Below are 115,343 nucleotides of genomic sequence, written 5' to 3' on the forward strand. Positions count from 1 at the left end.
TTCAGTAGATCCGCGCCTATGATTCCATCAACGGGCAGGGCATTGTGGGAAACTAAAGCTTGGTTAACATGGGTAAGATCAAAAAGAACGACCTTCTGTTTTTTCTTTTTCCAGTCCCCGATCTGGATCTTGTTTTTGTTGGAGATCAGAGTTTCCATTTCCGAAGCACCAGCTCCAGCAGCTTTAATGTCCGTGGCTTCCGAGGCCATTTCAAAAAACGCAATTTTGTCCATCCCCACGCAGGTATTGGATGCTCCGGTGTCCAAAATAAACTTGCCCGTAACACCATTGATACTGGCAACGAGTTCAAAATGGTTGGTCTCGGTCAATACCAAAGGTATTTTAATGTAGTCTTTGGATTTAAGGAATTTTTTGAGTGATGCCATAGGGAAATATACGCTTGAGGAATCTTTAATCCGAACAAAGTTTTGGGACGTCTAAGATAAGCCTATTTTTGTGTTATGATTGAATTCAGCTTTAAGAAGATTGCCGTCATCGCTGTGTGCGCGGTAATCACCATGTCCTGTAATCAGAAGGATAAGGAAATGGACACGGTGAAAATTGCCGAAAATTACGTCAGTGCCCTGAACACGTCCGATTATAAGGAACTGGTCGGGTTGTTTTTGGACAGCATACGGTTTAATGAAATGGACCATGTAAGGACTTTTGGTAAAGAGGACTATCGTTCTTTGTTTCAGTGGGATTCCGTGTTCCGTCCAAAGTATAAGATCTTGGATATTAACAAAAGCGGGGACAGCCTTGAATTAAAAGTCTCAAAGGCGTGTGATAGGATTCTTTTTCTGCAAGAAGAACCCTTCGTTAGCCGTGAAATCATGAAAATCAAGAATGGCAAAATTTATAGTATTGATATCGTCGAATATGTCGATTTCAAGGATTCTTTGTGGGCCGATAGGCGGGAAAATTTGGTTTCTTGGATAGCTGAGCATCATCCTGAATTGGATGGGTTTATTTATGACCAAACCAAGGAAGGTGCAGTAAAATTTCAAAAGGCCATAGCTTTTTACAGGACCAGAAAGGATTCAATACGTGTTCAAGAATAATAGAATGATCATAACCGATACCCACACCCATTTATATAGTGAAGCCTTTGACGAGGATAGAGATGAGATGATGCAGCGGGCCCTTGATGCCGGGGTGGAACGCTTTTTTATCCCTGCTATCGATTCAACCTATACCCAATCCATGTTGGATTTGGAATCCGATTATCCGGACAACGTGTTTTTGATGATGGGACTTCACCCTACTCATGTCAAGGAAAACTATAAAGACGAACTGGCCCACGTAGAAGAGTGGTTGGATAAGAAAAAGTTTTACGCCGTGGGCGAAATAGGGGTGGACCTGTATTGGGACAAGACCTTTTTAAAAGAGCAGCAGGAGGCCTTTGCCCATCAGATTCGGTTGGCGAGAAAGCATCAGTTGCCCATAGTGATTCATTGCCGTGATGCCTTTGATGAGGTGTTCGAGGTCTTGGAACAGGAAAAAGGAGAGGGTCTCTTTGGGATTTTTCACTGTTTTACGGGGAGCTTGGAACAGGCGCATCAGGCTATATCATACGACATGAAGCTGGGCATTGGAGGAGTGGCCACCTTTAAAAATGGTAAAATAGATCAGTTCTTGAACCAAATCGACCTGAAGCATATTGTTCTGGAAACCGATGCACCATATTTGGCACCGGCGCCTTATCGTGGAAAACGGAACGAAAGCTCGTACATCATCAAGGTATTGGAAAAACTATCATCGATATATAGTATACCGGAAGAAGAAATCGCTGCAATCACCACAGAAAATTCCAAGAAAATATTTGGAATCTGATTTATGAAAAAGAAGACCAACATATTACTGATCTATACGGGAGGAACCATTGGTATGGTGAAGGACTATAAAACCGGTGCGCTCAAGGCGTTCAATTTTGAGGAACTGGTGAAAAATATTCCCGAGCTGAAGCAATTGGATTGTAACCTAAGGGGTGTCTCTTTCAATGATCCCATCGATTCATCGAACATGAACCCCGGTTATTGGGCGCAGATTGCTTCCATAATTGAGGAGCATTATGAGGAGAATGATGGCTTTGTGGTGCTCCATGGTAGCGATACGATGAGTTACTCTGCGTCGGCACTTAGCTTTATGCTCGAGAATTTGGAGAAGCCGGTAATTTTTACGGGATCGCAATTGCCTATTGGGGATCTACGTACGGATGCCAAGGAGAACCTGATCACGTCCATCGAGATAGCCGCGCTTCAGAAAAAGGGGAAACCTGTAGTGCAGGAAGTAGGCCTGTATTTCGAGTACAAACTATATCGTGCCAACAGGACCACAAAGATTAATGCGGAACATTTTGAAGCTTTTGCTTCTTTAAATTATCCGCCTTTGGTCGAATCCGGGGTCCATTTGAACGTACATCAGAATTATTTGATCAAAAAAGTGACCAAGAACAAATCGCTCCAAGTACACAAAAAAATGGACAATAGGGTGGCTATACTTAAATTGTTTCCGGGAATAAATCAAAATGTACTGCAATCGGTGCTGAACATTCCCGATTTAAAGGCATTGATATTGGAAACTTATGGCGCTGGAAACGCTCCAATGGACGAATGGTTTTTGGGTGCGATAAAAAAAGCCGTCGAAAAAGGATTACATATAATTAACGTTACCCAATGCTCTGGGGGCAGTGTTTCCATGGGACATTACGAAACAAGCGAAAAACTGAAGGAGATGCAACTGGTTAACGGAAAGGATATTACAACGGAAGCAGCCATAACGAAAGCAATGTACCTTTTAGGGACAAGGGTTCCCGACAAATTGTTCAAGACGATTTTTGAGACACCGCTTCGCGGTGAAATGGTGTAAAATTAACGCCCCAAATTTCTATAACTAATAAATTTTTTGTTTATTGGTCGGCCTAAATAGAATAATAGAGAGGTGGCCGAGTGGTCGAAGGCGCACGCCTGGAAAGTGTGTATACACCAAAAGTGTATCGAGGGTTCGAATCCCTTCCTCTCTGCAAGGTATTTTAGTTTTTCTATTGTAAAATTTTTATATCTTTATATTATTAACTAACTAAATTTAAGTTTAAGTAAAATGAAAAAAATATCCTTTACTCTGGCTGCTGCCGGAATGTTTGTGATGGGAACTACAACTGCATCTGCAGCAATGTTGCAAGAAGAAGCTGAAGCCAGCAAAGGTTTCACCCAAGTATTGAAAGAACAATTTATCCAAGGGGGCCCTGCCTTTATGGGAATCGTACTTCTTTGTTTGATCTTGGGATTGGCAGTTGCAATTGAAAGAATTATTTATTTGAATTTGGCCACCACCAATTCAACCAAATTGAAGCAACAAGTTGAGGACGCATTGGCTTCTGGAGGTGTTGAAGCTGCAAAAGAAGTTTGCAGAAACACAAAGGGACCTGTTGCCTCTATCTATTACCAAGGTTTGGATAGAGCTGATGAAGGACTTGAGTCTGCTGAAAAAGCTGTTGTTGCCTATGGAGGTGTGCAAATGGGCCAGTTGGAGAAAAACGTTTCTTGGTTGTCCTTGTTTATCGCCATTGCTCCCATGCTTGGGTTCATGGGTACGGTAATCGGTATGATCGCGGCCTTCCAGAAAATTGCTGCAGTAGGTAACTTGAGCGCTTCCTTGATCGCTGGTGATATTCAGGTGGCGTTGTTGACAACCGTATTTGGTTTGATCACAGCGATTATCCTTCAGATTTTCTATAACTATATTATTGCTAAAATCGATAGTATCGTAAATGACATGGAAGACAGCTCAATTGCATTGATTGATATGTTGGCTGCCCATAAAAAATAATTACGAATTAAAAACTATCGAGAATCATGAATAAAATAGTAAAAATATTGCTCATCGTCATCGGATTGGTTGCAGCCGTTCTTTGGTTCTCCCTTCCGTCCGCCGATGATCCAAGTGCCATTAACAGTGGCGCAATGAACTTTATGTTCATCATTATGTATATCCTTTTGGCCATTGCAGTAATCACTACGGTAGTCTTTGGATTTGCAAAACTGTTTTCCACTAAGGGAAGCTTAAAGAAGGCCCTGTTCGCCATTGGCGGTCTAGCTATCGTAGTAGCTATTTCATACGGGATTTCTTCTGATAACATGGCTGTGGTTGAAACTATGTCCGAAAGAGGTATTGAGACTACAGAGGGAACTGTGAAAAACATTGGAATGGGATTGAATGTATTTTTTATCCTTACTGCAATTGCAGTAGTTCTTATGGTTTTCCCAGGCTTGAAAAAAATGTTTGTTAAGTAAAAAGTTGAATTATGCCTAGAAGAAAAGGAGCACCGGAAGTAAATGCCGGTTCCATGGCGGATATCGCTTTCCTCTTGCTTATCTTTTTCTTGGTGACCACCACCATTGAAACGGATGCAGGTCTGGATCGTATGTTACCGCCAATTGAGCCGCCAGAGCAGGATGTTGTTATTAAGCAGAAAAACATTTTTACTGTTAACATCAACAGGAATGGACAACTTTTGGTGGAGGATAATTTGATGGAAATTAAGGATCTTAGAAAAGCTGCCACTGCATTTTTGGAAAATGGTGCGGACGGTACTTGTTCCTACTGTAAAGGAAAGAAAGATCCAGGTTCATCGGATAACCCCACAAAAGCCATTATTTCATTAAAGAACGATAGGGAGACCAAGTACAGTACATACATTACAGTTCAAAACGAATTGGTAGGTGCTTACAATGACTTGCGTAACCGTGAAGCCCAACGTTTGTACGGTAGGGACTTTACCAAAATGGAGGCAGAATACCTGAATCCAGAAACCCCATCAAGCGTAAGAGATGAGTTGAAAGATAAAGTGAAGCGTATCCAGGATATGTTCCCACAAAAGCTTTCAGAAGCAGAAACAACAACCGATTAAACACTATTTAATATGGCTAAGTTTACCAAAAAGAAGGACGGAGATTTACCAGCGGTGTCAACAGCCTCGTTGCCGGATATCGTTTTTATGCTACTGTTTTTCTTTATGACCGTGACCACGATGAAAGATAGTTCTTTAATGGTTGCCAACACCCTTCCCAATGCTTCGGAAATCAAGAAGCTGGAAAAGAAGGATCGCGTTATTTATATTTATGTAGGAACACCTACTCAAGAATATCAAAAGGTTTTTGGTACTGAACCAAAGATTCAGTTGAACGATAAATTTGCCAATGTGGACGAAGTAGGTTCATTTATCTTGGCAGAACGTGCAAAAAAACCGCAAGAACTTCAAAATGTATTGACTACCGCTTTAAAGGTAGATAAGGATGCCAACATGGGACTTATTACCGATATTAAGCAACAATTGAGAGAAGTGAATGCCCTTAAAGTGAATTATACCACTTATGAGGGAGACGCTTTTAACAATCTACAGTAGCCAATAACTTAGATTTAGTGGGAAACGCTCCAAATTTTTAATTTGGGGCGTTTTTTGTTTTAAATTCACGTATGAATCGCTTCGTATACCCATCTGTTATTTTTTTTATCCATGTACTTTGCCTTCCAATGGCATTTGGTCAAACGGATTCCCTAAACCTCCAATCGACTGATTCACGTTATTTGGAAGATCAATTTTACGCCGGTGTCGGTTATAATGTATTGTTGCAAAAGCCGGAGGGTGTAGCACAACGAAATCTTTCCTATAACCTTCAATTGGGTTTTATTAAGGATATTCCCTTTAACGAACGAAGAAATTTTGGTGTCGGAATCGGTATGGGGTATGCGGTAAATTCATTTTATTCCAGTTTGGTTGCAAGCGAGAATGGAGATACACGGGTCTACGAGGTTTTGGACGGTGGCAATTATAACCGCAGCAAATTGGAGACCCATTCCATAGAGTTTCCTTTCGAGGTGCGTTGGCGAACATCTACCGCAGAGGAATATAAATTTTGGAGAATATATGCCGGAGCAAAATTGGGATATGTGTTTTCAGGGAGATCAAAGCTGGTGACCGATAACGGAAACAATTCATTTTCCAATGATGATATTGAAAGGTTTCAATACGGGCTTATGGTAAATTTTGGGTATAATACTTGGAACATTCATGCGTATTACGCACTGAATCCCTTGCTCAAAGAGCAAGCTTCGCTCAACGGTTCCCCCTCCCCCATAGACTTCCGGGTGCTCCGTATCGGTTTGATTTTTTACATTCTATAACCAGTATTTCAAAATAATAAGCTGGGAGCAGCATCCCATCATAAAACCGATCAGCAGTTCATTCTTATTATGGGCCTTTAGGTAAAGCCTTGAGGTTGCCACAATGCCTGTAAATAGAGTCAAGAGACTAATGGCTATGGTGATATTGGTTTCAAAATGAATGCTCAGGGCAACCATAAATGTAAGAAGGCTTCCCATACCCAATAGGTGCATGCTTGTCTTGAATTTGAAGAAAAGAAGAATCAATGTTGCACTTGTGGCTGTTAGTAGGCCTGTAAAATAGTAAAAGAGCTCGTTTACGTAGTTATTGGGTATTACCTTGTACAATATCATCAAAAGGATGATACAGCTTATGTACAACGGATATTTGCGTTCATGTATAGTGGGTAAAAATATGGAACTGATCACGCCAAGGTTTTTTAAGATCAAAAAGAAGATAATGGGGATGATCACCGTAAGGATAAAAATGGGAAGTATGTTCCCACTTTGTGTTTCCAGGGTGCTGTAAGGTGCCACCATAAAATAAATTACCGTGCCCCCAATAGGAACGAACAACGGATGGAAGATGTAAGAGACAATGTTGAATAGGTGGCGCATCAAATTTCTTTTCTTAGCCTTGCTACAGGTATGCCAAGCTGTTCCCTATATTTGGCGACCGTTCGCCGGGCAATGGGGTAGCCCCTATCTTTAAGGATTTTCGCCAATTTAGCATCCGTAAGGGGCTTTTTCTTTTCCTCATCACTGATCACTGTCTCCAATATCTTTTTGATTTCCCTGGTAGAAACATCCTCGCCCTGTTCATTTTTCATAGATTCGGAAAAGAAATCCTTGATGAGCTTGGTTCCATATGGAGTGTCGACATATTTGCTGTTGGCAACGCGGGAAACCGTAGAAACATCCATGTCTATCTTGTCCGCAATATCTTTTAGGATCATGGGGCGCAACTTTCTTTCGTCCCCGGTCATAAAATACTCTTTTTGATAGTCCATGATCGTGCTCATGGTGATATAGAGCGTTTGCTGGCGCTGTCTAATGGCATCTATGAACCATTTGGCGGCATCGAGCTTCTGCTTGATGAACATCACCGTGTCCTTTTGAGACTTCGACTTTTCCTTGGCATTTTTATATCCTTCCAGCATATTGCTGTAGTCTTTGGAAACGTGGAGCTCTGGAGCGTTCCTCCCATTTAAGGTAAGTTCCAGCTCGCCATCAACAATTTTTATGGAAAAATCGGGAATAATATGCTCGATCATTCGCGTGTTTCCGGAATAGGAGCCACCCGGTTTGGGATTCAATTTTTCTATCTCTGAAATGGCGTTCTTCAATTCATCTTCCGAAACATGGTGTTTTTGCAGGAGCTTGGAGTAATGCTTTTTGGTAAAATGGTCAAAAGACTTTTGCAAGATGTTTATGGCCAGTTCTACGGAAGGTTTTTGCTCTTTTCTTTTTAACTGAATGATCAAACATTCGTCCAGCGAGCGAGCGCCAACTCCGGGAGGATCCAAATCCTGGACTACCTTGAGCACTTCTTCAATCTTTTTTTGCTCTACATATATATTTTGAGTGAAGGCCAAATCGTCCATGATATCTGGAAGCGGTCTACGGATATACCCGCTTTCGTCCACACTGCCCACCAAAAATTCCGCTATGGCCCACTCTTCGTCGGTCAGATAGACCGTGTTCAGTTGATTGATCAAATATTGGTTAAAGGAAATTCCCGCAGCGTAGGGCACGCTTTTGTCATCGTCGTCCGCGCTGTAATTGTTGGTTTGGGTGCGATAATCGGGAATTTCATCATCGCTCAGATATTCGTCGATATTGATTTCATCGGTATCAATGCTTTCATTGTCCGCAGAATCATCATAGGTATCCTCATAAACATCATCCAGTACATCGGTCTCTTCCTTTCCACTTTCCAACGCAGGATTTTCTTCCAGCTCTTGTTTCAACCTTTGTTCAAACGCCAATGTGGGCAATTGAATAAGTTTCATGAGCTGGATCTGCTGCGGGGACAGTTTCTGGGAAAGCTTAAACTGTAGATGTTGTTTCAGCATATGGATCTATTTACAATCTAACCTTCTTTAAAATAACAAATTCAAATTAAAACTCGGCATTTTGAGGTGTACGGGGGTAGGGGATTACGTCTCGTATGTTGCCCATTCCCGTTGCGAATTGGACCATACGTTCAAAACCCAGCCCAAAACCACTGTGCACCGCGGTACCAAATTTTCGCAAGTCCAGATACCACCAAAGCTCTTTTTCGTCAATATCCAGTTCCTTGATCTTCTGTTGCAGTACATCCAAACGTTCTTCCCTTTGGGAGCCGCCAACGATTTCGCCGATACCGGGGAACAATACGTCCATGGCGCGGACTGTTTTCCCATCCTCGTTCAAACGCATGTAAAACGCCTTGATGTTTGCGGGATAATCAAAAAGGATTACCGGACATTTAAAGTGCTTTTCCACTAAAAAACGTTCGTGTTCACTTTGTAGATCGGCACCCCACTCATTGATGGGGAATTGGAATTTTTTCTTTTTGTTGGGCTTGCTGTTCCTTAAAATTTCAATGGCCTCGGTATAAGATACCCTTTTGAAATTGTTTTCGACCACAAATTTCAACTTTTCTATCAATGCCATTTCGGAACGCTCTGCCTGTGGTTTTCCCTTCTCTTCGTCCAAAAGGCGATCTTCCAAAAATTTCAGGTCGTCGGGACAATGCTCCAGAACATATTGGATGATGTATTTAATAAAGTCCTCGGCAAGGTCCATATTTGCATCCAGATCATAAAATGCCATTTCAGGTTCGATCATCCAGAACTCTGCCAAGTGACGGGACGTGTTGGAGTTTTCGGCCCTGAAGGTGGGACCAAAAGTATATACTTTACCAAGGCCCATGGCATAGGTCTCGGCTTCCAATTGACCGGATACGGTGAGGTTGGTCTCTTTTCCAAAAAAGTCCTTGGAATAATCCACCTCCCCCGATTCATCAAGGGGCGGATTTTTGGCACTTAAGGTGGAAACACGGAACATTTCTCCTGCACCTTCGGCATCGGAACCGGTGATGATGGGCGCATGCATATAATAGAACCCATTTTCCTGAAAGTACTTGTGCACGGCAAACGAAAGTACCGACCTAATTCGCATTACGGCCGAAAAGGTATTGGTCCTGACCCTCAAGTGGGCCTTTTCCCTTAAAAACTCCAAAGAGTGTTTTTTGGGCTGTATGGGATAGGTTTCCGGGTCGGCGGTACCATGGACGAAGATATCTGTGGCTTGGATTTCCACACTTTGACCACGGCCTTGGCTTTCTTCCAGGGTCCCTGTAATTTTTAACGCGGCGCCAGTGGATATTTTTTTGAGCAGTGCATCATCAAAGTTTTCGAAATCTACGACGCATTGGAGGTTATGTATGGTCGAACCATCGTTCAAGGCGATAAAACGGTTGCTTCTAAATGTTTTTACCCATCCATTTACTTCGACGGAATCTCCTACGGGTTGCTTTTCCAGCAATTCTTTTATGGAATAAGACATCATTGTTAGACTATCGTGATTTAGTCGGTAAAGATAGGTTTTTGATAAAAAACGATAGCAATGGATTGGCCTAATTTATGGTGTCCTCCGATACTATTTGTCTTTGTCGTTGTCCTCGTCCTTGGGAAGAATGTCTATCTGAGGTTTTTTGAGTACCTGTTTGTTGGCAATGCTTCTTTCCAAAGAGAGAAGAAGGGAAGGCAACAAGATCAAATTGGACAACATGGCGAACAATAGGGTGGCCGAAACCAACCCTCCCAATGCCTTGGTACCCCCAAAACTGGAGATGATGAAAACGGAAAACCCGAAAAATAGTACAATGGAGGTGTAGAACATACTGACTCCTGTTTCCCGCAAGGCACCATATACCGATTTTTTGATGTGCCAGCGGTTTGCGGTAAGTTCTTGACGATATTTGGCCAAAAAGTGAATGGTATCGTCCACCGATATCCCAAAGGCAATACTGAAAACGAGAATGGTGGATGGTTTTATGGGCACGCCCAAGTATCCCATGACCCCGGCAGTGATGACCAGCGGCAGTAAATTGGGGACCAGCGATATGATTACCATTCTAAATGACCGGAAGAGGTAGGCCATGAACAAAGAGATCAGACCAATGGCAAGCGCCAATGAAAGCAAGAGGTTTTTGACCAAATATTTGGTGCCTTTTAGAAAAAGCAAGGCTTTCCCTGTCATAAAAACGTTGTACCTGTCCGAAGGGAATTCTTTGGTAATGGCCTCTTGCACATCTTTTTCGATTTCCTCCATGCGATCGATCTTAACATCGCGCATATATGTCGTTAAACGTGCTGTCTGGCCCGTACTGTCCACAAAACTTTCCAGTATGCTCCCGTCCGCCGATGATTTTTGAACGGCATTCATGATAAAGGTGTTCTCTTGGCTGGTGGGTAGTTGGTAGTACTTTGGAATACCGTTATAGAAGGCTTGTTTCGAATATTTTACCAGATCTACTATGGAAATGGGCCTGGATAATTCCGGGATTTCGTCGATAACGGTGCCCAAGCGGTCCATTTTTTTTAAAGTAGCCGGCTTTACCACCCCATTTTTACGTTTGGTGTCCACTACGATTTCCATGGGCATGATTCCATCAAACTCTGCTTCAAAAAATTGAATATCCTTGTAAAAATGGCTGTTTTTTGGAAGGTCTTCGATACGGCTTCCGGTAATTCGCATTTGATAAATACCTATGATGCTCAATACCAAAATGGCCACTGTAGTGATGTACACGGCAATTCTGTGGTTTCTTACGATGTTCTCCATCCAGTTCACAAAAATGTCGATCCACTTCTTGTTAAGGTGTTTTAAATGCTTCGTTTTTGGAAGCGCCATAAAACTGTAGATGATGGGAATTATCAAAAGGGAAAGGATGAAAATACCAATGATATTGATAGATGCTACGATTCCAAATTCTTTGAGAAGGTCGCTGTCCAGAATGATAAAGGTTGCAAAGCCGGAAGCCGTGGTAATGTTGGTCATTAAAGTCGCATTCCCGATTTTGGAAATTACCCGTTGAAGGGACAGGGCCTGGTTTCCATGTTTTTTGACTTCTTGCTGGTATTTGTTGATCAAGAAAATACAGTTGGGGATACCGATAACAATGATCAATGGAGGTATAAGGGCCGTTAATATGGTAATTTCGTACTTGAGGAGCCCTAATATGCCAAACGCCCACATTACGCCAATAATTACGACGCACATGGATATAATGGTGGCCCTGAAGCTTCTAAAGAAAAAGAAAAATATGAGGGATGTTACCAAAAGGGCGCCCACAATGAAAATACCGATTTCGTCCACGATGGATTTTGTGTTCCAGGTACGGATATAGGGCATTCCTGAAACCCGGACGTCCATACCTGTTTCCTCTTCAAAATCGTCCACGAGCTCTCCAAGATCGTTCAAGATAAACTGGTTCCTTACCTCAGTGTTCATAATGTCCTTGTCCAGGTACACCACGGTTTGAATGGTTCCGCTATTGGGGTTGTAAACGAGGTTGTCATAGAAGGGCAGCTCCGTAAATAGGTGCTTGGTGAGCGAATCGATTTCCTGCTTCGTCTTTGGCGGTGCCGAAAACAGAGGTTCCATGCTAAAGGTCTGCGTTTCCTGATTTTTTATGAGCTCCTTTAGGTTTTCTAGGGAAACCACATAATCCACTTCTGGAAATGCCTCAAGTTGCCTGCTGAACTTGTTCCAGCGATTAAAGTTTTTTGGAGTAAAAAGGGTAGAATCTCTAATGGCCAATACTATGGCGTTACCTTCTTCGCCAAATATTTTGGTAAACGCCCTGTACTGTATGGTGGCGGGATGATCGTCAGGTAGAATATTGGCCTCCGTATTGGAAAACTGCATGTTTTTCCACTGTAGCCCCAAGAATACGGTAAATGCAGCGATTCCAATTAGAATCAGGATTCTATTGCGGAGAATAATGCTTGCGACCTTGGGCCAAAATCCTTTTGTGAGCTTTGCTACCATTTGGGTTTTGTTGGGCGCAAAGGTAGAAAATGATCTGCTGTGTTCCTAGGAAAGGATCTTGTCAAAATTGAAGAATTATACCTTCATTATTTCGGCCTCTTTGTTGGTCAAAATGGCATCGACTTTATTGCTGTAAGAGTTGGTAAGCTCTTGAACGTCCACCTCGGCATTCTTTAGCAGGTCCTCGGAAATGTCCAGGGCTTTAAGCTCCTTGTTCGCTTCTTGTCGTGCACTGCGAATACTTACTTTGGCATCTTCCGCCTCGCCTTTGGCCTGTTTTGCCAATTGTATCCTTCTTTCTTCGGTCAATGGTGGTACATTGATGATGACCATTTCTCCATTGTTCATAGGATTAAAGCCCAAATTTGCGTTCATGATAGCCGTTTCAATCTCGCCCAATAGGTTTTTTTCCCAAGGCTGAACGGAAAGGGTCCTTGCATCCGGTGTGTTGATATTGGAAACTTGGGAAAGCGGGGTCTGTGAACCATAATAATCCACCATAACTGTGGAAAGCATCATGGGACTGGCCTTTCCGGCTCTAATCTTTGTCAATGCTTTTTGCAGATGCGCAATACTGGCCTCCATGCTTTCCTTTGTGCTATCAAGAATAAATTTTACTTCGTCGTCCATAATTTTTAAATTTTTAAAACTGAAACCAAAGTGTATGCCAACTTAAACATTGACCACTGTTCCTATATTTTCTCCAGAAACTATTTTCATTAGGTTGCCTTTTGTGTTCATATCGAAGACCACAATGGGCAATTCGTTTTCCTGACTCAGGGTAAATGCCGTCGTATCCATGACCTTGAGTCCTTTTGAAAGTACTTCGTTAAAGGAAATGGAATCAAATTTAGTGGCGTTCTTGTCTTTTTCCGGGTCGGAAGTATAGATTCCATCCACACGGGTCCCTTTCAATATCACATCGGCCTTGATTTCGATGGCTCTTAAAACTGCCGCTGAATCCGTAGTGAAATATGGATTTCCGGTTCCACCACCAAAAATCACGACCCTGCCTTTTTCCAGATGGCGGATGGCCCTTCTTCTTATGAACGGCTCTGCCACTTCGTTGATTTTTATAGCGGACTGCAACCGTGTTTGTACCCCTTTAAGTTCAAGCGCGCTTTGCAGTGCCAGTCCGTTGATCACGGTGGCCAGCATGCCCATGTGGTCGCCTTGAACGCGGTCCATGCCCTGGCTGGCTCCCGCGAGGCCCCTAAAGATATTTCCCCCACCTATAACGATGGCAACTTCAACACCTTTGGCTATTACAGATTTTATCTCTTCGGCATATTCGTCCAATCGCTTGGCGTCAATACCGTATTGCTGTTCGCCCATTAGGGCTTCCCCACTTAATTTTAATAAAATTCTTTTGTAATGCATTGAGAGTTTCTTGAAGTCCGGACAAAAATAATCAAAAATATTTATGGGAAATGAAGATTTCCCGGTTAGATATGGACATAAAAAAACCGCTTCTTTTGGGAAGCGGTCTCTTTATTTGTTCTGGTGATATATTAACCTAGCGCAACTCTTGCAAAACCGGTTACTTCCAAGCTGGAATCAACAGATTTCACATATTGGGCCACACTTTGTTTGCTGTCCTTGATAAAATCTTGGTTCACCAAAGTGTTGTCCTTAAAGAAACGCTTCAATTTACCTTGGGCGATCTTGTCCAACATTTCTTCCGGTTTACCTTCTTCGCGCAACTGGTCTTTTGCAATTTCGATTTCCTTATCGATGATGGACTGATCTACGCCATCTTCGTTCAAGGCAACCGGGTTCATTGCAGCAGCTTGCATGGCAACATCTTTGGCAGCTTCTGCAGCTCCATCAACATTTGCGGACAATCCTACCAAAGTGGCAATTTTGTTTCCGGCATGGATGTAGGAACCAACGAACGGTGCGCTCAATTTTTCAAAACTTCCGATTTCGATTTTTTCACCGATCACACCGGTTTGCTCGGTCAATTTGTCTGCAACGATCATTCCATTGAAGGAAGCGGCCAAGAAATCATCTTTACTGTCAAAACCTAATGCCAAATCGGCCAAATCGGTCGCAAGTTGTACAAAGCTATCGTTTTTGGCAACGAAGTCTGTTTCACAGTTCAAAGAGATAACCACTCCTTGTGTGCTATCATCGTTTACTTTTGCGATGGCTGCACCTTCTGAAGATTCCCTGTCAGCTCTTTTTGCTGCAACTTTCTGTCCTTTTTTCCTTAGGATCTCAATCGCTTGGTCAAAATCACCATCTGCTTCGACCAAAGCTTTTTTACAATCCATCATTCCAGCTCCAGTAGCCTTTCTTAATTTATTTACCTCTGCGGCAGTAATCTTTGCCATTTTCTTTTCTTTTTAAATTTTATGTAAAGTAAAACACTACGAAAGTGTTTTTGTTTAGGACAATGTTAAATCAATGGAGTTTATTCAACGCCACCTTTTACACTGTCTTGCCATTCTTTTAGTTCGTCCCACTTGCCCTTGGCTGCCATTTTAGCTTGTTTTGGCCAAGATGTAGGGTCCAAATGAGCCAAGGTTGAACTTGCCTCTGTCAAGATATCCTTAATGTCCTCGGCATCGGTATCGGCAAGGGCGGCATAGGTATCAACACCACTGGCCACCAAAGCTTCTGCTGCTTTTGGACCAATACCTTCAATTTTGGTAAGGTCTTCTGGCTTGGAGGACTCTTTTTTGGATTCTTTTTTAGGAGCGGCCTCGGCTTTTTTTGCTGGCTTTTCTTCGGAATCTTTTTCCTCTTTCTTTGCAGCCTTCTCTTTTTTCTCGACTTTACCTTCTTCTTTATCTTTTCCGCTTCCTTTTTCGCTCTTACGCTCTTCCAAACCTTCAGCGACAGCGCTTGTAACCGATTCCAAGATAACCTCGATGGATTTACCGGCATCATCGTTGGATGGGATAGCGAAGTCTACATCGCGGGGATCGGAATTGGTATCCACCATAGCGAAAATTGGAATGTTCAATTTTTGGGCTTCTTTAACGGCGATGTGCTCACGCATGGTATCCACGATGAAAAGTGCACCTGGCAAACGGGTCATGTCAGCAATGGAGCCCAAGTTTTTTTCTAATTTGGCACGCAAACGGTCTACTTGCAATCTTTCTTTTTTGGAAAGGGTGTTGAAAGTTCCGTCTTTTTTCATGCGGTCGATGGAAGCCATTTTTTTAACGGCTTTACGAATGGTCACAAAGTTGGTCAACATACCACCTGGCCATCTTTCGGTGATGTAGGGCATGTTTACTTTGGATACTTTGTCCGCAACAATGTCCTTTGCTTGTTTTTTTGTGGCTACAAAAAGGATTTTTCTTCCTGATGATGCAATTTTTTTAAGGGCCTCGTTGGCTTCCTCAAGTTTTGCAACCGTTTTGTAGAGATTGATAACGTGGATTCCGTTACGCTCCATGTAGATGTAGGGAGCCATGTTCGGATTCCACTTTCGTGTTAGGTGTCCAAAATGCACACCTGCTTCCAGTAAGTCTTTTACTTCAATTTTACTTGCCATTTTTTGTACTTAGTTTACGTTCCGTTGTAAGTAGCAATGCGCAGGTGGTCACAAAATTTTGTTCGCCCTGCCCATTTAGATGCTAAACTAGTTTCCAAAAAGTCGGTTTTTATCCCTTTTGGAACAACGACAACTTTGGTTAAAAATTTAACCCTGAAATTTGGATATTTTCAGGGTTTTCAATGAACTTATCTATAATTGGGTATTGAAACACCCAAAGTATATTAACGTTTGGAGAATTGGAATTTCTTACGGGCTTTCTTCTGACCGAATTTCTTTCTTTCCACCATTCTTGGATCCCTTGTCAACAAACCTTCTGGTTTAAGGATTCCCCTGTTTTCGATATCAATTTCGCACATTGCTCTGGACAAGGCCAAACGAACAGCTTCGGCCTGACCTGTGATACCACCACCGTACACATTGACTTTTACGTCGTAGTTGCCTTCGGTTTCGGTCAAAGTAAAAGGTTGTTTTACTTTGTACTGTAATGTGCCTGTGGTAAAGTACTCGTTCAAGTCTCTTTTGTTGATTGTTATGTTTCCTGATCCTTCGGAAACATAAACTCTAGCCACAGCGGTTTTTCTTCTACCTATCTTATGAACCACTTCCATTATTTGTAGTCGTTTAAGTTTATAGCTTTTGGTTTTTGCGCTTCTTGTCCGTGCTCGGCACCTGCGTATACCTTAAGGTTTCTGAACAGTTCAGCACCTAGTTTATTTTTTGGAAGCATTCCTTTAACAGAGCTTTCAATGATTCGCTCTGGATGCTTTTCCAATACTTCTTTTGCGGAAGCGGTACGTTGTCCACCTGGGTAACCGGTATATCTTTGATATTCTTTCTCGTCCCACTTGTTTCCGGTCATGTCGATTTTCTCGGCATTGATGACAATTACATTGTCTCCACAATCAACATGGGGGGTAAAGTTGGTCTTATATTTCCCTCTAAGTATTTTGGCTACTTTAGACGCCAATCTTCCTAAGGTCTGTCCTTCAGCATCAACCAATAACCATTGCTTGTCAACAGTAGATTTATTGGCGGAAATAGTTTTATAACTTAATGTGTCCACTTCTCGAATATTATTGATTTAAATAACCTATCCCGAATAACGGGCTGCAAATGTACAATTATTAGATTGAATTACAAACGGTTGGTCGGGAATATTTTTTCACTTTTTTCAAAATCCATTATCCCATCTAAAAAAGGCTGCAAGGTAGTATAGTGAAGTGTTAAAAAAAGTTTAAAAAAATCAACAACTGTAACTGTTTCCATTTTCAGGGGTCTTTACCATATCAATCTAATCAAAAACGAACAAGTGAAAAACGCAGCACTGGCTTTCTTGGGCCTAATTTTTATTTATTCCGCACAGGCACAAGATTCTACCGAAGTCATCATCAAAAAGAAATATACAACAAAAGCCCTTGGTGATTATGCAGCTCCGACTATCAATGGCGTTTTGGAGGATGAGGCTTGGAACCTGGTGGAATGGGGCGGTGATTATATTGAGTCGCAGCCCGACGAGAACACCCCACCAACCCATCAAACCAAATTTAAAATACTGTATGACAGCAAAAACCTATACATCGGTGTGCGTTGTTACGATACCGAACCTGATAAAATTGTTAGGAGATTATCACGACGGGATGGGTTTGATGGCGACTGGGTAGAGTTCAACATTGACAGTTATTTTGATAAACGTACTGCCTTCTCTTTTACCATTACGGCTGCAGGTGTTAAGGGAGATGAGTTTATATCAAACAATGGAAATAATTGGGACGAAAGTTGGAACCCCATTTGGTACGCCAAAGTAAATATTGATGATGAAGGTTGGACGGCTGAACTGCGCATTCCCTTAAGTCAATTAAAATTTAGTAGTGCCGAAGAACAGGTTTGGGGCCTACAATCCACCAGACGTTTTTTTAGGAACGAGGAGCGTTCGCTTTGGCAACGAAAACCGGTGGACCAGCCCGGTTGGGTCAGTGAGTTTGGCGAACTGCACGGACTACAGAACATTCTGCCCCAAAAACAGTTGGAGATTCAACCCTACACCGTGGCAAAGACCGAAACCTACGAAGCGGAGGAAGGAAATCCCTTTAGGGACGGTAGCGAAAGCAATATCACAGCAGGGCTGGATGCCAAAATAGGAATTACCAACGACCTTACTTTGGATTTGACGGTCAATCCCGACTTTGGTCAGGTGGATGCCGACCCTTCGGCCATTGCTTTGGATGGATTTCAGATATTCTTTCAGGAGCGGCGACCGTTTTTTGTGGAGAACAAGAACATTTTTGATTTTAGGGTGTCCCAGTCCGAAGCAGGGAACACCTTTGGTTCGGACAACATATTTTATTCCCGTCGAATTGGAAGGAGCCCGCAAGGATATCCAAATACCTCGGATAGCGAGTTTGTGGACCAGCCCGACAATACCCCGATCATTGGTGCGGCCAAGTTCAGTGGCAAGACCAAAGATGGTTGGGCCATTGGTGTGCTAGAAAGTGTGACAGCCCAAAGAACCGCGACCATATTGAATGGCACCGGGAATACAAGAAAGGAAATGGTGGAACCTCTCACCAACTACTTTGTGGGGAGGTTGCAAAAGGACTTTAATGAAAGAAATTCCTATGTAGGGGGCATTTTTACGGCCACCAACCGTGAAGATTTACCGGAACAGCTCAATTTTATGCATGATGCCGCGTACACGGGCGGACTGGATTTTAAACATCAATGGGCCAATCGGGACTGGTATGTTGGTGGCAATATTACCATGAGCCATGTTCGAGGTAGTGAGGAAGCCATTACCAATACCCAGCAATCCATTACGCACTTGTTCAATAGGGTGGGCGCGGACCATGTTGCCGTGGATACCACAAGGACATCGCTTACGGGTACGGGAGGAAATGTGCAATTGGGCAAGGTGGGCAACGGCCACTGGAAATTTGAATCGGGCGCCACATGGCGTTCCCCTGAGCTAGAACTTAACGATATCGGGTTTCAACGTCAGGCCGACGATGTTCGACATTATACTTGGATAGGATACCAAACCTTAAAGCCCGACAGTACTTTTAGGCGTGTGGGCATCAACTATAACCATTGGACAGCATGGGATTTTCAGGGCAACCACAATTACCTGCAATTCAATACCAACAGTTGGCAAAACTGGAAAAACAACTACCAGACCAATATTGGGTTCAATTTTGCGCCGATTGAGTATTCCAACTTCGCATTACGGGGCGGTCCTAGATTGCGACAATCTCCATGGGTTAGTTTTTGGAACAACATTAGCACCGATTACAGGAAAAAATTACGTTTTTCCTTTTTCCATAATGGACGAAGAGCCTTGGACAATTCCATAAAGAACTATTATATGGAAGGAGGGTTTGCGTACCAGCCCATTAATGCATTGCGGATTTCCGTATTCCCTTCTTTGGATATCAATCACGATAAACTCCAGTTCATAGACAATTTTGATGATGTGAATGGTTCGCCAAGATATTTGAATGGAAAAATAGATCAACGAACGTTGAGTATGTCCGTTCGACTGAACTATACCATCAATCCCAACCTGACCATTCAATATTGGGGACAGCCTTTTATTTCGAGGGGGAGATATTCCAATTTTAAACACATCACCGATCCTGTGGCCAAGGTCTTTGAGGATAGATTTGTACAATATTCGGCAGAACAAACTACTTTATCGGATGGAACCTATGCCATTGATGAAGATTTGGACGGAGTTACCGATTTTAGTTTTGATAACCCCGATTTTTCCTTTGTGCAGTTTCGTTCCAATTTGGTGATACGATGGGAGTATATTCCAGGCTCGGAAATATTTTTGGTCTGGTCTCAGGATGTGTCAAGAAATGGTGACCCTACAAATGGACTGCTATCCAGCTTGGGAGATAACATTTTTGGTCAAAAACCACAGAATATCTTTTTGTTGAAAGCTACTTATAGGTTTGTATTGTAAATGTCACATCGAGCGCGGTCGAGATGTTTTTTGAAGGATTTATAAGCCATTCCACATGTATGCTGAGCGTAGTCGAAGTATGATGCGGAACCTATTTTGTTTTTGGTGTAATGGTTAGATGGGATGCTGAAATAAATTCAGCATGACGAACGGATTCGGAGCGTAGTCGAAGTATGATGTGGAATCCGTTAAATTGAATCATATGGATTCCTGTTCCGATGGCTATCGGAATCGCACGAAAGACCGTTAAGTTTCCATTATCTTGCTTAAAGCCTTCACCAAAGCAGCATTCGCCTCGGTATCACCAATAGTAATCCTCACTTTACCAGGAGCGCCGAATTGCGAAACAGGTCGCACCATGATACCCTGCTCCATCATCTTGTCCGTGAATTCCATTTCTGGCAGTGGTGGGTCAATGATAAAAAAATTGGCTTGACTTGGCCAATAGGTGATATCCAGTTCATCAAATGCCTTTGCAATGTATTTTCTGCCTTCCAAAACAGTTTGTACTGTTTCCTCAATGAATTCTGTATCGTTCAATGCGCCAATGGCCGCCTCAATGGAAGTCAATGGCAATAAAAAAGGTTTGTGTATCAAGCGTACGTAGTTGGCAATGGTTGCCGTCGTGTATCCGTATCCGATTCGTTGTCCTGCGAGACCATAGGTTTTGGAAAAACTGTTCAGCCCGATAACGTTGTGTCCTTCCAAGACATACGGCAATGCGGTCACATAATCTGGGGCATCCGCAAAATGGCGATACACCTCATCAAAAACTATTACAATATTCTTTGGGACACGGGCGATAAAATCGTCCATTACCGATTTTGGAATATAGGTTCCCGTAGGATTATTGGGGCTGGTCAGGAAAATGATCTTGGTCTTCTCGGTGATGGCGTCTAAAATACCTTCCACATTCAGTTCGTAGTTGGGAGCCAAAAGAGGAATGTCTACTTGCTTGGCACCATACCATCTGGAAAAAACAGCGTAGGGCAGGAAGCAGGGGTTGGAAAAAATCACTTCGTCCGCTTCGTTGATAAAAGCCCGAAGCAACATATCGATAACCTCTGACCCGCTATTGCCGCACAAAAACTGGTCGGCACTCAACTGACCATCAAAATCTTTGACCAAGGCTTCACGCAAACGAATATCGGTCTGGTCGGGGTAGATGTCAATCTTGTCCAAGGCAGCCTTCATCGCTGCAACGGCCTTGGGCGATGCACCCAAAGGATTCTCATTCGAGGATAGCTTGTATATTTTGGTATTCGTCGGTGGAATGTTTTTTCCGCCTTTATAGACCTCTTTCGGTACTAAATGGGGTTTGAAAATGGATGTTATGTCTTTTTTCATATTCTTCTATAAACTTTCCCCATAAAGCAAAATAGCCATCGCCTTTTCGGTATTCCCATCTTCCAATAGCTGTTTGGCCAAGGTGTGCAGTTCGGTTTTGGATTTATCTTGTATTCCCGCGACCTCAACAATGGTCTTAATGTCTTTTTGGGAAGGCAGTTGCTCCAAATTTCCCAATCGCCCTAAATTGTTTCCTGTGAGTATATCGCTTTCTCTAATGCCTTTTGGCAAAGCATCCACACCAATGCCGTGGGTGCGGATGGGTTTTGGAATCTCAAACAGGGATTCTTTAATCGCTCGAATGTACCAGTTGCCACCCATACGGCCCACCAAATCCAATTTTTCAGTGTCTAGGACATCATCCGTCAAGTAGTCGTCGTTGATGTGAATCATGTCCACCTGGGCAATGATCAAGTTTCCTGCTCCTGGGGTTTGGGCCAGTTCCACTACTTCCAAAACGGTACACTCGAAGGATACAGGAGCCTCGCCCACGCGGGGCGGTTTTACTTTGACGCTGGGTACTTCGGTAAAACCTGCTTTCACAAATTCGTTCACGCCTTTGTCGTAGGCCGTACTGGAAAGTGACATTTGTTCCGCCATTTTGTGGTTCACCACATTGATGACAACCTCGGGCACTTCCACCACATTTTGATGGGTATGTTTTAAAGAGTTGTCCCTGCCGCTTCGTGTTGGGGAAAATACCATCACGGGCGGATTGGAACTGAAGACATTGAAAAAACTGTACGGGCTTAAATTTACATTCCCTTCGGCATCTACCGTACTGGCAAAGCAAATCGGTCTTGGTGCCACAGCTGTGGAAAGGATAGTGTATAGTTCGGGTTGAGGTATGGTGGTTGGGTCTAAGGTTTTTATCATTTAGATTGATTTTGTGTTGTTGTTCCTGCGCTTCGGCAGGAATCGATATTGTTTTTAAAATGGGTGACCGAGCGAAGCCGAAGTCACATAATATCCAAAGCCAAGTAGCTTCGGTTTCGCTGAGCTACCAAAATTATGTTGCAGGCAACACTTTTGTGGTCACTTTGCCAAATCCGACTCTAATATCGCCATTTTGTGCGTAACCGCTCATCGTTACCGTATCGCCATCTTCTATGAATTTTCGTTCGGAGCCATCTTTCAATTGGATGGATTTAGTGCCTCCCCATGATAATTCGAGCATGGAGCCAAAACTGTTTTCTTCTTTGCCTGAAATGGTTCCAGAAGCCATCATATCCCCAATATTGATGTTGCAACCGTTTACCGTATGATGCGCCAATTGTTGGGCCATGTTCCAGTACATATGTTTAAAATTGCTAAAGCAAACTGTGGTTTCTTCACCTTTTTCTGGTTGGATACCGACTTCTAGGTTGATGTCATAGTTCCTTTTGCCTTCATATTTTAGATAGGGGAGGACTTCAGGATCTTGTTTGGGGCCATTTGTTCTGAATGGTTCCAAAGCTTCCAACGTAACCACCCACGGTGAAATGGAAGATGCAAAATTCTTGGCCAAAAATGGCCCGAGTGGAACATATTCCCATTTCTGAATATCTCTGGCGGACCAATCGTTGAACAATACCAGCCCGAAGATATAATCCTCGGCATTCTTGGTGGAAATGGATTCGCCCAATTGAGTTTCTCTTCCACAGATAAAACCCATCTCAAGTTCAAAATCCAAACGTTTGGTGGGCCCAAAAACTGGGGAGTCCGCACCCTTGGGCATCGTTTGTCCTTTGGGCCGATGGATGGGCTGTCCGCTCACAACAATGGAACTTGCCCTACCGTGATACGCCACGGGAATATGTTTCCAATTGGGCAATAGGGCATTTTCGGGGTCGCGGAACATTTTGCCCACATTGGTGGCGTGCTCCAAACTGGAATAAAAATCAGTGTAGTCTCCCACTGTGACGGGCATGTGCATTTGTGCCTCCGACTGTTTTACGAAAAGTTCGGACTTGCCCGCCAAAACGGACTCGTCATCCTTTAACCAATACTGAATCTTTTTGCGGACCCGCGTTGTGATTTCCTTCCCGAGGGAAATAAAATCATTCAAGGTATCCTTTTCCAGTAGTGCCGTGTTAAAATCGAACACATCCAACTCGGCCACAGCGGCCAAATCCAAAATATGTTCACCTATGGCAACACCCACTCGCGGGCTTCTGTCTTTAGTGGAAAAAATCCCAAAGGGAATATTGTGAATCGAAAAATCTGAGTTTTCAGGTATTTCTATGATCATTGCATGTTGTTTGTGTCATTCCCGCCTCCGCAGGAACCTATTTTTTGTCATTTCGAACGAATGTGAGAAATCTGAACTTTAGATTTCTCAATCGCTTCGCTCATTTCGAAATGACTTGTAAAACAATCAATTTTACTCCAACCACGATTTATAATACTTGCCATCATCAATTTTGAGTGCGTTCTCCGTAACCTGCAATGGTTTAAAGGTATCGATCATCACGGCCAATTCTTCCGTACCTTTTTTGCCAATACTTGCTTCATAGGTGCCAGGATGTGGTCCGTGTGGAATACCCGCAGGGTGCAATGAAATATACCCTGGTCCAATGCCTGTGCGGCTCATAAAATCACCATCCACGTAGTACAATACCTCATCCGAATCTATATTGGAGTGATTGTAGGGTGCTGGAATGGATTTTGGGTGATAATCATAAAGTCTTGGGCAGAAGGAACACACCACAAAAGCACCTGTCTCAAATGTTTGGTGCACTGGTGGCGGTTGATGTATGCGTCCCGTTATGGGCTCAAAATTATGAATGGAAAATCCGTAAGGATAATTGTAACCGTCCCAACCGACTACATCAAAAGGATGTGAGGCATAGACCAATTGGTGCAACATGCCCTGCTTTTTGATTTTCATCAAAAACTCTCCTTTTTCATCAAAAGTTTGAAGGTCTTGTGGCAATTTATAATCCCGCTCGCAGAAAGGTGAGTGTTCCAACAATTGTCCGAACCAGTTTCGATAGCGCTTTGGGGTATAGATGGGGTGGAAGGACTCGGCATACAAAATGCGGTTGTCCTCCGTATCAAATTCGATTTGATAGATCATCCCTCGTGGAATGATGAGGTAATCCCCATATTCAAACGGAATATTCCCTAAAAAGGTTTTTAAAGTTCCCGAACCTTTGTGAATAAAGAGCATTTCGTCGGCATCGGCATTTTTGTAGAAATAGTCCGTAACGGATTTTCTGGGTGCCGCCAAGCCTACATGAACATCGTTGTTCACCAAAAGAGGTTCGCGCGATTCCAAAAAATCATCCTTTGGAGCCACATCAAAACCGATGAACTTACGACTGGTAATGTTCTTTTCCACGGCAATTTTCGGACTCACGTCCAAGGCCTTCCCAATTTCCTTGACCTGCGTAGGTCGGTGAACATGATAGGAAAGCGAAGACATTCCATTGAACCCGATAGTCCCAAAAAGCTGCTCGTAATAGAGTCCGCCGTTCGGTTTTTCGAATTGGGTATGCCTTTTTTGCGGAATTTTCCCAAGTTTATGATAGATAGGCATTTTTTATCAGTTTTGAGTTTAAAGTTATGAGTTATGAGTCTGAAATTCAATAACCCATAACTCATCACTCTTAACTATGATTAATGCAATGTGCCACGAAGCTCTTGCTCACGCTCTATGGCTTCGAACAGTGCTTTAAAGTTACCTTTTCCAAACGACTGTGCACCTTTTCTTTGGATAATTTCGAAGAACATCGTTGGTCTCGGTTCTACGGGTTTGGTAAAAATTTGCAATAAATACCCTTCGTCATCGCGGTCCACCAAAATGCCCAATTCTTTCAATGGGGCAATATCCTCGTCAATTTCACCAACACGGTCGGTAACGGCATCGTAGTAAGTAGCTGGAACCCGTAGGAATTCCACACCACGACTTCTAAGGTCACGAACGGTCTGGATAATGTCGTCCGTGGCAACGGCAATGTGCTGAACGCCTTCGTCTTCATAAAAATCCAAATATTCCTCTACTTGTGATTTTTTCTGTCCTTCGGCTGGCTCATTGATCGGAAACTTGATGCGTCCGTTTCCGTTGCTCATCACTTTGCTCATCAAAGCGGTGTATTCGGTAGAAATATCCTTGTCATCAAACGAAAGAATATTTTTGAATCCCAACACGTCTTCATAAAACTTTACCCAATGGTTCATTTTGTTCCACCCCACGTTGCCGACCATGTGGTCAACAAATTTTAAGCCAGTAGGCTCTGGGTTATAGTCAGGAGTTTCCCATTTTTTATAGCCAGGAAGGAATGTTCCGTTGTAATCCTTGCGTTCCACAAAAATATGGACGGTCTCCCCGTAGGTATGGATTCCTGCGCGTACCACTTTTCCATTCTTGTCCTCTTCAACTTTTGGCTCCATGTATGATTTGGCACCTCGTTCCATGGCATTGTTATAGGCTATGGTAGCATCATCTACCCAAAGGGCCACGACTTTTACGCCATCCCCGTGCTTATCGATGTGCTTGCCGATTTCGGTTCCACTTTTAAGGGGAGAGGTCAACACCAATCGGATTTTGTCCTGTACCACGACATAACTTTCTCGGTCGCGCAGGCCAGTTTCCAAACCTGCTTGCGCATAGGATTGGAATCCGAAAGCGGTCTTGTAAAAGTGGGCGGCCTGTTTGGAGTTGCCAACGTACAGTTCAATATAGTCGGTACCATTAATGGGCATAAAATCTTCGGATGTGTTTGCTTTTTTTGGGATTGTAGATGTTTCCATGGGCTCTATTTTTTTATTGTTCAGTTCTATTTTGTTGCATCAACAACAAAAATAATAATTTTGCGACACGAAAACGATTTTACCTACTCAATTTTGAGTTAAAATTTTTGATGCTCTTTGTCAATGGCACTTGTGAAAATTGGAATTCCTATTTTTGTGGCTATTCTTTAATGCATGCTCAGTCGTATAGATGAAATACAGGGGATGGGGTTCCATTTGGATTTGGTGCTCCGAAAGATTCAAAAGGCGTATTTGCGCACTTTTGATGAACTCGGGGTGGACACGACCATAGAGCAATGGGTGATTCTTTATCAAATTCATCAATTGGGCGAAGATGCCAGTCAACGGGACATCGTAAACGAAAACTTTCGGAACAGGGCCACGACCTCACGTGTTATTGCAGGTCTGGAGCGTAAAGGCTGGATTTCCAAGACTCGTTTTGATGGCGATCAAAAACGGTTTAAGTTGGAGCTTACTCCAAAAGGACAAGAAATCCTCGACATTACCTTGCCCAGTGCCTTAGCTTTACGAAAGCTTGCCGTGAAAGATGTGGATGCATCGGAATTTGAAATCTTTTTAAAGGTTTTGGACAGAATCGGGGAGAACTACGGCGAAGATCAGCCCCAATAATCGAACATCAATTTGGTGATGGTCGCCAAGCCTATCAACAAAATAAAGATCAAACTGAGCCTACGAAATTTTTCTTGAGGGATATACTTTAAAATTCTTTTTCCCAAGTAGGTGCCGACCAAGCCAATGGCGAATAAAAAGGGAAGGTACATCAACTCTTGTTTGCCAATATACCCATTGCCATAGTAAACAAAGGTCCGTGAGAAATCGATCATAAAATCGATGAAGGCCGAAGTAGCGATAAAAGCGCTTTTTTCCAAATTAAAGGCGGCCATGGTAAGTCCGCGAATGGCCCCGCCCGTTCCCAGAAGTCCTGCCGAAAAACCCGATAGTGACCCTCCAATAATGGAATTCTTTTTGTTGGGAAGGACGACAATCTCACTTTTGATAAGGAACAGCAGACTGAAAACGACAAGAAAAACACCCAATACGATTTCAAGGACTGCACTATTGGCTATTTTGGATAGAAATCCACCGATAATGACAAAGAGCACGGACGGAACCCCGATGTAAAGCAATAATTTTTTGTCCAATCCTTTTTTGAACAGGAAAATCTTGCTGATGTTGCTGAACAAATGAAAAATGGCCGTCATTCCCAGTACGGAGTAGAAATCAAAATAAAAATTGCCGATCGGTACAAAGAATACCGAAGAGCCAAAGCCCCCGATGGTCCCGATAATTTCCGCGACCAACGCCAACAGTAAAAAAATGTAGTTTATTTTCACGATTCTGTCCTAAGCAAAAGGAAAGATAATTCTTTCGGGCCATTTAAAACCTGATCTATTCCCAATCCTCGTAGAATTTCTGGAGTACCCAAAATGCCTTTTTCTTTTTGCTATCTTCAGAGATCAATCCTTTTCGGTTATAATCGTCCTGAATATTGGGCAAGGGTCTTCTTGGTGACCTGAAATCTACCAAAATCCACGGCGATATGCCGCTCAGTTGTTTTATTTTTTGCAACATGGCCAAGGTTTCCACATACAGATATTCTTGGTACTCCTCCGTCCAACGGGCATTTTTATCCCCATGAAGCCCTTGCTTGGCACCCGCCCCGAACTCCGAAATGATCACAGGTTTGTTCTGTGTAATCTCCCATTGTATTTTTCGGGCAAGATCGGGTGTGCCGCCATACCAGCCAATATATTGGTTAAAACTGAGCACATCCACCAACTCGGCCATAGGATCATCAATATGTTTGATGTTGGAATTATCGGGGTCGCTGCTTTGCTCCAATGCGGCGCTGATCAATCGGGTAGGGTCCATTTTCCTTGCTGTTTGGATGAGGTTGGATAGAAATTTGGTCCGTGCTGCGCTTACGGGAGTTTCATTTGCCATGGACCAAATAATTACTGAGGCACGGTTTTTATCCCGTTGGATCATTTCCCGAAGTTGGTTCTCGGCATTGGCATAGGTGTCTGGATTGTTCCACTGAATGGTCCAATATACGGGATTTTCCTCCCAGACCAATATGCCCATTTCGTCCGCCAGCCTAACAATATGCTCATTATGGGGATAGTGAGATAAACGGACGTAGTTCCCGCCCAGTTCCTTGATCCAGCCCAAAACTTTCTCGGCATCCGCTCTGGAATTAGCCCTTCCTTTGGTTATGGGGCTTTCTTCGTGCAAACTAATGCCTTTCAGCAATAGGCGCTGGCCGTTCAATAGAATGTCATCATTTTGTGTGGAGATGGTTCGGAATCCGATATGATCCGTGAGTCGTTCTTCATCCGTAGAAAAGGAAACCTCGTATAGCTTGGGATTTTGGGTAGACCAGTATTCAATTTTCCTCGACTTGATTTCAAAACTACCTTTGCCCGAAGCATCGGTTTTGAATTTCTTTTGGATGCCCAATTCAGCTATGTCCACGGTCACTTCTTGAGAAAGGTCGTTTTCGCCTTTTAAATTGATTTCCCCTTTAATGGTTTTGTTGTCCGAGGGATCCAAATGCACAAAATAATCAAGAATATAGGTGGATGGTGTTTCGACCAGTTTTACGTCCCTTGTGATGCCTCCGTAGTTCCACCAATCGGTGTTCAATGTAGGTACGCCCTCTTTAGACCTTTTATTATCCACTTTAAAAATCACGAAGTTGTCCTTTTCTTTCAACAGATTTGTCACCTCAAAATTAAATGGAGTGAATCCACCGATGTGCGTGCCCAACTTTTTACCGTTCAAATAGGCTTCGGTCTTATAATTTGCCGCTCCCACATATAGGAAAACCCTATTGTTTTCATCTGATTTAGTGTAATCAAAGGATTTCTTGTACCAAAGAGTGCCCTCGTAATAGTAGAGTTTCTCTTTTTGCGTATTCCAATCACCTGGAACTTGCAGCGTGTCGGATTCATCAAAATTATATTCGATCAAGTCGGATGGACTTTGCGGCTTGGTGTTGGTAAAATAGGCATTGGCCGAAGGGCGTTCCTGTTGGTCAAACGGCTCATATCGGTAGTTGTAATAGCCGTTTTCGTAGGGATCCACAATGTAATGCCAAGAGCCGTTGAGGAGGGTGGTTTTACGGTTTGTTGTGTTGATCAATAGATCATCGGTACTCTGGGACCGTAGTTGGGTTTGGATGGCCAGTAGGGTCAAAAGGCCCAAAAGGAGTTTTTTCATGTGCATAGGTTCAAGTTCTAAAGATATAAAACTTACCGTTTGTGTCATTTTAACCTAAAAAAATCTTAAAAAGACAATTTTGGGTTAATCAAGCATATAAACTGGACAATCTATTGGACGTCTGGGTAGGAAAACTACCCCAACTTTGTACCTGTATAACTTTAGATATACTATTGCTATGAAGAAGACAAATTTTTATCCAATGATATGGTCAACAACATCTTACGCTCCAGTTACTATGGCCAATTGGTACAGTAGAGCGGAAAAAGGTGAGGAGTTGATCCTGTCCAACGAGGCGGCTACGGCCTACAATGTCTCAGAAATGAACTTGAACATTACCAAATTTTCTGCCATCGATGAGCAGGGTAATGAGCACTTTATTATAGATTTTCCTGGTCAGAACCCAGTAACTTTAAAAGGGATTGCATCTGGCAACTTTATACGCTCCAAGAGCGTACTTTCCCTGCCCGAAGGTAAATACACTGCATTTCGCTTTTACATGGCGGGATGGGGCAACCAGTTTATTTACCACGATGGGGTAGAGGAAACCGCCAATTCGTTCGAGCGTCTGGATTTTCGGATCGAGAACGGATTTAGGGTGGAAAAGGGCAATGCTCCCGAAGTTAAATTGTGGTTTGACTTTGCTCCTTATCAGTGGAAGCGACACTTTAAACCGCTTACGGATTTGTTTATTGGGAGTAAAAGTCAAAAACCAAGATTGGCCAATAGTTTTGGCAATTGATTGATTAAGCTATGAAAAGGAATGAAAAAGGCACCGTTCGGGTGCCTTTTTTATTTTTAAACGGTCCGTTCCGAAATTTCTATCGGCACACCGTAGTAAAAGTTATTGAGTATCGAGTCCATTTCTTCCCGACCCGCAACAATATTTTCGATTTTGTCCCAAAGTTCCTCTGGAAGCAGTCCGCGTAAAGGCTGTTGCTGTTTGGTAATGTTCCCAAAGACCTTTTTGATCTTGTTGTCCCAGACCTTGTAGTATTTCAATAGGTCGTCGGGGTACACAATCTTTCGGCGGGTTCCTTCGTCGGCCGCCCGAAATGGCAAAGGAATGTTCAGGTAACCATAATCATCGGTCAATTGTTCCCCTGGTTGAATGTCCCTGATGGCAATTTCAAAATCGTAGGCCGTGGTAAGGCAGTTGGAATTGAAACTATGGTTTACGTACCTTCCGTTGTCCCAACATAAAATGTAGTTGCCCTTGTTGTTTCGAAAAGTATAGGTGTCCAATATATTTTGATAGATCGGTGCCATCTGTTGCAATTCCAAGGGAGTGAATTCTCGGTCCAATTGGTCCAATACCCATGTAACGGTTCCCGCGGGAATAAACTTTGTAGCGACCACGCCGTACCCAATTTCGTTGCTGATAAAGCGTAGTTCTGTATCTGGATGAATCATTTTATATATAATGAATTTTTGAATGAAGGTATAAAATTGTTCGATCCGTTGATTGAAAATTTACAAGGGTGCGCTATGTTTCAAATTAAATGCTAACTATATTGATTTTTAGTGAGTTGATTCAGCTTATTCAGTACTTCGTATACTGAAAAACTACGGGCAAACCGATGCATTTCCTTGCTGCCCGCCTTGATGATGACCACAGGCAGCGTAAATACCATGGACTGTCCAGTAAATTCCGTTTCTTCTTCCACATCCACCAAGCGAATGTTGACCTCGGGAAAATTTTCCTGAACGGCTTTCAATAGTTTTGGTTTCAGCACCTTGCAGACACCACAGGTTTTACTCGTAAAATAGATAAGTTCCATCATCTAGGTTGCAATGGAGTCTTATTCCTAATAATCCGAATATTCGGTGGGGTACAACAACCAGATATCCGCATGGGACACATTGTTTTCATATTTGGACATGGCAATGAGTTCTTTCCACTCAGGAGAGTCGACAAAAGCCTCCCAATTTTTATCTCTGGTGACCATATCGGGATGGGTGGTCATATACATTAAATTGGGCATTTTGGGTCCTGAAAGTACTTCCCCATAGAACACAGCGTTGAAACCCAATCGGTCAAAAAGTTTGACTTCCCCACCAGCGTTGAACATATCCACTTTGTTGCGATAGTATTGTTCCGTGGGCGACTCGTAGCTTCGCAGTTCGTAAATCCGTTCGGCGCGTGGACCGTCCAGATCGGGAGTTTCCATCTGCGGCATGTCCGTGAAGGCCTGCATTAGGATGGATTCTATGTGAGTATAGGGCGGATTATCGTAATTCGCATCGATGTAGGCACTGCCAGCAGCTAGGTAGGTGCTGTCCTCAAGAATTTTATTTTCCAACGCCTCAAAGTCATCCAAACTTTCAAAGGGCAATAAAACATAGGTTTTTTGCACCGTATCGGTTTCCGTGACTCTTGATTTGAACACCCCGACCTTGTCGATGCCCTGTTTTTTTACCGCAGGTATGAACGCATTTTTGAGATAGGCATCGGTAGCGTTGACCTGCTCTTCGGAACTGAAGGAGTAGATTTTAAGTTGATAAAACTCCCGTTGCTCCTCTGTTGATTCGGGGGTTTCTGCATTGGCAGTGGTTTCGGGATTTGGATTGCCGCAGCTTGCTATGGCCAATGCGACCAAAAGCGTGGTTAGTTTGATAATTTTCATCTTAGTCCAGTTTAGTTTGATATGATATGGTCTTTTGTTTCAAAAATGACATTTCAAGATAGGGATTTATTTGATCACAGCGGGATTGATCATCTGCTGATAGATGGTTTGCCTTTAAAGGCCAGCGCCATCAGACCAAGAAGCGGTCCCAACGCCAAAATCATGTACACCGAATTGGAACTTGTCCATGTTCGCATTTCATTTAGCAATTGAATACTGAAAATGGTAATGGCAAAACCTACGCAGTTTACAATGGTGAGCGCCGTTCCTTTTATTTCCGTGGATGCATTTTGTGCCACAAGGGTGGAAAACAACGGTGAATCTGCAATGACCACCATCCCCCAAAAAATGAGAAAAGCCACAAAAAGGACGTCGGATTCTTGACCAAACAGCAAAGGAGAAACCAAACAACAGATACACGAAAGTAGGAGTGCCATAAATGCCACTTTTTTGGCCCCGATTGATTGGGCGAGATACCCGCCTAAAACACAGGCCAGTCCTCCAATTCCTATAATCAGAAAGGACAGCAGTGGAATGTAGAACGTCGTTTGTGGGTGCAACAGGGCGTAGGTCTGCAACATGATGGGAACGAAGGCCCAGAACGCGTAGAGTTCCCACATATGCCCAAAATACCCGAAAGCTGCCGAGCGGAAGCTTTTGTTCTGAAATACGTTTAAAAAAGCGGACAATTGTAATTGTTGACTTTGTTTACGGTATGGCCCGTTGGGAACAAGCGTGACCATTAAAGTTCCGCCCAATAGGGATAGGAACGAGGTTGAAACTATAACGGCTTTCCAAGAAAAAGTGTCGGTCATTTCTTTTAACAAATGTGGAAATGCAGTGCCTACCACGAGCGCACCAACCAAATATCCCAGTGATTTTCCGAGACCTTTTTCAAAATAGTCTGCCGCTATTTTCATACCTACGGGATAAATGCCCGCGAGGAAAAAGCCCGTAAAAAACCGAAAGGAGAGGAGACTCCCTAAGCTGTTACCTTCCCAAACCACCCCCAAATTGAAAAGTGCTCCCAAAACAGCACAGGAAAAAAATACCTTGGATGGGGAAAACCTATCGGCAATGGATAAAATGGTAAAAACCAAGGTGCCGACGATAAAACCAAACTGGACCGCAGAAGTCAGGTGGCCTATCGCACTTTCGTTCAATCCGAAGGTGGCCACCAAATCGCGCATAACCCCATTGCCCGCAAACCAAAGCGAAGTACAGCAAAACTGCGACAACACGATGATGGGGAGGATGTGTTTGGAGGGTTGCATTAATACTTTTAATCGTTTGATTGAATTACGATAAAATTATGTTTAGTCTCGGCTAAGTTTATTCACCTTTGGTTGAATAATCCAGATACCAAAAATGTAAAACCATATTAGAAAAAACTCACCTGCAAAATCACCAAAACCAACCTTTCTTTTTAAATCCACAGTTTTAATGGTTTTTGCAGCAAAATAGATACTATGGAAAATACCAAACATTGAAATCAAGTGCAGAGGTATTATAATTGAAATCATACCGCCAAAATTCAACTTGAAGATGCTTCCATTACCTGAAATAATCCCAGTCCAAGAGGTGAAGATTAACAAAATATAGATTAATGGGATAAAGAAAAATATTTTGAATCTATTGGTTTTCATAGATATACCTGTTGGGGCCCATTTTTGTAAACCAATGGCTAATGACCATAGCCAACCAAAAAACAGTAATGAAAATGACAACAAAAAAATGGGGTACCAGTCAAATTGAATAAATTTTTCATCCAAAACTTGTGTAAAACCCCTTTCGTCTGTTACAATTTCTGAAGTTGAGGATGAATTGATCGGCCAGATTTTCAAGTACATATGGACCTGAGAAAGTAAAGGAACGCCAATCATAAGCAAGAATAACTGCCAATGCTTAGCTTTTAGAAAAATGTTTGTCATCTAACTGATTAAGTTTAGATAGTTACTTTGAAAAAATGTTAATGCGCCTCCAACCAATTCTCACCAATACCCACTTCCACATCCAAAGGAACGGATAGCTTGTAGGCATTTTCCATTTCGGACTTGATGAGCTTTTTCATTTCCTCGAGTTCGGGTTTGTAGCAATCGAACACCAATTCATCATGCACTTGCAACAACATTTTGGTCTTGTATTTACCTTCGGAAAGCTTTTTATGGATGTTGATCATCGCAATTTTAATGATGTCCGCAGCACTCCCCTGAATGGGAGCATTCACCGCGTTTCGTTCCGCAGCCCCGCGAACCACTTGGTTCCCCGCATTAATGTCCTTTAAATACCTGCGACGGCCCAACACTGTTTGCACGTAGCCATTATCACGGGCAAAATCCACAAGTTCGCTCATGTAATTGCGCAACTTAGGGTAGGTCTTGTAATAGGTGTCAATAAGTTCCTTCGCCTCCGAACGGCTCAAATCCGTTTGGTTGCTCAATCCAAAAGCAGACACCCCATAAATGATCCCGAAGTTTACCGTTTTGGCATTGCTACGCTGTTCGCGGGTCACTTCGTCAATCGGTACGTTAAAAACCCTGGATGCAGTGGAAGCGTGAATATCCTCTCCATTTTTAAAAGCGGAGATCATGGTGTCCTCTTCGCTCAAGGCGGCAATAATACGTAACTCTATCTGCGAGTAATCCGCAGCCAGGAGAACATAGTTTTCATCCCGTGGGATAAAGGCCTTCCGCACCTGTCTGCCACGTTCGGTTCGGATGGGTATGTTCTGAAGGTTCGGGTTGTTGCTGCTCAAACGGCCCGTAGCGGCAACGGTTTGCATATAATCGGTATGTACGCGGCCTGTTTTTTCCTGAACCTCGTTCGGCAGGGCATCCACGTAGGTACTTTTTAGCTTGGCCAATCCACGGTAGTCCAACACGTTTTGGATGATCTTGTGGTCCTTGGCCAAATAGGAGAGCACATCTTCCGAAGTGGAAAACTGGCCCGTTTTGGTCTTTTTGGGTTTGTCCACCAACTTGAGCTTATCAAATAGAATGTCCCCCAATTGTTTGGGAGAGGCAATGTTGAATTCCTCGCCCGCTTCCTTATAAATACTTTGCTCCAGTTCCTTGATGTCCTTGTCCAACTGTTCCGAAAGTCCGCCCAGATAATCCTTGTCCAGATTGATGCCTTCCAATTCCATATCCGCCAACACGCGAAGCAACGGGATTTCAATTTCAGAGAACAGCTTATCCGTGTGTGCATCTTTGAGCTCTGGCGTAAATTTTAGCCCCAATTGAAAGGTGACATCGGCATCTTCCACCGCATATTCCGTTTGCTTTTCCAAAGGAACGTCCCGCATATTAAGCTGATTTTTGCCTTTTTTGCCAATGAGCTCTGTTATGGAAATTGGGGTATAGTTGAGGTACGTTTCAGCCAATACATCCATGTTATGGCGCATATCGGGGTTGATGAGGTAGTGGGCCAGCATGGTATCGAACAGTTTGCCCTTGACCTCTACGCCGTAGTTTTTCATCACTTTGATATCGTACTTGAGGTTTTGTCCTACTTTTTCAATGGCTTCGGATTCAAAAAATGGCCGCAGTTTTTCAATCAAAGGTCTTGCATCTTTCTCATTGTCTGGGAAGGGCACATAAAACCCTTTGCCTGGCGACCAACTAAAGGCAATCCCGACCAATTCGGCTTCCAACGGATTGAGGGACGTGGTCTCCGTATCAAAACATACCGAAGGTTGTTTCATCAGCATGTCCATAAAGAGTTCCATGCCCAGACCATCTTGCACATTCTGATAAAAATGGGGCACATCGCCGATCGTCATTCGGCTGTTCACATCTTTGATGGTGGCCGCCGCTTCGGAAGGGTCACTGCCAAATAGGGTAAACTGACCGCTTCCCGCCACTTTGGCTTCTTCTTTGGCCGTTTTGGTATTGGTCACTTGGGTGCTGGCTTCCGCCTCGCCCGTAAATATTTTGATGAATTGGTCTTTCAGTCTACGGAATTCAAGCTCTTCAAAAATCTCTTGGACTTTTTCGGCATCGGGCGGACACATTTCGTAATCCTCCGCATGGAATTGTACATCACAATCCGTTTTGATCTCTGCCAATTTTCTGGACAATCGTCCCAACTCGGCATTCTCTTCCACCTTCTCCTTCATCTTGCCCTTGAGCTTGTCGGTATTGGCCAACAAACCTTCCATAGAATCGAACTGTTCAATAAATTTTTTGGCCGTCTTGTCGCCTACACCTGGGAGTCCTGGAATATTGTCACTGGCATCTCCCATCATTCCCAAATAATCGATTACCTGTTCGGGACGCTTAACACCGAAACGTTTCTGCACTTCAGGGATGCCCCAAATTTCGATACCGTTGCCCATTCGGGCGGGGCGGTACATAAAAATGTTTTCACTCACCAACTGACCAAAATCCTTGTCGGGCGTGACCATAAACACCTTGTAATTTTCCTTTTCGGCCTGTTTGGCCAAGGTACCGATAAGGTCATCCGCTTCGTAACCCTCCAATTCCACCACGGGAATTTTCATGGCCTCCAAAATTTGTTGGATGTAGGGCACGGCGATACGAATGGCATCGGGCGTTTCATCACGGTTTGCTTTATAATCCTCGAACATTTCCACACGTTCCACGCTGCCTCCTTTATCAAAAGCAACCGCTAAATGGTCGGGCTGTTCGCGTTTGATCACATCAAAAAGGGAATTCATAAATCCCATAATGGCAGAGGTGTCCATTCCCTTGGAATTGATTCTTGGGTTTTTGATGAGGGCGTAGTAGCCGCGAAAAATAAGCGCGTAGGCGTCTAGTAGGAAAAGTCTTTTTTGGTCGGACATTTTATTCGGTTAATAATGTTCAATAAACAATTAGCAGTGCCCAAAATAAAGTGGGGGATTAAAAGTACGAATTGCGATTAAAAGATGTGAGAATTGAGATATTAGATTTGAGAATGCAGTTTTAAAAGATACAAGATACTGGAGTCAAGATTCAAGACATCTTGATTCCAGAAGCAAAGCGGTCTTGATTCTTTCATCTAACATCGCAGCGGTCTTATGCCTATTCATAAAAACTGGTCACTTCTCTGTTTTCGTGCCCGTTCTCGGAATACTCCCGATACGTAAACCCAGGGTGCACACAGTAACCGCCAGTTTCCCCATTTTTGTTGATGGCCAAGAACCCGATTTGGAAATCTTTTCGGCCCTCGTTTTTCTTCATGATGCGTTTTACACCTTCCTCACAGGCTTCTTGCGGACTTTTTCCTTGACGCATGAGTTCCACGATCAAAAAACTGCCCACGGTACGTATCACTTCCTCACCAACTCCTGTGGCCGTGGCACCGCCCACTTCGTTATCAATGAAAAGTCCCGCGCCAATAATGGGGGAGTCCCCAACACGCCCAGCCACTTTGTAGGCCATGCCGCTAGTGGTGCATGCTCCAGCAATGTCCCCGTTGTCGTCAATGGCGAGCATACCAATGGTATCGTGGTTTTCTATGTTGATGGTGGTCTCGTATTTGGAGGTTTTCAGCCACTCTTCGTATTGTTTTCGTGTACTTTCGGTAAACAGGTCTTCTTTTTTAAAACCTTGTTCGTAGGCAAATTTTTCGGCACCCTTACCTGCTAAAATGATGTGTGGTGTTTCTTCCATTACCTTTCGGGCCACGGAAACGGGATGCACAATGTTCTGCATGCAGACCACGGAACCGCAATTGCCATCTTTGTCCATTATGCAGGCATCCAAAGTCACGTTGCCATCACGATCGGGACGGCCGCCTTTGCCAACGGTCTCATTGGTTTCGTCAGCTTCTTCTACCCTAACGCCCTGTTCCACGGCATCAAGGGCGTTGCCACCCGATTTTAAGACTTCCCAGGCCTTTTCTGTGGCGTTAAAAAAGTTCCAGGTGCAGACCACAATCGGTTTTACGGCGGTTTGTGCAGGAATGGTGGAAGCTGGGGCGACTTCGGGCTTTGTGTCCGTTTTACAGGCGACCAATGTGGAGGCGGAAACCAGTCCAGCAGCGGACAGACTGGAATTTTTGATGAATTTGCGTCGTTCCATGGGTTGGTATGTTTAATTTTAAGGGTTATAAAGATACAATATGATCGTAGAAGTGTGTGCCAATTCCTTGGAATCGGCAAGGAATGCCGAAAGGGCAGGAGCGAATCGAATTGAACTTTGTTCGGAGCTTGGTGTTGGCGGTATTGCCCCATCCGCAGGATTGATTCAATTGGTGAAAAGGGAGTTGTCCATTCCCGTTCATGTTCTAATTCGTCCGAGGGGCGGACATTTTACGTATTCCGATGCTGAATTTGAAGTGATGAAGGCCGATATCTTGGCATGTAAGGCCCTAGGAGTGCATGGTATTGTTTCGGGGATTTTGATGGATGATTTTTCGTTGGATGTTGAACGAACAAAAACTTTGGTGGAATTGGCCAAGCCGATGCATTTTACCTTTCATCGTGCGTTTGATTGGGTGGCCGAACCTTTGGAAGCCATCCAACAGCTTGAAGTGATAGGGATTCAGACCATTTTAACTTCTGGCGGCGAACCATCCGCAGAAAAAGGAATCAAAAATTTGGAGTTTTGGCAACAAAAAACACCCATGACCATCATGGCAGGAGGGGGAGTATCACCAGGGAACGCATCAAAATTTAAAGACATTGGCCTCCGTGCCATACATTGTTCGGGTACGTCCTTCGGAAATCCGATTGCGCTGGATGGGAAAATCAGTATGAACTCCGCCAAACATTTAGTGGAAGATGAGGTGGCCGTTTCGAATTTGGAAACACTGACCTCGATTGTTCGAGCCGTTAAATAATAGTAAAAAGCACTGCTAAAAAGCAGATTAGCTCTAATTTTGTAAAAAAATTGTATGTCCCGATTTATCATTTTGGCAATTCTTTACTTGGTGTTGGCCGTCTACGGTTTTCAAGCATTCCGTACGCTTTTCAAGAGTCCGTTGATGCATTGGGCCTACATTGTACTGTTTTTGGGTGCCTTGATTTTTTTGACCATCAAGGTTATGACCTATGACGAGGGGGATGGATTTAAAGGAACTGCTGCCATTGCAGGCACCATTTTCGCTGCATTCTTTTTATTGGCCCTGGTGTTGGGGTTCTTCCTGTTGTTGGAGGATATTGTAAGGCTGTTGGGCTTCGGTTACAATAAAATTGTAGGTGTTTCCAATCCTGATGCAGGGTATTTTCCATCACGCAGAAAATTTATAAGTGGCATTGCGCTCGGTTTGGCGGCCTTGCCTTTTGGAGCGTTGTTGTATGGAATGTACCGTGGAAAATACAACTATCAGGTGTTGAAGTATGAGCTGGAATTTGATGACTTGCCCGATGCTTTCCACAATTATCAGATTACCCAGATTTCTGATGTGCACAGCGGTAGTTTTGACGATTACCAGAAAGTTGAATATGGGGTAAATCTTGTAAATGAACAGAAGAGCGACGTCATTTTTTTTACAGGTGATATCGTGAACCTAAAGTCCGATGAGCTGGAACCATGGAAAGAGGTTTTCTCCCGTCTGGATGCCAAGGACGGCGTATACTCCATTTTGGGCAACCATGATTATGGGGATTACGCCGTTTGGGATACGGAGGAAGACAAGGAAGAGAATTTGGAATATCTCAAGACTATGCAAAAGGACATGGGTTTTGATCTGCTCTTGAACTCCAATCGGTTTTTGGAAAAGAATGGGGATAAGATTGCACTGGTAGGAGTGGAGAACTGGGGTCGCGGTGGATTTAAGAAGGCGGGTGACCTCCAAAAGGCCAAGGAAGGTGTTTCTCCCGAAGATTTTAAAATATTATTGAGCCATGATCCTTCACATTGGGAAGATGTGGTGATCCACGACGACTACCATTTCCATTTGACCTTGAGCGGACACACCCACGGCATGCAGTTCGGGGTAGAAATTCCTGGTTGGGTAAAGTGGAGCCCCGTTAAATGGCGTTACAAATATTGGGCGGGCATTTATAAAGAATTGGGACAGTTCATCAACGTGAACCGAGGTTTCGGATTTATTGGATACCCGGGCCGTTTTGGAATTTGGCCCGAGATTTCGGTGATTACCTTGAAGAAAAAGGGGATGGCGGCGTAAACCTGATTTTCAAGTTTACAGGATGTCTTTGACGGTTTACAATCATTTCCAGTTTTGGCCCTTTATTCCCATCGTAGCTTTTAGAATGTCTTTTTGGGATATTTGACCAACAAGTTTTCCGTCTTCCAAAATAGGGAAACGGCGTCTTCTGACTTCGAGGAACATTTTTGCCGCATCAAAGATGTTCATATTGCCATCAATGGTCTCTACATTTTTAATCATTCGAAGTTCTACTTTGCTGTGTTCCATGGGCAAATTGTAATACCTACTGTCACTGATGTGCTTTATACAATCCCCTTCTGAAATGATGCCTATCAGCTCGTTGTTTTCGTTAACGATCGGGCCTCCAGAAATTTTATGCCGTATCAAAGCTTCGATGACCTCCTCTATAGATTGGTCTGGCCTGAAGGTGATTAAGTCCCGAGTCATATAATCACTCACTTTTAGCGGTATTTCTTTTGGTATTTCCTTTACTTTTGGTTCTATATAATTTTTGATTCCCATATCCAATTTTTAAGTCTTTTATTAAATATACTGAATTTCAGCGACTTAAAATCATAAAAATTGTAAATTAACTGCTTTTGGAATAAAGGTGTATGATGATCAAAAAGGTATTATTGGGCACTATTTAAGCCAGTTGAACACATCTTGCATAAATTCTTGGCATTGATAATCGTCCACGCCTTCCCAACTGGTCATATAAAGTGAAACCATGGCTTCGCCCATGACCACTAGTTTCCCTCCTTTTTTGGTCTTTACGTAGGCAGCAGCAGGATATGCCTTACCCAACTCATCTCCATAAACAAAAGGAGTTCCACCGATTACTTTTCTGGCTTCATGATAGGATATTTTTAATGGCTCATCGTGTATTTCCCCTTTTATGGTATGGCCGCCCGGTAGTTTATCGGGTATGGCATCTCCATATTGGATTCCGTAGGGCGCGATGAGGTCGTTAACATTTGTGTCGCTCAACGATGACCAATACTCACTGTCCATAATGATAAATAAGCTTCCGCCCGCATCAATAAACTTGTGGATGGCCTTGACCTCTTTTTCGGTGTACTGTTTTTTGGGAATGTGGATGTACAGGATGTCGGTATCCGACAACATTTTTGAATCTATTTCGGTTTTCGCATAATCCACGGTGGCGTTGATGGCTCTTGCTGTTTTGTAGAGTTCCTCTGTCATCATATAGACCCGACCGATTTTTTCATTCTCCAATTCCATGGATTTGGGGTCGTTCCAAAATACCTGATCATGCGCAACATCCATCAAAATATGGGTGTAGTCAACCATTGTGTCCTCCTTTATGGAAATGTTTTTGAACCAGCCTTCGCTGCCTTCGCCTACCCAAAGACCAATTTTTCCGTGGCCACTGACATTGATTTGTTCTTCCACCGTAAAAGTGGGAGTGGTTGAACCATTGACATAAACCTCCACCTTGGGATAATGGATTTCCAGTTTTACATGGAACCAGTCATCTGGGGCAGGAGCGGGGTCGATATGGGTCTCATATTTTCCTGGGTGGTTTTCTCGCAAGGTTTTCCACTCCAGATGCGGCATGGCGATATACTGTACCATGTGCTCTCGTCTATTTTGATTCTGAAAGTTGAAGGGCCTGAAGTAAACGGCATCAAAAATGGAATTGTCCTTCCCGTTAAAGGCCACTCCAACGAAACTTGCTCCGGGCTTGTTCTTTCCTTTAATGTCGAGTTCAATGGTCCCGTTCTGAAAATCGGAACCTTTCAGCCATAAAACGCCGTCCCCGGGTTTACCGTTCAAATGAATGACGCCATTGTCAAAATCGACCTCCCTATTGTGGACCTCCCAATTTTTAGGATCATCAAGATTTTTGGTGGTTTGCCCTAGAACGGAAAAAGAAATGGTCAATAAGAAAATGGATAATAAACATGTTTTTAAGGATTTCATTGTGTTTGTTTTTTGATTGAAACCCAAAACTACCGCAGAACAAGGCTTGATGAGCAAGCAAAAGCCGACCAAATCGAGTTCAAAATTCGGTCATTTACCGAAAACCGAACAATTTTGGGCGAATATTAATATCTTCGAGTATGCTATGAAAAGCCCTGATAATTACCATATCGAATTGTGCATAAAATTGCTCGAAGAGAAATTTTCCTTCGGCAATGGACGTGGATATACCCAGAAGGATTTGGAACAGCTTTCCTCCTATATTGAGGAGCATACCGGGTACTATATCAGTTTGTCAACTTTAAAACGGGTGTGGAAGGGCACTTATAAAACACAGCCCCAAATTGCCACCTTGAACGCCCTAGTGGAAGTGATCGGTTATAAAAACTGGCAGGATTTTAAGATTCAGCATCAAAAAGCCAAGGTTGAAGAAGAGGAAGGAGCAAAGAGAAGCAGATGGCCCTTTTATTTGGGAGCATCGGTAGTGGCGATTATTTTGACGGTGATTGTGTTTTCTTTTGGAGAAAGTGGGGCATCAAACGTAAAAATTGAGGGCCCCGTGAGCTTTAGTGCGGACAAAACGGTTGCCAAAGGCGTTCCGAATACGTTTATTTTCGAGTATGACCTGAGCCATGTGGAAGCCGACAGCTTTTTTATCCAACAATCTTGGAATGCCTGGCGCAAGGAAAAAATCGATCCTAAAAAGGACGTGTATGCTTCAACCTATTATGAAAGTGGTTTCCACCGAGCCAAATTGATTGCCAATGATGAGGTGGTCGCCACCCAAGCGGTCCATATTTTAAGCGATGGCTGGGAGCCCCATGTTTATTACTCTGAAGCCGACGACAGATTCATCGATTTTAAGGGCGAGACATTTGTTGCGGATGGTAGATTGCATCTGCCTATTGAACTGCTGAAAAAACGAGGTTTGGATACTTCCCGCTACTTTATGTCCCGCATTTCGCATAGCGATGACTATGGGGTCTCTTCCAATAACTTTGGATTCAAAACAAAAATCAAAGTGGACAAGGCGTTGGAATCCAACTGTCCGTGGGTAAATGTTTTATTGATTACCACCGAGCATGTATTTTCGGCTAAGCTTGTCCGCAACGGCTGTGAAACGGGTGCCAGCTATAAATTGGGTGAAATCTACAAGTCAGGGAAGGACAACAACTTGTCCAAATTGGGAACCGACCTTTATGAATGGAATGATTTGGAGATAAAGGTCGAGGGAAAGAAGGCCACCCTTTTGTTGAATGGGGAGGAAGCCTATTCTGAAAATTACCAGGAAGACCTAGGCAATATTGTAGGTCTTTCCTATGTATTTGAGGGAACGGGGTCCATTGATTTTGTTGAACTTAACGATGAGAAGGGAAAAGTAGTTTTCCAAGACGATTTTGAACTTAATGAGTAATGGAATTATGATGGCGCCATCACAATTTGGTGTGCGACAATGTCCAAAGCGTTGAAAGGCTGTAAAACATTCAACTTTTTTCTTATTTTTGACTGTAAACCTTAGAATACATGTCCAAATTCGGAGAACTTATAGATTTACAGGTCCCTGTTTTATTAGACTTTTATGCGGAATGGAACGAACAGTCCACCAGCATGCACCCTGTTTTGAGCGATGTTGCAGCTGCTCTTGGAGATAAGGGGAAGGTGATAAAAATCGATGTGGACAAAAACAAGGAACTTTCCCAGGCCCTCCGTATCAAAGGGCTGCCCACTTTAATGATCTATAAAAAAGGTGAAATGGTCTGGCGCCAAAGCGGAGAGCAAGATGCCAATACCTTGATCGGTATCCTAAACGAATACATCCAATAAAAAAAAGCGAGGTTTTTCCCCGCTTTTTCACTTATTCTTGTTCTGGAACTATGGATTCCGGAATGCTGTCCGGGGCATCCAGTTCAATGGAATCTTCCATATCCGGATCTAGCGGTATGGTTTCTTCCAATACATCTTCCTCATCATCCACAAACTGCGAGAACTTATCAATATACTCATTGAAGATGATTGTTTCTGATTCGGCCAGTTCCTTGTCACCATTTTCTATTAGGATATCAATGTTTCTCCTGTAAGCCTGCATATCGGATAGGATATCGTCAATTTTATCGTACTGCTCGTCCAAAGGTATATTGGCATAGTACTCCAAATGCTCTTGATACACTTTCTTCAATTTGCCAAACAGTTCGCGTGCCTTTTCAGTTTCACCTACCTTGTAATAACCGTCTACGAAAGGTTCTACGAAAGCATAGAAGTAGTAGTGGTCCACAGGCATATTTTCCATGGCGATGTTGATGACGTCCTTGGCCTTATCAATTTTATTTTCCTCGATCAAAGTTTCCATTAGACGTGCCAGATTGCTCCTAAAGGATAGTCCTTGGGAACGTGTCTGGGGATCGTGGTAGATCTCATCACTGCCAGAGTTGCCCCAATCCCAATCCTTCACGATGTCATACATCAGTTCGGAATCGATGCGGCCCATTTCAAAGGAATTTCGGTTGGGCGTTTTAATGGGCACCAGTTTGTACACTAGGCCATCCAGTTGCAGATAATCTTTCATCCAGATGTATTCTGCACTGTCAAAACTACCTCCGGAGAAGTAGATGGGTCGTTTCCAATCGTTGTTGGCGATAAGGTCCAACATCAGTATCCTGTTTTTTGGCAGCGCACTTTGTGGTAGGTCAATATCAATATAATCCACTATAAGGGCAGAGTCCTTTTCTTTGACCAATCCGCTTTCCAAAACATTTTGTTTGTTGACAGGAATCCTAATTTTATTGGTAGGATAGTACACAATATCCAAGGTGCTTTCTGAGTAGTTGCTCAAATCGGCACCGCCTCTTTCCAAAATAAATTTAAACTTGGTCTCAGGTTTGTCGCTACCCACCCAATTCATAAAATCCTTTATTGACCAACGCCTCTCGGAAACAGGGCTTCCTAGAACTTGGTCTGCGTTGTTGTAGTAAATGGCATCCCTTGTTCCGTAGCTGTATTTGTCATGCGTTAATTGCGATGGTATAGGGTCACTTTCGTATGCTTTGCGCTTCATCTGGTCTATGTACCAATCGGTGGCAAAAAGGCTGGTATTGACCACGCGGACGTCTGTTCTATAATTCTCGATTTCTTGTGCGTACCATATTGGGAAGGTGTCATTGTCCCCGATTGTGAACAATATGGCTCCCGCATCTTCTTTGGTGGAATCCAGATAAGCTTTTGCCGTAGCTGGGGCCGTATATCGGTCAGATCTATCGTGATCGTCCCAGTTTTGATAGCCCATCAGCAATGGAACCGCCAAAAGGCAGAGTGTGGCAATGGCCGGTGCAGCGATTTTGGCCGACACCAGTTTTTTGAATTCCTCAAATAGCCCATAGACTCCTATCCCGATCCAAATGCAGAACACGTAGAACGATCCTACCAGGGAATAGTCACGCTCCCTAGGCTGAAAGATATAGGGGTTGGTGTAAAACTGTATCGCAAGTCCCGTGAACATAAAAAACACGAAGAGCACCCAAAATTGTTTTGGGTTTCTTGAGATTTGAAATACGATGCCAAGGATGCCGAGCAACAGGGGAAGGAAGAAATATGTATTTCGACCTTTGTTGTTTTTCCAGTCACTGGGGAGGTTTTCTTGGCTTCCCAATCGTATGCTATCAATAAAATTGATACCACTGAGCCAGTTTCCGTTTTCATCGTACCTGCCCTGCATATCATTTTGTTTTCCAACGAAATTCCACATAAAGTAGCGCATGAACATGTAGCCGAACTGAAAATCAAAAAGGTATTCTAAATTTTGGCCCAGTGTTGGGGGCTCCACTTCTATATATTGCCCAAATTCCCTTAAAAATCGGATGTACTGTTCCGTATCCAGCTCGCCCTGCGAATAGGCCGTTTTAAACTGGTTTACAGCTTCACGAAGGTCGTTGTTGGAAATGTATTCCGATTTGATCTTGAAATCCAATGCCCCGAAATAGCGCATATAGTTTTCGGCATGTTGGTCGCTCCACATCCTGGGCAAAATTCCCACATGTTTTTCGTTGGGGCCGGGCAGTGCACCTTTGTAATGGTTTACAATGACGTATTTGCCGAGTTCAAGGTCTTTTTCGTATTTGGGGCTGTCGTCCCTGTCCTCACCTGATGGGGCAAAAGTATCGGAGTAATAGGCACCGTACACCGGACTATCCACACCGGGATATTGCTCCCTGTTATAATAGGCCAACAAGGCTCTTGCATCCGCCGGGTTGTTTTCGTTGACCACGGTTTTGGCATTGGCCCTGATGGGAAGCATCAACCATGACGAGAATCCTAAAATAAGGAACATCAAACAGAGCACCACAATGTTGGCGTTATAGTAATTGTGCTTTCGCGTATAACTTAGTCCAAAGTAAAAAGCAGCAACAAAAAGGAGTCCCATGATTATGGATCCTGAGTTGAACGGAAGCCCTATTTCATTTATAAAGAATACCTCGCTCCAACCGAACAGTTCCAATACATAGGTCAACGAAAATTTATAGACCAGAATCAGGACGGCCACAACTGCAATATTGGCCAATAGAAAATTCTTTACCGTAGTGGTCTTATATTTTTTGAAATAATAAAGCAATCCGATGGAAGGAATGGCCAAAAAGCCCATAAACTGTATCCCGAAGGTAAGCCCAATCACAAAACAGATGAGCATGAGCCATCGGTGTCCGCGCGGATCTCCCAGATTGTCCGTCCATTTTAAGCCCAACCATAGCAGTAATGCCATAATCAAACTGGCCATGGCATAAACCTCGGTCTCCACGGCGTTGAACCAAAAACTGTCGGAAAAGGTAAAGGCCAAAGCACCAACCAGTCCACTGCCCAAAATGGCGATGGCCTTGCTGTTAGTCATCTCACTTTTTTTGGAAACCATCTTTCCAACTAAGTTGGTAATGGTCCAAAAGGTAAACAACACTGCAAAAGCGCTGGAAACTATGGACACGGCATTGACCATGAGCGCTATCTTGGTCTCGTCGCCAAAGGCGAACATGGCGAAGAAGGCACCTATCATTTGCAACAAGGGAGCCCCCGGAGGGTGCCCTACCTGTAACTTTGCCGAGGTGGAAATATACTCCCCTGCATCCCAAAAACTTCCTGTGGGTTCAACGGTCAGGGCATAAACTATAAACGCAATCGCAAAGGAAACCCACCCTAGGATGGTGTCCCATTTTTTGAAGTCTTTTGCAAACATAAGAGTTGGTTGTTAACCGAATTGTGGCGAATTTAGTAAATATAGAACAGAAGGTTGTCGATTTTTGGAAAACCTTTAACACCATTGTCCAATAAAATACAGTGCATTCTTATCAAAAATATTTGTTGATACCAAAGTTTGTTTTAAATTTGCACGCTCAAAAGCTGAATCAAATTTAGCTTTTATATGGTACTGGCCTATGGTGTAATTGGTAACACAGCTGATTTTGGTTCAGTCGTTCAAGGTTCGAGTCCTTGTAGGCCAACAAAAAGCCCCTTAAATCCGATGATTTAAGGGGCTTTTTTTATTGTTATATGTTTGTTTAAACGATTTGCTTGTCCGTGCTTGGCATTGGCCTGTAGGTGTAGTATTGCAGTACCTCCTCCAATGCCATTTTCAATGCTTTGTTGATGGGCATGATTTTGGAACCCATTTGATAATCGATTTGGTTCAGCTGCATGTAGTAATCCGTAAATACGGGAACATACAATCCCTTGGAAATTGCTTCGGAGGTGGCCTGATAATTTTCAGCCTGTTCCTCTTTAATTATTTTACAAGTGGCCAAGCGCAGATTCCCATACTTATCCTTGCTCGCGGCATAGCCAAAAAGCCTGCATATCAAACCTCTCTGACTATAACTGCCACAGTGGCCCTTGCTTACTATGGAGACTGGTGTCAACAAAAAACAAGTTCGATCTAGGGGTGTGTTCAAAGACTCAAGGGCTTCTTCGGCCTTACCTGATAAAAATAACTGGAATGCCCATGGTAAAAATTCCAAGGGTGATGCATCAATGTTGGGATAGGTGCAACATTTTCCACAACCGGAAACACAACCAAGCTTCGATTTTTCCTGAAACTGTTGGGTTTCTTGCTCCAATTGACTGAATAACGCTTCAACCGATCGGACTTTCTGTTCTAGTGTCATTTATTGGACGGCGAAGGTATATCTTATTTTGATCCGTGGTGCAAATATTTTTTCAGAAAAAAAGAGTGGTGCCTTCAAGAGTTGTGTCAATCAAAAAATAGTATCATATTTGAAACATCTACGCAGCATTTACCCCAAATCTTTTATTAACCTATTTAAATGCGAAAGCGTATGAATGTATTGGAAAAAGCAAAAGCTGCGATAGATGGCTTTGACTTTAACGAAGAACACATTGCCAAGTTCAATGAAAGTGCAGGAACTGAATTGAGTTCCGAAAGTCTCAAAGACCACCTTAAAAATTGGTTGCTGTACTATTTGGTTCCAGAATTTAAAATGAGTGATTCAGAAGAAAAAGTCCCAATGGGAATTACAAAACTGTATGGGCTTCCCCACCTGCCGGATTCCATAGAATTTCCTGAGGATATGATTTTTGTTGGTCAGTTCAATCTTGCCGAAATTAAGTCTCATGATATTTTTAATAAGTTGCCTAAAGGCTCTGGGATTTTCTATTTTTTTATGGACATGAATGGTATTGACTCTAGAGTTTTCTTTTATGACGGCCCAGTTGATAATCTAGAGATACGGGAATACCCTAATGGAGATGAATACGAATCTTCCAAAGTACTCGACCTAACGGGCAAAAGGGAAGAACTTTATTTATCATCGAATATTATTGGATGGTGGATTGAAACTGAAGAGGAGGACGATGAATTTGATTTAGGAGCTATTATGGGAGCGGATGTGCTGGAAAGATTGGAGGAGCTTTTAAAGAAAACAGTAGGTAATTTCACTCTATATGATAGTCTTGGAGCCCTTCCCGATGCTTATTTTTTCGGAAAGCCAAGGTATTATCAAGGAGAGGATGGGGACGAACCTGATTTTTATCCTACCTTTTTTGGTTTTGAACCACCATGGCAGGAGGATTGTTTTCTAAATCTTAGTGTTTGGCAGGACAAGGGGTCAAAAGAATATTATGGCGATATTGAAATAACCTGTTAGCATGGTGAAACAATAGCGTAGCAACAAAAAGCCCCGCAAATTTGACTTTGCGGGGTTTGTTTTTTTAAATGTTTTCTGATCAGTTTTTGTTCACCCGGTAAGTAATTCCCCTGTTGGTGATCACTCTTCCGTTCTTCACGGTCAATGTCGCTTGGTCGGAGGCTAGGGGAGGGCAGCTTCCGGACGAATTGGAAACAAGCACACGATATAGGTAACCGTCTTTTGCGGAATCCGGAGTTGTAATGGTCAGATTTGCGCTAGATGTTCCCGTGTATTCACTTCCGTCGGCAATAGGCACAAAATTACTTCCACCATCGGTACTTACCTGCCATTGATAGGTATCCGCATTGCTGGCCACAACGGAAAGGTTGCCATTGTTCCCAACAACCACGGTTTGGTCGGTTGGTTGTGTGGATATGCTAAATGGTGTTACGGTAATGGTTTGCTCCACGTCCAGGGCGTTTCCTGCCGTATCGGTAACCCTATAGGTTCGGGTAATAATTTCAGGATTGCTCCCGCCATCACTTACATCGCTCACAAAGGTCACCGTTGGATTTGGATCACAATTGTCAGCTTCATCAGTTATAATGTTTACATCCGGTGAAGGAATATCCGAAGCACAATTTACCGCTATTGGCGAAGGTACGCTAGCTGTAGGTGCTGTTGTTTCTACTGTGATCGTGGTCGTGGCCGCTAGATTTGGATAGGGCGGGTCTCCGGGCATGCCGCCATACTCCACCAAATATCCTTTGGGTTGATAGTCCCCACTGGCAGCACCGGTATTTGAAAGGTCGTTCCAGGATCCGGGCAAACCGACCCCTGGTGCCGTAATATGAGCGTAATCCTCATCACCGGATTGGTTTGGCTCACCATTGTTCCAGTATGTATATGCAAATGCTGTTCCGGCTGCGTTGCCCCTCCAAAATAAGGTGCCTGCTTCTGGACCTGTTACCCAATACCAATCTCCTTCGGTGGCAGCATCACTACCCCCTATCCAACCTGCTCCAGGTGCCTGTGCTCCCAAAAGATTGGATTCGTCTTGGATGGAAATAGTGGCCAAATAGCCTTGTAGACCGTAAAATGTGCGTAGGGCCGCGGCATCCCGGGCAGAAGTCCAAGTAATTCCCAACGAGGGAACGTACTCGTAATAGTGCCCGGTTGATTCCAGATAATTGGCTTCGTTCATTACTATGGAAAAGGTCCGGGTGTCCCCGGCACTGACAGTGGCCGTAGTTTGGAAAACCACATCGCTGATGGCAGCTTCAAACTCTGCCAACGTTGCCGGTCCTTCCAGAAATAGTCTTCCTTCGGAAGTATCCCAACTGGCCGTAATATTGGCATGTGTTCCGGTCAAGCTCAAAACATCGCCCGAAACATTATAATTTGAGGTAACCTGAACATAAACGGCGTCCAAAGTGGTGCTGTCCGGATCAGTGATTTCTACGCTTTCCACAACGGAAACGGTATCGCCGGGGCAAAAGAACTGGTTGCCTGTTGCGATAATAGATGGAGGTTCGTTATCATCCAGTGTATCATCCCTAAAATCCAAATCTCCTCCGGAGGCCACATCACCATCTGAATCGGGCAGCATTAGAGAGCCGCCATTGGTGTTCAATGGGTTGTCTATATCTCCTCCGGGATCGGCATAGCCCGAAGAGGAATCCAGATTATTGTCCAAACCGTCGCCATCACTATCCGACCCGGAAAGGGTAAGTGTTGCTTCTACGGTATCCGAGGTGCCATCGTTGTCACTATCGGTGTCCATAAAATCGGCTGTACCGTCACCGTCTGTATCCACTGCGGATAGACCACTTCCTTCGTAGGCATCGTCAAGTCCGTTGTTGTTGGAGTCGGTGCCCGAAGGCGCTGTATAGGCCAAGGATGTTTGGGCTTCAACATTATCAGGAATGCCGTCCCCATCACTGTCCAAATCTTGGTAATTGGGTATGCCGTCGCCATCGGTGTCCACGGTTGTGCAATCAACGGAACCCCCATAGCTGGCCCCATGAACCCTGGCGCCGATTTGGTATGCCATGACCCGAAACGATTGAAAGTTACTTTGGGAAACGGTAAATGTTATTTCTGTAATAGACCCAGGAGGAATATCATTTGCATTGGCTAAATAATTGCCGTTTAGATATTGGATTTGCATGTCTGAATTGCCATCAGAAGTAGATAGGCCAGGTGCGGCAGACAGGAAAACGCTTACAGTTGTATTGATTGGTATTACCTGAGCAAATTGAAAAGATATTATGGATTGGCCCGGATAAGTTGTCGTTGAGTTGGAAGCATAAGTTGTTCCTGGGTTCCCCTCTGCATTGGATGCATTGCTGAAATTTTGAACATTGGATGCAGTTTGCACAAAATTTCCAGAAGCGCCCCCGCATTCGTCAACATCCAAGATACCATCATTGTCATCGTCAATATCGGTGACATCGTCTATACCGTCTCCATCCAAATCCGGAGCTCCAACACTACATGTGGAATATAATTTGGAAAAGGGTATGTTCCTTTTGGAAAGTGATGGTCCTTGGTATTGAACTGTAAGGGATTCGCCCCCGCCATTTTCAAAATATAGGACCCTGATATCATGTAATCCGGTGGTTAGGACAATGCTGCCCGATCTTTCCTGGGTACCATGCCCGCCATCGTTATTGACCACCTCTGTACCATCAATATATAGTTTTGATCCATCATCGGAATTGGTGAAAAAGGTATAGGAGCCCTGGGTGTCTATCTGTATAAAACCCGTGTAACGAATACTAAAGTTGTCCGCATCACCAGGGTCTTCTTGATTTTGAAGGGCGTCCACGTCAAAACTGGTAAAAGTGCCCGAACCGAGATAACCTGTAGTGGGAATATTGTCTACCGTACTGCCGGAGGGAGAGCTGTCATAAAACTCAAAGTCCACCTCCCCGTTACAAAAGCCTAATGAACCTTGTACGGAAACGTTATCAATATAATAATGTTCGTTGTTTGCGGTATTGTAAAAGCGAATTCTTATCTCTAGAGTAGAACCTGTTGAGGCAAGATTTACGGTGTACGAAGGATTCAATGGATCGGATGGGTTGGAATCTCCCGATGCATTTTCAAACTCTATCCATCCGCCGCCATCAACACGATATTCGCCAATAAAATAATCTTGACCTGCTTCGAACTGTTGTGTTTGCGATTGTGTGGCCACATCTAAACTGAAGTTGACACTATCATACCCATAAATATTGATTGGGTTCGTTTGCCAGATTCCTTCAGTTCCCAAATTGGTGGCTTCAATTCGATTTCCTTGTACCCAAACCGCACCGTTCAAAGTCGTTGTCCACGTCGTGGCAGATGGTCCGGTAGCGGTTCCGTTTTCGGTTCCGTTGCCGTAACTGTTAAAATTTTCACTCCAAATGGTGGTTTGGGAGAACGAAAGAAAAGTTCCCAACAGGAAAAGTGCCAAAAATAGCATCCATCCTTTTGGAAAATGGTTCATCTTCTTGTTGAAGAACGAGGTTGTGCCCATTTCTACTTGTTGATTTAAAGCAAAATTAAGTGGGATGCGCGGGCTTCAAAATATTTGTTGTGAAAAGGGGCAAAACTAAGGTTAACCCCCTTAAACATGTAAGGTTGCGCCTTTAGCGACCTTATTTTTCATGGTTCAGGTCTACAATAATAAAAGTACGTTTCAAGAAAAAGGCAAAGAATAATGGTAAGGTGCTGAAAAATAGATAAGGTCCGCGTTTTTTGTGCTGGAAAGGGTTGCACATGCCATAATATTTGTTGTATATTTGCAAAACTGAACGGATATAGAAGTATTCATGAGGGGACCTTGAGTCCCCTCTTTTATTACTTATTTGTTATTTATGTTTAAGGAGAAAGTGGAGATGTTGCTGAACAAGGCGTTGGAGGAAAACCCTTCTTTGTTCTTGGTCGATCTAAAGGTCGGAGGGGACAATGGCATCAAAGTGGTTTTGGATGGGGACGAAGGAGTGAGTCTTCAGGACTGTATGAACATCAGCAGGGCGATAGAACACAATCTGGACCGGGAGGAAGAGGATTTTTCTTTGGAAGTCACTTCGGCAGGGGCTACGTCGCCACTGCGCTTGCCGCGTCAGTACAATAAAAATATTGGAAGAAAATTACAGGTAAAGACCAGCTCCGACGAATTGGAGGGTACGCTGGTGGGAACCTCGACAAATGGCATTACCCTGGAATGGAAGGCAAGAGAGCCGAAACCAGTAGGTAAAGGAAAAGTTACAGTACAGAAAAAGCAGGAAATCGCATTTTCTGATATTAAAGAGGCAAAAGTTAAATTAAAATTTTAATTGTAGTAGAAAATGGAAAACCTAGCGCTCATCGAATCCTTTTCGGAGTTTAAGGACGATAAGTTTATTGACAGGGTGACCCTTATGGCGATTTTGGAAGAAGTATTCCGAAGTGCGCTAAAGAAAAAATTTGGTTCTGACGACAATTTTGATATTATTATCAACCCCGACAAAGGGGATTTGGAAATATGGAGAAACCGCGTGGTTGTTGAAGATGGTGAGGTAGAAGAGCCAAATGAAGAGATTTCTTTGTCCGAAGCTAGAAAAATCGAGCCCGATTTTGAAGTTGGGGAAGACGTTTCGGAGGAGGTTAAACTGATCGATCTTGGAAGAAGGGCGATTTTGGCATTGCGCCAAAACCTGATCTCTAAAATCCATGAGCACGACAATACGACCATCTACAAGCAATTTAAAGACTTGGAAGGTGAAATTTATACGGCCGAGGTGCATCACATTAGACACCGTGCCGTAATTTTATTGGATGATGAAGGAAACGAGATCATTCTTCCAAAGGAAAAGCAGATACCTTCCGACTTTTTCCGAAAGGGAGACAACGTTCGTGGAATTATCGAAAGTGTTGAACTTAAAGGAAACAAGCCTGCGATCATTATGTCCAGAACATCGCCAAAATTCTTGGAGCAATTGTTCTTCCAGGAAATCCCGGAAGTGTTCGATGGATTGATCACCATTAAAAAAGCAGTGCGCATCCCAGGCGAAAAAGCCAAGGTCGCGGTGGATTCCTACGATGATAGAATTGATCCCGTAGGAGCTTGTGTGGGGATGAAAGGATCTCGTATCCATGGAATTGTGCGTGAATTGGGCAATGAGAACATCGATGTGATCAACTGGACCAATAACCCGCAATTGATGGTGACACGTGCACTGAGTCCTGCAAGGGTATCTTCCGTTAAATTGAACGATGAGAAAAAAACAGCACAAGTCTACCTGAAGCCTGAGGAGGTTTCCAAAGCTATTGGTAGAGGCGGGCACAACATACGATTGGCCGGCCAGTTGACTGGTTATGAAATAGATGTGTTCCGTGAAGGTGTGGAGGAAGATGTGGAATTGACAGAGTTTTCCGATGAGATCGAAAGCTGGGTCATCGAGGAATTTAAGAAAATCGGATTGGATACCGCACGTAGCGTTTTGGAACAAGATGTTAAAGATTTGGCGAAGCGAACCGATCTAGAAGAAGAAACAATCCAAGAGGTCGTTCGCATCCTCAAGGAAGAATTTGAAGATTAGGCTTATATTAGCAGCGAAAATTTAGGGCAAGTAAAATTATTTATGGCAGAAAATCCAACAATACGACTTAATAAAGTTCTTAGAGAATTGAACATTTCACTGGATAGGGCAGTAGACTACCTGGCCTCCGAGGGGCATGATGTGGAGGCTCGTCCTACCACTAAAATATCCAATGAGGTGTATCAAGTTCTGTTGGATGAATTCCAAACGGATAAGAGCAAAAAGGTTGCTTCCAAGGAAGTTGGTGAGGAAAAGCGAAAGGAAAAGGAAGCCATCCGAATCCGAATGGAGAAGGAGCAGGAAGAACGAAGGTTGGCCAAGGAGAAGAAAGAAGCGGAGCAACAAGTTGTCAAAGCTAAAGCAGAACTTGCCGGACCCAAGACCGTAGGTAAGATCGATTTGGACAAGAAGCCTGAAAAGCCCAAGGAAGAAACGCCAAAAAAAGAAGAGGCCCCTGCGCCCAAGGTTGAACAGGAAAAACCTAAAGAAGAAGAAAAGCCCAAAGCTCCCGAGGTTGAAAAAACTGAGGCCAAAGAAAAAGAGCCAGAGCCCAAGGTAGAAGAAACCAAAAGCACGGAAGAAGCTGAGACCGGTACTTTAAAGACCAACTATCAGAAACTTTCCGGACCCAAGATTACAGGGGATAAAATTGATCTTTCGCAGTTCAATAAGCCCAAAAAGAAAAAAGAGGATACTCAAAAATCCAATAAAGGAGGTTCCTCCGATAACGCAGACCGTAAGAAACGACGAAAAAGAATCGTTAAGAACGGTCCGCAATCCGGTGGAGGCCGTCCAGCCAGAGGTGGGGCCCCTGCTAGAAAGGGACAGCGTATATCCGCTCCCAAAGTAGAGCCTACCGAAGAAGAAGTACAAAAACAAGTACGGGAGACCCTTGAAAAGCTTCAGGGTAAATCCAGCAAAGGCCGAGGAGCCAAATATCGTAGGGAGAAAAGAGATCAGCACCGTCAGCAAACGGAGAAAGATCTTGAACAACAAGAATTGGAAAGCAAAATTCTTAAGGTGACCGAGTTCGTTACGGTTAACGAACTTGCAACCATGATGAATGTTTCCACCACGCAGATCATTTCTGCATGTATGTCCCTAGGTATTATGGTGACCCTTAACCAACGATTGGATGCAGAAACACTTTCCATCGTTGCCGATGAATTTGGTTACGAAGTGGAGTTCGTTACTGCGGAGATCGAGGAAACCATTGAGGAGGTAGAGGACAGTCCCGAAGATTTAAAGCCAAGAGCGCCGATTGTAACCGTAATGGGCCACGTAGACCACGGTAAAACATCCTTGCTGGATTATGTCCGTCAAGAGAACGTGATTGCAGGTGAAAGTGGAGGGATTACCCAGCACATTGGAGCCTATGGTGTTGCCTTGGAAGATGGACAAAAAATCACATTCTTGGATACACCTGGCCACGAAGCGTTTACCGCGATGAGAGCCCGTGGTGCCCAAGTTACCGATATTGCGATTATTGTAATCGCTGCCGACGATGATATCATGCCCCAGACAAAGGAGGCGATAAGCCATGCTCAAGCTGCGGGCGTACCTATAGTATTTGCCATCAACAAGGTGGATAAGCCAACTGCGAATCCTGACAAGATCAAGGAAGGTTTGGCCCAGATGAATTTATTGGTGGAAGATTGGGGAGGAAAAGTCCAGTCCCACGATATTTCCGCAAAAACCGGCCAAGGGGTCAAGGAATTGTTGGAAAAAGTATTGTTGGAGGCCGAGTTGTTAGAGCTTAAAGCAAACCCAAAAAGACTTGCTACTGGAACTGTGGTAGAAGCTTTCTTGGACAAAGGTCGCGGTTATGTGGCCACAATTTTGGTGCAAGCCGGTACGTTGAACATTGGAGACTATGTTTTGGCGGGAACCTGTAGCGGAAAAGTTAAGGCCATGCACGATGAGCGCGGTAAAAATATTTCAAGTGCTGGACCTTCCACGCCAATTTCAATTTTGGGATTGGATGGAGCGCCCCAAGCAGGTGATAGGTTCCATGTGCTCGAAGACGAGCGCGAGGCCAAACAAATTGCGGCCAAGCGTTCCCAATTGCAAAGAGAACAATCAGTAAGGACACAACGTCACATTACGTTGGATGAAATTGGACGACGAATCGCATTGGGCGATTTCCAAGAGCTCAACATTATCCTTAAAGGCGATGTGGATGGTTCTGTGGAAGCTTTGACGGATTCGTTCCAAAAACTGTCCACCGATGAGATTCAGGTGAACATCATCCATAAAGGTGTGGGTGCGATTACGGAATCCGATGTGTTGTTGGCAAGTGCCTCCGATGCTATCATCATAGGATTTAATGTGAGGCCTATGGGCAATGCCCGATCAATCGCTGATAAGGAAGAAATCGATATTAGGACATACTCCATTATCTACGATGCCATCAATGATCTTAAGGATGCCATGGAAGGAATGTTGTCGCCAGAGATGAAGGAAGAGATTACCGGTAACGCGGAAATTAGGGAGACCTTTAAGATTTCCAAAATTGGAACCATCGCAGGATGTATGGTGACCAGTGGTAAGATCTTCAGAAATTCCCGAATCAGGCTTATCAGGGACGGTGTTGTAATCTATACCGGCGAACTGGCCTCATTGAAAAGGTTTAAGGACGATGTCAAGGAAGTTTCCAAAGGATATGATTGTGGATTGCAGATCAAAAACTACAATGATATCAGGGAGGGAGATATTGTCGAAGCCTTCCAAGAGGTAGCAGTGAAGAAAAAATTATAGTGAGATAAATAGAAGCAAAAAAAAATCCCGCTGTGAAGCGGGATTTTTTTGTTTAGGATTCTCTTCGTTCCGGCTTAAGCAGCATCGCATCCGGATATTTTTTGCGTACTTCCAAATACTTTCGCTCCGCTTCCAATTTAGTCTTGAACCTGCCCAATCGAACACGATAAGTGGGAGATTCAAACTCAATTTTTGAATACCAACCGGGAAAGTCCACTTCCACCTGGTTCAATAGATCTTGTGCTTTTTGATAATTGCCGAAACCTACCTGAATTTGGTAAAAGCCAGTATTGGAATTTACCTTGGTATAGAGCGCCACCAATTCGTCGATTTTTGGGTCTTGTTGAATGGTTACACGTCCTTCTTGGGCCGAAACATGAACGGCCGCACAAATTAAAATTGCTGTAAATACAGTGGTTTTCATATTATTCCGGTGTTGTATTTTTTTCGCTTTATGCAAATGTAGATTATTATAGATTAATCGGGTTTGGACAAAGTTATTTAGAATCTTTATAAATTATAAGTTATGAATACCTTAAGATTTCAAAAAATGACTGTATGTCTTACTTTTGTAGCCATTCTTGGTAGGGTAAAATGCTATTGCTCTCAAACTCAATAGAAAGAATCGTACCAAAGATTTCGATAGAAATTTCACGAATATGAAAAAGGTTTTATACCGCCATCTATTTTCTAAAGTTTTAGGTTTAACTCTCCTATTATTCTCCACATCTTTTTATGCACAGGAAGAAGCCGAAGCCGCAACTGAAGCTGCTACGGAACAAACAGCCGATGCCTCTGGAGGTGATCCGGTAAAGGGGAAACAACTGTTCAATCAAAACTGTGCCGCATGTCATGCCTTGGACCGTAAAATGACCGGACCTGCGTTGGCAAATGTGGAGACCAGATTGGCCGAGGATGAAGGATTGGACAAGGAGTGGATTTACGCATGGATCAAAAATAGTCCAGCTGTCATCGCTTCGGGAGATGCCTATGCGAACAAAATTTACGCAGAATACAATCAGGCGGCCATGACCCCTTTCCCAACATTGTCAAACGAGGATATCGACAATATCTTGGCCTATACCGCAGCGCCACCAAAAGCGCCTGCACAAACTGCTACGGCAACACCTGCTGGCGGAGAAGGTTCGGGAGGCTCAAGTTCTGGGATTTCCAATGAGATTATTCTTGGTGCCCTGGCTTTGGTATTCGGTCTATTGGTAATCATGCTGATCTTGGTCAACAAGACCTTGCGCAGGATCGCCGAGGCCAATGGAATCGTTCTTGAGAAGGAAAAAGAAAAGCGTTTGCCCATCTGGAAAGCATTCGTGCAAAACCAGTTCTTGGTTTTGGTTAGCGTAGTATTCTTGCTTTTGGCCAGTGCCTATTTCGCCTATGGGTGGATGATGCAGATTGGTGTAGATCAAGGATATGCTCCGGTTCAGCCCATTCACTATTCACATAAAATTCACGCTGGGGACAACGGTATCGAATGTAAGTACTGTCACTCCTCTGCAAGGGTTTCCAAACATTCGGGGATACCTTCGCTAAATGTATGTATGAACTGTCATAAATCCATTTACGAGTATACGGGCAACCCGGAAGGTCCTTCTGCCGATGATTTGGCCGCAGGATATACCAATGAGTTCTATACCGGCGAAATCAAGAAATTGTACAAGGCTGTTGGATGGGACGAGGAAAACCAAAGTTATACAGGTGAGACACAACCAGTGGAATGGGTGAGGATCCATAACCTTCCTGATTTTGCTTACTTCAATCACTCCCAGCACGTTTCCGTAGCTGGTGTTGAGTGCCAAACTTGCCACGGTCCGGTGGAAGAAATGGAGGTAATGTACCAATACGCTCCGTTGACCATGGGATGGTGTATCAATTGTCACCGCGAAACCAATGTTAAAATGGAAGGCAATGCTTATTATGAAGCAATCCACGAGGAGCTTTCCAAAAAGTATGGTGTTGACAAATTGACTGCTGCCATGATGGGCGGTTTGGAATGCGGAAAGTGTCACTATTAAGAATTAAAAGAAGATAATCTCAGATATATCGTATGGCATCAAACAAAAAATATTGGAAAAGTGAAGCGGAGTTGAATCCGAACGATTCCATTGTTGAGGCGCTAAGAAACAACGAGTTTACCGAAGAGATTCCCGTTGATGAATTTTTGGGCGACAAAGAAAAACTGTCCGCCTCCAATACATCCCGAAGGGATTTCCTTAAATATGTGGGCTTCAGTACTGCTGCAGCTACTGTTGCAGCCTGTGAAGGACCTGTGCACAAATCTATTCCCTACGTGGTTCAGCCGGACAATATTGTTCCAGGTGTGGCAAATTATTACGCCACTACCATTGCGGACGGTTTTGATTTTGCCAGCATCTTGGTGAAGACCCGTGAAGGAAGACCTATCAAAATTGAAAACAATACAGATGCCAAGGTGAACGGTGGTGCCAATGCCAGAGTGCAGGCCTCTGTCCTTACATTGTACGATAGTAAGAGGGTTCAGGGTCCTATGGCCAACGGGGAGCCCGTGGAGTGGAAAGTTTTGGATGCTACCGTAAAAGCTAAATTGAACGCTCTAAAAGGTTCAAGCAAGCAGGTGGTGTTGTTGACGCAGACTTATGCTAGTCCATCAACCAATAAATTAATTTCAGAATTTAAGGCAGCATACGGCGAGAATGTGAACCATGTGGTTTACGATGCCATTTCAGAAGATGCCGCTTTGAATGCATACCAAAAAGCTTATGGCGAACGCGCCTTGGCCGATTACGATTTTGAAAAAGCCGACTTGATTGTTTCTTTCGGTGCGGATTTTCTTGGAGATTGGCAAGGTGGCGGATACGATTCCGGTTATGCCAAGGGTCGTGTTCCCAAAAATGGAAAAATGTCCAGGCACGTACAGTTGGAGGCCAATATGTCCTTAACCGGTGCCAATGCGGACAAAAGATACCCGATGACCCCGACCCAACAAAAGGTAGCCCTTGCCAAATTGTACGGCAAGTTGAACGGCAGCAGTGTTGGTGGAGGTACATCCGATGTTGATGAAGCGGTGGACAAAGTTGCTGCAGAAATCAAAAAAGCGGGTCGCAAAGCAGTTGTGGTGAGCGGTCTGAATGACGAAAACGCTCAAACTGTTGTTTTGGCCATCAATAAATTGTTGGCCAGTGAAGCATTTGATCCAGAAAAGCCAAAATATGTCCGTCAAGGTGATACTGCAAAAGTGAGCAAACTTATTGCTGATATGAACGCAGGTCGCGTAGGGGCATTGATCATGGACGGTGTCAATCCGGCCTATACATTGCCAAATGCAGAAGAGTTTGTTTCTGGACTTGGCCAGGTCGACGTTTCCGTTGACTTTGCTTACACCAATGATGAAACTGCACAGGCTTCCACATATGTGGCTGCAGCTTCTCATTATTTGGAGTCGTGGGGTGATGCAGAGTTCAAAAAAGGACAATACAGCTTAATGCAACCAGCCATTCGTGAGTTGTTTGATACAAAACAGTTTCAGACCTCACTTTTGACATGGATGGGCATTGAGAAAACATATTATGAATACATAAAGGACACTTGGACTACGAATGTGCTTCAAGGTGGCTCTTGGAACAAAGCGTTGCAAGACGGTGTTTATATGGCTCCTGTGGTGAATGTGGAGGCTGGTGAAGAAACCGTTGCTTCCGCAGAAACTGAGGAAGAGCAGCCGGAGATTGTTCCGATTGCCTCCGCAATCCGTTCCTTGGTGAATGCAACAAGTGCCGGAACAGAATTGGTACTGTATTCCAAAGTGGGAATGGGTGATGGTCGCCAGGCCAACAACCCATGGCTACAAGAATTTCCAGACCCAATTTCAAGGGTTTCTTGGGACAACTACGTTACCGTTTCCAAAGCGGACGCCGAAAAGTGGGGTCTTGAAAATAGCATTGAGGCCGATGGTGGTGTCAATGGTAGCTATGTAAAATTGACCGTTGGTGAGAAGGTGTTGGAGAATGTTCCTGTGATCATTCAGCCAGGTCAGGCCGTGGGTACGGTAGGGCTTTCCTTTGGTTATGGGAAAAAGGCCGGAATTCAAGAAGAAATGGCTACGGGCGTCAATGCCTACCTTTTGTACAGCAATTTCTCCGATGTACAGTCCGTTTCCGTTGAAAAAACTGCTGGTGAGCACGAGTTTGCTTGTATTCAATCTCATAAAACATTAATGGGTAGGGGCGATATCATCAAAGAAACTACTTTGGAGATATTCAATACCAAGGACCATGCTGAGTGGAACCCAATGCCCCATGTAACCTTGAACCATCAAGAAATACCTGTTACTTCTCCCGATGCTGACCTTTGGGAAGGATTTGATAGAAGTATCGGGCATCATTTTAATCTATCCATCGACCTTAATGCATGTACCGGATGTGGTGCCTGTGTGATAGCGTGCCACGCTGAGAACAACGTTCCTGTGGTAGGAAAAGTTGAAATGCGTCGTTCCAGGGATATGCACTGGTTACGAATCGATAGATACTATTCTTCCGAAGAAACCTTCGAAGAGGATAACGAGAAGAAGGAAAACATGGATGGCCTTTGGGGCAATCAAGGGTCTCTTGGAGGATTTAGGGAGATGGAGGATCCATCCGCGAATCCACAAGTGGCGTTCCAGCCCGTAATGTGTCAGCATTGTAACCATGCACCTTGCGAGACTGTTTGTCCGGTAGCGGCCACATCACACAGTAGACAAGGTCAAAACCACATGGCTTACAACCGTTGTGTAGGTACAAGATACTGTGCCAACAACTGTCCATATAAAGTTCGTAGGTTCAACTGGTTCTTGTACAACAACAACGACGAGTTTGACTTTAACATGAACAACGATTTGGGTAAAATGGTACTCAACCCAGATGTTAACGTACGTTCAAGAGGAGTTATGGAAAAATGCTCCATGTGTATCCAAATGACCCAAAAAACGATTTTGGATGCCAAGAGGGACGGCAGGGTCATCAAAGATGGAGAGTTCCAGACCGCTTGTTCCGCAGCTTGTAGCAGTGGAGCAATGGTTTTCGGGGATATCAATGACCATGACAGTAAGATAGCAGAGTTGAAGGAAGATGACAGAATGTACCATTTGTTGGAGCATGTGGGCACAAAACCCAATGTATTCTATCATGTAAAAGTGAGAAATACCAACGAGGCTTAATCAATAAAAAAAGAAGTAACTAGAAGATAAATTATGGCGTCGCATTACGAAGCACCTATTCGAAAGCCCTTAGTGGTCGGAGACAAAGGATACCACGATGTAACAGTGGACATTGCCCGTCCGGTTGAGGGAAAGGCCAATAAACAATGGTGGATTGTATTTTCCATTGCTTTGGTGGCATTCCTCTGGGGTCTAGGATGTATCATTTATACCGTTTCCACGGGTATTGGGGTTTGGGGTCTAAACCGAACCGTAAACTGGGCCTGGGATATTACCAACTTCGTTTGGTGGGTAGGTATTGGTCACGCAGGTACACTGATTTCAGCGGTACTCTTGCTTTTCCGTCAAAAATGGAGAATGGCCATCAACCGTTCTGCAGAAGCGATGACCATTTTCTCGGTTATACAGGCGGGATTGTTCCCGATCATACACATGGGTCGCCCATGGTTGGCATACTGGGTACTCCCGGTACCTAACCAATTCGGTTCGTTGTGGGTGAACTTTAACTCCCCTTTGCTTTGGGACGTGTTCGCAATCTCGACCTATCTTTCCGTATCACTGGTGTTCTGGTGGACAGGGCTTTTGCCTGATTTCGCCATGATCCGTGACAGGGCGGTAAAACCGTTCCAAAAGAAAATATACAGTCTGTTGAGCTTCGGTTGGACAGGACGTGCCAAGGATTGGCAGCGTTTTGAGGAAGTTTCCTTGGTATTGGCCGGTTTGGCAACACCTTTGGTACTTTCCGTACACACAATCGTATCGTTTGACTTTGCTACTTCGGTAATTCCAGGATGGCACACCACCATTTTTCCACCGTACTTCGTTGCCGGTGCGATTTTCTCTGGATTTGCCATGGTGAACACACTTTTGATCATTATGCGTAAAGTGTGCAACCTTGAAGCGTATATTACGGTTCAGCATATTGAGTTGATGAACATCGTGATCATGATTACAGGTTCTATCGTTGGATGTGCCTATATCACGGAGTTGTTCATAGCTTGGTACTCCGGTGTTGAATACGAGCAATATGCCTTTTTGAACAGGGCTACGGGACCTTACTGGTGGGCTTACTGGTCCATGATGACCTGTAATGTGTTCTCGCCACAGTTTATGTGGTTCAAAAAATTGCGTACCAGTATCATGTTCTCCTTCTTTATCTCGATTGTGGTGAATATAGGAATGTGGTTTGAGCGTTTTGTGATTATCGTTACCTCATTGCACAGGGATTACCTGCCATCTTCTTGGACCATGTTCTCCCCGACTTTTGTGGATATCGGAATCTTTATAGGAACCATTGGATTCTTCTTTGTGCTGTTCCTATTGTATTCAAGAACATTCCCTGTAATCGCGCAAGCGGAGGTGAAATCCATCTTGAAGGCTTCTGGTGAAAAATACAAGAAACTTAGGGAGGCCGGAAAGCCTTTGTACGAAATGCCACAAGGTGTAAATAGAGTGGTAGGTAGGCAAGAACCCATCACGGACGATGTTTTGATGGGAGAAGTGAAACCTACAATTGGTGATAAAGTCGGTGTCGACGAATTGCTTAGTGCGGTAGGAACGTTTGATTCCGCCACCGAAACGCCGGACGACCTTAAGAAAATTAAAGGTGTGGGCCCTGAAATGGAGCGCACATTGAACGAAATAGGCATATTTACCTATGCCCAGGTCGCCAGAATGACCGAAAGAGAGTATGATTTGTTGGACTCCATAACCGGAAGGTTCCCAGGAAGGGCACAACGTGACGATTGGGCAGGTCAAGCAAAGTTGTTAAACAATAAAAAATAATTATGGCATCAAAAGTTATACAAGCACTATACAACGATGACGATGTGTTGATGCATGCTGTAAAAAAGGTTAGGGCGGAACACCACCATATCGAAGAGGTGTACACTCCGTTTCCAGTTCACGGTCTTGACAAGGCAATGGGCTTGGCGGATACCAGAATTGCGATTACCTCTTTCCTATATGGATGTTTGGGGCTTACCGTGGCCATAGTTATGATGAACTTCATTATGATCGAGGATTGGCCTCAGGATATTGGAGGTAAGCCTAGTTTCACATACTTGGAGAATATGCCGGCATTTGTTCCGATCATGTTCGAGCTTACAGTGTTCTTTGCGGCACACTTAATGGTCATCACTTTTTATCTAAGAAGTAAAATGTGGCCCTTCAAAAAAGCGGAAAACCCTGACAAACGTACTACCGATGACCATTTTTTAATGGAAATAGGTTTGCACGACAATGAAAATGAACTTGCCGAACTACTGTGGGAAACAGGAGCGGTAGAAGTAAAAGTTACAGAAAAGGAGTCTTAATAATATGAAACAATTAGGTAAAATAAGTGTTGTTTTGGTCATGGTGCTGTTCGCATGCTCTTGTGCGGACAAGAACAGTCCAAACTACCAATACATGCCAAACATGTACGAACCTGTAGGATATGAGACCTATCAAGCTGTGGATAACGGGCTTTTCCCCGATGGGACCGAAGCACTTGTGCCACCTGCTGGAACCATTTCCAGGGGATACATGCCCTATGAGTTCGAAAACACTCCGGAAGGTAAAGAATTGGCAAGATTGAACACCAGTCCATTGGACTCCTTGAACCAAGAAGAAAACTTGGCAAAAGGAGCGGAACTTTATGCGATTTACTGCGCTATCTGCCATGGGCCAAGAGGAGACGGACAGGGTAATCTGGTAAAAAGAGAAAAAATATTGGGTGTTCCCAGCTACGATGACGCAGCAAGAAACATTACGGTAGGAACAACATACCACACCATCTACTACGGATTGAACTCCATGGGCTCCTACGCCTCGCAGTTTGCCAATGAAGAAGAAATGTGGCAAGTGTCCGAATACGTGATGAAGTTAAAGGAAGACCTAACAAAATAATAGGATAAGAAAAAACTATGTATACCTTTTCAAACAAACTTAGACTAGGATCTTTCATTGCCATGGGGCTTGGATTTATTTTCCTTGTAATTGGTTTTATGTCCGCCCCATCAACCGTGGAAGAAGCCAAGGCCATGGTAGCAGTACATGAAGATGGTCATGGAGGAGGACATGCAGAAGCAGCCGAAAGCCATGGAGCAGAACAAGGTCACGGTGCAGAAGCCGCTCATGGTGAGGAGCACGACGCTTCGCACGACGAGCATTTGTTGAGCCAGTTGCAGAACAGGCCATGGTCCGCACTTTACGTAGCCGCTTTCTTTTTCTTTATGATATCGTTGGGCGTGTTGGCTTTTTATGCGATTCAACGTGCGGCACAGGCAGGTTGGTCCCCATTGCTCTTCAGGGTTATGGAAGGTATTACCGCATACCTGGTTCCCGGTGGAATCATCGTGTTTGTAATTTTGTTGCTTTCCGTGCTTCACATGAACCACATGTTCGTATGGATGGATCCCGAAGTAGTCGCACATGACGAATTGCTTCAAGGAAAAGCCGGTTATTTGAACCCAACTTTCTTTTTGGTAAGAGCGGCCATTTTCTTGGGCGGTTGGATTTTTTATCGTCAATATTCCAGAAAACTTTCGTTGGCTCAGGATGAGTCCGATGACAATAGCAACTTTGTAAAGAATTTCAGGTGGTCTGCAGGCTTTTTGGTATTCTACCTCGTTACCGAATCCATGATGTCTTGGGACTGGATCATGAGTGTTGACCCACACTGGTTCAGTACCTTGTTTGGATGGTATGTGTTTGCCAGTATGTTCGTATCGGGCATTACCGTTATCGCCATGGTGACCGTTTACCTAAAATCAAAAGGATATTTGGAACAAGTGAACGACAGCCATGTGCACGATTTGGCCAAGTTTATGTTCGGTATCAGTATTTTTTGGACCTACCTTTGGTTTGCACAGTTTATGCTGATATGGTATGCCGATATCCCAGAAGAGGTTACCTATTATGTGGCTAGGTTCCAAGACTACAAACTGCCTTTCTTCGGTATGCTGGTCATGAACTTCGTATTCCCATTATTGGTGCTCATGAACAGCGATTACAAAAGGGTAAATTGGTTTGTTATTATGACCGGTGTAGTAGTCCTTTTTGGCCACTACCTGGATATTTTTAATATGATAATGCCTGCAACGGTCGGTGACCAATGGTTTATAGGATTACCGGAAATAGGGGGTATTTTGTTTTTTGGAGGTTTGTTTGTGTACTGGGTGTTCACGGCTTTGACCAAGGCACCATTGCAGCCCAAACGAAACCCTTTCATTGAGGAGAGTAGACATTTTCATTATTAATAGAACACGAATTAAGTCTTAGATAGATATACGATGACTGCATTATTAACATTTACTGTTTTAGTATTAGTTGCGATCGCTATTTGGCAGATGACCAAGATTTTTGAACTATCGCAAACTAAAACAGAGCACGCTGAGATTGCGAACGATTCCGATAACAAAAACAACGGATACCTGTTGTTCGCGTTCCTAATTTTCATATATGGGATAACCATCTTTAGCTTCGCTAAGTATTCAAAAGTATTGTTGCCCGAAGCGGCATCCGAACACGGGGGTGACTATGACCAATTGATGTGGGTGTCCTTTGCCATCATATTTTTTGTACAGACCATTACCCAGGCCCTGCTTCACTATTTTGGTTATAAGTACAGGGGTCAAAAAGGAAGAAAAGCTCTCTTTTTTGCGGACAACGACCGATTGGAATTTATCTGGACGATTATCCCAGTGATTGTTTTGGCTGGTTTGATTCTATGGGGACTGTACACCTGGACAAACATCATGGACATTAATGACGAAGATGACCCATTGGTTGTGGAGCTTTATGCGCAACAGTTCAACTGGACCGCCAGATATGCTGGGGATGATAATGTTTTGGGTCAGGCCAATGTAAGGTTGATCGATATAGGAAACGCCAATGTACTAGGTTTGGATGAATCCGACCCCAATGCAGAGGACGATATCATTGTCAAAGAATTGCACTTGCCCGTTGGAAGAAAAATCAATTTTAAAATGAGGTCTCAAGACGTTTTGCACTCAGCTTACATGCCCCACTTTAGGGCTCAGATGAACTGTGTGCCTGGAATGGTGACCCAATTTTCCTTTACACCAACGATCACTACGGAAGAAATGCGATTGAATCCCGATGTTGTTGACAAGGTTAAAAGAACCAATGCCATACGCGCACAAAATGCTGCTGATCCTTGGGAGTTTGATTACATATTGCTATGCAATAAAATATGTGGAAAATCACACTATAATATGCAGATGAAGATTATAGTGGAGACCGAAGAAGAATTCAATGCATGGCTTGCCGAACAAAAGTCGTTTAAAGAGACTGTAATGGTGGACGATTCGGCGGAGGAAGAGCAAGCGTTCAACACCGAGGATGGTTCGGAAACGGTATTGGAAGATAACGGTTCGGAAGAATAACAAACAAAAAAAATAACGAAAAAATTAATTGGAATATGTCTGAAGTAGCCCACGTAACTCACGATGATCACCACGATGATCATGGACATCACCATAAGGAAACCTTCATTACAAAATATATTTTCAGTCAGGACCACAAGATGATTTCCAAGCAGTACCTGATTACAGGTCTGATTATGGGATTCATCGGTATAGCCATGTCATTGTTATTTAGAATGCAATTGGCCTGGCCTGGCGAATCTTTCGCAATTTTTGAGACCTTATTGGGCAAATGGGCTCCTGACGGGGTTATGGATGCCGATATTTACTTGGCATTGGTCACCATTCACGGAACCATTATGGTGTTCTTTGTGTTGACTGCTGGACTGAGTGGTACATTCAGTAACCTATTGATTCCGTTGCAAATCGGCGCCAGGGATATGGCTTCCGGTTTCTTGAACATGGTGTCTTACTGGTTGTTTTTCATATCATCCGTTATCATGGTCATTAGCCTGTTCGTAGAAGCAGGTCCAGCTGCAGCAGGATGGACCATTTATCCACCTTTGAGCGCATTGCCAATGGCACAACCAGGTTCCGGTATGGGTATGACACTTTGGTTGGTTTCCATGGCAATCTTCATTGCATCTTCATTGTTGGGGTCGTTGAACTATATCGTCACCGTTATCAACCTAAGGACCAAAGGAATGTCCATGACACGTTTGCCTTTGACCATCTGGGCGTTTTTTGTAACAGCGATTATCGGTGTCGTTTCTTTCCCTGTGTTGTTGTCAGCAGCATTATTGTTGATCATGGATAGGAGTTTTGGAACTTCGTTCTTCTTATCGGATATATTTATTCAAGGAGAAGTGTTGCACTATCAGGGAGGTTCTCCGGTATTGTACGAGCACTTGTTCTGGTTCTTGGGCCACCCTGAGGTATACATTGTATTGTTGCCTGCATTGGGTATTACATCCGAAGTAATGTCAACAAACGCAAGAAAACCCATTTTTGGATATAGGGCGATGGTGGCATCCATCTTGGCAATTGCCTTCCTTTCTACCATCGTTTGGGGTCACCATATGTTTATTTCCGGAATGAACCCATTCTTGGGCTCCGTATTTACGTTTACCACACTTTTGATCGCGATACCATCTGCCGTAAAAGCATTTAACTATATCACCACACTTTGGAAGGGTAACCTGCAGCTCAACCCTGCCATGTTGTTCTCCATTGGTCTGGTGTCCACCTTTATCACAGGAGGTCTTACAGGAATCATTTTGGGTGATAGTACTTTGGATATCAACGTTCACGATACCTACTTTGTAGTAGCCCACTTTCACTTGGTAATGGGTATTTCTGCTCTTTACGGACTTTTCGCCGGTGTGTACCACTGGTTCCCAAAAATGTTCCAAGGACGTATGATGAACAAGAACTTGGGTTATGTCCACTTCTGGATTACCGCAGTTTGTGCGTATGGGGTATTCTTCCCGATGCACTTTGTAGGAATGGCCGGGGTACCGCGTCGTTACTACCAGAACACAGCTTTCCCAATGTTTGATGAATTGACGAACGTGCAAGTGCTGATGACCGTATTTGCAATTATTGCCGGTTTGGCACAGTTGGTTTTCATCTACAACTTTATCTCTAGTATTTTCTACGGAAAACGTGGACCCGTTAACCCATGGAGCTCTAATACTCTGGAGTGGACAACTCCACAAGAGCATATCCACGGAAACTGGCCTGGTGAAATACCACATGTTTACCGATGGGCATACGATTACAGCAAAACCTATGAAAATGGTGAGTACATCATTGCAGGACAGGATTTTGTCCCGCAGAACGTTCCGCTACAAGAGAACGAGGAAGAACTCAACCATTAAAAATATAGTTATATTAGTGAAAGAGCCTGTCCTTATGGATGGGCTTTTTTTGTTGGAACAGATTTTGAACTGAATTGTATATCTTTAATTGAAGTTTCCCCTATCAAAAAGAGAACTATCATGAAAAAGCTATTTATCCTATTATTGGCGCTATCCCCTATGTTGTCCATTGCCCAGCGAAAACCTAGAATAAAGGGCAGCCGAATCGTAACGGAGGTGTCTGAGGAACTACCTCCCTTCAATGCCATTGTTCTGAATGATGATCTTGAAATCACCTTGAATAGATCGTTCGGTCCGGGATACCATATTATTGCGGATGATAATTTGATAGATGTCCTCAAATTTGAAGTGGAGGATGGTACCCTGGTCATTAGTTCGTATTATACCATTACGGCCAAAAAGCAACTGGAGATTACCGTCAATTATACCGAACTCCGCGCAATCACATTGAAACAGGGAACTATGGTCTCGAAGGATGTCATTGAATCCAACGAACTGTTTGTGGATGGTTTCAACAATACCAAGCTTGACCTAAAGGCCAATGCAGCCGTTATGGATATCAATTTGGAGGACAACAGTAGTGCAAATTTCAATGTACAGGTAGATTCTTTAAGTGTTAACCTAAACAGCCGTGCGGAAGCATATGTTTATGCACAGATAGATACTGCTGTATTGGATTTGGAAGCAAACTCCTCATTGACCATGGAGGGAACATCGGATAGGTTACAGGCCAATATGCTCGGGTATACGAAATATAGGGCCGAAGCCATGGAGGTAGGGTCGTATCAACTTACAATTACCGATAAAGCGAACGCATGGGTGAATGCTTTTAGGGACATTCAGATCAATGCAACCGGAGATGCGAGCATCTACCTTTACGGAACGCCAAAAATTAATATAGAAGCATTTTTGGGCACCTCTCAGCTCATCAAAAAACCGGAGTGATTCTTTATTTACTTCGTAATTGGTGCGGTAAGGCAATGTTCTGGAATACCAAAACCATCCACCAAAACTTCAATATGCGGTCTCAGCTCTGTGGATAGACGTTCCACACGTTGACGTATCGCCTTGGATTTTGTACTTCCAATGTATCCTTGCTCCAAATACCATCTCGCATCCGAATTGATTTGGTCAAGGGCATAGAGGCAACCCACTTTTTCCAACAATGCCCGATATTTCAGGTCCGTTACAGTCTCATAATGACTGCAGAAGATATTGTAGGCCAACTCTACGCTGTACGCTTTTCCCAAGGCCAACAGGTGGGTCTGTACCTTTAGAAAAGCCTGATACGATGGAATTCCTTTTTTGATGTAGTCCCGAATACGCATGGCCAAGGTATAGGTCAGCCTCCGGGTACGATAATCAAAAGCGTGTTTGTGGAACTTTGGGTTGTACAGGTGTTCCGCATCAACTTTGTTGGAATACAAGGGATTGATTGCCGTGAGCTTATCCGCAATCTGACTTTGGATAAGCTTCAGTACAGATGCAAAACCGGCGCTATTGAATTCCGCTCTAAAATCTGAAAGAACACCCTTGGCGGCAAGTTGCAACAAAACGGTATTGTCTCCTTCAAAAGTGGTAAATATGTCCACATCTCCCTTGAGGTCTGCGATTCTGTTCTCCAATAAATACCCTTTGCCGCCACATGCTTCTCGGCATTCCTGAATGGTTTCATTCGCAAACCAAGTGATGATGGATTTGAGGCCCGCTACTTGTGTTTCTATCTTTCTTTTGTCAGGTTGGGAATCGTCGCTATAGCGTTTCATCATCTCTTCCAACGTAAAATGGTACACATAAGCTCCCGCAATGGCTGGCGTAAGCCTTAATTGATGGGTAGGATAATCCATGATAAGGTCCTCCTGTATTTTCACGTTATCATTGAACTGCCTTCGGTTAAGGGCATATTTCACCGCAATGGACAGGGCCATTTTAGAACCTCCCAATGCCCCTTTGGCTACACAGATACGCCCACCGACCAGAGTGCCCAACATGGTAAAAAACCGTTTATTGGGATTTTTTATGGATGAAGTATAATTTCCTTCCTCCGTAATATCACCATACTTGTTCAAGAGATTTTCTCGGGGAACCTGCACATTATTGAACCATATTTTTCCATTGTCGACTCCGTTCAGTCCCAACTTGTATCCATTGTCCTCAACGGTAATGCCTTCCAAGACCTCATGCTTTTCATTTCTGAGGGGAACCAAAATGGCATGTACGCCCTCATTTTTACCGTTCACGATTAATTGTGCGAAAACGGTCGCGATCTTGGAATGCAGGGCGTTCCCTATGTATTCTTTATTGTCGTTTTTTCCAGGGGTGTGAATGAAAATGGAATCCGAAGCTTTTTCATAGGTGGCGGTGGTCTTGATGCCCCTTACGTTGGAACCGTGACCCGTTTCCGTCATGGCAAAGCAACCGAGTAATTTGGTTTGCCCTGCTTCGGTCAAATAATGGTCATGGTGCCTTTTTGTGCCCAACTTTTGGATGCTTCCACCAAAAAGGCCAAACTGGACCCCAAATTTTACGGCCAAACTCCCGTCCACGAACATCAGATGTTCAAAAATAGCGGCATAAGCGGGCATATTCCCTGTTCCTCCATATGCACTGGGATAGGCCATGGCACCGTACCCTGCCTCCCCTAAAAGCTGAACTTGTTTTAATATTCTATTTCGAAATTCGTCCTTGTCCCTTAATATTTCCCAAGCAAAGTCGGGTTGGTCAATAAACTTTCGGAATTCATCAACCACGGAGGAATGCTCTCCCTTCAAGATTTCATCCAAGATTTTGGCATCGTATTCATCCGAAGTTTTTTCGTGCACCACCTCTACATCGAACAAATGGTTGTAATGATTGGGCTGTATGCCTAAATGTACCTCGATATGCTTTAATTGCTCGTTCAGGTCATCACTTTTAATCAACCTTTGACTGAGAGATGTAAGCGGATATGTGTCGCTTTCGATTAATTTTATTTCTGAATTGGCAATGGTCTGTTTCCAGTTTTTGATTTCATCATCGTTCGGTGGGTTGTCCTTGTCCAACCACCTCTGCAATTGTGTTTTGTCCTTTTTGTCGAGTGATGCATCGAGCTCGATTACTTTTTGAACCACCGAAACTTCGGATGCAGAAAGCAGGTCGTCCGACCAAATCACATAAAAAAAGGGAATGTATTGTAGAATTCCTACGGAATAAGCTGTAGTAACCATATGGATGAATTAATAACTTTTCTAAGTTAAGATTTAGATTTTTAAGAAAGGAACCTAAGTGCATTTTTATGGATATGGCTTCAGGTCGATGGGGTTTTCAGTTATATTTGTTGAACCATGAACGAAAACTTAGATCCATCAGCCGATAATTTTTCCCCGGAGGAACTCGATATCGAAAGAGCCTTGCGCCCCATCACTTTTGATGATTTTACAGGGCAGGCCCAAGTACTGGAAAATCTAAAGGTTTTTGTGCAGGCCGCCAATTTGAGGGGAGAAGCGCTGGATCACACCCTTTTCCATGGTCCTCCAGGACTTGGCAAGACGACCTTGGCCCATATTTTGGCCAATGAGCTTGGTGTGGGCATAAAAGTAACATCTGGACCAGTTTTGGACAAACCTGGTGATTTGGCGGGACTATTGACCAATCTGGAGGAACGTGATGTGCTTTTTATTGATGAAATTCATAGGTTGAGCCCTATTGTGGAGGAATATCTCTATTCCGCCATGGAGGATTATAAAATTGATATTATGATAGAGACGGGACCCAATGCGCGTACCGTTCAAATCAATCTGAGTCCCTTTACCTTGATCGGGGCCACTACCCGATCGGGATTGCTTACCGCTCCCATGAGGGCCCGTTTTGGTATCCAGAGCCGTTTGGAATATTACAATACCGAATTGTTGTCCACCATTGTTGAACGTAGTGCCGAAATTTTGAACGTCCCAATTACAAATGACGCTGCTATCGAGATTGCAGGTAGAAGCAGGGGAACCCCACGAATCTGCAACGCACTGTTGCGCAGGGTGCGCGATTTTGCCCAGATCAAAGGGAATGGAAGTATTGACCTTGATATTTCACAGTTTGGGCTAAAGGCCCTGAACGTGGATGCCCATGGTTTGGATGAAATGGACAACAAGATTCTGAGCACCATCATAGATAAATTTAAGGGAGGTCCCGTAGGTATTACCACATTGGCCACAGCTGTTTCGGAAAGTGCCGAAACCCTTGAAGAGGTTTATGAGCCATTTTTGATTCAGCAAGGGTTTATTATGCGCACCCCGCGAGGGCGCGAGGTCACCGAATTGGCCTATAAACATTTGGGGAAGGTCAAGGGTGGTACCCAAGGCGGATTGTTTTAATCACATTGCTGTTTCCAATTTTAAATCTTTTTGTAATTTCCTTGCTTGTTTGATTGCATGGAATGATCTGTAAAATCATTTAATGAAAATCAAGGAAAGTCCCCATCTTGCCATTTTGTAATCGCTTTGCCTGATCTAATATGAATTACGGGGGACCGAAGAACATAAAAAGTGCAGAAAACTGATACATATAGTGTACTTGCCAAGCAGATAAAAAAACTGTGCCTGAAATTGGGTGTTTGCATTGTTTTGATGCTTGGGTTGGCTTTCGTTGTGGTGTTGGTGGGATTCGGCGGATATGGTACTGCCGAACATGTAAAACTCCCTGACGACGTCTATTATTTGGATTATAATGTGTACAATCTGTCCTTTTCAAAGAAAAATGAACAAATAAAAGAAGGCTTCGAGATTTTTAGGAATACTTCACAGCATATGGGGCCAAAGCAGTCGGATTCCACACAAAGATTTGCGGGCAATAATCTGGCCTGTGCCAGTTGTCATTTGAATGGGGGCACAAAGCCTTACGCGGCTCCATTGATCGGAGTGGTCAAGCGATTTCCACAATATCGCGGTCGGGAGGATAAAATGGGAACCATAGAGGAACGCATCAATGGTTGCATGGAACGTAGTATGAATGGTAGGGTAATGCCCGAAGACAGTGATAAAATGGAATCGTTGATGGCTTACTTGGAATGGTTGGGAAGAGGTACGCCATCAGATGGAAAAATAGAGGGACAAGGATTTTTGACCGTTGAAATTCCTGATAGAGCCGTGGATTTAGATCATGGCGAGCTTGTTTTTCAAAGAAGCTGCGTGGAGTGCCACGGGGTGGATGGACAAGGAGAGACGCAAGAAGACGGCACTTATCTGTACCCACCGCTATGGGGAAAGGATTCTTATAACAATGGCGCAGGTATGACCAGGGTAATCACCGCTGCCCAATTCATCAAGGGCAATATGCCTTATGGTACCACTTTCGACAGGCCCATGCTTACCGATGAAGAAGCCTACGATGTGGCAGGATACATCAATCAAAAGCTTAGGCCTACAAAACCCAATAGAGAAATAGATTTCCCCGATCTGGTCAAAAAACCAGTTTCTACACCCTATGGTCCTTATATGGATCCATTTACCACCGAGCAGCACCAATTGGGCCCATTTCAACCAATTATTAAATACTATGAAGACGAATACGATGTGGTCAAGAGCAAGTAAGTGTCCGTGACCTATTATTCGAACTTAAATAATTCAAAAAACAATCACTTGTCCATTCGGCAACCTTTTAAAATCATTTCCAATCCCCATGTTATTGAGTTGGCAGCTGTTTCGTCGTCCAGTCCACAAACATCTTTAGCCGTTATTACGGATTCTATACCCATTAACAGTACCGAGACATGGATTAATTTTTCTTTTTCTTCTTCACTGAGAGAAGTCTTGTGCGAGGCGAAATAATTCCGCAATGTTGTAATTCGATTCTGCCCTCTCTTCATTTTTGAATTGGGAGAGGAAAGCACGGCGGCCAAGAATTTTCGTGAGGTTTGTTCATTTCTGAAGCTGAAATCCAAATAAGCTTTTTGAATGCTCAAAATAGCATCTCTGGGAGAAGCCTCTTTATTTTTTTCAAAAACGGTATCCGTGTTGGGGACATCAAGTTGAAGCAAAAGGTCCATGGATATGGCATCGGTGTTCGTGTAATACCTGTAAATGGTGGCCCTTGAAATTCCTGCATTTTCAGCAATGCCCTCCATGGTCAGCGGCACTTTCTTCTCAAGTTGTTTTCGAGTGGCCTCTAGAATTTTATCACGTGTATTTAGCTTCTGGTTTTTGCGCCCAGATTCGATATGTTCATTTTTCATGAGACAAATATCTCATAAAATTTTGACACTAAGAAATTAATCAATATGTTTGTGAGACAAAAATCTCACGAAATGAAAACCAATACTTCAAAATGGGTCATGGGGCATAAGATAACCTCTCATCCTACAACAGGTGATTATGATTTGGCTCTTGGCGAGACCCCAGCAGGCGTTCAAGGACCACCGCCACATTCACACAGCGAATACAAAGAAGCCTTTATGGTAATCCAAGGTGAACTGGAATTCTTTGTCAATGGCAAAACCTTTACCTGTAAGCAAGGTGAATCCGTGGATATACCACCAGGAACCTTGCATACGTTCAGCAACAGGGCGGATGCCCCCTGTACTTGGGTCAATATTCACAGCCCTAAAGGATTCAACGATTTTTTTGAAACTTTTGGCGTTCCTGAGACAGAAACTGATGCCATTATGAAATCCGTAGATGCCGAAATCATTCAAAAAGTATTGGCTACCGCATCTGATTATGATATGATGATTCCTCCCCCTCCACAATAAAAATCTGCATGTCTTTTGTATCTTGGTGTTTCAAAACCATAGTAGACACCGAAATTGGGTTCAACCGCAAAATATACTTCAATGATAAAAACCGAGGCAAAACGCCTCGGCTTTTTGTCTTGTGGGATATCCAAGGCCGAATTTTTGGAGGAAGAGGCACCCCGTCTGGAGAAATGGCTTAAACAGAACATGCATGGGGAGATGCAGTACATGGAAAATCATTTTGATAAACGCTTGGACCCCACAAAATTGGTCGAGGATTCCAAGTCTGTAATATCACTCTTATTAAATTACTACCCTTCCGAGGAGCAGAATCAAGACTCCTATAAGATTTCCAAATATGCTTACGGGATGGATTATCACTTTGTGATAAAGGACAAGCTAAAAAACTTGCTCCATTTCATCGAGGAAGAAATAGGCGAGGTGAATGGTAGGGCCTTTGTGGATTCAGCGCCTGTGTTGGACAAGGCCTGGGCTGCCAAAAGCGGTCTCGGCTGGATAGGTAAAAACAGCAATTTGCTTACTCAGCAAGTGGGCTCCTTTTTTTTTATTGCCGAACTTATCGTGGATTTGCAACTGGACTACGACACACCTGTGACCGACCATTGTGGCACTTGCACTGCGTGTATCGATGCCTGTCCTACGGAAGCCATTGTGCAGCCCTACGTGGTGGATGGCAGCAAATGCATATCGTACCTGACCATTGAGCTAAAAAATGAAATCCCTTCCGAATTCGATGGTAAATTGGATGATTGGATGTTCGGTTGTGATGTGTGTCAGGATGTCTGCCCATGGAACCGTTTTTCAAAACCGCATAGCGAGCCGTTATTTAATCCAAATCCTGAATTGTTGTCCTTTACCAAAAAAGATTGGGAGGAAATCACGGAAGATGTCTTCAAAAAAATATTTAAAAAGTCGGCGGTAAAACGTACGAAACTCTCAGGTTTGAAGAGAAATATCAATTTTTTGAAGGAATGATTAATAATCCTTGGGTTCGATTACAATGTTTGTTTTGCTCATGAGGAAAAAGCATTATATTGAGCTATTTATTTGAAAGATTCGTATTTTTTCCATGTCAATATTGATGACCAGCTAAACTAACAGCATGATTAAGATCAAAAAACCCAAATTAAGCTTTTGGCAAATCTTTAATATGAACGTTGGGTTTCTAGGAATCCAATATAGTTTTGGCTTGCAGCAGAGCGCCATCAACCCAATTTTTCTTTTTTTAGGTGCAGAGGAAGAACTCCTCCCTATTTTGAACATTGCTGGTCCTATCACCGGATTGATAGTACAACCCATCATCGGAGCCGTATCGGATAAAACATGGTCCCCGCGTTGGGGAAGGCGAAAACCCTTCTTTTTGATAGGTGCCATAATGGGCAGTTTATGTTTGTTTTTCTTTCCATTGAGTCCAGCACTTTGGTTCGCCGTTGGTTTATTGTGGATTTTGGACGTTGGGAACAATATGGCCATGGAGCCGTATCGTGCCTTCGTTGGGGATAAGTTGCCCGAGTCTCAGTTTAGCATGGGATATCAAATGCAGAGTCTCTTTGTGGGAGCGGGTATACTTTTGGCAAACGCATCCATTTTTCTGTTTCAAGATTGGTTTGGTGGCGGGCAAGAGCTTGAAGGTACCGTGCCCAAATGGTTGTACTATTCCTTTTTTATTGGTTCGTTTCTTTCCATTGCCACCATCTTGTGGTCAGTTTTAAAAACACCCGAAATACCCCCGACGGATGAAGAGTTGGCGGAAATCAATAAGCACAAAGCGCTTCCATTTGCTGAACGTGTCAAGGTTCCATTTGTGGAGATAGCTCATGCCGTAAAGGAAATGCCCAAATTTATGTGGAAGCTGTCCGCGGTATACTTGTTTCAGTGGTATGCCCTTTTTGTGTATTGGCAGTTCATTACCCCATTGTTCAGGATTTCCTTGGGCTACGATACCTCCGAGGCCGCCGCACAGGCCGCCAAAATGAGCACCACCTATAATATTGTAACGGCCGTGGTAGCATTGATATTGGTACCGTTGACGATGAGGTTTGGAGGTAAAAAGGTATATGCTCTGAGTTTATTGGGCACAGCAGCAGCGCTATTTACGATTCCCTATATTCAAGACCCTGTTTATGTTCTGTTCCCCATGGTACTTTTCGGAATCGGATGGGCCGCCATGATGGGAATACCCTATAGCATGGTCTCCAAAGTGGTCCCACAAGAACGAAGAGGCGTGTACATGGGGATATTGAATATGATGATCGTGATTCCGATGGGAATCGAAACGCTTTCTTTTGGTCCGATATTTAAAAATCTATTGGGCGGTAATTCCGTAAATGCGATGTTGTTTGCCGCTGTGTTTTTTGCCATCGCGGCAATACTGGCCATGCGCCTCAATGTTTCAAAAGCGAAAGAGGAATATCCGTTGGACGCATAACGAATGCTTTTACAATGGATTAGCCGAATTGTTTTGGATTTTTCAACTTGTTGAAATTGATTCTTTGGATTTTCCTTTAAAAGCGATGAATATCCTAACTTTACCAATTCATTTTCGAGAATATGAGCAAGGAAAAACAAAGACGCGAAGCGCTACTGTACCACGCAAAGCCACAACCGGGAAAAATCAAGATAGTACCTACCAAACCGTATGCTACCCAACGAGATTTGGCATTGGCATATTCCCCAGGAGTGGCAGAACCCTGTCTGGAAATTGAAAAGAACAAGGACGATGTATACAAATACACCGCAAAAGGTAATCTTGTCGCTGTAATTTCCAACGGAACCGCAGTTTTGGGCTTGGGGAATATTGGCCCGGAGGCTTCGAAACCCGTTATGGAAGGAAAAAGTCTTCTGTTCAAAATATTCGCAGATATCGATGGAATAGATATCGAGCTCGATACTACAGATGTGGAAAGGTTCATTGAAACCGTTAAGACCATTGCACCCACATTTGGCGGAATCAACCTTGAGGACATCAAGGCTCCCGAAGCATTCGAGATAGAACGCAGATTGAAGGAAGAACTGGATATTCCGGTAATGCACGATGACCAGCACGGAACGGCGATTATTTCCGCTGCCGCATTATTGAACGCCTTGGAGATTGCCGACAAAAAAATAGAGGAAGTCAAAATCGTGGTCAGTGGTGCCGGTGCCGCTGCCGTTTCCTGTACCCGGCTCTACAAATCGTTTGGGGCAAAAGCGGAAAATATTGTCATGTTGGATAGTAAAGGTGTTATCCGAAGCGACAGGGAAAGTCTTAGTGAAGAGAAAATGGAATTCGCAACGGACCGAAAGATAGATACCCTTGAAGAGGCCATGCAGGATTGTGACGTCTTTATCGGGCTGTCCATTGCCGATATCGTAACCCCGGAAATGCTCAATTCCATGGCCAACGACCCCATTGTTTTTGCGATGGCAAACCCAGACCCTGAAATCGAGTACAACCTTGCATGCAGTACACGCAAGGATATCATTATGGCCACGGGCCGGTCGGACCACCCCAATCAGGTAAACAATGTTTTGGGTTTCCCATTTATTTTTAGGGGGGCTTTGGATGTCCGTGCGACCAAGATCAACGAGGAAATGAAAAAGGCTGCGGTAAGGGCGCTGGCCGATTTGACCCGCGAACCAGTTCCCGAGCAGGTGAACATAGCATACGATGCCACCAGATTGGCGTTTGGCAGGGATTACATCATTCCAAAACCTTTCGACCCTAGACTGATTACCAAAATCCCGCCTGCAGTAGCAAAAGCTGCGGTGGAAAGTGGCGTTGCCAAAATGCCGATACAAGATTGGGCCAAGTATGAGGAGGAACTTTATCAACGGTCGGGCAACGACAACAAAGTTGTCCGTTTGATGCACAATAGGGCCAAGCTCAATCCAAAACGAATTGTTTTTGCCGAGGCTGAATTATTGGATGTTTTGAAAGCGGCCCAAATTGTACATGATGAAGGCATTGCCCAACCCATACTACTGGGGCATAAGGCGACCATTGAAAAATTGAAAGAAGAACTTGAGTTCGATGCAGAAGTACCCATCATAGACCCACGTTCCGATGAGTTCAGTGAAATGAGGACCCGGTACGCACTTAAGCTATGGGAATCAAGACAACGTAAAGGGGAGACCAAGTACAGTGCCAGGGTAAACATGGGCAAGCGCAACTACTTTGGTGCAATGATGCTCAAAGAAGGGGATGCCGATGGAATGATTTCTGGATACTCAAGGGCATACCCAAAAGTACTGCGCCCTGTTTTCGAAGTTTTGGGCAGGGCCAAAAATGTACAAAATGCCAGCACGGTAAACATTATGATTACCGATAGGGGACCTTTGTTTTTGGCGGATACCTCAATAAACATTGATCCCAATGCCGAGGAATTGGCGGAGATAGCACAAATGACGGCCAATGTGGCCGAAACCTTTGGTTTTAATCCCGTAATGGCACTGTTGTCCTACGCAAACTTTGGTTCTTCCAGCCATCCAAATGCTCAAAAAGTGAGGGAGGCGGTGAGGATTTTGCACGAGAGAAACCCGGAGTTGGTGGTTGATGGGGAAATCCAGACGGACTTTGCGCTGGATCCTGAGATGAGCAACAAGAACTTCCCGTTCTCGAAAATATCGGGTAAAAAGGTAAACACCTTGATTTTTCCCAATTTGGAGTCGGCCAACATCACCTATAAATTATTAAAAGGGCTAAACAATGCGGATTCCATTGGCCCGATCATGGTGGGGCTTACAAAGGCGGCCCATATTCTACAGTTGGGCGCCAGCGTTGACGAGATGGTTAACATGGCCGCAGTAGCGGTAATAGATGCCCAAGAGCGGGAAAAAAGAAGAAAAGCAAAAATGCAAGGCTAGTAACCAAAATCTGGACAGTATCATGATTACGCATTTAAGAGGAAAATTGATTGAGAAAAATCCAACGTATGCCATTGTGGAATGCAATGGGGTAGGGTACTTTTTAAACATTTCCCTGCATACTTTTTCCCTGCTTCCAGACGAGGAAAATATTTTTATTTATACCGAATTATTGGTCAAGGAAGATTCCCATACGCTTTTTGGTTTTGCTGAAAGGTCGGAACGGGAAATATTCAGGTTGTTGATCTCTGTTTCGGGAGTCGGTTCCAGTACTGCGAGGACCATGCTGTCCTCCTTGTCGCCGACCGATGTAAGGGACGCCATAGCCAATGGTGACGTGCCTACAATTCAGTCCATAAAAGGTATCGGTGCAAAGACTGCCCAGCGGGTAATCTTGGACTTGAAGGACAAGATTTTGAAAGTCTACGACATTGGTGAAGTTTCACAACGATCAAACAATACAAATAAAGAAGAAGCGTTATCTGCATTAGAAGTTCTTGGGTTTACCAGAAAACAGTCCGAAAAGGTAGTTGAAAAGGTGGTTTCCCAAGATGCATCACTAAGCGTAGAGAACATTATAAAACTGGCGCTGAAAAATTTGTAACTAGTTTGAAAAAAGGGGCAAAACCAATACTTAAACCAACACGTTTTAAGTACATTTTCTTTGTTGTTTGTTTGCTGTCCACGTCCACTATATTTGGACAGGAAACGAACGAACAGGCTCAGGATTCCGTTAAAACAGGAGTTGAGCTTGGTCGCCTCATCATGGAGAACCCCGATAGTATTGTTGCAAAATATACCTACGACCCCAAAACCAACACTTATGTGTACACCGAAAGTATCGGGGACTACAATGTAAACTATCCACTGATCCTAACCCCGGAACAATACTACGATCTGGTCGAAAAGGAACAGATGAAATCCTATTTTAAGCAAAAAGCGGATGCTTATGCCGGAAAGAAGGAAGGAAGTGAAGAGGCCAGAAAAAATCTATTGCCCAACTTTTATGTGAACAGCAACTTTTTTGAGACCATTTTTGGGGGCAACACCATTGAGGTGATTCCGCAAGGTTCCGTAGCCATGGATTTGGGGGTTTTGTGGCAGAAAAATGACAACCCTGCCCTGTCACCAAGAAACAGAACTAATTTATCCTTTGATTTTGATCAGCGCATCAGTTTGAGTTTATTGGGAAAAGTGGGCGAGCGGCTTCAGGTAACCGCGAATTATGATACCGAGGCGACTTTTGATTTCCAGAACCTGGTAAAATTGGATTATACCCCCACCGAGGATGATATTCTTCAAAAAATAGAGATAGGTAACGTAAGTATGCCGCTCAATAGTTCATTGATAACGGGGGCACAGAGTCTGTTCGGGGTAAAAACCCAACTACAGTTCGGTAAAACCACCGTAACAGCGGTCTTTTCCGAGCAACGCTCCCAGAACAATACCGTGGTGGCACAAGGTGGCGGAACGGTGAACGAATTCGCTTTGACCGCATTGGACTATGACGAGGACCGACATTTTTTCCTCGCTCATTACTTTAGGGACAATTATGACCGTGCGTTGGAATTTTATCCCTTTATCCAAACTCAAGTACAGATTACAAGGCTGGAGGTATGGGTGACCAACCGGAACCAACAAACACAAAATGTTAGGAACGTGGTGGCCATCCAGGATTTGGGAGAGGCCATTTCAGATAACACCCGTATCGCGGTGAACAATGGTGATCCCGCAGGATTTTTCAATGCATCTGCTGTGGCGACCGGACTCCCCCAAAACCAAGCGAACGATTACGACCCCAATCAAATTGGTAGTGGGGCGCTTACCCCTGCCATTAGGGACATTGCCACCGTGGAATCTGGCTTCAACATTCCAGGATATACCGTAAACCAGGGATTTGATTATGCCATTTTGGAAAACGCCAGAAAATTGGAACCCGGTAGGGATTATGATTTTGATTCCCAGTTGGGGTATATTTCGCTGAGCCAGAGTTTGAGCAATGATGAGGTTTTGGGTGTGGCTTTTCAATATACCTATAACGGACAAGTGTATCAGGTTGGGGAATTTGCCAATGGAAGTGTGGATGCCACTACGGTTTCTGCGAACAACAATTTTGTTGAAAACAATGCGTTGGTCTTAAAACTGCTCAAAAGCAACATCACCAATGTTCAAGATCCTATCTGGGATTTGATGATGAAAAACATCTATTCCACCGGAGCCTATCAATTGAACCAAGAGGATTTTAAGCTCAATATCCTGTATTCCGACCCAACCCCGCGAAACTATATTACCCCGGTTGACCCGAATGCTGGTTGGCCGAATGGATTGGAGGATCAAATATTACTGAATGTGTTCAATTTGGATAGATTGAACGCTTACAACGATGTACAGCCAGGAGGGGATGGTTTTTTTGATTACGTGGAAGGCATCACGGTCGATTCGCAGACCGGTCGTATCATCTTTACAAAGGTAGAGCCCTTTGGGGAGTATCTTTTTGAAAAGCTTGGGGGAGGGGTATACGATGTGGACAATAACCAGGGCTATAATCCAAACCAGCAAAAGTATGTGTTCCGGAATATGTATGCCAAGACCAAGGCAGCATCGCTCCAGGATGCGGAAAAGAACCGGTTCCAGATCAAAGGACGGTACACCTCACAATCAGGAAACGGCATTCCAATTGGGGCGTTCAATGTGCCGCAGGGCTCCGTGACCGTAACTGCCGGTGGTCGTCAGTTGCAAGAGGGCATCGATTATACGGTGAATTATCAAGCGGGGACCGTTCAGCTTTTAGATCCAAGTTTGGAAGCTTCCAATACCCCCATCAATATTTCCGTAGAGAACAATGCTGTATTTGGTCAGCAAACAAGGCGTTTTTCAGGGGTCAACGTGGAGCATAAATTCAACGATAAATTTGTGCTGGGAGGTACATTGCTCAACTTGAACGAGCGTCCCCTTACCCAAAAATCCAACTATGGGATAGAGCCTGTCAACAATACTATTTTTGGACTCAATGGAAACTTTAGCACCGAAGTGCCATTTTTGACTCGATTGGCCAATAAGTTGCCAAATATAGATACTGATGTTCCCTCTAACCTTTCCGTAAGGGGGGAAGTTGCTTTTTTGCGTCCCAATTCACCCAAGAATGCCGATTTTAGGGGAGAAACCACCACATATCTGGATGATTTCGAAGGAGCCCAGGCCCTTATAGACATTCGTTCCTCGTTGGGCTGGACCTTGGCGAGCCCTCCTGTTGAATTTTTGGAGGATAGGACAGGTATCGATGTAGGGTTTGAACGGGCAAAAATGGCTTGGTACACCATCGACCCTATTTTTTATACCAACCAGAGGCCCGCAGGAATGTCCGATAACGATATTTCCCTGAACTCTACCCGTAGGGTATTTATTGATGAAGTATTCACCGAAACGGATATTGCACAGGGGCAAACACAGGTGCAAAGTACCTTGGACATCGTTTACTATCCCAACCAAAAAGGGCCCTATAATGCCAATCCAAGCTTTGAATCCGAGACTGCGGACGCCAAATGGGGAGGGATTATGCGCCCATTGAGCAGCACCAACTTTGAGCAATCCAATGTGGAATTTGTACAATTTTGGGTGTTGGACCCTTACATAGATGGAGAAACCACCGATGCCAATGCCGGGGAGCTTGTGCTGAACCTTGGAAATATTTCGGAGGATATTTTAAGGGATGGTCGAAAACAATATGAAAATGGCCTCCCGGCCAGTACAAACAACGAAATACCGAGGGAAACACCTTGGGGCCAAGTACCCTCCACACAATCCTTGGTGTATGCCTTTGATGCCGATGAAACCAACAGGGCGGCACAGGACCTTGGATTGGACGGATATGGTGATGGCCTGGAAGCGACCATTTATAATGGTCCTGCGGAAGACCCCGCTTTGGATAACTATCAATATTATCTGAACAGGGATGGCGGAATCCTAGAGCGCTATTCGGATTTTAACAATACACAGGGAAATTCACCAGTAGCCGTAACGGATACCAACAGGGGTTCCACCACCTTGCCCGATGTGGAGGATATTGATAGGGACCTGACCATGAATACGGTAAACAGCTATTACGAATACCGCATTCAGATAAAACCGAATACCACTATTGATGACCAATACGTAACCGATATTCGCGAGGGACTCACACCCACATTGCCAAACGGCACCCAGTTGAACAGAAGATGGATTCAGTATAAAATTCCATTGAGCGATTTTACCGATGCGGTGGGCGGCATTTCCGATTTTAGGTCCATTAGTTTTATGAGGATGTACCTGACTGGATTTTCGGATGATGTTGTACTGCGTTTTGCGACCTTGGATTTAGTTCGTGGAGATTGGAGAACCTATACCAACTCCTTACAGCCCAATGTGGACAATGATCCATCGGACGATGGAACGGTGACCGATGTGAATACAGTAAATATTGAGGAGAACTACGGAAGACAGCCCATACCTTATGTGTTGCCCCCCGGCGTGATCAGGGAGCAATTGAACAACAACAATACCATCATCCGTCAAAATGAGCAATCGTTGTCCTTTGTGGTGGAAAATTTGGAATCTCAGGATTCACGGGGAGTCTTCAAAAATGTGAACATCGATGTGCGCCAGTATCAGCGCATCAAAATGTTTATGCATGCCGAAAAAATATTCAATACCGACTATTCCGATAATGATACACCGCTGGTAGGTTTCTTGAGGGTGGGTACCGACTTTTCAGAAAACTTCTACCAGATAGAACTGCCACTTCAATTTACTTCGTTCGGAGCTACCTCACCAGAAGAAATTTGGCCCGATGTCAACGAAATAGATATTGCCTTGAGCGATTTGGCCAAGGTCAAGTCAAAAGGGATATCCGACCAGACCTTGGACGAGATCAACTATTATGAAATTGTGGATGGTGAGGCAGTACTTGTAGATGAATTTGCACCGCGTACGTTGGGTACCGTTCGTATAGGTATCAGGGGTAACCCTTCGTTGGGAAGTATTCGCGGAATGATGGTGGGTGTCAAAAACACAGATGATATTCCGGCCCGTGGAGAAGTGTGGTTCAATGAACTGCGATTGGCCGGTCTGGACAATAACGGAGGTTGGGCGGCAACCGCTGCCCTGGATGCGAACATGGCCGATTTTGCCAATGTAACGGCTACAGGTAATAGGAGCACATCCGGTTTTGGTTCCATCGATCAGGCTCCTACGGAACGTTCCTTGGAAGATGCCATTTCATATGATGTGGTGACCAATGTAAATGTAGGACAGCTTTTTCCAAAGAAATGGAATTTGCAACTGCCTTTTAATTATGGGATTTCCGAAACCTTGATCACCCCGGAATTTGACCCTGTTTATGATGATTTAAGACTGGATGATAGGATTGCTGCTGCATCAACACCAGAAGAAGCGGAAACCATAAAAGAGCAGGCCGAGGATTATACCAAGAGAACAAGCATCAATTTGATCGGAGTACGCAAAAACCGTGGTGAAGAAGCTGAGGAAAACTTCTTCGATGTGGAGAACTTTACCTTTAATTACTCCTACAATGAAACCGATCATAGGGATTTTGAAGTGGCCGAACTTCGAGATCAGAATGTTTCCACGGGATTCGTTTACAACCATAATTTTAAACCTGCACCTGTGGCACCTTTTGCAAAAAAGGATTCCATGCTTACGGGAAAATATTGGCAATGGCTCAAAGATTTGAACTTTAATGTATTGCCCACAAGTCTTTCCGTGAATGCCAACTATAACCGTTCCTTTAACCAGCAGCGGTACCGCGATGTTCTGGAACCCGGAGTGGATGCATTGCAGTTGCCATTGCTCCAACAACGAAATTATCTGTTCAATTGGCAATATGCGCTCAATTACAGCCTTACAAAATCACTACGGTTGAATTTGACGGCTTCCAATAACAATATTGTCCGTAATTATTTTAATGTGGACGACGATTCAGATTCCGGAATCAACGAAGCGTTGGATCTATGGGATGGATTTTTTGATATTGGCGAGCCCAATCGGCATGCCCAGCAGATGCAGCTGAACTACGAATTGCCCTTGAGCAAGATACCCTTCCTTAACTTTATCAATGCCCAGTACACCTACACCAGTAACTTTGACTGGCAACGTGGGGGAGATGCGCTCCGGGAGGTGGCAAACGAGGACATCAACGTGGTCCAGAACGCCAGTACACATAACCTTACCGCCAACATGAGCATGCAGCGTTTGTACGACTTTTTGGGGCTGAAGAAAAAGGATGGAAAGGTAACCGCCAATCAAGCCGCGGTGCGCAGGGACAAGGCAGGCAACCCTGCCAACGGCGAAGAAACCGATGGTCCGCGAAAAACGAGCAAAGGTTTCAATACTTTGGTGGACATTGTTACCATGGTGAAACGGTTAAATGTGAACTATAGCGAAAACAGGGGAACAGTTTTGCCGGGATATACCCAATCCATTGGATTTATTGGGACCACTCGTCCTACCCTGGGCTTTGTTTTTGGAAGTCAGGCAGATGTGCGGTTCGAAGCTGCCCGTAATGGTTGGTTGACCGATTATCCGGAATACAGTCGTCAATACATGAGCAACATCAACAAGCAGTTGAACATTACGGCTACGGCCCAACCTACACAGGATTTGACGATTGATTTGACCGCCGACAGAAACTACATGAGTTCCACCCAAGAAAGTTATAGTCCCGAGGAATGGATGAACGGTCAGGATGGATTGATCAACGAAATGGGAAATTTTAGTATTTCCACGGTAATGATCGGAACCGTGTTCAACAAAAGTGATGAATTTGATTCAGAAACTTTTGAGCAGTTCAAACAAAATAGAATAACGATTGCCAATAGATTGGTTTCCGATAGGGGAGAGAATCCCGGTGAAATCGATGAAGATGGGTTTCCGGAGCGCTACGGGAAGACACAACAGGAGGTTTTGCTACCAGCTTTTTTTGCCGCCTATACCGGGCAAGATGTCAATCGAGTAAATTTGGATGCATTTCGGGAGATTCCAATTCCCAACTGGAACATTAAGTATACCGGTTTGATGAAGAATCGATGGTTCAAGAAAAAATTCAAGCGTTTTTCTTTGAGTCACGGATATCGGGCTGCGTACAGTGTGAATTCATTCCAGACGAATTTGGAGCGCCAGAACACTACTTTCGATTCCGAGACAGGTGATTTGCTTCCTAGATTATTGATCAATAACGTTGTATTGACTGATGAGTTCAGCCCATTGATGCGCGTGGATTTTGAAATGCAGAATTCCTTCAGCTTTTTGGCAGAGGTGCGAACCAGCAGAACCTTGTCCTTGAGTTTTGATAACAATTTGATGACGGAGATCAATGGAAACGAATACACCCTAGGTTTGGGGTACCGATTTAAGGATGTAAAATTTGTGACCAATATCGGGGGCGAAAAAACACGTTTAAAGGGAGACCTTAACCTGAAGGCAGATCTATCGCTCCGTGACAATATCACCATAATCCGAAACTTGGATATCGATAATAATCAAATCACATCGGGTCAACGATTGATGTCCATAAAGTTCACGGTGGATTATGCCCTGAGCAAAAGTTTGAACGCCTTGTTCTTCTACGATCATTCCTTTTCGGAGTTTGCCGTTTCCACTGCGTTTCCGCAAACAACGATCAATACAGGTTTTACCTTAAGATACAACTTCGGAAACTAACGGGTCGCCCCGGCTGTTGTTTTTCTTTAATTTGTCATCAACTTTCTTTGAAAAGCTTTTCGCAATCTGTTACATTTGTCCATCAACTAATTCAAACATTATTGAAATGAACATACCATCAGAATTAAAGTATACCAAGGACCATGAGTGGGTCAAGATAGATGGGGATATCGCAACCGTGGGTATTACGGATTTTGCCCAGAGCGAGCTTGGGGATATCGTTTATGTGGAAGTGGAGACTTTGGACGAAACCTTGGATAAAGAGGAAGTGTTTGGTACCGTGGAAGCAGTGAAAACAGTTTCGGACCTTTTCTTGCCCCTGAGCGGCGAGATAGTGGAGTTTAATGAGGCCCTGGAAGATGAGCCCGAAAAAGTGAACACGGATCCTTATGGTGATGGTTGGATGGTAAAGATTAAAATAAGCGACGCCTCCGAGGTGGACGAACTATTGAGCGCTGATGATTACAAGGCATTGATAGGTGCTTAAAAAATACATGTATACCATATTGTTTATAAGCTGGGTAGTGTTCATAACAATGCTCAGCTTATTTTCTTTCTCTAGCATAGATCTGGATACAGGGACCCTAAATATTCCCTACGCCGATAAAATCACCCATTTTACGTTTTATTTGGTATTCGCATTTGTGGGAAGTTTAAGCCTCCGGGAAAGGACCAAGGGAGCTCTTGGAATACGAAAGACCTTGATTTTTGTCTTGGTTTTTGCTATATTATATGGTATACTTATTGAGGTATTACAATACACGATCACGGTTGATCGTATGGCCGAATTCGGCGATATTCTGGCGAATACGTTGGGAGCATTGACAGGGATTGGGCTAATTCGATGGGTTTTTTCTAAGAAAAACCCGTTAAAATGGAAATTTTAATTGTTTATTTAGCCAATTAATAATTAAATTAGCAAACACTAAATTTAGAAAAGGAGAAAAAGGATGGAACCAAAAAAGAACCCGAAAGCAGACGTAGGAAGAAACAGCTCACTCTATTTTGTAATAGGATTGGCAGCTGTTTTGGCTTTGGTCTACGGAGCCATGGAGTGGAAAAAATATGATAAGGCCAACAACTACGACATTTCAATGAATGTTGAAGATCAGTTGGACGAAGAAGTTCCGATGACGGAACAAATTAAAACTCCACCGCCACCACCGCCGCCTGCTGCCCCCGAAGTAATCGAGGTTGTAGAAGATGAGGAAGAAGTGGAAGAAACCGTAATCGAGTCCACTGAAACCAGCCAAGAGGAAGAGGTAATCGAAATCGAGGAAGTAGAAGTGGAAGAAGTTGAGGAAGATATTTCTGTTCCTTTTGCGGTAATCGAGGACGTTCCTGTTTTTCCAGGTTGTGAAAACGCAGCCAATAAAAAGGACTGTTTCCAAGAGAAAATGCAAGATCACATCCGTAGAAATTTCCGTTATCCAGAAATTGCCCAAGAAATGGGAGTTCAAGGTAGGGTAAGCGTAATTTTCGTTATCCAGAAAGATGGGTCTATCGGAAACATCAGAATGCGTGGACCGGATAAAAACTTGGAGGCAGAAGCAATGAGAATCATTCAAAAATTGCCTAAAATGACTCCTGGAAAACAAAGGGGAAGAGCAGTAAAGGTTCCTTTCAGTATTCCAATTACATTTAAATTGCAGTAAAATTTATATAATTCCTGTCGAGGCAGGAATGGAAAAAGCCCTGATGGAGACATCAGGGCTTTTTTTTAGTCCATGGATGAGGTCAAGCTTTGGTATACCGTTTCGCGGATTCTCTCTGGGTTGATGAACCCGGTGCCGTATTGGGCATCATATTCAGCAGTTAGGGTTTGGTTGTTTTTTACTTCGTCCAAAGACCTGCCAGCGGTGATTTCATTCTGAATGGTTTGTTTGATATCCTCTAGAACGCTGACATAGTTTTCAAGTTCCGCTTTATTGGAGGGTCTTCCATGACCAGGGATTATCTGGGTTTCGGAGTCGATGACGAGTAGCGCTTTTTTATGGGCATCAATATAACCTTCAATGCTTCCCCCACTTTTTAAATCGATATAAGGATATCTACCAGCAAAATAGGTGTCTCCCATGTGCAGTACGTTTTCCTTGACAAAATAAACCATGGTATCCCCATCGGTGTGTGCGTTATGTACATGGAAAAGCATCACCTGCTCTTCCCCATCATGAAAGGTAAGGTCTTCGGAAAAAGTGATTTCCGGTAATGACTTTTTAAAATCCTCAGGGCTCATTTCGTTGGCCGATACTTTCTTCCCGTTATTGACTTGGAGACGAGTTCGCACATTGTCCTGCGCTACAAGAACGGCCTGGTCCGTATTAAAATTGGAATTTCCACCGGTGTGGTCGCCATGCATGTGCGTGTTCACCAAATAGGTAATGGGTTTATCGGTAATTGTGCCAATGGCCGTCCTTATTTTTTCACTGAGCGGGGCAAATTGATCATCGATCATAAATACATTGTTCTTTCCTACGAAAATTCCAATATTTCCACCATTTCCGGTCAGCATGTAGGTATTTTGGGTAAGTGTATCAATAGTAATTTTTACATCATCATTTTGTGCATGGGCGACCATAATCGATGTAAGGAGTAAAAAGCTTAAAGCGTTGCGCATAATTTCATGTTTAGGATTTTTAATGTAAGGTACGTCATTGTCCAAAAATAATACAAAGAGCATCAATAGGTTGGAAATGAGAATCCGCGGCGCTATCTTTGCAGGCCAATAAAGATGTGGATGAAATCTGCCGTAGGCTCCGTTAAAAACAATACGCTATCCTTATTATTTTCTGATTTTAAGGAGATTACCAAGGCCAGATTGGCTGTTAGTGTGGTTTTCTCTTCGATAGCGGGATATCTTTTGGGTGCCTATCAGGTCGATGCAGTATCCCTGTTATTGTTGATGTTTGGCGGCTACTGTATGGTAGGGGCATCAAACGTGTACAACCAGATTATCGAGAAGGATTTGGATGCGTTGATGAAGCGGACAAGGAACCGACCGATACCATCTGGGAGAATGTCCGTTAAAACTGCGTTGGTCGTGGCAGTGGTACTAACCGTTTTGGGAATCTTGTCGCTACTGGCCCTCAGTCCAAAAACGGCCATGTTCGGTGCCATTTCAATATTTTTGTATACGAGCGTTTATACGCCGCTAAAAACCAAGTCGCCATTGTCCGTATTTGTTGGGGCTTTTCCGGGAGCCATTCCTTTTATGTTGGGATGGGTGGCTGCCACGGACGATTTTGGAATAGAACCGGGAACCTTGTTCATGATACAGTTTTTTTGGCAGTTCCCACATTTTTGGGCTTTGGGCTGGATGTTGGATGAGGATTACAAACGGGCAGGCTTTAAAATGCTGCCTACAGGAAATAAGGACAAGGGAACCGCACTACAGATTATATTGTATACCATCTGGATGATCGTTATCTCGATAATTCCGGTATTTGGTTTTACGGGACGATTGCATCTTTCCATTCCGGCGGCGGTAATCGTGTTTTTATCGGGATTGGTCATGTTGTTTTTTGCATTCAAGCTTTATGAAAACCGCGACAATGGCTCCGCCAGAAAGTTAATGCTGGCCAGTGTCACCTATATTTCATTGATTCAGATAGTTTACGTTTTAGATAAGTTTATAAGTTAAAAAATGGATTTAACCCAAGGAACAGCGGAGGAAAAGAACAGACGGGCAAAGAAAATGATGCTCTGGTTCGGAATAGTGAGTTTGGTCATGGGCTTTGCCGGTTGGACCAGTGCTTACATTGTGAGCAGTAAACGGGAAGATTGGGTAAGCGATTTGAAGCTCCCAAATGCTTTCTTCATCAGTACGGCCATCATTATCTTGAGCAGTATTGCCTATTTAGTGGCAAAAAGGGCCGTTAAAAAGGGCGACCAAAAATCGGGGACCCTATTATTGTTCGTCACATTGGCATTGGGCATTGCCTTTATCGGGTTCCAATTTGTTGGTTTTTCACAGATGTTGGAAAACGGATATTATTTTACCGGACCCACTAGTAATATAAAAATGTCCTATGTATTTTTGATAGCGGCAGTGCACATTGCCCACGTAGTGGCAGGCCTTATATCACTTTTGGTGGTTTTGGTGCAACAGATGAGAAAAAAATATACCCCCGAAAATATGTTGGGAATGGAATTGGGAGCCACCTTTTGGCATTTCTTGGATTTTCTTTGGGTGTATTTAATTCTATTCATGTATTTCGTGAAATAAATCGGGATTGAAAAAGTTTTCAACCAAGATTGTCTTTTACAATACGTCAAAAAATGTAAATTTGTGAAAGTTTTAATAAAACGAGCTTTTTTATGGATGCAACGGTAAGTACCGGTACGGAAGATAGCGTTTGGGGAGGCGGAAATAGGCCCCTTGGCGCTAGCTATGGAAAAATGATGATGTGGTTTTTCATCATGTCGGATGCCTTGACCTTTTCCGGGTTTTTGGTAGCCTATGGTTTCTCAAGATTTAAATTTATTGAGCTATGGCCCATAGCCGACGAAGTGTTTACGCACTTCCCATTTCTTCATGGCGTAGAGGCACCTATGTATTATGTTGCTTTCATGACCTTTATTTTGATCATGTCGTCCGTGACCATGGTTTTGGCCGTGGATGCAGGTCATAAAATGAAACAGAAAAGTGTAATCCTTTATATGTTCCTTACCATTATCGGTGGAGCCATCTTCGTTGGCTCACAGGCATGGGAATGGGCCACCTTTATTAAGGGGGATTATGGAGCGGTAGAAACCAATTCAGGAAGGATACTTCAATTTGTAAATGCAGAGACCGGTAAAAGGGCGGCTTTGGCCGATTTTGCCAAAACACTTCCGGATGAAAGGGTAAAGCATGTGGAGAGTGAAGGTGTTTGGTTCTACGGCGAAGGGTATATGCCTTCGTATTCCTTGAACGAAGTTGTTGAAGGGTTCAAGACAACTCCTAATATTCTTATCCGTACAGAAATATTGAACGAAGAGGGAGAAAAGACCCTTTTGGACAGAAAGGAATCTTTGGCCAAAATATTGGAGGCCAATCAAGTGGTGGAAGGCGCTAACCTTGTACATAACGAATACGGTCACCGATTGTTCGCCGATTTCTTTTTCTTTATCACCGGGTTCCACGGATTCCACGTATTCTCCGGAGTAGTGATCAACGTCATTATTTTCTTCAATGTGATCTTGGGCACATACGAGCGTAGAGGACACTATGAGATGGTTGAAAAAGTAGGTCTGTACTGGCACTTTGTGGATTTGGTATGGGTATTCGTATTTACATTCTTTTATTTGGTATAAAAACATTGATTATAAATGGCACACGAACATAAACTTGAGATTTTCAGAGGACTGTTAAAATTTAAATCCAATACCCAAAAAATTTGGGGCGTTCTTATATTCCTTTCTATTGTTACCACTGTCGAAGTTGCGTTGGGTATCATTAAACCAAGGTTTATGACCCACAGTTACTTTTTGGGGATGAAATTGCTTAACTGGATATTTATCATCCTTACCTTGGTAAAAGCATACTATATTGCTTGGGACTTTATGCACCTTAGGGACGAAAAAACATCTTTGAGAAGGGTAATTGTATGGACCCCGATTTTCCTTATATGTTATTTAATATTCATTTTGCTCTTCGAAGCAGATTACATTTATAATGTTTACAAGGACGGATTCATTACTTGGAATTTTTAACAAAGAGATATAACGAATAAAAAAAAGACGGTTTTCCAACCGTCTTTTTTTATTTTTGTACCGTTGTACTATGAAAAAGAAAATCGTTCTCACAGTCCTTTTTGTGCTTCCCGTAGTGGTGTATCTTTTTTTTGCTTCGGGAGTCAATAATTTTGGGCGTTTGCCAGTACTGAGCGAAAATATACCGGACATTTCCAATATGGAACCCAACGTTCAGTTGAAGGACAAGATTACGGTTTTGGGCTTTCTAGGGGACAATGTTGGGGCCATGCAGGGAAATGCATTCAACCTGAACCAGAAAATATATAAAAGATTTGGAGAGTTCAACGACTTTCAGATTGTTATGATGGTAGCTGAAGGAAATGAGGAAGGAGTCGATATTTTGAAAGAAGAACTGGGAAAGCTTTCCAATGTGGATAAATGGAACTTTGTGTTTGCGACCAAGCAACAGATAGAAACATTTTTTAACTCGTTGGGCACCAATTTAACCTTGGATGACAACGTTTCCACACCCAATGTTTTTATAATAGATAAGGACCTTAAACTCCGTGGAAGAAAGGAGGATGAGGACGAGGGCGTCAAATATGGCTTCGATACTTCATCCATTGCAGAACTGAACAATAAAATGGTGGACGATGTCAAAATAATTTTGGCAGAATACCGTCTTGCCCTAAAAAAGAACAATGCCGACAGGAGCCAATAATAAAAAGAAACATACCTACATTTGGGTTTCCGCAATTATCTTGATTTTCGGGATTTTTGCCGTTTACGAAATCACCAAACGCGTAAAGGGAGGTAACGTCGTGGAAAATGACCGTATGAGCCAAGTCGGAAAAAATGCCGAGGTCGGTTTTGTGGAGAGCCAAGGTGAAAAACGAAGGGTTCCGGACTTTTCATTTTACGATCAAGATAGTGTATTGATAACCAATAAGGATTATTTGGGGAAAGTGTACGTTGTGGAGTTCTTTTTTACGACCTGTCCCACCATTTGTCCGGTTATGACAAAAAACTTGGTGGAGCTTCAGGAAACTTTTAAGGACGATGATGATTTTGGAGTGGCCTCTTTTACCATAAATCCTAGATATGATACACCTTCGGTATTGGCCCAGTATGCCAAGAAATATGGTATTACGGATAAGGATTGGCATTTAATGACCGGGGAACAGGAAAAAATTTACCAGCTTGCGCACGAAGGGTTCTATATATTTGCAAGTGAAACCGAAGACGCCCCGGGCGGATTCGAGCACTCCGGTATGTTCGCTTTGGTTGACAAAAATGGGTATATTCGTTCCAGAAAAGATGAATTTGGCAATCCGTTGATTTACTACCGGGGAACCATAACCGAGGAGCAAGAGGTGAACAGCGATGGGGAGACCCAACAGATCACCATTTTAAAAGAAGACATTAAAAAATTATTGGCAGAATGATCGATGAAATTTCTTTAAAGGAAAAGCGGTTCAATCGATGGATTACCGTGATTTCCATAGCAATCCCCTTAGTAGTGGCATTGTTGTTCGGATTTAAGATTCCCAATGCAAAACCATTATCATTTTTACCGCCCATTTATGCAGGAATAAACGGTCTTACCGCTATTTTGCTCATCGTAGCGGTAGTGGCGATAAAAAATGGCAGGGAATTGTTGCATCAAAGACTAATGACCATCAATATTTTGCTTTCCGCACTCTTTTTGGTGATGTACGTTGCCTACCACATGACCTCCGAAACCACTATTTATGGTGGGGAGGGGCCAAGCAAGTACGTCTATTACTTTATTTTGATGACCCACATAGTATTGTCCATATCCGTAATACCATTGGTTCTGATTACCTATTCAAAAGTATACTTGGACGATTTTGAAAGCCACCGGCAATGGGCCAAGTTTACCTTTCCAATATGGCTCTATGTGGCAGTGACAGGAGTGTTGGTATACCTCATGATCTCGCCATATTATCAATATTGATGTATTAAAATGAAAAAGAAACTGCTCATCCTTATATTGATTCTATTGGTTTTCCCTGCGGTATCGGAGGCCCAATGTGCCATGTGCCGTGCAGTGGTGGAAAGCGAGTCAGGAGGAAAAACAGCAGAAGCCATCAACAATGGTATCGTCTACTTAATGTCGATTCCCTATATCCTGATAGGGGGACTATTTTACTTCATTTATAGAAAAATGAGAAGCTGACGTTCTCATTGAAATGATTTTCACTTTTTACTGTAACAATTTGTTATTTTGATTGTCTTATAGATGAATGTTCGCGTTCTTCATCAATCAAAATCACTAACCTATGTTCGACCTTGAGCGGTGGCAAGAAATATTTGACACCATACGAAAGAACAAACTCAGGACCTTTTTGACCGGGCTTTCCGTGGCATCCGGCATATTTATATTGGTCATTCTTCTTGGATTTGGACAGGGAATGCGCAATGGTATCGAAAATGAGTTCAAGCAAGATGCCTCCACCAGTGTATGGGTGTGGCCCGGTGTAACTTCCAAGGAATATAAAGGCCTTAACCCAGGGAGGCGAATTCAATTGGTCAACGAAAATTATACCAAGGCAAATACCATGTTCGATGATGATATAGAATATGGGTCGGCCCGTGTATTTGTACGCGGTGTCAGTGTCAACTACGGTAAAGAAGCCCTTATTTACGGAGTTCAGGGCGTAGCCTCCGATTTTCAATTTATAGAGAATGCCCAAATATCAGAAGGGAGATTCATCAATTATCAAGATGAAATTTCCAATGGTAAAGTGGCCATTATAGGGGACAAAATTAAAAAGGATGTTTTTGGAGAGGTGGAAACGCCCATCGGAGAATTTATCGATATTTCAGGAATACCCTTTAAGGTAGTAGGAGTATATAAAGAAATGGAGGACCGGGAAGAAGAACGTATTTATATTCCCATAACCACCGCGCAGCGAACCTTTAATGGCGGCAACCGGGTAAACAATATGACCTTTACCCTGCCACCCGTGGAGAATTTTGATAAGGCCGTTGCCCAAGCGGTAGATTTTAAAAATGGCCTTCGACAGTATTTACAGCAGACCCATACCATAGCTCCGGATGATACTGGGGCGATTGAGGTGTGGAGCGCCATGGAAGAGGCCAAACGCTATTATGGGCTTACCAATAACATAAAACTATTCTTCTGGTTTGTGGGCGTGTGTACCATTATCGCAGGAGTGGTAGGCGTTAGCAATATTATGATGATTGTAGTAAAGGAACGTACCCGCGAAATTGGGATACGAAAAGCACTTGGGGCCAAACCTTGGTCCATTATCGCAATGATACTTCACGAGGCTATTTTCGTGACCGCGATTTCCGGTTTCGGGGGACTGATTTTTAGTATGGCCCTTTTGGAAATAGTAGGGCCCAATATCGAGGTGGATTACATTATGAATCCCTCGGTCAACTTCAATGTGGCCTTTTCCACCGTAATCGTTTTGATAGTGGCCGGGACCCTCGCAGGTTTTGTTCCTGCCTACAAAGCGGCAAAAGTAAAAGTAATAGAATCCTTAAGAGACGAATAACCAAATACAGCTATGTTCAATAAAGATAGATGGCGGGAAATAATCGAGGTGCTCACAACCAATGTGTGGCGTACCATCTTTACCGCTTTTGGGGTATGTTGGGGCATTTTTATCCTTATTGTTCTTTTGGCGGCCGGCAAAGGCTTGGAAAATGGTATTAAACAGGATTTTGGGGATACAGCCACCAATACCATGTTTATGTGGACCAGGGCCACAACCAGGTCCTACGAAGGTTTGCCAAAAGGGAGAAGCTTTGAATTTAAAATTGATGATGTGCAGGCCCTAAGGGACAATGTTCCCAATTTAAGGTTTATCTCGCCCCGCAACCAATTGGGTGGTTTTGGGGGCAACAACAACGTGGTGCATGGTCTGCGCACCGGGGCGTACAATGTATATGGGGATTACCCGGAAATTATCAATCAAGACCCAATGGCGGTGACCTCCGGCCGTTTTTTGAACTATAACGATATCCGGGAGAAAAGAAAAGTGGCCATCATCGGCAACGGAGTAAAAAATGACCTTTATGACAAGGATGAGGAAGCTTTGGGAACTTATATCAAAATTCAGGGCGTAAACTTTATGGTCATAGGCACCTATAAGAAGAACAACAGCGGTGGGGGCGAAGAGGGCCAAAAGGAAATATTTGTACCATTCACTTCATTTTCACAGGCATTCAATAGAGGAGAGAATGTTGGTTGGATGGCCATAACCGCAAACGACGGAAGTTCCATATCACAGCTCAAGGATAAAATTGTGGATGTGATGAAAAAACGTCACAAAGTCCACCCGGAAGACACACGGGCCGTGGGTTATTTTGACCTTTTTGAACAATACAACCGTGTAGAAAGCCTGTTTGGAGCATTAAAGGCCGTGGCCTATATCGTGGGAATCATGGTTCTGCTCTCCGGTATTATCGGGGTGAGCAACATTATGCTCATTGTGGTGAAGGAGCGCACCAAGGAAATAGGCATACGCAGAGCGCTGGGCGAACAACCATGGTCCATAAAAAAGCAAATCTTGATGGAGTCCATTTTCCTGACTTTGATATCGGGTATGGTAGGCATCATATTCGGTTCCTTGGTCATTTTTGGCATCAACTCGTTGCTGGACAGTGTGGGCCCTGTGGATATGTTTATGAGCCCAAGCGTTAGTGTGGGTGTGGTAACCGGCGCCTTGACCATTTTAATGGTATCCGGGCTTTTGGCGGGCTTCATTCCTGCACAGAGCGCAATCAGGGTGCGGCCCATCGAAGCATTGCGAAATGAATAATATTTAAAAGAATCAATCAATTAACAATTATAAAAAATGAAAAAATCGGTAACCATTGTCATCTTGCTGCTCATCGTAATAGTGTTCGGTGGCTCCATGTACTACCTGTATCAAAAAAATGCCGAAGACCCGGTGGTCTATCAAACGGAGACACCATCCAAACAAACCATTGTGAAAAAGGCGGTGGCCACGGGGAGCATTCTTCCTTTGGAAGAAGTATTGATCAAACCCAATATCTCAGGCGTGATCGAGGAAATATATGTGGAAGGGGGCGATTACGTAAAATCGGGAGATCTTTTGGCAAAAATCAAAGTAGTGCCCAATCTTTCTGCACTTAATGATGCGAAAAATGCAATCGATGAGGCCAAGATCAGTTTGGATGATCAAAAACGCAATTACGAACGGCAGTCCACGCTATATGGGAAGGGTGTCATATCCAAAACAGATTTGGAGCGTGCTGAAGTTTCGTATGATCAGGCAAAACAGGCATATGCAGCGGCCAATAAGCGCTACGATATTGTAAAAACCGGAACTACGAGCGGATTGAGCAGTTCGGCCAATACCATGATCAGGGCCACCGTAAGCGGAATGGTGCTTGAGGTACCTGTAGAAGTGGGCAATCAGGTCATCGAAAGCAATACCTTTAACGAGGGCACCACCATTGCAGCCATTGCCGATGTGGACAAGATGATCTTTGAGGGCAAGGTCGATGAATCCGAAGTGGGAAAGATTAAAGAAGACCTTCCTTTGGAAATAACCGTTGGTGCCATAGAAAATCGGGTTTTTGATGCCGTATTGGATTATATCGCACCCAAGGGCAAAGAAGAGAACGGGGCCATTCAGTTTGAGATCAAGGGAACCCTAAAAAAGAACGATACAGTCTTTATCAGGGCAGGTCTCAGTGCCAATGCATCCATTATTTTAGCACGGGCCGATAGCGTTTTGGCAGTAAAGGAAGCATTGGTCCAGTTTGATGATGATAGCAAAAAACCGTTTGTAGAAGTGGAAACCGCCGACCAAAAGTTTGAAAGAAAAGACGTTGAATTAGGGGTGAGCGATGGCATTTTTGTAGAGGTAAAGTCAGGCATAGCCACAACAGACAAGATAAAGGTGTGGAACGCCCTGGCCGAAGAATAGTGCACAAAAAACACTGTTTGAAAAAAAAAGTAAAAAATCTTGTAACATTTTAACAACATCTATGTCTTACTAGCAGAAGTAAAAGTAAGATAGCTAACATCATCAATCATGATAGAAATCAAAGACCTTCATAAATCCTATAAAATGGGGACCAACTCCCTTCATGTTTTAAAGGGAATAAATTTTAAAGTAGAGGATGGCGAGCTTGTTGCCATAATGGGATCTTCCGGGTCTGGTAAATCCACCTTATTGAATATTTTAGGAATGTTGGACGGTGCTGATTCCGGTGATTATACCCTGGATGGCGTTCCGATCAAAAATTTGAGCGAAACCAAAGCTGCCCAATACCGAAATAAATTCTTGGGGTTCATCTTCCAATCCTTCAACTTGATCAACTACAAAAGTGCGGCAGAAAATGTGGCACTACCATTATACTACCAAAAAGTACCAAGAAAGGAACGCCAGGAAAAGGCCATGCAATATTTGGAAAGAGTGGGTCTAAAACCATGGGCCGATCACCTACCAAGTGAGCTTTCCGGTGGGCAAAAACAAAGGGTGGCCATAGCGCGTGCCATGGCAGCAGAGCCCAAGGTGCTTTTGGCGGATGAGCCAACCGGGGCACTGGATAGTAAAACGTCCTATGAGGTAATGGATTTGATCCAAAAAATCAACGATGAAGGAAACACCATTTTGGTCGTGACCCACGAAGAGGACATTGCTCACATGTGCAAACGAATCGTGCACCTAAAAGATGGTGTTATCGTTGAGGATAAAAAAGTGGAACAAGTAAGAGCGGAACAGTATGTTTGATCGGGACGTTTGGCAAGAAATATTCAACACGCTTAAGACCAATAAACTGAGAACCTTTTTAACGGGATTTTCCGTGGGGTGGGCCATCTTCATTTTGGTGATGCTTTTGGCGTCGGTTAATGGAATGCAAAATGGTTTTGTCGGCCAGTTCAACGATGATGCCACCAATTCCATTTTCGTTCGTACAGGAACCACGGCCAAGGCCTACGGTGGTTTTGAGGCGGGCAGACGCGTTCAGTTAAAGAACGATGATCTCGAATATATCAAGCAAAGTTTTCCGAAAGACATCGAATATATAAGTGCCAGATACTATTCCAACACAACAGCGAGGTACAAAGAGGAAACAGGGTCTTATTCCGTTCAGGCCACCCATCCGGACCATCAGGCCATAGAGAAAACCCTAGTGGTCGCCGGAAGGTATATCAACGAAGCAGATATTGTCAACAAGGCAAAGGTGGCGGTAATCGGAAGAAAGGTAGCCGAAGACCTCTTCAAAAATGAAGATGCACTGGGGAAATTTGTGGAATTCAACGGCTTGCCTTTTCGGGTGATCGGAATCTTTACCGATGATGGTGATGATAACGCAGAAAGAAGAATTTATGCCCCTATAAGTACCTACCAGCGCATTTATGGGAACACCAACGAAATTGCAAGTATCGCATTGACCTACAATCCCAATTATGATTTGACCGAGGCTTTGGAATTTTCCGAGCGATTGGAAATTTTGATGAAGCGAAGGCATAAAATAGCTCCCGATGACCAAGCTGGACTAAATGTATGGAACTATGCCGAGGCGTTCAATGATATCAGCAGTTTTACCGCAGTATTGAAAGGAATTGGTATCGGAGTCGGTTTTTTGATATTGATAGCTGGAATCGTGGGTATCGGAAACATTATGGTGTTCACCATTAAAGAGCGAACCAAGGAAATTGGGGTGCGGAAAGCATTGGGTGCCAGACCACGTCAGATTGTCAATCTAGTACTGTTGGAATCCGTGTTCATTACGGCCATTTCAGGTTTTGTTGGATTATTGTTCGCTTGGATGATATTGGCAGCCATTGGTCCCATGATCGAGACACCGGCATTCAGTAATCCTTCGGTAAGCCTTTCCGTAGTGGTCACGGCCACTATAATATTGATTATTGCAGGCGTGTTGGCAGGTTTGTTGCCGGCCATGAAAGCTGCAAATGTAAAACCCATTGTAGCACTAAGCGATAAATAGTTATGTGGTTATTTGATAGAGATTTGTGGATAGAAATTTTTCATACCCTGGGCAAGAACATGTTCAGGACTTTCCTGACCATGCTTGGGGTAATCTTTGCCATGATTATTTTGGTGCTGTTGCTTGGCTCTGCCAACGGTATGAGCAACGGGTTCAATAAAATATTTGCGGGAACAGCTTCCAATAGCCTGTTCGTTTGGGGGCAATCAACCTCTGAACCATATAAAGGTTTTGAACGGGGAAGAAGAATCAATTACAAACTGGAAGATGCGGAAATCCTAAAAAGACAAATTCCAGAAATTGAAGTGCTTGCTCCACGAATTGAGCTTGCGGACCATAGAGGTACGGTAAGCGTCTACAGAAACGGACAGACGAGTGGTTCTGCCGTTTATGGGGACTTTCCCGAAATAGACAATATCACCAAAAAGAAATTGGTGGAAGGTAGGTTCCTGAACCAAACCGATATTGAGGACTCCAAAAAAGTGTGTGTAATCGGGGAGGAGACCTATAAGCTTCTTTTTGAGAAAGGTGAGAAGGCCATGGGGCAGGAAATCCGTATCAACGGAGTGTATTTTACCGTTGTGGGAATATACAAGCCCAACAACAATATCAACATTGATGGAGAGAATGCAGTATTCATTCCGTTCAGTACTTTTCAAAAAGCGTTCAATTCAGGTGATAGAATGGGGTGGATGGCCATTGCTGTGGAAGAGAACACACCCGTACCTTTCGTGGAAAGCCAGATCAAGAGTATCCTAAAGACCAAATACGATATCCATCCGGATGATGAACGTGCCATCGGCAGTTTTGATATGTCGGAGATATTCAACAACATTACGGCATTTACCACGGTGTTGCAAGGATTCTCCTTCTTTGTGGGGATTTTCACCCTGCTGGCAGGTGTCATCGCAATTAGTAATATCCTTTTGATCACCGTAAAGGAACGTACGCAGGAAATCGGGGTGCGACGCGCACTTGGGGCGACCCCCGTAATCGTAAAACGACAAATCGTGGTCGAGGCCATAGTGTTGACCGCTTTTGCCGGACTGGTAGGATTTGCTGTTGCAGTGGGGATATTATCCATTATGAATGCGATGTGGGGCAGTGGGGATAATTTCCCCTTTGTGAAGCCCATGATCAGTATTCCACAGTTTATAGTATCCTTTATTTTGATGGTGGGACTAAGCGTGTTAATTGGTTTATTGCCCGCAAACCGTGCCGTTAGGATCAAACCTATCGACGCATTAAGAGAAGAATAATCATCAATACAATTAAATAACGAATCAAATAAGCAAGAATGAACAAGTATGTAAAATACGGATTGATAGGGGTAGTGGTCATTGGTATTTTGGCCGCTGTAGTCTACTTTTTAAAGCAGAACAGTACTCCTGTAGAGCTGTATAAAACCGAAACAGCAGAACGAAAGGACATCGTAAATAAAGTAATCGTTACCGGAAAGGTGATACCTGAGGACGAGATCAACATCAAGCCTCAAATTTCCGGGATCATTGATAAGATCATGCTTGAAGAAGGGGTCCGTGTAGAGTCTGGAGACCTTATCGCAGTGATCAAGGTGGTTCCGAACGAGCAATCCTTGAACCAGGCAGCTGGCCGTGTACGCAATGCCGAGCTGGCACTGAACAATGCGAAATTGGAATATGATAGGAACAAGACCTTGTTCGATAAGGGGGTAATCTCCAATCAGGACTATAACAACCTTAAGTTGACCTACGAACAGGCAATGCAAGAATTGAAAAATGCCCAGGCCGATTATCAGATTATTAGAAAAGGATCGGCAGGAGGTTCATCCAGTGCCAATACCAATATTAGGGCAACGGTATCGGGGACCATTCTTGAAATTCCCGTAAAAGAAGGTGATCAGGTTATTCAGAGTAACAACTTTAACGAAGGTACCACCATCGCCACGATCGCGGATATGTCCAAAATGATTTTCGAAGGTGAAGTGGACGAGGCGGAAGTTGGAAAACTGAGCGTGGGCATGCCTTTGGAAATTAGTCTTGGGGCCTTGGAAGAACAAAAGTTCGATGCCAAACTAAAGTTCATCGCACCAAAAGGTGTTGAGGAAGAAGGTGCCGTGCAGTTTAAGATCGAAGGTGACCTGGATGTAAAAGCGAGCGACAGTACTTCATACGTTAGGGCAGGTTATAGTGCCAACGCTTCCATTGTATTGGAAGAAAAGAAAGATGTATTGGCAATCAAAGAAGCGTTGCTTCAATTTGATAAAGATACCGAACAACCTTATGTTGAGGTCCAGGTAGGAGAGAACAAGTTTGAGCGTAAGGACCTAGAATTGGGTGTAAGCGATGGAATTGATGTAGAGATTGTTTCAGGAATCGATGAAGATGCCAAAATCAAGGTTTGGAACAAGCTTGAGAAGAAATCCGACGAAAATTAATCAATGCTGACCATCATTTAATAAACCAAAATCAAAAAACGAATGAAAAATAGCATAACGATACTTCTACTGTTGCTCGCCGTTTCTTTTTCCAGCGCGCAAATGCGTAAATGGACATTAGAGGAATGTGTGGCGTATGCAGTGGAGAACAACTTGACCGTAGAACAATTTGAACTGGATCTGGAGAATGCTAAGATCGATAAATCCGATGCAGTGGGCAACCTGCTCCCAAGCTTGAACGGAAACGCTTCGGCATCGAGCAACACGGGTTTCTCCATTAACCCTACGAACAACTTGCCGACAAATAGCACGGCAAACAACGTAAATATCAGTGCCACCTCTAGCATAACCCTTTTTGATGGATTGCGAAACATCAACCAGTTGCATAGGGCCAAAATGAACGCGATTGCGAACCAATACCGTTTGGACAACTTAAAGGACGATATTCGTTTGAACGTGGCCAATGCCTATTTGCAAGTGGTTTCCAACAAGGAACAGCTCAAGACGTTCAGGGCGCAATACGCCGTTACCGAACAGGATTTAAAGCGTACCAAGGAATTGGTGGAATCCGGAGTGTTGCCAAGAGGAGATCTTTTGGAAATCGAGGCCACGGCCGCCAATCAAGAACAACAAATCGTGAATGGCGAGAGCAATGTTCTGATTTCTCGTATCAATCTAGCACAATTGCTTCAAATTACCGATTATGAGAACTTTGATATAGCGGAAGAGGAGTTTGATATTCCTCCATCCGATATTCTAGATAATTCACCTAAGGTGATATTCGACAAGGCCATGACCTTTAGGAACGATATCAAGTTTTCAGAATCCAATGTGGAATTGGCCGAACAAGATGTTAAAATTGCAAAGGGTGCTTATTTGCCAACGCTATCGGCTTTCTTTCAATACGGCACAAGGTATTCGGATGTAACCCAGATTCCTGATGGTAACGGGGTTCCCTATACGCCCAGCCTAACAGACCAATTATGGATTTTTGATGGTATCAGTTATGGGGCACAGTTGAGCATCCCTGTTTTCAACGGCTGGAGTACGCGTAACAATGTGATGCGATCTAAAATCAGTTTGGAAAAGGCAAAATTGCAGTTGGATCAGGATAAGTTGGATTTGGAAAACACCATTCAGCAAGCCTATGTGGATGTGAATACTTTTGAAAAGGCCTATGCGGCCGCTCAAAAAACATTGGAGGCAAGAAGTTTGGCGTACGAGTATGCCAAGGAACGCTATGATGTAGGGTTGATGAACGCTTTTGACTTTAGTCAAGCACAGGCAAGGGTGGAGAATGCCCAGGCCGATGTGATCCGCACCAAATATGAATATATCTTCCGATTAAAAATATTGGAGTTCTACTTTGGTATACCAATTTCATTAAACTAGTATATTTGTGGCCGCTATGGCCATACTATTACATTTAGAAACAGCGACCACCAATTGCTCGGTGAGCATTGCAAAGGATGACACGATGGTTGTCTTAAAAGAGAACAACGCCGCGAACTATTCGCATTCAGAGCAATTGCACGTATTCATAAAAGAAGCCTTGAAAGAGGCTTCTTTGTCATTTTCGGACCTTGATGCCATCGCTATCAGCAAAGGACCAGGTTCGTACACTGGACTACGTATAGGCGTATCCGCAGCCAAGGGATTGTCCTTTTCGTTGGATCTTCCCTTGATTTCAGTTCCAACATTGCAGGGCATGGCCCATCAGGTGAAACTTAAGCCTGGAGAATTGGTGATTCCCGTTCTGGACGCTAGACGGATGGAAGTGTACTCCGCAGTGTACAACGACCAATACAAAGAAATCCGTGAAACACGTGCAGAGGTAATCAACGAAGAGTCATTTGCTGATTATATATCGGACCATAAGGTATATGTTGTGGGAAGCGGTGCCGAAAAATGTAGGGGTGCCTTGCGACACCCCAATTTTGTTTTTGATACCAATGTGGTTCCATCTGCAAAGCAAATGGTTGCCATTGCTTTTGAGAAGTTCAAGTCCAATGAGTTTGAGGATGTGGCCTATTTTGAGCCTTATTACCTCAAGGACTTTGTGCTCCAGCAAAAAAAGAAGAAAAATTAATCTTCCAATGCCTTGTGCATAACCCGTTGTGGGAACGGAATCTCGATTCCTGCGGCATCAAAGCGTAATTTGGTCTGTTCAATTACATAAAAGTGCGCTGGCCAAAATACATCGTTATTGGCCCAAAAGCGTAGGGTCAAGTTAACGGAACTGTCCGCCAATGCACCCACATATACTTCGGGCGCGGGTTCGGTGTTAATGCTCGGATTATCCGCACAAATCTGCAAGAGAATATCTTTGGCCTCTTTAATATTGGAACCATAACCTATCCCAACATCAATTTTGTCCCTACGGGTGTTTTCCATATTGTAGTTTATAATGTTGCCATTGGACAATTGTCCGTTCGGGATAATGGCGATCTGGTTGCCGAAAGTGCTCAATTTGGTATTGAATATGGAAATTTCCTTGACAGAGCCGTCGACCCCTTGTGCGGAAATCCAGTCCCCTACCTTGAAAGGTTTAAATATCAATATAAGGACGCCTCCGGCAAAATTGGCCAAGGACCCTTGCAGGGCCAAGCCAATGGCAAGACCTGCGGCACCCACAATGGCTACCAAGGAAGAGGTCTTGACCCCTAACTGCGTGATTACCAAAACAAACAACAATGCTTTTAGGGTAATACTGATAAAACTTTGTAGAAAGGATTCCAAGGTTTCATCGTAGTCCTTCTTCTTGAAAAAACGGCGCACCATTTTATTGATGAAGGTAATGACCCAAAGTCCGACAAAAAATATGACAATGGCCGTTACGATATTGGGAACGATCCCAACGACCCATTCAATGGCATGGTCTGCGTATTCCTGATAATTTTCTAATTCTTTCATGATGGTTTCTAGTTTAACTGCAACGTAATTAATAATCAGATGAAATAAAAAAAATGGTTTTTAAACAAATGTTAATCTTAATCTTCGACTATATCTGTTTTAAAGCCTCCTCCACATTTGTTACGGGTAGTTTACAAGCTCCTTCAATACAGATGTAGATCAATGTGCTTCCGTCTACGGCCCTGTTTTTTAACAACTCGATTTCCCCTTCTTTTGCTGATCCCAATAAAACGCTGTTCGGTACGTACTCCATACCGATTTCTTGCCCTAATTGTTGATGATTTTGTCCAACGATGGCTATTTCATAAAAATTCTGGTTCTGGAAAAGCACCAAGTGCAGCCAATTGGAAAAACTTTGGGCCCTGCGGTCAAAGTCCTTTTGCACGTTTTTGAGCATTTGTTCCGATGTTTTTCCATAGGTTTCCCCGGGATAGATTTTGTGCATTTTGAACAGGTTGATGGCCATCATGGAGTTGGAGGATGAAATAACGTTGTCGTCCACCTCGATGGTTCTTCGAATCAAGGATTGATTTATATCCGAAGTATAAAAGAACATTCCTGAAGCTTTGTCCCAAAAATGCATTTGTGTGTAATCGAGAAGTTTTTTGGACAATTGGAGCCATTTGTCATCAAAAGTGACCTCATAGAGCGAAAGGTAAGCATCGATAACGGTGGCATAATCATCCAAAAAAGCATTGATACTGCTCTTTCCTTTCTTGTGGTTTCTATAAAGGGAGTAATCCTCCTGGATCATTTTTTCTTCAATGAACTTGGCGTTTTTCAACGCAAGGTCCAAGTAATCTTTGTTGCCCAAATACCTGTAGGCATCCACAAGGCCTTTGAGCATCAATCCGTTCCATGAAGTCAATATTTTATCGTCCAACCTAGGTCTTGGGCGCTCGTTCCTTTCCTTTTTTAGGATGGCTAAGGCCTCTTTTATGGTTCCCTCCAATTCTGAAGTGGATATATTGAGCTTCTCCGCAATTTCCTCATCAGACTTGTCCCTAATGAGCACATAGTTCCCATTTTCCCATAGACCATAGGAGTTGATATTAAAATATTCTTGGAATATTTCGTAATCCTTGCCAAGTAGCTCCATAAGTTCTTCCTTCGTCCAAACGTAATAAGCGCCTTCCTCAAGTTTTCCGTTTTCATCAAGGCTGTCGGCATCCAAAGACGAATAGAAACCACCGCTTTCGTCCAAAAGTTCTTCTTTTACAAAGGCAATGGTCTCCATGGCCACGTTTTTGTAAAGGTCGTTTTTGGTGACCGCGTAGGCTTTGGCATACAGACTTGTCAGTTGGCCGTTGTCGTACAACATTTTTTCAAAGTGCGGAACATGCCATTTGGTGTCCACGGCATATCTTGAAAACCCGCCTCCAACGTGGTCGTAAATCCCGCCGAACGCCATGCGTGTGAGGGTGGTGTCCACAAACTCCATGATCTCCGGTTTGTCCATTGTAGTGGCATAGTGCAATAAAAAGTCCCAATTGTTGGGCATCATGAATTTTGGTGCCTGTTTATGACCTCCCAGAAACGTATCAAAATATTGTGACCAATTTTGGACGGCCCCATCCAACTGCTCTAAAGTGTACAGGTCACTTTTGTCATTATTTTCCACTAGGTTGATGGCTTGGAGTCCATTTGCCAAATCCTCGGCATATTTCGTTACTCTCGGCTTGTCGGTCTTATAAAGTTCAACAAGTTGGTTCAAGGATTTTATCCAGTTGTCCTTGGGAACGTAGGTGGCGCCCCAAAAAGGTCGTCCGTCCGGCAGGGCAACTATGTTAAGGGGCCATCCACCCTGCCCGGAGATCATTTGAATGGCATCCATGTAGATCTGGTCAACGTCCGGCCGCTCTTCACGGTCTATTTTAATGTTGATGAAATTTTCGTTCATTATCTTGGCCACCTGTTCGTCCTCAAAACATTCCTCTTCCATCACGTGGCACCAATGGCAGGCAGCATACCCGATACTGATGAGCAATAGTTTGTCCTCTTTTTGAGCACGTTCCAGCACATCTGGGTGCCAAGCTTCCCAGTTTACGGGATTGTGGGCATGTTGTAATAAATAGGGGCTCGTCTCATGGATGAGCGCGTTGGTATATTTGTGGGTCACTTCCTCAGATTTTTCTTTGCAGCCAATGGCTGCGGTTCCAATTAGTATTAAGCAAAGTATTTTTTTTACCATCAGTATATTTGGACATAAAAAAATGCGTCCAAACATGGACGCATTGTTAGTTTTATACAATTTGTTACTGTACTTCAAAGGTAATTTTAACGTTTACCCTGTAATCATCGATTTTTCCATCCTTCACCGTGGCACTTTGCTCGTTGATGTAGATGGAACGAATATTTTTAACGGATTTTGAAGCTTGTTCCAAGGCGTTGTTGGTTGCATCTTCCCAACTTTTACTGGAATTCGCCAATACTTCAATTACTTTTAAAATTGCCATGGTCAATGTTTTTTTTGATTCCCTTCAATATAATAAATTTTGATGGAAATATGCCAGTAAAATCCGTAAAATTAACCGTTTAGGGCAACCACCTCCTTGATTTTTTCGCCCATCATGTTCTTGAGCATCGTCTCGATACCGTTTTTTAAGGTAAAGGTGGACGATGGGCATCCGCTACATGCTCCCTGAAGGATTACGCTTACGGTTCCGCTTTCTTCCTCGTATGATTGGAAGAGGATGTTCCCGCCATCGCCTGCAACCGCTGGTTTTACGTATTCCTCCAAAATATCGATGATCTGTAGGGAGGTGTCATCATAATCCGCACCGGTCTTTTTTTGCTCTACGGTTTCCTTGCTTTTTTGAATTGCCTCGGCTGTCACAACGTCTTTGCCATCGGCCAAGTAGTCCCTGATAAATTCTCTTAGTTGCATATTGATCTCTTCCCAATCGGCAACCTCGTACTTGGTCACGGACACGTAGTTTTCATCCATAAATACCTCTTTCACAAATGGAAGGTGAAAAAGTTCTTTGGCCAAGGGCGAGTCTTTCGCCTCGTCAATATTTTTGAACTCGTAGGTTGAAGGAACTATACGTTTGTTGGAAACAAACTTCATAACCGCTGGGTTGGGAGTAACTTCCGCATATACGGTAATGGGCTGTTTCTTTTTCACATCCTCTTCATGCACAACGGGCTCGCCCGCGTTAAGGTACTCGACCAATTGCTGGGCGACTTCGTCCTTCACGTCGTCCCATTCCACAATATCAAAACGTTCCAAGGCCACAAAATTGCTGGAAATGTAGACGGTTTTGATAAATGGAAGGTAAAAAAGCTGTTGGGCCAAGGGAGAATTCTTGGCCTCATCTATGTTTTTATATTCGTAGTTGCCCTTCACCAAAAAATGATTGGCCTCCAACTTGATGATCTTGGGGTTGTTGGTTGGAACAACGGTAATGTTGTACTCTTTCATATGGAATATTTGATGCAAAAATACCAATACTTACGATGCGCAGCAAAATATTATAATAATGTGTTGAGCTTACCGTTATCATATTGTTTTATAACAACAGACAACCATTAGCCCCAATCGTCACATGAGACGTATTTTAACCTCTATTATCATCGCCCTGTTTTTTGGGTCCATGGCCAAGGCACAGGAAGGCATTCCCGTGTACTTTGATTACTTGGCGGACAATTACTATTTGGTATATCCGTCCATGGCCGGGATAGCCGAAGGGACCAAGATTCGTCTCACTGCCAGAAAACAGTGGTTCAATGTGGACGAAGCACCCAGTTTGCAAACCCTGAACATCAATTCAAGGGTAGGGGAACGAAGCGGAATCGGGGGTATTCTTTTCAACGACTCAAACGGGTATCATTCCCAAACAGGATTTAAGGCAACATACGCGCATCATTTGCAATTGGCGGGCGATTTTAGAACCTTGAACCAATTGTCCTTTGGGTTGAGTGCCGGGGTTATTCTGAGCAGTTTGGACGAAACCGAATTTAGATCGGTGATTCCAGACCCTATCGTTACCGGGGTAAAAAACACCACCAGTTATTTTAACGTGGATCTAGGTGCATCCTACAATTTGTTGGAGTTTTATGCGCATGTCGCAGTTTTGAACCTTTTGGGTAGCGGAAGAGATCTTTACACTGCTGCGGAGTTCGATAATTTGAGGAGATACCTTTTTTCAGTAGGCTACGTTTTTGGGAACAAGACCCGAATAGAGCCTTCCATTTTATTCCAAATGACGGATTTTACCAAAGAGAAGACCGTGGATCTGAACGCGAAAGTCTACCGGGATGTAAGTTTTGGGACCTTATGGGCGGGATTGTCCTATCGTCGTAGTTTTGACGGTGCCCAATATCAATCCAATGGGGCATTTGGGGAGCAGCGATTACAATTGTTTACGCCGATCATCGGTGTTAACGTAAACCGATTCATGTTTTCCTACAACTATTCCTATCAGTCCGGTGATATCCGTTTTGACAATGGAGGCTTTCATCAAATTACTTTGGGGTATGACTTTGGACAGAGCGATCAAGGGAAGCGTTACGACTGTTATTGCCCCGCGGCAAATAATTAGTCCCTGAAAGAACTTAATGGATGTGAGTTCGAGCGCAGACGAGGACATCTAAGACATCCCCACTACGCTCGATATAACACAATTTATTTGTCCCAAGTATAATTTTTCTTCGAAGCCTGCGCTTTGATGGCCGATAGCATGGCATTTTCAAGTTCGCCCATTTCCTCTTTCTGGTTTGCTGCAATGTACGCCTCACGCTTTGCATTGAGTTCTTGGATCTGCTTTTGGATTTCCTCGCGTTCGGCTTTCTTTTGATTCACATAATTTTTAATCTCACTTTCAGATTTTCCCTGAAGCTCTTTGGGCAGATCTTTGTCCTTTAGTTCACGGAGTACGGTTTCGTCCTCTTCGGCGGCATCCACCAAATCCCATTGGGAGTTTTTGTACAACCTGGAGCTTTTGCTCACGGTTCGCTTTATGACCACGGCCTGTTCCATCTCGGCCGCATTGGCATCTTGCACCGACTGAAGCTCCTTTTTTTGCCTGCCTATATCACCATAAGAAATATATGTGTTGTTGAGTTTTGAATTGAGTTGGATGATAATATCATCGTAAGGTGTGTCAATGTGAACCACTTGTCTGTTGTGGTCGATTGCGATATACTCGCCACCTGTGAGGATGGCCCCATTTTTCCATTTGGTGGAAATCCCTTGGTCATAATTGCCGCAAAAAATGGTGTTCACAATAACATCCTTTTCCTTGGCATTGGCCACTGCATCCTTGTAATCAAGTTTGCCTTGGGTAAAGGGTTCGTTGCCCGCAATAAAGATCATTTTAAGGTCATCCGCATTTTTGCCCCAATCCAATTGTTTTAATGAGGTATGGATGACCTCACCACAATATTCTTCACCGCCATTTGTGGTTAGCGAGAATAATTTCTCCGAAATCTCGTCCAGATCATTGCTGAAGCCCAAAACTTGTCGGATGTATCCCTCTTGGGACGAAAGATTGTCATTCCCATACTCGTAAAGTGCGATTTGAAGAGAAGGTCTGATATTTGTCCCGCATTTTGCATGGGTAAATTCGTTTACAATATCCCATAATTGAGCCTTGGCCTGATTGATCAACCCATCCATGCTGTTACTGGTGTCCAGCAATAATGCGATTTTTACATATTGTTCGGCCGGTTTTTTCTCCGCCGACCGGGTCACCAATATGGTTTTTTGATGGTCTTGGGCCTTAAGGTCGCAACCATAGGTTGTTCCCGCCAATAATAGGAAAAATGCTGAAGCCCAAATTTGATTGATGTGTTTCATGATGCAATTATTTTAAAGTTGGGGTAAATCTACCGGCAACATATATGGATTAAAAACCAGAATGAGTGAAACGACCTTTACGTTGAGGGACCGTACCCGTTGAATTTGTAATCTGGGATATTCGGTGTCTTTTTTGCTCTGATTCGGGAAAGACTCATTTTTTAAAATGCTTGGGATGCACTATGTTTACCTAAGATATGATGCGCAAAGCTTACATAGTAATATTGTTTTTGCTTACCACACTCGGGACTTGGTCGCAAGTGGGTGGTGAACAGGGACAGATGCAAATAAGGGGTTCCGTAAAGGGCAGGGAAAATTTTGTGCCCATTTCTGGCGTACAGGTTTCTACGGACAAGGGGCAATTTACAAGAACGGATGCTTTGGGAGAATTTACGATACGGGCCTCCATCGGGGATATGTTGATCATTGAAGGGCCCGAGCTCGAAACCGTTCGCTACCGCATAAAATCCAATGAAGATGTGGATGTGCTGGTAGAGGGATATGTGGCATCCGGAACGGCCAGCAAAGAAAAGAAAGAGACATCCAGAAAAATGAACGGGTTAAGGGACCATCAAAGGTTTTTGGATTCGGCCAACTTTTATAAAAGGACGGATCTGGAAAAAAGCATCGATTTTATCGCCCGGTCGATGGAACCCTTGGGAAGTTCAGGAAATAAAAAGGAGCTTTCGTCCTCCCTTCGCACGCTTGGCGAAATTTATCTTTTCCATAAGCAATACGATCTCGCCATCACCAACTTCAAGGATGCCTTGGCGGCCCAGGAATCCAATAGGACCAAATTAGAATTGGGCAAGGCCTACGTGCTCAATGGTGATCATGAAGATGCCGTTTCCGTTCTGGAGCCATTGATAACCGTTAAAAATATGGTGCCCTATCAGCGGGTGGAACTTTTTGAAACGTTGGGGGATGCCGAAAAAGAACTGGCCAACCTAAAGCAGGCCCAAGATTATTACCGGCAGGGTTTGGTAATCGCGAAAAAAAATCAAATCTCGCCCAAAGAGATAGATCTGAGCACCAAGATCGCGGATGCCTTTGCCAGTGAGGACAGAATAATCGAAGCAGAGGGTTTTTATCAGAACTCATTGGATCTATCAAAACAAGTGGCTCCTGAAAGATTGATTCAGGAAAGCGAAAAAGTGGCCGATTTCTATAACAAAAAAAGTAGGTACGAAGACGAGATTCAGTTACGCAAGAGGAACTTGGATGAACTGAAACAATTGCCCAGATCGGCTGTGGCCGCTTCGGGACAATCAATTTCGGCCAGTGACACCATAACCACACAGCGCATCAACTATAAAATTGCCAATGCCTACATTGCGCAGGACAAGTTGGACGAGGCCATTCCATATTTGGAAAAAAGTATTGTGGAAGCGGATAGGGACGATGATCTGGTGGTCCAAAAGGATGCCACCCGTAAATTGTCCGAAGTATATCGCTATAAAGGGGACTACACCAAGGCTTTGGAATCCTATCAAGATTATGTTGCCGTAGTGGATAGCCTTTATGTGCGCAAGGAACAGGAAATTTCGAGGGCCGCACGTTTCAATCGCGAAATAGCCAATACGCAGAACCGTATATCCAGTCTGGAACAGGAACGCGAACTGAGCCAGAGCAAATATAATCTCGCCGTAACCGAACAACAGTTGTACGAGGAGACCAGCAAACGACAAAAATGGATTATTTACTCCTTGGTATTTGGTATCGCGCTAATGGCCCTTACCGCCCTGTTGTATTATCGGAG

Annotated in this window: 97 protein-coding genes and 2 tRNA genes (2 of these 99 only partly in view); 60 read left to right on the forward strand and 39 right to left on the reverse strand. The window is 43.6% G+C overall.

Annotation, left to right across the window (positions count from 1 at the left end; translation table 11 throughout):
• On the reverse strand, window positions 1–386 hold the 5' portion of the coding sequence (locus tag SD449_RS06515; protein ID WP_225603241.1) for a retropepsin-like aspartic protease family protein. 55 nt of this gene lie to the left of the window's left edge; the window shows 386 of its 441 coding nt (coding positions 1–386); the start codon lies at window positions 384–386; its stop codon lies beyond the left edge, outside the window.
• A 75-nt stretch (window positions 387–461) separates the two neighbouring features.
• Here SD449_RS06515 and SD449_RS06520 point away from each other — a divergent pair, with 75 nt between their 5' ends.
• From SD449_RS06520 to SD449_RS06560, 9 genes are all read left to right on the forward strand, one after another.
• A complete protein-coding gene (locus SD449_RS06520; protein ID WP_318309437.1) occupies window positions 462–1,061 on the forward strand; it encodes a hypothetical protein in 600 nt (199 codons plus the stop codon).
• A 4-nt stretch (window positions 1,062–1,065) separates the two neighbouring features.
• Complete coding sequence (locus tag SD449_RS06525; RefSeq protein WP_318309439.1) at window positions 1,066–1,833, forward strand: TatD family hydrolase; 768 nt, start codon at window positions 1,066–1,068, stop codon at window positions 1,831–1,833.
• 3 nt (window positions 1,834–1,836) lie between these two features.
• Window positions 1,837–2,868, forward strand: coding sequence for an asparaginase (locus SD449_RS06530; RefSeq protein WP_318309441.1), 1,032 nt, complete (start codon window positions 1,837–1,839; stop codon window positions 2,866–2,868).
• A gap of 66 nt (window positions 2,869–2,934) precedes the next feature.
• Window positions 2,935–3,022 (forward strand) — tRNA-Ser (locus SD449_RS06535).
• A gap of 77 nt (window positions 3,023–3,099) precedes the next feature.
• Window positions 3,100–3,828: a MotA/TolQ/ExbB proton channel family protein gene (locus tag SD449_RS06540; protein ID WP_014033127.1), complete on the forward strand. Its 729-nt coding sequence runs from the start codon at window positions 3,100–3,102 to the stop codon at window positions 3,826–3,828.
• A 26-nt stretch (window positions 3,829–3,854) separates the two neighbouring features.
• Window positions 3,855–4,292, forward strand: coding sequence for a hypothetical protein (locus SD449_RS06545; RefSeq protein ID WP_318309443.1), 438 nt, complete (start codon window positions 3,855–3,857; stop codon window positions 4,290–4,292).
• Between the two features lie 11 nt (window positions 4,293–4,303).
• Window positions 4,304–4,909 carry an ExbD/TolR family protein gene (locus SD449_RS06550; protein ID WP_318309445.1) on the forward strand — a complete coding sequence of 202 codons (606 nt, stop codon included), beginning with the start codon at window positions 4,304–4,306 and terminating at the stop codon, window positions 4,907–4,909.
• A gap of 12 nt (window positions 4,910–4,921) precedes the next feature.
• Window positions 4,922–5,404, forward strand: a complete 483-nt coding sequence (locus SD449_RS06555) for an ExbD/TolR family protein (RefSeq protein ID WP_127142238.1) — start codon at window positions 4,922–4,924, stop codon at window positions 5,402–5,404.
• Window positions 5,405–5,532: 128 nt separating this feature from the next.
• Window positions 5,533–6,183, forward strand: coding sequence for a porin family protein (locus tag SD449_RS06560; protein ID WP_318309447.1), 651 nt, complete (start codon window positions 5,533–5,535; stop codon window positions 6,181–6,183).
• On the opposite strand, the gene SD449_RS06565 is transcribed toward SD449_RS06560, so the two are convergent.
• From SD449_RS06565 to rplM, 10 genes are all read right to left on the reverse strand, one after another.
• Window positions 6,178–6,780 (reverse strand): hypothetical protein, encoded by a 603-nt coding sequence (locus tag SD449_RS06565; RefSeq protein ID WP_318309448.1) that lies wholly within the window; start codon window positions 6,778–6,780, stop codon window positions 6,178–6,180. The two genes, SD449_RS06560 and SD449_RS06565, sit on opposite strands and share 6 nt — an antisense overlap.
• A complete protein-coding gene (gene rpoN, locus SD449_RS06570) occupies window positions 6,780–8,237 on the reverse strand; it encodes an RNA polymerase factor sigma-54 (protein ID WP_318309449.1) in 1,458 nt (485 codons plus the stop codon). Before rpoN ends, SD449_RS06565 begins: the two co-directional genes overlap by 1 nt.
• Before the next feature lie 46 nt (window positions 8,238–8,283).
• A complete protein-coding gene (gene asnS / locus SD449_RS06575) occupies window positions 8,284–9,717 on the reverse strand; it encodes an asparagine--tRNA ligase (RefSeq protein ID WP_318309451.1) in 1,434 nt (477 codons plus the stop codon).
• Window positions 9,718–9,807: 90 nt separating this feature from the next.
• Window positions 9,808–12,204, reverse strand: a complete 2,397-nt coding sequence (locus SD449_RS06580; protein ID WP_318309453.1) for an efflux RND transporter permease subunit — start codon at window positions 12,202–12,204, stop codon at window positions 9,808–9,810.
• 75 nt (window positions 12,205–12,279) lie between these two features.
• A complete protein-coding gene (frr, locus tag SD449_RS06585; RefSeq protein ID WP_318309455.1) occupies window positions 12,280–12,834 on the reverse strand; it encodes a ribosome recycling factor in 555 nt (184 codons plus the stop codon).
• Window positions 12,835–12,876: 42 nt separating this feature from the next.
• Window positions 12,877–13,584: a UMP kinase gene (gene pyrH / locus SD449_RS06590; protein WP_318309457.1), complete on the reverse strand. Its 708-nt coding sequence runs from the start codon at window positions 13,582–13,584 to the stop codon at window positions 12,877–12,879.
• A 131-nt stretch (window positions 13,585–13,715) separates the two neighbouring features.
• Entirely contained in the window at window positions 13,716–14,540 is an 825-nt protein-coding gene (tsf, locus tag SD449_RS06595) for a translation elongation factor Ts (protein ID WP_318309458.1), read from the reverse strand.
• Between the two features lie 80 nt (window positions 14,541–14,620).
• Window positions 14,621–15,712 carry a 30S ribosomal protein S2 gene (gene rpsB, locus SD449_RS06600; RefSeq protein WP_318309459.1) on the reverse strand — a complete coding sequence of 364 codons (1,092 nt, stop codon included), beginning with the start codon at window positions 15,710–15,712 and terminating at the stop codon, window positions 14,621–14,623.
• Between the two features lie 224 nt (window positions 15,713–15,936).
• Window positions 15,937–16,323, reverse strand: a complete 387-nt coding sequence (gene rpsI, locus SD449_RS06605; RefSeq protein WP_318309460.1) for a 30S ribosomal protein S9 — start codon at window positions 16,321–16,323, stop codon at window positions 15,937–15,939.
• Entirely contained in the window at window positions 16,323–16,778 is a 456-nt protein-coding gene (gene rplM, locus SD449_RS06610; protein WP_318309461.1) for a 50S ribosomal protein L13, read from the reverse strand. The genes rpsI and rplM overlap by 1 nt, the downstream gene beginning before the upstream one ends.
• Window positions 16,779–17,024: 246 nt before the next feature.
• Between rplM and SD449_RS06615 the strand changes: the two genes are divergently transcribed.
• On the forward strand, window positions 17,025–19,676 hold the full coding sequence (locus tag SD449_RS06615; protein ID WP_318309462.1) for a DUF5916 domain-containing protein: 2,652 nt from the start codon (window positions 17,025–17,027) through the stop codon (window positions 19,674–19,676).
• Window positions 19,677–19,922: 246 nt separating this feature from the next.
• On the opposite strand, the gene SD449_RS06620 is transcribed toward SD449_RS06615, so the two are convergent.
• The 5 genes from SD449_RS06620 to hppD form a co-directional block, all read right to left on the reverse strand.
• The gene (locus SD449_RS06620; protein WP_318309463.1) at window positions 19,923–21,023 is read right to left on the reverse strand and encodes a pyridoxal phosphate-dependent aminotransferase; all 1,101 of its coding nucleotides are present in this window, start codon (window positions 21,021–21,023) and stop codon (window positions 19,923–19,925) included.
• A gap of 6 nt (window positions 21,024–21,029) precedes the next feature.
• A complete protein-coding gene (locus tag SD449_RS06625; RefSeq protein ID WP_318309464.1) occupies window positions 21,030–21,899 on the reverse strand; it encodes a flavin reductase family protein in 870 nt (289 codons plus the stop codon).
• Window positions 21,900–22,032: 133 nt separating this feature from the next.
• Window positions 22,033–23,253, reverse strand: a complete 1,221-nt coding sequence (fahA, locus tag SD449_RS06630; protein ID WP_318309466.1) for a fumarylacetoacetase — start codon at window positions 23,251–23,253, stop codon at window positions 22,033–22,035.
• A gap of 132 nt (window positions 23,254–23,385) precedes the next feature.
• Window positions 23,386–24,543 (reverse strand): homogentisate 1,2-dioxygenase, encoded by a 1,158-nt coding sequence (locus SD449_RS06635; RefSeq protein ID WP_318309467.1) that lies wholly within the window; start codon window positions 24,541–24,543, stop codon window positions 23,386–23,388.
• A gap of 80 nt (window positions 24,544–24,623) precedes the next feature.
• Window positions 24,624–25,757 carry a 4-hydroxyphenylpyruvate dioxygenase gene (gene hppD / locus SD449_RS06640; protein ID WP_207034709.1) on the reverse strand — a complete coding sequence of 378 codons (1,134 nt, stop codon included), beginning with the start codon at window positions 25,755–25,757 and terminating at the stop codon, window positions 24,624–24,626.
• Window positions 25,758–25,931: 174 nt separating this feature from the next.
• On the opposite strand from hppD, the gene SD449_RS06645 reads away from it, so the two are divergent.
• Complete coding sequence (locus tag SD449_RS06645; RefSeq protein ID WP_318309469.1) at window positions 25,932–26,387, forward strand: MarR family winged helix-turn-helix transcriptional regulator; 456 nt, start codon at window positions 25,932–25,934, stop codon at window positions 26,385–26,387.
• Here the strand turns inward: SD449_RS06645 and SD449_RS06650 are convergent.
• Entirely contained in the window at window positions 26,375–27,112 is a 738-nt protein-coding gene (locus SD449_RS06650; protein ID WP_404828023.1) for a sulfite exporter TauE/SafE family protein, read from the reverse strand. The two genes, SD449_RS06645 and SD449_RS06650, sit on opposite strands and share 13 nt — an antisense overlap.
• A 55-nt stretch (window positions 27,113–27,167) precedes the next feature.
• Complete coding sequence (locus SD449_RS06655; protein WP_318309471.1) at window positions 27,168–29,000, reverse strand: glycoside hydrolase family 2 TIM barrel-domain containing protein; 1,833 nt, start codon at window positions 28,998–29,000, stop codon at window positions 27,168–27,170.
• 178 nt (window positions 29,001–29,178) lie between these two features.
• Between SD449_RS06655 and SD449_RS06660 the strand changes: the two genes are divergently transcribed.
• A complete protein-coding gene (locus tag SD449_RS06660; RefSeq protein WP_318309472.1) occupies window positions 29,179–29,742 on the forward strand; it encodes a hypothetical protein in 564 nt (187 codons plus the stop codon).
• A 56-nt stretch (window positions 29,743–29,798) separates the two neighbouring features.
• On the opposite strand, the gene SD449_RS06665 is transcribed toward SD449_RS06660, so the two are convergent.
• From SD449_RS06665 to SD449_RS06695, 7 genes are all read right to left on the reverse strand, one after another.
• Window positions 29,799–30,413, reverse strand: coding sequence for an SET domain-containing protein (locus SD449_RS06665; RefSeq protein ID WP_318309473.1), 615 nt, complete (start codon window positions 30,411–30,413; stop codon window positions 29,799–29,801).
• 92 nt (window positions 30,414–30,505) lie between these two features.
• Window positions 30,506–30,784: a thioredoxin family protein gene (locus SD449_RS06670; protein ID WP_318309474.1), complete on the reverse strand. Its 279-nt coding sequence runs from the start codon at window positions 30,782–30,784 to the stop codon at window positions 30,506–30,508.
• A 24-nt stretch (window positions 30,785–30,808) separates the two neighbouring features.
• On the reverse strand, window positions 30,809–31,627 hold the full coding sequence (locus SD449_RS06675; protein ID WP_318309475.1) for an NIPSNAP family protein: 819 nt from the start codon (window positions 31,625–31,627) through the stop codon (window positions 30,809–30,811).
• A gap of 89 nt (window positions 31,628–31,716) precedes the next feature.
• Window positions 31,717–32,901: an MFS transporter gene (locus SD449_RS06680; RefSeq protein ID WP_318309477.1), complete on the reverse strand. Its 1,185-nt coding sequence runs from the start codon at window positions 32,899–32,901 to the stop codon at window positions 31,717–31,719.
• A gap of 42 nt (window positions 32,902–32,943) precedes the next feature.
• On the reverse strand, window positions 32,944–33,558 hold the full coding sequence (locus SD449_RS06685) for a hypothetical protein (RefSeq protein ID WP_318309479.1): 615 nt from the start codon (window positions 33,556–33,558) through the stop codon (window positions 32,944–32,946).
• A gap of 38 nt (window positions 33,559–33,596) precedes the next feature.
• Window positions 33,597–36,431 (reverse strand): DNA polymerase I, encoded by a 2,835-nt coding sequence (gene polA / locus SD449_RS06690; RefSeq protein WP_318309481.1) that lies wholly within the window; start codon window positions 36,429–36,431, stop codon window positions 33,597–33,599.
• A gap of 220 nt (window positions 36,432–36,651) precedes the next feature.
• Complete coding sequence (locus SD449_RS06695; RefSeq protein ID WP_318309482.1) at window positions 36,652–37,653, reverse strand: isoaspartyl peptidase/L-asparaginase family protein; 1,002 nt, start codon at window positions 37,651–37,653, stop codon at window positions 36,652–36,654.
• Window positions 37,654–37,693: 40 nt separating this feature from the next.
• On the opposite strand from SD449_RS06695, the gene SD449_RS06700 reads away from it, so the two are divergent.
• Both SD449_RS06700 and SD449_RS06705 read left to right on the forward strand, forming a co-directional pair.
• On the forward strand, window positions 37,694–38,413 hold the full coding sequence (locus SD449_RS06700; protein ID WP_318309483.1) for a copper homeostasis protein CutC: 720 nt from the start codon (window positions 37,694–37,696) through the stop codon (window positions 38,411–38,413).
• A gap of 54 nt (window positions 38,414–38,467) precedes the next feature.
• Window positions 38,468–39,703 (forward strand): metallophosphoesterase, encoded by a 1,236-nt coding sequence (locus SD449_RS06705; RefSeq protein ID WP_318309484.1) that lies wholly within the window; start codon window positions 38,468–38,470, stop codon window positions 39,701–39,703.
• A 42-nt stretch (window positions 39,704–39,745) separates the two neighbouring features.
• Here the strand turns inward: SD449_RS06705 and SD449_RS06710 are convergent, their stop codons facing one another.
• Window positions 39,746–40,207, reverse strand: a complete 462-nt coding sequence (locus SD449_RS06710; protein WP_318309485.1) for a CBS domain-containing protein — start codon at window positions 40,205–40,207, stop codon at window positions 39,746–39,748.
• Window positions 40,208–40,327: 120 nt separating this feature from the next.
• On the reverse strand, window positions 40,328–41,632 hold the full coding sequence (locus SD449_RS06715; RefSeq protein WP_318309487.1) for a family 16 glycoside hydrolase: 1,305 nt from the start codon (window positions 41,630–41,632) through the stop codon (window positions 40,328–40,330).
• 49 nt (window positions 41,633–41,681) lie between these two features.
• Between SD449_RS06715 and SD449_RS06720 the strand changes: the two genes are divergently transcribed.
• Together SD449_RS06720 and SD449_RS06725 are read left to right on the forward strand one after the other, a co-directional pair.
• Entirely contained in the window at window positions 41,682–43,046 is a 1,365-nt protein-coding gene (locus SD449_RS06720; RefSeq protein ID WP_318309488.1) for a hypothetical protein, read from the forward strand.
• Between the two features lie 110 nt (window positions 43,047–43,156).
• Window positions 43,157–43,456: a thioredoxin family protein gene (locus SD449_RS06725; RefSeq protein WP_100817192.1), complete on the forward strand. Its 300-nt coding sequence runs from the start codon at window positions 43,157–43,159 to the stop codon at window positions 43,454–43,456.
• A 31-nt stretch (window positions 43,457–43,487) separates the two neighbouring features.
• Here SD449_RS06725 and SD449_RS06730 read toward each other — a convergent pair whose 3' ends face one another.
• Window positions 43,488–46,847, reverse strand: coding sequence for a glycosyltransferase family 117 protein (locus SD449_RS06730; protein WP_318309492.1), 3,360 nt, complete (start codon window positions 46,845–46,847; stop codon window positions 43,488–43,490).
• Between the two features lie 193 nt (window positions 46,848–47,040).
• Between SD449_RS06730 and SD449_RS06735 the strand changes: the two genes are divergently transcribed.
• Window positions 47,041–47,112, forward strand: a tRNA-Gln gene (locus SD449_RS06735).
• A 57-nt stretch (window positions 47,113–47,169) separates the two neighbouring features.
• Here SD449_RS06735 and SD449_RS06740 read toward each other — a convergent pair.
• On the reverse strand, window positions 47,170–47,772 hold the full coding sequence (locus SD449_RS06740; RefSeq protein WP_318309493.1) for a YkgJ family cysteine cluster protein: 603 nt from the start codon (window positions 47,770–47,772) through the stop codon (window positions 47,170–47,172).
• Between the two features lie 159 nt (window positions 47,773–47,931).
• Between SD449_RS06740 and SD449_RS06745 the strand changes: the two genes are divergently transcribed.
• Window positions 47,932–48,771 carry a DUF1963 domain-containing protein gene (locus tag SD449_RS06745; protein WP_318309494.1) on the forward strand — a complete coding sequence of 280 codons (840 nt, stop codon included), beginning with the start codon at window positions 47,932–47,934 and terminating at the stop codon, window positions 48,769–48,771.
• Between the two features lie 79 nt (window positions 48,772–48,850).
• On the opposite strand, the gene SD449_RS06750 is transcribed toward SD449_RS06745, so the two are convergent.
• Entirely contained in the window at window positions 48,851–52,276 is a 3,426-nt protein-coding gene (locus SD449_RS06750; RefSeq protein WP_318309495.1) for a PA14 domain-containing protein, read from the reverse strand.
• Between the two features lie 340 nt (window positions 52,277–52,616).
• Between SD449_RS06750 and rimP the strand changes: the two genes are divergently transcribed.
• Genes rimP through infB form a run of 3 tightly spaced genes read left to right on the forward strand, consistent with a single transcriptional unit; the run spans window position 52,617 to window position 57,080 of the window.
• A complete protein-coding gene (gene rimP, locus SD449_RS06755; protein WP_318309497.1) occupies window positions 52,617–53,078 on the forward strand; it encodes a ribosome assembly cofactor RimP in 462 nt (153 codons plus the stop codon).
• A gap of 12 nt (window positions 53,079–53,090) precedes the next feature.
• Complete coding sequence (nusA, locus tag SD449_RS06760; RefSeq protein WP_318309498.1) at window positions 53,091–54,323, forward strand: transcription termination factor NusA; 1,233 nt, start codon at window positions 53,091–53,093, stop codon at window positions 54,321–54,323.
• Window positions 54,324–54,365: 42 nt separating this feature from the next.
• A complete protein-coding gene (gene infB, locus SD449_RS06765; protein WP_318309499.1) occupies window positions 54,366–57,080 on the forward strand; it encodes a translation initiation factor IF-2 in 2,715 nt (904 codons plus the stop codon).
• A 52-nt stretch (window positions 57,081–57,132) separates the two neighbouring features.
• Here the strand turns inward: infB and SD449_RS06770 are convergent, their stop codons facing one another.
• The gene (locus tag SD449_RS06770; RefSeq protein ID WP_318309501.1) at window positions 57,133–57,504 is read right to left on the reverse strand and encodes an SPOR domain-containing protein; all 372 of its coding nucleotides are present in this window, start codon (window positions 57,502–57,504) and stop codon (window positions 57,133–57,135) included.
• Window positions 57,505–57,739: 235 nt separating this feature from the next.
• Here SD449_RS06770 and SD449_RS06775 point away from each other — a divergent pair, with 235 nt between their 5' ends.
• The 9 genes from SD449_RS06775 (at window position 57,740) to SD449_RS06815 (ending at window position 70,459) form a co-directional block, all read left to right on the forward strand.
• Complete coding sequence (locus tag SD449_RS06775; RefSeq protein WP_318309502.1) at window positions 57,740–59,110, forward strand: cytochrome c3 family protein; 1,371 nt, start codon at window positions 57,740–57,742, stop codon at window positions 59,108–59,110.
• 32 nt (window positions 59,111–59,142) lie between these two features.
• Entirely contained in the window at window positions 59,143–62,265 is a 3,123-nt protein-coding gene (locus SD449_RS06780; RefSeq protein WP_318309503.1) for a TAT-variant-translocated molybdopterin oxidoreductase, read from the forward strand.
• A 33-nt stretch (window positions 62,266–62,298) separates the two neighbouring features.
• A complete protein-coding gene (gene nrfD / locus SD449_RS06785; protein WP_318309506.1) occupies window positions 62,299–64,050 on the forward strand; it encodes an NrfD/PsrC family molybdoenzyme membrane anchor subunit in 1,752 nt (583 codons plus the stop codon).
• A gap of 2 nt (window positions 64,051–64,052) precedes the next feature.
• Window positions 64,053–64,580 (forward strand): DUF3341 domain-containing protein, encoded by a 528-nt coding sequence (locus SD449_RS06790; RefSeq protein WP_318309508.1) that lies wholly within the window; start codon window positions 64,053–64,055, stop codon window positions 64,578–64,580.
• 4 nt (window positions 64,581–64,584) lie between these two features.
• The gene (locus SD449_RS06795; protein WP_318309510.1) at window positions 64,585–65,154 is read left to right on the forward strand and encodes a c-type cytochrome; all 570 of its coding nucleotides are present in this window, start codon (window positions 64,585–64,587) and stop codon (window positions 65,152–65,154) included.
• 17 nt (window positions 65,155–65,171) lie between these two features.
• Entirely contained in the window at window positions 65,172–66,506 is a 1,335-nt protein-coding gene (locus SD449_RS06800) for a quinol:cytochrome C oxidoreductase (protein ID WP_318309512.1), read from the forward strand.
• Window positions 66,507–66,539: 33 nt separating this feature from the next.
• Complete coding sequence (locus tag SD449_RS06805; protein WP_318309514.1) at window positions 66,540–67,655, forward strand: cytochrome c oxidase subunit II; 1,116 nt, start codon at window positions 66,540–66,542, stop codon at window positions 67,653–67,655.
• A 35-nt stretch (window positions 67,656–67,690) separates the two neighbouring features.
• A complete protein-coding gene (locus SD449_RS06810; RefSeq protein WP_318309515.1) occupies window positions 67,691–69,514 on the forward strand; it encodes a cytochrome c oxidase subunit I in 1,824 nt (607 codons plus the stop codon).
• A 120-nt stretch (window positions 69,515–69,634) separates the two neighbouring features.
• The gene (locus tag SD449_RS06815) at window positions 69,635–70,459 is read left to right on the forward strand and encodes a GIN domain-containing protein (RefSeq protein ID WP_318309517.1); all 825 of its coding nucleotides are present in this window, start codon (window positions 69,635–69,637) and stop codon (window positions 70,457–70,459) included.
• 8 nt (window positions 70,460–70,467) lie between these two features.
• On the opposite strand, the gene SD449_RS06820 is transcribed toward SD449_RS06815, so the two are convergent.
• Window positions 70,468–72,720, reverse strand: a complete 2,253-nt coding sequence (locus SD449_RS06820; protein WP_318309519.1) for an acyl-CoA dehydrogenase family protein — start codon at window positions 72,718–72,720, stop codon at window positions 70,468–70,470.
• Between the two features lie 117 nt (window positions 72,721–72,837).
• On the opposite strand from SD449_RS06820, the gene ruvB reads away from it, so the two are divergent.
• Window positions 72,838–73,860: a Holliday junction branch migration DNA helicase RuvB gene (gene ruvB, locus SD449_RS06825; RefSeq protein WP_318309520.1), complete on the forward strand. Its 1,023-nt coding sequence runs from the start codon at window positions 72,838–72,840 to the stop codon at window positions 73,858–73,860.
• A gap of 171 nt (window positions 73,861–74,031) precedes the next feature.
• Window positions 74,032–75,075 carry a c-type cytochrome gene (locus tag SD449_RS06830; protein WP_318309521.1) on the forward strand — a complete coding sequence of 348 codons (1,044 nt, stop codon included), beginning with the start codon at window positions 74,032–74,034 and terminating at the stop codon, window positions 75,073–75,075.
• A gap of 44 nt (window positions 75,076–75,119) precedes the next feature.
• Here the strand turns inward: SD449_RS06830 and SD449_RS06835 are convergent, their stop codons facing one another.
• The gene (locus SD449_RS06835) at window positions 75,120–75,716 is read right to left on the reverse strand and encodes a TetR/AcrR family transcriptional regulator (protein ID WP_318309522.1); all 597 of its coding nucleotides are present in this window, start codon (window positions 75,714–75,716) and stop codon (window positions 75,120–75,122) included.
• Between the two features lie 72 nt (window positions 75,717–75,788).
• On the opposite strand from SD449_RS06835, the gene SD449_RS06840 reads away from it, so the two are divergent.
• The 9 genes from SD449_RS06840 (at window position 75,789) to SD449_RS06880 (ending at window position 90,448) form a co-directional block, all read left to right on the forward strand.
• Window positions 75,789–76,232, forward strand: coding sequence for a cupin domain-containing protein (locus tag SD449_RS06840; RefSeq protein WP_318309523.1), 444 nt, complete (start codon window positions 75,789–75,791; stop codon window positions 76,230–76,232).
• Window positions 76,233–76,313: 81 nt separating this feature from the next.
• Window positions 76,314–77,210 (forward strand): tRNA epoxyqueuosine(34) reductase QueG, encoded by an 897-nt coding sequence (gene queG, locus SD449_RS06845; RefSeq protein ID WP_318309525.1) that lies wholly within the window; start codon window positions 76,314–76,316, stop codon window positions 77,208–77,210.
• Window positions 77,211–77,337: 127 nt separating this feature from the next.
• Window positions 77,338–78,663 carry an MFS transporter gene (locus SD449_RS06850; RefSeq protein WP_404828024.1) on the forward strand — a complete coding sequence of 442 codons (1,326 nt, stop codon included), beginning with the start codon at window positions 77,338–77,340 and terminating at the stop codon, window positions 78,661–78,663.
• 122 nt (window positions 78,664–78,785) lie between these two features.
• The gene (locus SD449_RS06855) at window positions 78,786–81,080 is read left to right on the forward strand and encodes an NADP-dependent malic enzyme (protein ID WP_318309526.1); all 2,295 of its coding nucleotides are present in this window, start codon (window positions 78,786–78,788) and stop codon (window positions 81,078–81,080) included.
• Between the two features lie 22 nt (window positions 81,081–81,102).
• Complete coding sequence (ruvA, locus tag SD449_RS06860; RefSeq protein WP_318309528.1) at window positions 81,103–81,684, forward strand: Holliday junction branch migration protein RuvA; 582 nt, start codon at window positions 81,103–81,105, stop codon at window positions 81,682–81,684.
• 5 nt (window positions 81,685–81,689) lie between these two features.
• Entirely contained in the window at window positions 81,690–88,793 is a 7,104-nt protein-coding gene (sov, locus tag SD449_RS06865; protein WP_318309529.1) for a T9SS outer membrane translocon Sov/SprA, read from the forward strand.
• 106 nt (window positions 88,794–88,899) lie between these two features.
• Entirely contained in the window at window positions 88,900–89,280 is a 381-nt protein-coding gene (gene gcvH, locus SD449_RS06870; protein WP_318309531.1) for a glycine cleavage system protein GcvH, read from the forward strand.
• Between the two features lie 49 nt (window positions 89,281–89,329).
• A complete protein-coding gene (locus SD449_RS06875; protein ID WP_318309533.1) occupies window positions 89,330–89,680 on the forward strand; it encodes a VanZ family protein in 351 nt (116 codons plus the stop codon).
• 63 nt (window positions 89,681–89,743) lie between these two features.
• On the forward strand, window positions 89,744–90,448 hold the full coding sequence (locus SD449_RS06880; RefSeq protein WP_318309534.1) for an energy transducer TonB: 705 nt from the start codon (window positions 89,744–89,746) through the stop codon (window positions 90,446–90,448).
• 65 nt (window positions 90,449–90,513) lie between these two features.
• Here the strand turns inward: SD449_RS06880 and SD449_RS06885 are convergent, their stop codons facing one another.
• Entirely contained in the window at window positions 90,514–91,410 is an 897-nt protein-coding gene (locus tag SD449_RS06885) for an MBL fold metallo-hydrolase (protein ID WP_318309535.1), read from the reverse strand.
• A gap of 120 nt (window positions 91,411–91,530) precedes the next feature.
• Here SD449_RS06885 and cyoE point away from each other — a divergent pair, with 120 nt between their 5' ends.
• From cyoE to tsaB, 17 genes are all read left to right on the forward strand, one after another.
• Window positions 91,531–92,433 (forward strand): heme o synthase, encoded by a 903-nt coding sequence (gene cyoE / locus SD449_RS06890; RefSeq protein WP_318309536.1) that lies wholly within the window; start codon window positions 91,531–91,533, stop codon window positions 92,431–92,433.
• Window positions 92,434–92,436: 3 nt separating this feature from the next.
• A complete protein-coding gene (locus SD449_RS06895; RefSeq protein ID WP_318309537.1) occupies window positions 92,437–93,018 on the forward strand; it encodes a cytochrome c oxidase subunit 3 in 582 nt (193 codons plus the stop codon).
• Between the two features lie 92 nt (window positions 93,019–93,110).
• Entirely contained in the window at window positions 93,111–94,088 is a 978-nt protein-coding gene (locus SD449_RS06900) for a cytochrome c oxidase subunit 3 (RefSeq protein ID WP_318309538.1), read from the forward strand.
• Window positions 94,089–94,103: 15 nt separating this feature from the next.
• On the forward strand, window positions 94,104–94,487 hold the full coding sequence (locus SD449_RS06905; protein WP_318309539.1) for a cytochrome C oxidase subunit IV family protein: 384 nt from the start codon (window positions 94,104–94,106) through the stop codon (window positions 94,485–94,487).
• A gap of 70 nt (window positions 94,488–94,557) precedes the next feature.
• The gene (locus SD449_RS06910; RefSeq protein ID WP_318309540.1) at window positions 94,558–95,190 is read left to right on the forward strand and encodes a hypothetical protein; all 633 of its coding nucleotides are present in this window, start codon (window positions 94,558–94,560) and stop codon (window positions 95,188–95,190) included.
• Window positions 95,171–95,914 (forward strand): SCO family protein, encoded by a 744-nt coding sequence (locus tag SD449_RS06915; protein ID WP_318309541.1) that lies wholly within the window; start codon window positions 95,171–95,173, stop codon window positions 95,912–95,914. The genes SD449_RS06910 and SD449_RS06915 overlap by 20 nt, the downstream gene beginning before the upstream one ends.
• Window positions 95,911–96,447 carry a DUF420 domain-containing protein gene (locus SD449_RS06920; RefSeq protein ID WP_318309542.1) on the forward strand — a complete coding sequence of 179 codons (537 nt, stop codon included), beginning with the start codon at window positions 95,911–95,913 and terminating at the stop codon, window positions 96,445–96,447. The genes SD449_RS06915 and SD449_RS06920 overlap by 4 nt, the downstream gene beginning before the upstream one ends.
• A gap of 9 nt (window positions 96,448–96,456) precedes the next feature.
• Window positions 96,457–96,669, forward strand: coding sequence for a hypothetical protein (locus tag SD449_RS06925; protein WP_318309543.1), 213 nt, complete (start codon window positions 96,457–96,459; stop codon window positions 96,667–96,669).
• Between the two features lie 103 nt (window positions 96,670–96,772).
• On the forward strand, window positions 96,773–98,017 hold the full coding sequence (locus SD449_RS06930; RefSeq protein ID WP_318309545.1) for an ABC transporter permease: 1,245 nt from the start codon (window positions 96,773–96,775) through the stop codon (window positions 98,015–98,017).
• Between the two features lie 12 nt (window positions 98,018–98,029).
• A complete protein-coding gene (locus tag SD449_RS06935; RefSeq protein ID WP_318309547.1) occupies window positions 98,030–99,286 on the forward strand; it encodes an ABC transporter permease in 1,257 nt (418 codons plus the stop codon).
• Window positions 99,287–99,322: 36 nt separating this feature from the next.
• Window positions 99,323–100,423, forward strand: a complete 1,101-nt coding sequence (locus SD449_RS06940; RefSeq protein ID WP_288978529.1) for an efflux RND transporter periplasmic adaptor subunit — start codon at window positions 99,323–99,325, stop codon at window positions 100,421–100,423.
• Window positions 100,424–100,531: 108 nt separating this feature from the next.
• Window positions 100,532–101,233 carry an ABC transporter ATP-binding protein gene (locus SD449_RS06945; protein ID WP_318309548.1) on the forward strand — a complete coding sequence of 234 codons (702 nt, stop codon included), beginning with the start codon at window positions 100,532–100,534 and terminating at the stop codon, window positions 101,231–101,233.
• Window positions 101,226–102,455: an ABC transporter permease gene (locus SD449_RS06950; RefSeq protein WP_318309549.1), complete on the forward strand. Its 1,230-nt coding sequence runs from the start codon at window positions 101,226–101,228 to the stop codon at window positions 102,453–102,455. Before SD449_RS06945 ends, SD449_RS06950 begins: the two co-directional genes overlap by 8 nt.
• Window positions 102,456–102,514: 59 nt before the next feature.
• Complete coding sequence (locus tag SD449_RS06955) at window positions 102,515–103,714, forward strand: ABC transporter permease (protein ID WP_318309551.1); 1,200 nt, start codon at window positions 102,515–102,517, stop codon at window positions 103,712–103,714.
• A gap of 38 nt (window positions 103,715–103,752) precedes the next feature.
• Window positions 103,753–104,871, forward strand: a complete 1,119-nt coding sequence (locus tag SD449_RS06960; protein WP_318309552.1) for an efflux RND transporter periplasmic adaptor subunit — start codon at window positions 103,753–103,755, stop codon at window positions 104,869–104,871.
• A 42-nt stretch (window positions 104,872–104,913) separates the two neighbouring features.
• Window positions 104,914–106,263 carry a TolC family protein gene (locus tag SD449_RS06965; protein ID WP_318309554.1) on the forward strand — a complete coding sequence of 450 codons (1,350 nt, stop codon included), beginning with the start codon at window positions 104,914–104,916 and terminating at the stop codon, window positions 106,261–106,263.
• 16 nt (window positions 106,264–106,279) lie between these two features.
• Window positions 106,280–106,960, forward strand: coding sequence for a tRNA (adenosine(37)-N6)-threonylcarbamoyltransferase complex dimerization subunit type 1 TsaB (gene tsaB, locus SD449_RS06970; protein WP_318309556.1), 681 nt, complete (start codon window positions 106,280–106,282; stop codon window positions 106,958–106,960).
• Here tsaB and SD449_RS06975 read toward each other — a convergent pair.
• From SD449_RS06975 to SD449_RS06990, 4 genes are all read right to left on the reverse strand, one after another.
• Window positions 106,957–107,784 (reverse strand): mechanosensitive ion channel family protein, encoded by an 828-nt coding sequence (locus tag SD449_RS06975; protein ID WP_318309557.1) that lies wholly within the window; start codon window positions 107,782–107,784, stop codon window positions 106,957–106,959. The genes tsaB and SD449_RS06975 overlap by 4 nt on opposite strands.
• Window positions 107,785–107,872: 88 nt before the next feature.
• Entirely contained in the window at window positions 107,873–109,975 is a 2,103-nt protein-coding gene (locus SD449_RS06980; RefSeq protein ID WP_318309559.1) for a thioredoxin domain-containing protein, read from the reverse strand.
• Between the two features lie 64 nt (window positions 109,976–110,039).
• On the reverse strand, window positions 110,040–110,240 hold the full coding sequence (locus tag SD449_RS06985) for a dodecin family protein (protein ID WP_318309560.1): 201 nt from the start codon (window positions 110,238–110,240) through the stop codon (window positions 110,040–110,042).
• Window positions 110,241–110,311: 71 nt separating this feature from the next.
• Window positions 110,312–111,208: a NifU family protein gene (locus tag SD449_RS06990; protein ID WP_318309561.1), complete on the reverse strand. Its 897-nt coding sequence runs from the start codon at window positions 111,206–111,208 to the stop codon at window positions 110,312–110,314.
• A 124-nt stretch (window positions 111,209–111,332) separates the two neighbouring features.
• Between SD449_RS06990 and SD449_RS06995 the strand changes: the two genes are divergently transcribed.
• A complete protein-coding gene (locus SD449_RS06995; protein ID WP_318309562.1) occupies window positions 111,333–112,328 on the forward strand; it encodes a PorP/SprF family type IX secretion system membrane protein in 996 nt (331 codons plus the stop codon).
• 83 nt (window positions 112,329–112,411) lie between these two features.
• On the opposite strand, the gene SD449_RS07000 is transcribed toward SD449_RS06995, so the two are convergent.
• Complete coding sequence (locus SD449_RS07000) at window positions 112,412–113,584, reverse strand: VWA domain-containing protein (protein ID WP_318309563.1); 1,173 nt, start codon at window positions 113,582–113,584, stop codon at window positions 112,412–112,414.
• Window positions 113,585–113,781: 197 nt separating this feature from the next.
• Here SD449_RS07000 and SD449_RS07005 point away from each other — a divergent pair, with 197 nt between their 5' ends.
• Window positions 113,782–115,343, forward strand: partial view of a tetratricopeptide repeat-containing sensor histidine kinase gene (locus SD449_RS07005; RefSeq protein WP_318309564.1) — the 5' portion only. It continues 655 nt past the right edge of the window; 1,562 of the gene's 2,217 nt are visible here — the first part of the coding sequence; its start codon is at window positions 113,782–113,784; its stop codon lies beyond the right edge, outside the window.

Source organism: Flagellimonas crocea (genome assembly GCF_033441595.1).
GTDB classification, from domain to species: Bacteria; Bacteroidota; Bacteroidia; order Flavobacteriales; family Flavobacteriaceae; genus Flagellimonas; species Flagellimonas crocea.

Excerpts from the sequence above, each read along its gene's own strand:
- SD449_RS06555 (WP_127142238.1), top strand. The coding sequence starts at position 4,922 with ATGGCTAAGTTTACCAAAAAGAAGGACGGAGATTTACCAGCGGTGTCA.
- pyrH (WP_318309457.1), bottom strand. The coding sequence starts at position 13,584 with ATGCATTACAAAAGAATTTTATTAAAATTAAGTGGGGAAGCCCTAATG.
- SD449_RS06915 (WP_318309541.1), top strand. The coding sequence starts at position 95,171 with ATGCCGACAGGAGCCAATAATAAAAAGAAACATACCTACATTTGGGTT.
- SD449_RS06905 (WP_318309539.1), top strand. The coding sequence starts at position 94,104 with ATGGCACACGAACATAAACTTGAGATTTTCAGAGGACTGTTAAAATTT.
- SD449_RS06695 (WP_318309482.1), bottom strand. The coding sequence starts at position 37,653 with ATGGAACGACGCAAATTCATCAAAAATTCCAGTCTGTCCGCTGCTGGA.
- SD449_RS07000 (WP_318309563.1), bottom strand. The coding sequence starts at position 113,584 with ATGAAACACATCAATCAAATTTGGGCTTCAGCATTTTTCCTATTATTG.
- SD449_RS06665 (WP_318309473.1), bottom strand. The coding sequence starts at position 30,413 with ATGATTCATCCAGATACAGAACTACGCTTTATCAGCAACGAAATTGGG.
- gcvH (WP_318309531.1), top strand. The coding sequence starts at position 88,900 with ATGAACATACCATCAGAATTAAAGTATACCAAGGACCATGAGTGGGTC.
- SD449_RS06725 (WP_100817192.1), top strand. The coding sequence starts at position 43,157 with ATGTCCAAATTCGGAGAACTTATAGATTTACAGGTCCCTGTTTTATTA.
- ruvB (WP_318309520.1), top strand. The coding sequence starts at position 72,838 with ATGAACGAAAACTTAGATCCATCAGCCGATAATTTTTCCCCGGAGGAA.
- SD449_RS06565 (WP_318309448.1), bottom strand. The coding sequence starts at position 6,780 with ATGCGCCACCTATTCAACATTGTCTCTTACATCTTCCATCCGTTGTTC.
- SD449_RS06745 (WP_318309494.1), top strand. The coding sequence starts at position 47,932 with ATGCGAAAGCGTATGAATGTATTGGAAAAAGCAAAAGCTGCGATAGAT.
- queG (WP_318309525.1), top strand. The coding sequence starts at position 76,314 with ATGATAAAAACCGAGGCAAAACGCCTCGGCTTTTTGTCTTGTGGGATA.
- SD449_RS06985 (WP_318309560.1), bottom strand. The coding sequence starts at position 110,240 with ATGGCAATTTTAAAAGTAATTGAAGTATTGGCGAATTCCAGTAAAAGT.
- SD449_RS06820 (WP_318309519.1), bottom strand. The coding sequence starts at position 72,720 with ATGGTTACTACAGCTTATTCCGTAGGAATTCTACAATACATTCCCTTT.
- SD449_RS06935 (WP_318309547.1), top strand. The coding sequence starts at position 98,030 with ATGTTCAATAAAGATAGATGGCGGGAAATAATCGAGGTGCTCACAACC.
- SD449_RS06770 (WP_318309501.1), bottom strand. The coding sequence starts at position 57,504 with ATGAAAACCACTGTATTTACAGCAATTTTAATTTGTGCGGCCGTTCAT.
- SD449_RS06925 (WP_318309543.1), top strand. The coding sequence starts at position 96,457 with ATGAAAAAGAAACTGCTCATCCTTATATTGATTCTATTGGTTTTCCCT.
- SD449_RS06645 (WP_318309469.1), top strand. The coding sequence starts at position 25,932 with ATGCTCAGTCGTATAGATGAAATACAGGGGATGGGGTTCCATTTGGAT.
- SD449_RS06810 (WP_318309515.1), top strand. The coding sequence starts at position 67,691 with ATGTCTGAAGTAGCCCACGTAACTCACGATGATCACCACGATGATCAT.
- rpsB (WP_318309459.1), bottom strand. The coding sequence starts at position 15,712 with ATGGCAAGTAAAATTGAAGTAAAAGACTTACTGGAAGCAGGTGTGCAT.
- SD449_RS06885 (WP_318309535.1), bottom strand. The coding sequence starts at position 91,410 with ATGCGCAACGCTTTAAGCTTTTTACTCCTTACATCGATTATGGTCGCC.
- SD449_RS06655 (WP_318309471.1), bottom strand. The coding sequence starts at position 29,000 with ATGAAAAAACTCCTTTTGGGCCTTTTGACCCTACTGGCCATCCAAACC.
- SD449_RS06580 (WP_318309453.1), bottom strand. The coding sequence starts at position 12,204 with ATGGTAGCAAAGCTCACAAAAGGATTTTGGCCCAAGGTCGCAAGCATT.
- SD449_RS06850 (WP_404828024.1), top strand. The coding sequence starts at position 77,338 with ATGATTAAGATCAAAAAACCCAAATTAAGCTTTTGGCAAATCTTTAAT.
- SD449_RS06895 (WP_318309537.1), top strand. The coding sequence starts at position 92,437 with ATGGATTTAACCCAAGGAACAGCGGAGGAAAAGAACAGACGGGCAAAG.
- SD449_RS06620 (WP_318309463.1), bottom strand. The coding sequence starts at position 21,023 with ATGAAAAAAGACATAACATCCATTTTCAAACCCCATTTAGTACCGAAA.
- rpoN (WP_318309449.1), bottom strand. The coding sequence starts at position 8,237 with ATGCTGAAACAACATCTACAGTTTAAGCTTTCCCAGAAACTGTCCCCG.
- asnS (WP_318309451.1), bottom strand. The coding sequence starts at position 9,717 with ATGATGTCTTATTCCATAAAAGAATTGCTGGAAAAGCAACCCGTAGGA.
- SD449_RS06945 (WP_318309548.1), top strand. The coding sequence starts at position 100,532 with ATGATAGAAATCAAAGACCTTCATAAATCCTATAAAATGGGGACCAAC.
- SD449_RS06940 (WP_288978529.1), top strand. The coding sequence starts at position 99,323 with ATGAAAAAATCGGTAACCATTGTCATCTTGCTGCTCATCGTAATAGTG.
- SD449_RS06530 (WP_318309441.1), top strand. The coding sequence starts at position 1,837 with ATGAAAAAGAAGACCAACATATTACTGATCTATACGGGAGGAACCATT.
- SD449_RS06880 (WP_318309534.1), top strand. The coding sequence starts at position 89,744 with ATGGAACCAAAAAAGAACCCGAAAGCAGACGTAGGAAGAAACAGCTCA.
- SD449_RS06685 (WP_318309479.1), bottom strand. The coding sequence starts at position 33,558 with ATGACAAACATTTTTCTAAAAGCTAAGCATTGGCAGTTATTCTTGCTT.
- SD449_RS06995 (WP_318309562.1), top strand. The coding sequence starts at position 111,333 with ATGAGACGTATTTTAACCTCTATTATCATCGCCCTGTTTTTTGGGTCC.
- SD449_RS06625 (WP_318309464.1), bottom strand. The coding sequence starts at position 21,899 with ATGATAAAAACCTTAGACCCAACCACCATACCTCAACCCGAACTATAC.
- SD449_RS06700 (WP_318309483.1), top strand. The coding sequence starts at position 37,694 with ATGATCGTAGAAGTGTGTGCCAATTCCTTGGAATCGGCAAGGAATGCC.
- infB (WP_318309499.1), top strand. The coding sequence starts at position 54,366 with ATGGCAGAAAATCCAACAATACGACTTAATAAAGTTCTTAGAGAATTG.
- SD449_RS06730 (WP_318309492.1), bottom strand. The coding sequence starts at position 46,847 with ATGTTTGCAAAAGACTTCAAAAAATGGGACACCATCCTAGGGTGGGTT.
- SD449_RS06660 (WP_318309472.1), top strand. The coding sequence starts at position 29,179 with ATGAAGAAGACAAATTTTTATCCAATGATATGGTCAACAACATCTTAC.
- SD449_RS06710 (WP_318309485.1), bottom strand. The coding sequence starts at position 40,207 with ATGGGAATCAAAAATTATATAGAACCAAAAGTAAAGGAAATACCAAAA.
- SD449_RS06980 (WP_318309559.1), bottom strand. The coding sequence starts at position 109,975 with ATGGTAAAAAAAATACTTTGCTTAATACTAATTGGAACCGCAGCCATT.
- fahA (WP_318309466.1), bottom strand. The coding sequence starts at position 23,253 with ATGATCATAGAAATACCTGAAAACTCAGATTTTTCGATTCACAATATT.
- nusA (WP_318309498.1), top strand. The coding sequence starts at position 53,091 with ATGGAAAACCTAGCGCTCATCGAATCCTTTTCGGAGTTTAAGGACGAT.
- SD449_RS06955 (WP_318309551.1), top strand. The coding sequence starts at position 102,515 with ATGTTCAGGACTTTCCTGACCATGCTTGGGGTAATCTTTGCCATGATT.
- SD449_RS06720 (WP_318309488.1), top strand. The coding sequence starts at position 41,682 with ATGAGCAAGCAAAAGCCGACCAAATCGAGTTCAAAATTCGGTCATTTA.
- frr (WP_318309455.1), bottom strand. The coding sequence starts at position 12,834 with ATGGACGACGAAGTAAAATTTATTCTTGATAGCACAAAGGAAAGCATG.
- rimP (WP_318309497.1), top strand. The coding sequence starts at position 52,617 with ATGTTTAAGGAGAAAGTGGAGATGTTGCTGAACAAGGCGTTGGAGGAA.
- SD449_RS06525 (WP_318309439.1), top strand. The coding sequence starts at position 1,066 with ATGATCATAACCGATACCCACACCCATTTATATAGTGAAGCCTTTGAC.
- SD449_RS06780 (WP_318309503.1), top strand. The coding sequence starts at position 59,143 with ATGGCATCAAACAAAAAATATTGGAAAAGTGAAGCGGAGTTGAATCCG.
- tsaB (WP_318309556.1), top strand. The coding sequence starts at position 106,280 with ATGGCCATACTATTACATTTAGAAACAGCGACCACCAATTGCTCGGTG.
- SD449_RS06815 (WP_318309517.1), top strand. The coding sequence starts at position 69,635 with ATGAAAAAGCTATTTATCCTATTATTGGCGCTATCCCCTATGTTGTCC.
- SD449_RS06930 (WP_318309545.1), top strand. The coding sequence starts at position 96,773 with ATGTTCGACCTTGAGCGGTGGCAAGAAATATTTGACACCATACGAAAG.
- SD449_RS06520 (WP_318309437.1), top strand. The coding sequence starts at position 462 with ATGATTGAATTCAGCTTTAAGAAGATTGCCGTCATCGCTGTGTGCGCG.
- SD449_RS06670 (WP_318309474.1), bottom strand. The coding sequence starts at position 30,784 with ATGATGGAACTTATCTATTTTACGAGTAAAACCTGTGGTGTCTGCAAG.
- SD449_RS06950 (WP_318309549.1), top strand. The coding sequence starts at position 101,226 with ATGTTTGATCGGGACGTTTGGCAAGAAATATTCAACACGCTTAAGACC.
- SD449_RS06875 (WP_318309533.1), top strand. The coding sequence starts at position 89,330 with ATGCTCAGCTTATTTTCTTTCTCTAGCATAGATCTGGATACAGGGACC.
- SD449_RS06990 (WP_318309561.1), bottom strand. The coding sequence starts at position 111,208 with ATGAAAGAGTACAACATTACCGTTGTTCCAACCAACAACCCCAAGATC.
- rpsI (WP_318309460.1), bottom strand. The coding sequence starts at position 16,323 with ATGGAAGTGGTTCATAAGATAGGTAGAAGAAAAACCGCTGTGGCTAGA.
- SD449_RS06855 (WP_318309526.1), top strand. The coding sequence starts at position 78,786 with ATGAGCAAGGAAAAACAAAGACGCGAAGCGCTACTGTACCACGCAAAG.
- SD449_RS06705 (WP_318309484.1), top strand. The coding sequence starts at position 38,468 with ATGTCCCGATTTATCATTTTGGCAATTCTTTACTTGGTGTTGGCCGTC.
- SD449_RS06775 (WP_318309502.1), top strand. The coding sequence starts at position 57,740 with ATGAAAAAGGTTTTATACCGCCATCTATTTTCTAAAGTTTTAGGTTTA.
- SD449_RS06975 (WP_318309557.1), bottom strand. The coding sequence starts at position 107,784 with ATGAAAGAATTAGAAAATTATCAGGAATACGCAGACCATGCCATTGAA.
- SD449_RS06900 (WP_318309538.1), top strand. The coding sequence starts at position 93,111 with ATGGATGCAACGGTAAGTACCGGTACGGAAGATAGCGTTTGGGGAGGC.
- SD449_RS06750 (WP_318309495.1), bottom strand. The coding sequence starts at position 52,276 with ATGGGCACAACCTCGTTCTTCAACAAGAAGATGAACCATTTTCCAAAA.
- SD449_RS06805 (WP_318309514.1), top strand. The coding sequence starts at position 66,540 with ATGACTGCATTATTAACATTTACTGTTTTAGTATTAGTTGCGATCGCT.
- SD449_RS06790 (WP_318309508.1), top strand. The coding sequence starts at position 64,053 with ATGGCATCAAAAGTTATACAAGCACTATACAACGATGACGATGTGTTG.
- SD449_RS06680 (WP_318309477.1), bottom strand. The coding sequence starts at position 32,901 with ATGCAACCCTCCAAACACATCCTCCCCATCATCGTGTTGTCGCAGTTT.
- SD449_RS06960 (WP_318309552.1), top strand. The coding sequence starts at position 103,753 with ATGAACAAGTATGTAAAATACGGATTGATAGGGGTAGTGGTCATTGGT.
- SD449_RS06560 (WP_318309447.1), top strand. The coding sequence starts at position 5,533 with ATGGCATTTGGTCAAACGGATTCCCTAAACCTCCAATCGACTGATTCA.
- SD449_RS06965 (WP_318309554.1), top strand. The coding sequence starts at position 104,914 with ATGAAAAATAGCATAACGATACTTCTACTGTTGCTCGCCGTTTCTTTT.
- SD449_RS06840 (WP_318309523.1), top strand. The coding sequence starts at position 75,789 with ATGAAAACCAATACTTCAAAATGGGTCATGGGGCATAAGATAACCTCT.
- SD449_RS06920 (WP_318309542.1), top strand. The coding sequence starts at position 95,911 with ATGATCGATGAAATTTCTTTAAAGGAAAAGCGGTTCAATCGATGGATT.
- tsf (WP_318309458.1), bottom strand. The coding sequence starts at position 14,540 with ATGGCAAAGATTACTGCCGCAGAGGTAAATAAATTAAGAAAGGCTACT.
- cyoE (WP_318309536.1), top strand. The coding sequence starts at position 91,531 with ATGAAATCTGCCGTAGGCTCCGTTAAAAACAATACGCTATCCTTATTA.
- SD449_RS06910 (WP_318309540.1), top strand. The coding sequence starts at position 94,558 with ATGAAAAAGAAAATCGTTCTCACAGTCCTTTTTGTGCTTCCCGTAGTG.
- SD449_RS06675 (WP_318309475.1), bottom strand. The coding sequence starts at position 31,627 with ATGAAAATTATCAAACTAACCACGCTTTTGGTCGCATTGGCCATAGCA.
- polA (WP_318309481.1), bottom strand. The coding sequence starts at position 36,431 with ATGTCCGACCAAAAAAGACTTTTCCTACTAGACGCCTACGCGCTTATT.
- nrfD (WP_318309506.1), top strand. The coding sequence starts at position 62,299 with ATGGCGTCGCATTACGAAGCACCTATTCGAAAGCCCTTAGTGGTCGGA.
- SD449_RS06545 (WP_318309443.1), top strand. The coding sequence starts at position 3,855 with ATGAATAAAATAGTAAAAATATTGCTCATCGTCATCGGATTGGTTGCA.
- SD449_RS06740 (WP_318309493.1), bottom strand. The coding sequence starts at position 47,772 with ATGACACTAGAACAGAAAGTCCGATCGGTTGAAGCGTTATTCAGTCAA.
- SD449_RS06635 (WP_318309467.1), bottom strand. The coding sequence starts at position 24,543 with ATGCCTATCTATCATAAACTTGGGAAAATTCCGCAAAAAAGGCATACC.
- SD449_RS06800 (WP_318309512.1), top strand. The coding sequence starts at position 65,172 with ATGTATACCTTTTCAAACAAACTTAGACTAGGATCTTTCATTGCCATG.
- SD449_RS06550 (WP_318309445.1), top strand. The coding sequence starts at position 4,304 with ATGCCTAGAAGAAAAGGAGCACCGGAAGTAAATGCCGGTTCCATGGCG.
- ruvA (WP_318309528.1), top strand. The coding sequence starts at position 81,103 with ATGATTACGCATTTAAGAGGAAAATTGATTGAGAAAAATCCAACGTAT.
- SD449_RS06540 (WP_014033127.1), top strand. The coding sequence starts at position 3,100 with ATGAAAAAAATATCCTTTACTCTGGCTGCTGCCGGAATGTTTGTGATG.
- SD449_RS06835 (WP_318309522.1), bottom strand. The coding sequence starts at position 75,716 with ATGAAAAATGAACATATCGAATCTGGGCGCAAAAACCAGAAGCTAAAT.
- SD449_RS06795 (WP_318309510.1), top strand. The coding sequence starts at position 64,585 with ATGAAACAATTAGGTAAAATAAGTGTTGTTTTGGTCATGGTGCTGTTC.
- SD449_RS06715 (WP_318309487.1), bottom strand. The coding sequence starts at position 41,632 with ATGAAATCCTTAAAAACATGTTTATTATCCATTTTCTTATTGACCATT.
- hppD (WP_207034709.1), bottom strand. The coding sequence starts at position 25,757 with ATGGAAACATCTACAATCCCAAAAAAAGCAAACACATCCGAAGATTTT.